The organism is Erythrobacter sp. JB1-7, assembly GCF_057365015.1.
Map to the genome: position 1 here is coordinate 2,793,076 of NZ_CP200291.1, position 111,995 is coordinate 2,905,070.

The 111,995-nt window shown below is 58.2% G+C and carries 111 protein-coding genes, 5 tRNA genes, 1 other RNA gene and 2 pseudogenes (2 of these 119 only partly in view); 61 read left to right on the forward strand and 58 right to left on the reverse strand.

Features of this window, described 5'->3' with window-relative positions; all coding sequences use genetic code 11:
* Positions 1-136, reverse strand: partial view of an EamA family transporter RarD gene (gene rarD / locus AC0V6W_RS13615; protein WP_486150849.1) — the beginning only. 812 nt of this gene lie to the left of the window's left edge; 136 of the gene's 948 nt are visible here — the first part of the coding sequence; its start codon is at positions 134-136; its stop codon lies off the left edge, out of view.
* Positions 137-518: 382 nt separating this feature from the next.
* Between rarD and AC0V6W_RS13620 the strand changes: the two genes are divergently transcribed.
* Complete coding sequence (locus AC0V6W_RS13620) at positions 519-1,247, forward strand: hypothetical protein (protein WP_486150851.1); 729 nt, start codon at positions 519-521, stop codon at positions 1,245-1,247.
* A gap of 25 nt (positions 1,248-1,272) precedes the next feature.
* On the opposite strand, the gene astD is transcribed toward AC0V6W_RS13620, so the two are convergent.
* Both astD and AC0V6W_RS13630 read right to left on the reverse strand, forming a co-directional pair.
* Complete coding sequence (gene astD, locus AC0V6W_RS13625; protein WP_486150853.1) at positions 1,273-2,709, reverse strand: succinylglutamate-semialdehyde dehydrogenase; 1,437 nt, start codon at positions 2,707-2,709, stop codon at positions 1,273-1,275.
* Positions 2,710-2,776: 67 nt separating this feature from the next.
* Positions 2,777-4,183: a protein adenylyltransferase SelO family protein gene (locus tag AC0V6W_RS13630; protein WP_486150855.1), complete on the reverse strand. Its 1,407-nt coding sequence runs from the start codon at positions 4,181-4,183 to the stop codon at positions 2,777-2,779.
* Between the two features lie 73 nt (positions 4,184-4,256).
* Between AC0V6W_RS13630 and AC0V6W_RS13635 the strand changes: the two genes are divergently transcribed.
* The 6 genes from AC0V6W_RS13635 to AC0V6W_RS13660 all read left to right on the forward strand — a co-directional run bounded on the left by AC0V6W_RS13635 (position 4,257) and on the right by AC0V6W_RS13660 (position 10,133).
* The gene (locus tag AC0V6W_RS13635) at positions 4,257-4,649 is read left to right on the forward strand and encodes an alpha/beta fold hydrolase (RefSeq protein WP_486150857.1); all 393 of its coding nucleotides are present in this window, start codon (positions 4,257-4,259) and stop codon (positions 4,647-4,649) included.
* A complete protein-coding gene (locus tag AC0V6W_RS13640; protein WP_486150859.1) occupies positions 4,612-5,124 on the forward strand; it encodes an alpha/beta fold hydrolase in 513 nt (170 codons plus the stop codon). The genes AC0V6W_RS13635 and AC0V6W_RS13640 overlap by 38 nt, the downstream gene beginning before the upstream one ends.
* Entirely contained in the window at positions 5,121-6,263 is a 1,143-nt protein-coding gene (locus tag AC0V6W_RS13645) for a glycosyltransferase family 4 protein (RefSeq protein WP_486150861.1), read from the forward strand. Before AC0V6W_RS13640 ends, AC0V6W_RS13645 begins: the two co-directional genes overlap by 4 nt.
* 170 nt (positions 6,264-6,433) lie before the next feature.
* Complete coding sequence (locus AC0V6W_RS13650; protein WP_486150863.1) at positions 6,434-7,237, forward strand: tetratricopeptide repeat protein; 804 nt, start codon at positions 6,434-6,436, stop codon at positions 7,235-7,237.
* A gap of 54 nt (positions 7,238-7,291) precedes the next feature.
* Positions 7,292-8,617: an outer membrane protein assembly factor BamB family protein gene (locus tag AC0V6W_RS13655; protein WP_486150865.1), complete on the forward strand. Its 1,326-nt coding sequence runs from the start codon at positions 7,292-7,294 to the stop codon at positions 8,615-8,617.
* 85 nt (positions 8,618-8,702) lie between these two features.
* Entirely contained in the window at positions 8,703-10,133 is a 1,431-nt protein-coding gene (locus AC0V6W_RS13660) for a methyltransferase family protein (protein WP_486150867.1), read from the forward strand.
* A 31-nt stretch (positions 10,134-10,164) separates the two neighbouring features.
* Here the strand turns inward: AC0V6W_RS13660 and AC0V6W_RS13665 are convergent, their stop codons facing one another.
* The 3 genes from AC0V6W_RS13665 to AC0V6W_RS13675 form a co-directional block, all read right to left on the reverse strand.
* A complete protein-coding gene (locus AC0V6W_RS13665; protein ID WP_486150869.1) occupies positions 10,165-10,455 on the reverse strand; it encodes a putative quinol monooxygenase in 291 nt (96 codons plus the stop codon).
* Positions 10,456-10,518: 63 nt separating this feature from the next.
* Positions 10,519-11,907, reverse strand: a complete 1,389-nt coding sequence (locus AC0V6W_RS13670) for a glutamate--cysteine ligase (protein WP_486150871.1) — start codon at positions 11,905-11,907, stop codon at positions 10,519-10,521.
* A gap of 63 nt (positions 11,908-11,970) precedes the next feature.
* Positions 11,971-12,726 (reverse strand): 16S rRNA (uracil(1498)-N(3))-methyltransferase, encoded by a 756-nt coding sequence (locus tag AC0V6W_RS13675; RefSeq protein ID WP_486150873.1) that lies wholly within the window; start codon positions 12,724-12,726, stop codon positions 11,971-11,973.
* Positions 12,727-12,858: 132 nt separating this feature from the next.
* On the opposite strand from AC0V6W_RS13675, the gene ubiA reads away from it, so the two are divergent.
* Positions 12,859-13,782 (forward strand): 4-hydroxybenzoate octaprenyltransferase, encoded by a 924-nt coding sequence (gene ubiA / locus AC0V6W_RS13680; RefSeq protein WP_486150875.1) that lies wholly within the window; start codon positions 12,859-12,861, stop codon positions 13,780-13,782.
* Positions 13,783-13,788: 6 nt separating this feature from the next.
* On the forward strand, positions 13,789-14,418 hold the full coding sequence (locus AC0V6W_RS13685; RefSeq protein ID WP_486150877.1) for an SOS response-associated peptidase: 630 nt from the start codon (positions 13,789-13,791) through the stop codon (positions 14,416-14,418).
* 61 nt (positions 14,419-14,479) lie between these two features.
* Here AC0V6W_RS13685 and AC0V6W_RS13690 read toward each other — a convergent pair whose 3' ends face one another.
* Positions 14,480-14,872: a VOC family protein gene (locus AC0V6W_RS13690; RefSeq protein WP_486150879.1), complete on the reverse strand. Its 393-nt coding sequence runs from the start codon at positions 14,870-14,872 to the stop codon at positions 14,480-14,482.
* Positions 14,873-14,998: 126 nt separating this feature from the next.
* Here AC0V6W_RS13690 and soxR point away from each other — a divergent pair, with 126 nt between their 5' ends.
* The gene (gene soxR, locus AC0V6W_RS13695) at positions 14,999-15,457 is read left to right on the forward strand and encodes a redox-sensitive transcriptional activator SoxR (RefSeq protein ID WP_486150881.1); all 459 of its coding nucleotides are present in this window, start codon (positions 14,999-15,001) and stop codon (positions 15,455-15,457) included.
* 22 nt (positions 15,458-15,479) lie between these two features.
* Here the strand turns inward: soxR and AC0V6W_RS13700 are convergent, their stop codons facing one another.
* The 4 genes from AC0V6W_RS13700 to AC0V6W_RS13715 form a co-directional block, all read right to left on the reverse strand.
* Positions 15,480-16,028 carry a SixA phosphatase family protein gene (locus tag AC0V6W_RS13700; RefSeq protein WP_486150883.1) on the reverse strand — a complete coding sequence of 183 codons (549 nt, stop codon included), beginning with the start codon at positions 16,026-16,028 and terminating at the stop codon, positions 15,480-15,482.
* A 180-nt stretch (positions 16,029-16,208) separates the two neighbouring features.
* Positions 16,209-17,153 carry a sterol desaturase family protein gene (locus AC0V6W_RS13705; RefSeq protein WP_486150885.1) on the reverse strand — a complete coding sequence of 315 codons (945 nt, stop codon included), beginning with the start codon at positions 17,151-17,153 and terminating at the stop codon, positions 16,209-16,211.
* Positions 17,154-17,262: 109 nt separating this feature from the next.
* A complete protein-coding gene (locus AC0V6W_RS13710) occupies positions 17,263-18,342 on the reverse strand; it encodes an AraC family transcriptional regulator (RefSeq protein ID WP_486150887.1) in 1,080 nt (359 codons plus the stop codon).
* Complete coding sequence (locus tag AC0V6W_RS13715) at positions 18,339-21,194, reverse strand: ATP-dependent DNA helicase (protein WP_486150889.1); 2,856 nt, start codon at positions 21,192-21,194, stop codon at positions 18,339-18,341. Before AC0V6W_RS13715 ends, AC0V6W_RS13710 begins: the two co-directional genes overlap by 4 nt.
* Before the next feature lie 79 nt (positions 21,195-21,273).
* Between AC0V6W_RS13715 and AC0V6W_RS13720 the strand changes: the two genes are divergently transcribed.
* Together AC0V6W_RS13720 and AC0V6W_RS13725 are read left to right on the forward strand one after the other, a co-directional pair.
* Complete coding sequence (locus AC0V6W_RS13720; protein WP_486150891.1) at positions 21,274-21,738, forward strand: nuclear transport factor 2 family protein; 465 nt, start codon at positions 21,274-21,276, stop codon at positions 21,736-21,738.
* Positions 21,739-22,091: 353 nt separating this feature from the next.
* Positions 22,092-23,750 (forward strand): lysine--tRNA ligase, encoded by a 1,659-nt coding sequence (locus AC0V6W_RS13725; RefSeq protein WP_486150893.1) that lies wholly within the window; start codon positions 22,092-22,094, stop codon positions 23,748-23,750.
* A 45-nt stretch (positions 23,751-23,795) separates the two neighbouring features.
* Here AC0V6W_RS13725 and AC0V6W_RS13730 read toward each other — a convergent pair whose 3' ends face one another.
* On the reverse strand, positions 23,796-24,464 hold the full coding sequence (locus tag AC0V6W_RS13730; RefSeq protein ID WP_486150895.1) for a prolyl hydroxylase family protein: 669 nt from the start codon (positions 24,462-24,464) through the stop codon (positions 23,796-23,798).
* A gap of 137 nt (positions 24,465-24,601) precedes the next feature.
* Positions 24,602-25,834 carry an RcnB family protein gene (locus tag AC0V6W_RS13735; RefSeq protein WP_486150897.1) on the reverse strand — a complete coding sequence of 411 codons (1,233 nt, stop codon included), beginning with the start codon at positions 25,832-25,834 and terminating at the stop codon, positions 24,602-24,604.
* Between the two features lie 201 nt (positions 25,835-26,035).
* On the opposite strand from AC0V6W_RS13735, the gene AC0V6W_RS13740 reads away from it, so the two are divergent.
* Both AC0V6W_RS13740 and AC0V6W_RS13745 read left to right on the forward strand, forming a co-directional pair.
* The gene (locus AC0V6W_RS13740; protein ID WP_486150899.1) at positions 26,036-26,179 is read left to right on the forward strand and encodes a hypothetical protein; all 144 of its coding nucleotides are present in this window, start codon (positions 26,036-26,038) and stop codon (positions 26,177-26,179) included.
* Entirely contained in the window at positions 26,142-26,621 is a 480-nt protein-coding gene (locus AC0V6W_RS13745) for a flavin-binding protein (RefSeq protein ID WP_486150901.1), read from the forward strand. The genes AC0V6W_RS13740 and AC0V6W_RS13745 overlap by 38 nt, the downstream gene beginning before the upstream one ends.
* Positions 26,622-26,671: 50 nt before the next feature.
* Here the strand turns inward: AC0V6W_RS13745 and AC0V6W_RS13750 are convergent, their stop codons facing one another.
* Positions 26,672-26,983: a GIY-YIG nuclease family protein gene (locus AC0V6W_RS13750; RefSeq protein ID WP_486150903.1), complete on the reverse strand. Its 312-nt coding sequence runs from the start codon at positions 26,981-26,983 to the stop codon at positions 26,672-26,674.
* 663 nt (positions 26,984-27,646) lie between these two features.
* Positions 27,647-29,326: an energy-dependent translational throttle protein EttA gene (gene ettA, locus AC0V6W_RS13755; protein ID WP_486150905.1), complete on the reverse strand. Its 1,680-nt coding sequence runs from the start codon at positions 29,324-29,326 to the stop codon at positions 27,647-27,649.
* A 296-nt stretch (positions 29,327-29,622) separates the two neighbouring features.
* Here ettA and AC0V6W_RS13760 point away from each other — a divergent pair, with 296 nt between their 5' ends.
* Positions 29,623-30,840, forward strand: a complete 1,218-nt coding sequence (locus AC0V6W_RS13760; protein ID WP_486150907.1) for a GGDEF domain-containing protein — start codon at positions 29,623-29,625, stop codon at positions 30,838-30,840.
* 8 nt (positions 30,841-30,848) lie between these two features.
* Here AC0V6W_RS13760 and AC0V6W_RS13765 read toward each other — a convergent pair whose 3' ends face one another.
* The 7 genes from AC0V6W_RS13765 to AC0V6W_RS13795 form a co-directional block, all read right to left on the reverse strand.
* Positions 30,849-32,057: a DUF1501 domain-containing protein gene (locus AC0V6W_RS13765; protein ID WP_486150909.1), complete on the reverse strand. Its 1,209-nt coding sequence runs from the start codon at positions 32,055-32,057 to the stop codon at positions 30,849-30,851.
* A gap of 6 nt (positions 32,058-32,063) precedes the next feature.
* Entirely contained in the window at positions 32,064-33,527 is a 1,464-nt protein-coding gene (locus AC0V6W_RS13770; RefSeq protein ID WP_486150911.1) for a DUF1800 domain-containing protein, read from the reverse strand.
* Between the two features lie 128 nt (positions 33,528-33,655).
* Positions 33,656-34,072 (reverse strand): MerC domain-containing protein, encoded by a 417-nt coding sequence (locus AC0V6W_RS13775; protein WP_486150913.1) that lies wholly within the window; start codon positions 34,070-34,072, stop codon positions 33,656-33,658.
* Between the two features lie 100 nt (positions 34,073-34,172).
* Positions 34,173-34,249: transfer RNA gene (locus AC0V6W_RS13780), tRNA-Pro, on the reverse strand.
* Between the two features lie 62 nt (positions 34,250-34,311).
* Positions 34,312-34,388: transfer RNA gene (locus AC0V6W_RS13785), tRNA-Ile, on the reverse strand.
* 92 nt (positions 34,389-34,480) lie between these two features.
* Positions 34,481-35,485, reverse strand: coding sequence for a polysaccharide deacetylase family protein (locus AC0V6W_RS13790; RefSeq protein ID WP_486150915.1), 1,005 nt, complete (start codon positions 35,483-35,485; stop codon positions 34,481-34,483).
* 102 nt (positions 35,486-35,587) lie between these two features.
* Positions 35,588-37,342 (reverse strand): histidine kinase dimerization/phospho-acceptor domain-containing protein, encoded by a 1,755-nt coding sequence (locus AC0V6W_RS13795; RefSeq protein WP_486150917.1) that lies wholly within the window; start codon positions 37,340-37,342, stop codon positions 35,588-35,590.
* 247 nt (positions 37,343-37,589) lie between these two features.
* Between AC0V6W_RS13795 and AC0V6W_RS13800 the strand changes: the two genes are divergently transcribed.
* Together AC0V6W_RS13800 and AC0V6W_RS13805 are read left to right on the forward strand one after the other, a co-directional pair.
* Positions 37,590-38,051 (forward strand): Lrp/AsnC family transcriptional regulator, encoded by a 462-nt coding sequence (locus AC0V6W_RS13800; RefSeq protein WP_486151643.1) that lies wholly within the window; start codon positions 37,590-37,592, stop codon positions 38,049-38,051.
* Between the two features lie 15 nt (positions 38,052-38,066).
* Entirely contained in the window at positions 38,067-38,513 is a 447-nt protein-coding gene (locus AC0V6W_RS13805) for a GFA family protein (protein ID WP_486150919.1), read from the forward strand.
* A gap of 33 nt (positions 38,514-38,546) precedes the next feature.
* Here AC0V6W_RS13805 and AC0V6W_RS13810 read toward each other — a convergent pair whose 3' ends face one another.
* The 5 genes from AC0V6W_RS13810 to AC0V6W_RS13830 form a co-directional block, all read right to left on the reverse strand.
* Entirely contained in the window at positions 38,547-39,887 is a 1,341-nt protein-coding gene (locus tag AC0V6W_RS13810) for an NAD(P)/FAD-dependent oxidoreductase (RefSeq protein WP_486151645.1), read from the reverse strand.
* A 400-nt stretch (positions 39,888-40,287) separates the two neighbouring features.
* The gene (locus AC0V6W_RS13815; RefSeq protein WP_486150921.1) at positions 40,288-41,169 is read right to left on the reverse strand and encodes a hypothetical protein; all 882 of its coding nucleotides are present in this window, start codon (positions 41,167-41,169) and stop codon (positions 40,288-40,290) included.
* Between the two features lie 423 nt (positions 41,170-41,592).
* Entirely contained in the window at positions 41,593-42,942 is a 1,350-nt protein-coding gene (gene accC, locus AC0V6W_RS13820; RefSeq protein ID WP_486150923.1) for an acetyl-CoA carboxylase biotin carboxylase subunit, read from the reverse strand.
* Positions 42,943-42,950: 8 nt separating this feature from the next.
* Positions 42,951-43,409, reverse strand: coding sequence for an acetyl-CoA carboxylase biotin carboxyl carrier protein (accB, locus tag AC0V6W_RS13825; protein ID WP_486151647.1), 459 nt, complete (start codon positions 43,407-43,409; stop codon positions 42,951-42,953).
* A 192-nt stretch (positions 43,410-43,601) separates the two neighbouring features.
* Positions 43,602-44,051, reverse strand: coding sequence for a type II 3-dehydroquinate dehydratase (locus AC0V6W_RS13830; RefSeq protein WP_486150925.1), 450 nt, complete (start codon positions 44,049-44,051; stop codon positions 43,602-43,604).
* Between the two features lie 45 nt (positions 44,052-44,096).
* Between AC0V6W_RS13830 and AC0V6W_RS13835 the strand changes: the two genes are divergently transcribed.
* Positions 44,097-44,573 (forward strand): hypothetical protein, encoded by a 477-nt coding sequence (locus AC0V6W_RS13835; RefSeq protein WP_486150927.1) that lies wholly within the window; start codon positions 44,097-44,099, stop codon positions 44,571-44,573.
* Between the two features lie 13 nt (positions 44,574-44,586).
* On the opposite strand, the gene AC0V6W_RS13840 is transcribed toward AC0V6W_RS13835, so the two are convergent.
* The 4 genes from AC0V6W_RS13840 to AC0V6W_RS13855 all read right to left on the reverse strand — a co-directional run bounded on the left by AC0V6W_RS13840 (position 44,587) and on the right by AC0V6W_RS13855 (position 48,326).
* Positions 44,587-45,000 carry a holin family protein gene (locus tag AC0V6W_RS13840; protein ID WP_486150929.1) on the reverse strand — a complete coding sequence of 138 codons (414 nt, stop codon included), beginning with the start codon at positions 44,998-45,000 and terminating at the stop codon, positions 44,587-44,589.
* Between the two features lie 75 nt (positions 45,001-45,075).
* On the reverse strand, positions 45,076-45,966 hold the full coding sequence (locus AC0V6W_RS13845) for an HpcH/HpaI aldolase/citrate lyase family protein (protein ID WP_486150931.1): 891 nt from the start codon (positions 45,964-45,966) through the stop codon (positions 45,076-45,078).
* 41 nt (positions 45,967-46,007) lie between these two features.
* Positions 46,008-48,191 (reverse strand): TonB-dependent receptor plug domain-containing protein, encoded by a 2,184-nt coding sequence (locus tag AC0V6W_RS13850; RefSeq protein ID WP_486150933.1) that lies wholly within the window; start codon positions 48,189-48,191, stop codon positions 46,008-46,010.
* Between the two features lie 58 nt (positions 48,192-48,249).
* Positions 48,250-48,326 (reverse strand) — tRNA-Pro (locus AC0V6W_RS13855).
* A gap of 237 nt (positions 48,327-48,563) precedes the next feature.
* Here AC0V6W_RS13855 and yajC point away from each other — a divergent pair.
* The 3 genes from yajC to secF all read left to right on the forward strand — a co-directional run bounded on the left by yajC (position 48,564) and on the right by secF (position 51,576).
* Complete coding sequence (yajC, locus tag AC0V6W_RS13860; RefSeq protein ID WP_486151649.1) at positions 48,564-48,887, forward strand: preprotein translocase subunit YajC; 324 nt, start codon at positions 48,564-48,566, stop codon at positions 48,885-48,887.
* A 79-nt stretch (positions 48,888-48,966) separates the two neighbouring features.
* Positions 48,967-50,568, forward strand: a complete 1,602-nt coding sequence (gene secD, locus AC0V6W_RS13865) for a protein translocase subunit SecD (protein WP_486150935.1) — start codon at positions 48,967-48,969, stop codon at positions 50,566-50,568.
* Between the two features lie 15 nt (positions 50,569-50,583).
* Positions 50,584-51,576: a protein translocase subunit SecF gene (secF, locus tag AC0V6W_RS13870; protein ID WP_486150937.1), complete on the forward strand. Its 993-nt coding sequence runs from the start codon at positions 50,584-50,586 to the stop codon at positions 51,574-51,576.
* A gap of 6 nt (positions 51,577-51,582) precedes the next feature.
* Here the strand turns inward: secF and AC0V6W_RS13875 are convergent, their stop codons facing one another.
* Together AC0V6W_RS13875 and AC0V6W_RS13880 are read right to left on the reverse strand one after the other, a co-directional pair.
* Complete coding sequence (locus AC0V6W_RS13875; RefSeq protein ID WP_486150939.1) at positions 51,583-52,770, reverse strand: glycosyltransferase; 1,188 nt, start codon at positions 52,768-52,770, stop codon at positions 51,583-51,585.
* Positions 52,771-52,858: 88 nt separating this feature from the next.
* Entirely contained in the window at positions 52,859-53,440 is a 582-nt protein-coding gene (locus AC0V6W_RS13880) for a helix-turn-helix domain-containing protein (protein ID WP_486150941.1), read from the reverse strand.
* 101 nt (positions 53,441-53,541) lie between these two features.
* On the opposite strand from AC0V6W_RS13880, the gene AC0V6W_RS13885 reads away from it, so the two are divergent.
* Complete coding sequence (locus tag AC0V6W_RS13885) at positions 53,542-54,015, forward strand: DUF6456 domain-containing protein (protein ID WP_486150943.1); 474 nt, start codon at positions 53,542-53,544, stop codon at positions 54,013-54,015.
* A gap of 3 nt (positions 54,016-54,018) precedes the next feature.
* On the opposite strand, the gene AC0V6W_RS13890 is transcribed toward AC0V6W_RS13885, so the two are convergent.
* The 3 genes from AC0V6W_RS13890 to AC0V6W_RS13900 form a co-directional block, all read right to left on the reverse strand.
* Entirely contained in the window at positions 54,019-54,378 is a 360-nt protein-coding gene (locus AC0V6W_RS13890; RefSeq protein ID WP_486150945.1) for a SnoaL-like domain-containing protein, read from the reverse strand.
* A 62-nt stretch (positions 54,379-54,440) separates the two neighbouring features.
* Positions 54,441-55,028, reverse strand: a complete 588-nt coding sequence (locus AC0V6W_RS13895; protein ID WP_486150947.1) for a uracil-DNA glycosylase family protein — start codon at positions 55,026-55,028, stop codon at positions 54,441-54,443.
* A complete protein-coding gene (locus AC0V6W_RS13900) occupies positions 55,025-56,845 on the reverse strand; it encodes an ABC-F family ATP-binding cassette domain-containing protein (RefSeq protein WP_486150949.1) in 1,821 nt (606 codons plus the stop codon). Before AC0V6W_RS13900 ends, AC0V6W_RS13895 begins: the two co-directional genes overlap by 4 nt.
* A gap of 99 nt (positions 56,846-56,944) precedes the next feature.
* Between AC0V6W_RS13900 and AC0V6W_RS13905 the strand changes: the two genes are divergently transcribed.
* The 5 genes from AC0V6W_RS13905 (at position 56,945) to AC0V6W_RS13925 (ending at position 60,758) form a co-directional block, all read left to right on the forward strand.
* Entirely contained in the window at positions 56,945-57,706 is a 762-nt protein-coding gene (locus AC0V6W_RS13905; protein WP_486150951.1) for an SIMPL domain-containing protein, read from the forward strand.
* A gap of 137 nt (positions 57,707-57,843) precedes the next feature.
* A complete protein-coding gene (locus tag AC0V6W_RS13910) occupies positions 57,844-58,311 on the forward strand; it encodes a hypothetical protein (protein ID WP_486150953.1) in 468 nt (155 codons plus the stop codon).
* Positions 58,299-58,976: a response regulator transcription factor gene (locus AC0V6W_RS13915; RefSeq protein ID WP_486150955.1), complete on the forward strand. Its 678-nt coding sequence runs from the start codon at positions 58,299-58,301 to the stop codon at positions 58,974-58,976. The genes AC0V6W_RS13910 and AC0V6W_RS13915 overlap by 13 nt, the downstream gene beginning before the upstream one ends.
* Before the next feature lie 121 nt (positions 58,977-59,097).
* Positions 59,098-60,447, forward strand: coding sequence for a sensor histidine kinase (locus AC0V6W_RS13920; protein ID WP_486151651.1), 1,350 nt, complete (start codon positions 59,098-59,100; stop codon positions 60,445-60,447).
* Positions 60,444-60,758, forward strand: a complete 315-nt coding sequence (locus AC0V6W_RS13925; protein WP_486150957.1) for a nucleotidyltransferase family protein — start codon at positions 60,444-60,446, stop codon at positions 60,756-60,758. Before AC0V6W_RS13920 ends, AC0V6W_RS13925 begins: the two co-directional genes overlap by 4 nt.
* Before the next feature lie 9 nt (positions 60,759-60,767).
* On the opposite strand, the gene AC0V6W_RS13930 is transcribed toward AC0V6W_RS13925, so the two are convergent.
* Positions 60,768-61,109: a chorismate mutase gene (locus tag AC0V6W_RS13930; protein ID WP_486150959.1), complete on the reverse strand. Its 342-nt coding sequence runs from the start codon at positions 61,107-61,109 to the stop codon at positions 60,768-60,770.
* A gap of 65 nt (positions 61,110-61,174) precedes the next feature.
* On the opposite strand from AC0V6W_RS13930, the gene AC0V6W_RS13935 reads away from it, so the two are divergent.
* The 9 genes and pseudogenes from AC0V6W_RS13935 to AC0V6W_RS13975 all read left to right on the forward strand — a co-directional run bounded on the left by AC0V6W_RS13935 (position 61,175) and on the right by AC0V6W_RS13975 (position 71,382).
* Positions 61,175-62,185, forward strand: coding sequence for a polyprenyl synthetase family protein (locus AC0V6W_RS13935; protein ID WP_486150961.1), 1,011 nt, complete (start codon positions 61,175-61,177; stop codon positions 62,183-62,185).
* Positions 62,186-62,255: 70 nt separating this feature from the next.
* A pseudogene (hrpB, locus tag AC0V6W_RS13940) lies at positions 62,256-64,687 on the forward strand (ATP-dependent helicase HrpB).
* 120 nt (positions 64,688-64,807) lie between these two features.
* Entirely contained in the window at positions 64,808-65,086 is a 279-nt protein-coding gene (locus tag AC0V6W_RS13945) for an NADH dehydrogenase ubiquinone Fe-S protein 4 (protein ID WP_486150963.1), read from the forward strand.
* Between the two features lie 35 nt (positions 65,087-65,121).
* Positions 65,122-65,216, forward strand: an RNA gene (gene ffs / locus AC0V6W_RS13950) — signal recognition particle sRNA small type.
* Between the two features lie 78 nt (positions 65,217-65,294).
* Positions 65,295-67,138 (forward strand): annotated as a pseudogene (locus tag AC0V6W_RS13955) (DNA polymerase III subunit gamma/tau).
* A 25-nt stretch (positions 67,139-67,163) separates the two neighbouring features.
* Positions 67,164-67,505: a YbaB/EbfC family nucleoid-associated protein gene (locus AC0V6W_RS13960; protein WP_486150965.1), complete on the forward strand. Its 342-nt coding sequence runs from the start codon at positions 67,164-67,166 to the stop codon at positions 67,503-67,505.
* A gap of 10 nt (positions 67,506-67,515) precedes the next feature.
* On the forward strand, positions 67,516-68,289 hold the full coding sequence (locus AC0V6W_RS13965) for a hypothetical protein (protein ID WP_486150967.1): 774 nt from the start codon (positions 67,516-67,518) through the stop codon (positions 68,287-68,289).
* A 142-nt stretch (positions 68,290-68,431) separates the two neighbouring features.
* Positions 68,432-70,837 carry an endopeptidase La gene (gene lon / locus AC0V6W_RS13970; RefSeq protein ID WP_486150969.1) on the forward strand — a complete coding sequence of 802 codons (2,406 nt, stop codon included), beginning with the start codon at positions 68,432-68,434 and terminating at the stop codon, positions 70,835-70,837.
* Positions 70,838-71,109: 272 nt separating this feature from the next.
* Positions 71,110-71,382 (forward strand): HU family DNA-binding protein, encoded by a 273-nt coding sequence (locus AC0V6W_RS13975; RefSeq protein ID WP_486150971.1) that lies wholly within the window; start codon positions 71,110-71,112, stop codon positions 71,380-71,382.
* Between the two features lie 141 nt (positions 71,383-71,523).
* On the opposite strand, the gene AC0V6W_RS13980 is transcribed toward AC0V6W_RS13975, so the two are convergent.
* Together AC0V6W_RS13980 and rlmB are read right to left on the reverse strand one after the other, a co-directional pair.
* Positions 71,524-72,468, reverse strand: a complete 945-nt coding sequence (locus AC0V6W_RS13980) for a hypothetical protein (RefSeq protein ID WP_486150973.1) — start codon at positions 72,466-72,468, stop codon at positions 71,524-71,526.
* A gap of 5 nt (positions 72,469-72,473) precedes the next feature.
* Positions 72,474-73,271, reverse strand: a complete 798-nt coding sequence (gene rlmB / locus AC0V6W_RS13985) for a 23S rRNA (guanosine(2251)-2'-O)-methyltransferase RlmB (RefSeq protein ID WP_486150975.1) — start codon at positions 73,269-73,271, stop codon at positions 72,474-72,476.
* Between the two features lie 161 nt (positions 73,272-73,432).
* Between rlmB and AC0V6W_RS13990 the strand changes: the two genes are divergently transcribed.
* A tRNA-Tyr gene (locus AC0V6W_RS13990) sits at positions 73,433-73,518 on the forward strand.
* Between the two features lie 32 nt (positions 73,519-73,550).
* Here the strand turns inward: AC0V6W_RS13990 and AC0V6W_RS13995 are convergent.
* The 4 genes from AC0V6W_RS13995 to AC0V6W_RS14010 form a co-directional block, all read right to left on the reverse strand.
* Positions 73,551-74,600, reverse strand: a complete 1,050-nt coding sequence (locus AC0V6W_RS13995) for a tyrosine-type recombinase/integrase (RefSeq protein WP_486150977.1) — start codon at positions 74,598-74,600, stop codon at positions 73,551-73,553.
* Positions 74,600-74,767 (reverse strand): hypothetical protein, encoded by a 168-nt coding sequence (locus AC0V6W_RS14000; RefSeq protein ID WP_486150979.1) that lies wholly within the window; start codon positions 74,765-74,767, stop codon positions 74,600-74,602. Before AC0V6W_RS14000 ends, AC0V6W_RS13995 begins: the two co-directional genes overlap by 1 nt.
* Positions 74,768-75,277, reverse strand: coding sequence for a hypothetical protein (locus tag AC0V6W_RS14005; RefSeq protein ID WP_486150981.1), 510 nt, complete (start codon positions 75,275-75,277; stop codon positions 74,768-74,770). It lies immediately after the preceding gene.
* An 85-nt stretch (positions 75,278-75,362) separates the two neighbouring features.
* Entirely contained in the window at positions 75,363-75,764 is a 402-nt protein-coding gene (locus tag AC0V6W_RS14010) for a hypothetical protein (protein WP_486150983.1), read from the reverse strand.
* A 230-nt stretch (positions 75,765-75,994) separates the two neighbouring features.
* On the opposite strand from AC0V6W_RS14010, the gene AC0V6W_RS14015 reads away from it, so the two are divergent.
* Entirely contained in the window at positions 75,995-76,276 is a 282-nt protein-coding gene (locus AC0V6W_RS14015) for a hypothetical protein (protein WP_486150985.1), read from the forward strand.
* A 151-nt stretch (positions 76,277-76,427) separates the two neighbouring features.
* Here AC0V6W_RS14015 and AC0V6W_RS14020 read toward each other — a convergent pair whose 3' ends face one another.
* The 11 genes from AC0V6W_RS14020 to AC0V6W_RS14070 all read right to left on the reverse strand — a co-directional run bounded on the left by AC0V6W_RS14020 (position 76,428) and on the right by AC0V6W_RS14070 (position 88,511).
* A complete protein-coding gene (locus AC0V6W_RS14020) occupies positions 76,428-77,498 on the reverse strand; it encodes a phage portal protein (RefSeq protein WP_486150987.1) in 1,071 nt (356 codons plus the stop codon).
* On the reverse strand, positions 77,498-78,064 hold the full coding sequence (locus AC0V6W_RS14025) for a hypothetical protein (protein WP_486150989.1): 567 nt from the start codon (positions 78,062-78,064) through the stop codon (positions 77,498-77,500). Before AC0V6W_RS14025 ends, AC0V6W_RS14020 begins: the two co-directional genes overlap by 1 nt.
* Positions 78,061-78,687: an HK97 family phage prohead protease gene (locus AC0V6W_RS14030; protein WP_486151653.1), complete on the reverse strand. Its 627-nt coding sequence runs from the start codon at positions 78,685-78,687 to the stop codon at positions 78,061-78,063. Before AC0V6W_RS14030 ends, AC0V6W_RS14025 begins: the two co-directional genes overlap by 4 nt.
* Positions 78,687-79,940: a phage major capsid protein gene (locus tag AC0V6W_RS14035; RefSeq protein WP_486150991.1), complete on the reverse strand. Its 1,254-nt coding sequence runs from the start codon at positions 79,938-79,940 to the stop codon at positions 78,687-78,689. Before AC0V6W_RS14035 ends, AC0V6W_RS14030 begins: the two co-directional genes overlap by 1 nt.
* Positions 79,941-80,282 (reverse strand): HNH endonuclease, encoded by a 342-nt coding sequence (locus tag AC0V6W_RS14040; RefSeq protein ID WP_486150993.1) that lies wholly within the window; start codon positions 80,280-80,282, stop codon positions 79,941-79,943. It lies immediately after the preceding gene.
* Entirely contained in the window at positions 80,273-81,787 is a 1,515-nt protein-coding gene (locus AC0V6W_RS14045; RefSeq protein ID WP_486150995.1) for a terminase TerL endonuclease subunit, read from the reverse strand. Before AC0V6W_RS14045 ends, AC0V6W_RS14040 begins: the two co-directional genes overlap by 10 nt.
* A gap of 228 nt (positions 81,788-82,015) precedes the next feature.
* On the reverse strand, positions 82,016-83,185 hold the full coding sequence (locus AC0V6W_RS14050; RefSeq protein WP_486150997.1) for a helicase RepA family protein: 1,170 nt from the start codon (positions 83,183-83,185) through the stop codon (positions 82,016-82,018).
* Positions 83,175-83,471: a hypothetical protein gene (locus AC0V6W_RS14055; protein WP_486150999.1), complete on the reverse strand. Its 297-nt coding sequence runs from the start codon at positions 83,469-83,471 to the stop codon at positions 83,175-83,177. The genes AC0V6W_RS14050 and AC0V6W_RS14055 overlap by 11 nt, the downstream gene beginning before the upstream one ends.
* A 176-nt stretch (positions 83,472-83,647) precedes the next feature.
* Positions 83,648-83,836: a hypothetical protein gene (locus AC0V6W_RS14060; RefSeq protein ID WP_486151001.1), complete on the reverse strand. Its 189-nt coding sequence runs from the start codon at positions 83,834-83,836 to the stop codon at positions 83,648-83,650.
* A 312-nt stretch (positions 83,837-84,148) separates the two neighbouring features.
* Positions 84,149-86,473, reverse strand: a complete 2,325-nt coding sequence (locus AC0V6W_RS14065; RefSeq protein ID WP_486151003.1) for an EAL domain-containing protein — start codon at positions 86,471-86,473, stop codon at positions 84,149-84,151.
* Between the two features lie 127 nt (positions 86,474-86,600).
* Positions 86,601-88,511: a FecR domain-containing protein gene (locus AC0V6W_RS14070; RefSeq protein ID WP_486151005.1), complete on the reverse strand. Its 1,911-nt coding sequence runs from the start codon at positions 88,509-88,511 to the stop codon at positions 86,601-86,603.
* A 174-nt stretch (positions 88,512-88,685) separates the two neighbouring features.
* On the opposite strand from AC0V6W_RS14070, the gene AC0V6W_RS14075 reads away from it, so the two are divergent.
* The 4 genes from AC0V6W_RS14075 to AC0V6W_RS14090 all read left to right on the forward strand — a co-directional run bounded on the left by AC0V6W_RS14075 (position 88,686) and on the right by AC0V6W_RS14090 (position 93,250).
* The gene (locus AC0V6W_RS14075) at positions 88,686-90,317 is read left to right on the forward strand and encodes a ShlB/FhaC/HecB family hemolysin secretion/activation protein (RefSeq protein WP_486151007.1); all 1,632 of its coding nucleotides are present in this window, start codon (positions 88,686-88,688) and stop codon (positions 90,315-90,317) included.
* Positions 90,318-90,378: 61 nt separating this feature from the next.
* Entirely contained in the window at positions 90,379-91,530 is a 1,152-nt protein-coding gene (locus AC0V6W_RS14080) for a beta-ketoacyl-ACP synthase III (RefSeq protein WP_486151009.1), read from the forward strand.
* An 84-nt stretch (positions 91,531-91,614) separates the two neighbouring features.
* On the forward strand, positions 91,615-92,364 hold the full coding sequence (locus tag AC0V6W_RS14085) for a phosphatidylserine decarboxylase (protein ID WP_486151011.1): 750 nt from the start codon (positions 91,615-91,617) through the stop codon (positions 92,362-92,364).
* Between the two features lie 40 nt (positions 92,365-92,404).
* The gene (locus tag AC0V6W_RS14090) at positions 92,405-93,250 is read left to right on the forward strand and encodes a CDP-alcohol phosphatidyltransferase family protein (protein ID WP_486151013.1); all 846 of its coding nucleotides are present in this window, start codon (positions 92,405-92,407) and stop codon (positions 93,248-93,250) included.
* On the opposite strand, the gene AC0V6W_RS14095 is transcribed toward AC0V6W_RS14090, so the two are convergent.
* Entirely contained in the window at positions 93,213-93,536 is a 324-nt protein-coding gene (locus AC0V6W_RS14095; RefSeq protein WP_486151015.1) for a hypothetical protein, read from the reverse strand. The two genes, AC0V6W_RS14090 and AC0V6W_RS14095, sit on opposite strands and share 38 nt — an antisense overlap.
* A 314-nt stretch (positions 93,537-93,850) precedes the next feature.
* Here AC0V6W_RS14095 and rpsB point away from each other — a divergent pair, with 314 nt between their 5' ends.
* The 3 genes from rpsB (at position 93,851) to AC0V6W_RS14110 (ending at position 96,520) form a co-directional block, all read left to right on the forward strand.
* The gene (gene rpsB, locus AC0V6W_RS14100; RefSeq protein ID WP_486151017.1) at positions 93,851-94,645 is read left to right on the forward strand and encodes a 30S ribosomal protein S2; all 795 of its coding nucleotides are present in this window, start codon (positions 93,851-93,853) and stop codon (positions 94,643-94,645) included.
* A gap of 113 nt (positions 94,646-94,758) precedes the next feature.
* The gene (gene tsf, locus AC0V6W_RS14105; RefSeq protein WP_486151019.1) at positions 94,759-95,685 is read left to right on the forward strand and encodes a translation elongation factor Ts; all 927 of its coding nucleotides are present in this window, start codon (positions 94,759-94,761) and stop codon (positions 95,683-95,685) included.
* Between the two features lie 280 nt (positions 95,686-95,965).
* Positions 95,966-96,520, forward strand: coding sequence for a hypothetical protein (locus AC0V6W_RS14110; RefSeq protein WP_486151021.1), 555 nt, complete (start codon positions 95,966-95,968; stop codon positions 96,518-96,520).
* A 71-nt stretch (positions 96,521-96,591) separates the two neighbouring features.
* Here AC0V6W_RS14110 and AC0V6W_RS14115 read toward each other — a convergent pair whose 3' ends face one another.
* Entirely contained in the window at positions 96,592-97,404 is an 813-nt protein-coding gene (locus AC0V6W_RS14115) for a metallophosphoesterase (RefSeq protein WP_486151023.1), read from the reverse strand.
* A gap of 421 nt (positions 97,405-97,825) precedes the next feature.
* On the opposite strand from AC0V6W_RS14115, the gene pyrH reads away from it, so the two are divergent.
* The 11 genes from pyrH to AC0V6W_RS14170 all read left to right on the forward strand — a co-directional run bounded on the left by pyrH (position 97,826) and on the right by AC0V6W_RS14170 (position 108,131).
* Positions 97,826-98,548, forward strand: coding sequence for a UMP kinase (pyrH, locus tag AC0V6W_RS14120; protein WP_486151025.1), 723 nt, complete (start codon positions 97,826-97,828; stop codon positions 98,546-98,548).
* Between the two features lie 6 nt (positions 98,549-98,554).
* On the forward strand, positions 98,555-99,112 hold the full coding sequence (gene frr / locus AC0V6W_RS14125) for a ribosome recycling factor (protein WP_486151027.1): 558 nt from the start codon (positions 98,555-98,557) through the stop codon (positions 99,110-99,112).
* A 104-nt stretch (positions 99,113-99,216) separates the two neighbouring features.
* Positions 99,217-99,879, forward strand: a complete 663-nt coding sequence (uppS, locus tag AC0V6W_RS14130) for a polyprenyl diphosphate synthase (protein WP_486151029.1) — start codon at positions 99,217-99,219, stop codon at positions 99,877-99,879.
* A complete protein-coding gene (locus AC0V6W_RS14135) occupies positions 99,872-100,555 on the forward strand; it encodes a phosphatidate cytidylyltransferase (RefSeq protein WP_486151031.1) in 684 nt (227 codons plus the stop codon). The genes uppS and AC0V6W_RS14135 overlap by 8 nt, the downstream gene beginning before the upstream one ends.
* 11 nt (positions 100,556-100,566) lie before the next feature.
* Entirely contained in the window at positions 100,567-101,730 is a 1,164-nt protein-coding gene (locus AC0V6W_RS14140) for a 1-deoxy-D-xylulose-5-phosphate reductoisomerase (protein WP_486151033.1), read from the forward strand.
* 8 nt (positions 101,731-101,738) lie between these two features.
* Positions 101,739-102,872, forward strand: a complete 1,134-nt coding sequence (gene rseP, locus AC0V6W_RS14145; RefSeq protein WP_486151035.1) for an RIP metalloprotease RseP — start codon at positions 101,739-101,741, stop codon at positions 102,870-102,872.
* Positions 102,873-103,125: 253 nt separating this feature from the next.
* Positions 103,126-105,894: an outer membrane protein assembly factor BamA gene (gene bamA, locus AC0V6W_RS14150; protein WP_486151655.1), complete on the forward strand. Its 2,769-nt coding sequence runs from the start codon at positions 103,126-103,128 to the stop codon at positions 105,892-105,894.
* Complete coding sequence (locus AC0V6W_RS14155) at positions 105,894-106,577, forward strand: OmpH/Skp family outer membrane protein (RefSeq protein ID WP_486151037.1); 684 nt, start codon at positions 105,894-105,896, stop codon at positions 106,575-106,577. The genes bamA and AC0V6W_RS14155 overlap by 1 nt, the downstream gene beginning before the upstream one ends.
* Before the next feature lie 30 nt (positions 106,578-106,607).
* Complete coding sequence (fabZ, locus tag AC0V6W_RS14160) at positions 106,608-107,099, forward strand: 3-hydroxyacyl-ACP dehydratase FabZ (RefSeq protein WP_486151039.1); 492 nt, start codon at positions 106,608-106,610, stop codon at positions 107,097-107,099.
* Positions 107,100-107,465: 366 nt separating this feature from the next.
* Positions 107,466-107,690, forward strand: a complete 225-nt coding sequence (rpmE, locus tag AC0V6W_RS14165; protein ID WP_486151041.1) for a 50S ribosomal protein L31 — start codon at positions 107,466-107,468, stop codon at positions 107,688-107,690.
* 114 nt (positions 107,691-107,804) lie between these two features.
* Positions 107,805-108,131, forward strand: a complete 327-nt coding sequence (locus tag AC0V6W_RS14170; RefSeq protein ID WP_486151043.1) for a DMT family transporter — start codon at positions 107,805-107,807, stop codon at positions 108,129-108,131.
* A 9-nt stretch (positions 108,132-108,140) separates the two neighbouring features.
* Here the strand turns inward: AC0V6W_RS14170 and AC0V6W_RS14175 are convergent, their stop codons facing one another.
* Together AC0V6W_RS14175 and AC0V6W_RS14180 are read right to left on the reverse strand one after the other, a co-directional pair.
* Positions 108,141-108,734, reverse strand: a complete 594-nt coding sequence (locus AC0V6W_RS14175) for an MOSC domain-containing protein (protein WP_486151045.1) — start codon at positions 108,732-108,734, stop codon at positions 108,141-108,143.
* 115 nt (positions 108,735-108,849) lie between these two features.
* Positions 108,850-109,488, reverse strand: coding sequence for a prolyl hydroxylase family protein (locus AC0V6W_RS14180; RefSeq protein ID WP_486151047.1), 639 nt, complete (start codon positions 109,486-109,488; stop codon positions 108,850-108,852).
* A gap of 241 nt (positions 109,489-109,729) precedes the next feature.
* Between AC0V6W_RS14180 and AC0V6W_RS14185 the strand changes: the two genes are divergently transcribed.
* The 5 genes from AC0V6W_RS14185 to ccmE form a co-directional block, all read left to right on the forward strand.
* Positions 109,730-109,806, forward strand: a tRNA-His gene (locus tag AC0V6W_RS14185).
* Positions 109,807-109,849: 43 nt separating this feature from the next.
* Positions 109,850-110,917: a Leu/Phe/Val dehydrogenase gene (locus AC0V6W_RS14190; protein ID WP_486151049.1), complete on the forward strand. Its 1,068-nt coding sequence runs from the start codon at positions 109,850-109,852 to the stop codon at positions 110,915-110,917.
* A gap of 114 nt (positions 110,918-111,031) precedes the next feature.
* On the forward strand, positions 111,032-111,793 hold the full coding sequence (ccmC, locus tag AC0V6W_RS14195; protein ID WP_486151051.1) for a heme ABC transporter permease CcmC: 762 nt from the start codon (positions 111,032-111,034) through the stop codon (positions 111,791-111,793).
* A complete protein-coding gene (gene ccmD / locus AC0V6W_RS14200; protein WP_486151053.1) occupies positions 111,793-111,933 on the forward strand; it encodes a heme exporter protein CcmD in 141 nt (46 codons plus the stop codon). Before ccmC ends, ccmD begins: the two co-directional genes overlap by 1 nt.
* A protein-coding gene (ccmE, locus tag AC0V6W_RS14205; protein WP_486151055.1) for a cytochrome c maturation protein CcmE crosses the window boundary here: on the forward strand, positions 111,930-111,995 show its beginning. Its footprint extends 429 nt past the window's final position; only the first 66 of its 495 coding nucleotides appear in the window; its start codon is at positions 111,930-111,932; its stop codon lies beyond the right edge, outside the window. The genes ccmD and ccmE overlap by 4 nt, the downstream gene beginning before the upstream one ends.

Sequence of the window (111,995 nt, forward strand, 5' to 3'; positions counted from 1 at the left end):
TGTAGAGCGGTAGAAAGCCCCAAATCACATAGGCCCCTAACGCGGCGGGTAGGCCAGAGGGTTGGCCCGGGGGTTGGCCCGGGGATTGGCCTGAGGATTGCCCGGCAATATCGGGCTGGGTTGCTTGGCTGCGCATTGTCCTCCGTTAGTGGGGCGCCGGCCGCTTGCCAAGGGTGAAGCGGTTTTGCTTGGCAAAGTACATTCGCTGGGCGCAACGTTTGGTAAGGATTGTGAACGCTTGCTGTCTTCGCCGATTGCAGCGTGTTCAGCTTCAGCCCCCTATAGATTAACGCACAGTTTGAGGGGCCAAGCGTTAACCATTAAATTCTCGCAACCTTGGTCTGCTCCATCAACTTGGGCCAATCCCACCAATGGCCTAGGCGCGGCAACCACCAGTCGCGGAAAGCGCTCCTATGTCCCTTGAGGGGTATGGGAGCGTTTTCGCTTTTGCGGCAGACAAAACCCGGCGCAAAAAAGCAGTCTGGGAAAATTAACCCGGTTCTGGCAAAGCCTGCATCATGACCACCCGCTATCCCACCACTCTGGCAGGCGTTATCTCGGCCCTCGCTTTGCTCGCCGGGTGCGAGGATAGCGCACCGCAAGACATTGAAGGCGATGTCATGGGCAAAGACCCGGTCATCTCGCGCGCTTTGGCCGATCCGCTGATGATTGATCCTGATCTTGCATGGGTGAACGAGGCAAATGCAGCGATCGGGTATCAGGATAGCCACGCGCTGCCCGCGTTCAATGCCGATCCGCAGGCTGCTGATAGAGCGCGCGATGCTGCACGGCTGGAATTGCGCGAGGATGGGGCGATAGAAGAATTGCCCGCGGCGCAGGCCTTGTTTGACAACGAATCGCTAACGGGGCTTTCCACTCTGCGCGAAATTCTAACCGCTGCGGGCGCGCCGCAGCCGTGCGGGCAGGGCGCGAGCGATAATCTTGCCTGGGCTGCAAAGATGCCAGAGACGGCCTCGTTAATGCCGCATGGCATGGTGCAGCAGGCGGCGGGTTCCGATGATGCGGACTGCGCGTTCAGAGTGATCCGGTACACAACCCAGACAGATGCCAAGGATGCGCTGCAATACCACTTCACGCGCGGTGTAAGAGGTAAGCTGGAAACCGTTTATAAGTCAGGAAAATCTGATCTTATCAAAGGGGAGCGAGCAGGGGAAAAAATGTTCGCCGATGTCGCCGATGCGCCCGGTGGCTTACGAATTGTGACGCTGGTTCACTGGACCAAGTAAAGCGGCATATGCGCCGGGAAATACGCTATTCTTTCAAGCCCACACCGATATTGGCGCGCGGCTGTTCCAATTCGCTGCTGGCGACAGGATAGGCGCAATAGTCAGCGGCGTAGAACGCGGCGGGGCGGTGATTGCCCGAAAGCCCGATGCCGCCAAATGGCGCGGCTGACGATGCGCCATTGGTGGGCTTGTTCCAATTGATGATGCCGGCGCGGATATTGCCCCAGAACAAAGCGTAATCTTCCGGCGTGCCGCCAATCAATGAAGCCGATAGGCCGAACCTTGTGTTGTTCGCTTCTGATATGGCGCTGTCGAGATCGGGAACCTTGATGACTTGCAAAATCGGCCCGAACAATTCCATGTCCGGGCGATCTTCAATCGCGGTTGTGTCGATAATGCCGGGGGTCAGAAACGGTTTTCCCTCTTCGACAAGGCGCATATGCGACAAGGGTTTGCCGCCTTCTTTCACCAGCGCCAAAAAGCTTTCTTCGAGCAATTCAGCCGTTTTCAGATCGATCACCGGCCCCATGAATGGCTGGGGTTCATCCATTGGGCCGCCCACCAGCAATTTACGCGTTAGCGGGATCAGTTCCGCCATCAGATCATCGAAAACGTCTTCGATCACAATCAGGCGGCGGGCCGCGGTGCAGCGCTGACCAGCGGTGGTGAACGCGCTTTGCACTATCAAAGTGGCCGCATCTTTTAGCTTGGGCGTTTTGGTGACAACAATCGGATTGTTGCCGCCCATTTCTAAAGCGACAATCTTGCCCGGATTGGCCGCCAGCTTGCGATTGATCGCGATGCCTGCCTGAGCAGAGCCTGTGAACAGCACGCCATCAACACCGGGATGCGCGACCAGCGCTTTGCCTTCTTCAGGGCCGCCAATCACCAATTGAACCACATCTTTGGGCAAACCGGCCTTATCAAGGCATTTGACCAAAGCTTCGCCAACGGCAGGGGTTTTTTCTGATGGTTTGAACAGAATTGCATTGCCCGCGATCAGGGCCGGGATGATATGACCATTGGGCAGATGGGCGGGGAAATTATACGGCCCCAGCACGGCCATAACGCCGTGTGGTTTATGCCGGACAGCCGCAATACCTTGCATCGCGCTGTCGAGTTTTTTCTTGCCCGTGCGTTCGGTGTAGGCGTTGATCGAAATTTCAACCTTGCCGACAACCGCGTCAACCTCGGTGCGCGATTCCCACAGGGGTTTGCCCGTTTCGCGGGCGATCAGATCGGCAATTTCATCGGCCTGTCCGCGCACTTCATTGGCAAAACGGCGGACCAATTCGACCCGGTTGGCAATCGGCCTTGCAGCCCATTCCGGCCATGCGCGGCGCGCGCGGCTAACAGCGGTTTCAACGTCGCTGTGCTGCCCGCGCCACAATTCATCACCTGTGGCCGGTTCATAAGATATCAGCGTCGCCTCTGACGGCGCCTGTGTTGCATTTTCAGTCACAGGGCGGGGTTAATCATGCAAACATGGAAAATAAAGGTCTAAACTGACATTCGCACATTTACGTATGCTAACGGTGACCTTGCGGTGTGGGTGCGCTGCCATGCGCCGCTTTAGCGCGCCGCAAATTGTCAACTTTTGTTTCAAGCGGTTGCCAGTCGTCGCGCGCTTCGATGGCAGACCAGATGTCCTCCACTTCTTCGATCAGCATGCTTTGCGGCGTGTCTGCGTCCCAATAGTCATGGTGAAAGGGGACGGGTTCGTATTTTTCGAAAATCCCGGCGCAATCGGCTGGCAATTGATCGGCTGATCGGCCCCCGCGATGGGCATGGAAAAAGGCATCGGGGCCAAGCGCGCGTTCCTTCATCGCTTTTTCGCAGGCTGCGACCAATTGCGTATCGGCCTCAGTCCCCTGCGGCACCACGCCCAATCGCCAGCACCACCGCCGCGCGATGGCCGCCATATACAATTCGGGAAACCGGCCAAGCGCAGCGATCAGCGGCTCGCTATCGGCCAATAACCGCAAAGCAACGGCCAATTGCCCGCAATTCCAATTGATCGCTTCGGGTTGGCGGCCAAAGGCATAAAGGCCGCTGTGATCGAAATAGGCTGCGGTGAAACCGGGATCCCAGCGCGGCAACCAGCGCCATGGGCCATAATCAAAACTTTCGCCGGTGATGTTCATATTATCAGTGTTGAGAACACCGTGAACAAAGCCTGCGACCATGTAACTGGCGGAAAGATCGGCCATCCGCTCCACGACCTGATGCGCCAGAATAATGGCCGGATTGTCGCGGTCTGGCGCATCTTCGGGCGGCAGGGGGCCGGGGAAATGGGTGATGCAATATTGGGCAAGCTGCTCCATCTTGTCGCGCTCTTCCAATGCGAGCAGGCGCTGAAACGTGCCGATGCGGATATGCGAATGCGACAGCCGCACCATAACGGCAGAGCGGGCAGGGGAGGGTTCATCCTCGCGCCAGAGTTTTTCGCCCGTTTCGATAACCGAAAAAGTCTTCGATGTGTTGACGCCCAATGCGTCCAGCATTTCGGTTGCAAGTATTTCGCGCACCGCGCCTTTGAGCGTCAATCGGCCATCGCCGGCCCGGCTGAACGGGGTGGGGCCAGAACCCTTTGTCCCCAGATCCATCAGCCGCCCGGCATCATCGCGCAGCTGCGCGTATAAAAAGCCGCGGCCATCGCCAATGTCCGGATTGTAGACGCGAAACTGGTGGCCATGATACTTCAGCGCAAGCGGCGCTGCGAGATTGTCTTTCAATGGGGCAAACCGGCCAAAATGCTGCGTCCATTGGTCATCGCTGAGGCGGGATAGCCCCACGCTTTTGGCCGCTTCTTCATGGCGGAACCGCAGGCGGGTTTCGGGGAAATCCGCAGGGGCCACTTCTACGCCCAGCCAATCGGCCAGAGCATTGATCGCGGGGTCTGCTTGATACTTGCTCAATTGCGCTTGGCTGTGCATGGCGCGATAGTGGCCGGGGAAAGCTGTATGCGCAACCGCCACGCGCGCTATTGTTCGGGAGCACGTGCCAAAAATGGCTGAGAATTATGAGGACAAAAGCTGGTCCAGCCAAGACGGGCTGAACCTGCATTACAGGGATTACCCCGCGCGCACAGATACGGGCAAACTGCCGGCCCTGTGTTTGCACGGTCTTACCCGCAATGCGCGCGATTTTGAGCTGCTGGCGCAGCATATAAGCGCGACGCGCCGCGTGATAGTGCCCGAAATGCGCGGGCGCGGTTTGAGCGATTATGCGCCCACATCAGACAGCTATAAACCCAAACAATATGCCGAGGATGTCGAATTGCTGTTGGCAGAGACGGGCATCAGCCGGTTTGTCTCTATCGGAACATCCATGGGCGGCATCATGACCATGCTGCTTGGGGCCAATGACCCGGAACGAGATCGCAGGCGCGGTGCTGAATGATATTGGTCCGGTGATTGAGCCTGAAGGATTAAGCCGGATCGGCGACTATGTCGGCCAGGGGCGCAGCTATCCCACCTGGGTCCACGCCGCGCGCTCGCTTGCCGAAACGCATGGGGAGGCCTTTCCCGATTACGATCTTGATCAATGGCTGAACCTTGCCAAGAGGTATCTGGTCGTCAGCCAGAATGGGCGGATCAGCTATGATTATGACATGGCGATTGCAGAGCCATTTGCCCAGGCCGATAATGGCGCGCCGCCCAATCTGTGGCTTGCCTTTGAAGCATTGCGCGGGGTGCCCATGGTGCTGGTGCAGGGCGAATTGTCAGACTTGATCTCGGCGGACACGGCAAAGCAGATGGCGGCGCGCAATCCTGCGATGAAAACGCTGGTCGTGCCGCGCGTGGGCCATGCGCCGACACTGGACGAGGCGCCAGTCGTCGCCGCGATTGATGCCTTGCTGGAGGGGATCGCATGAGCGCGCGCTCCAACCGCGTCCCGCGCATTCTGCATTGCCAATCCACATTCTCGCCCGGCGGCAAGGAATTGCGCACGGTCAAGCTGATGAACGCGTTTGGAAAAGCGCTCCACCACACCATCATTTCCGGCCAGCCCGATCAAATGGGCGCGCGCGCGATGATTGACAGGCGGGTGAAAGCGGAATTTCCCGCCGATTTCCCCTCGCTCACCGGATCGCCCACTCCGGGGCGGCTTATCACGATTGCCAAGGCGCTGGCGGGCTATGACCTTGTGCTCACGTACAATTGGGGCGCGATGGATGTGGTGATGGCGCATACGGTGTTTGCGCAGAACCTCGGCCTGCCTCCGCTGATCCATCATGAGGACGGCTTTAACGAAGACGAGGCGGTGCAGCTTAAATCCAGCCGCAATTGGTATCGCCGGGTGGCGCTGTGGCGCACGCAGCGCCTGATTGTGCCGAGCCGGGTGCTCGAAGCGATTGCGATTGGCACCTGGAAACAGCCGCGCGAAAGGGTTCGCCGGATCGACAACGGCATTGATACGGCCGCCTTTGCCAAAAAGCCAAAGCCGGGCGCGATCCGCGCCGTTAAACGCGAGGGCGAGCATTGGGTGGGCACTCTGGCAGGCCTTAGAGCGGTGAAGCAATTGCCGCTGCTGGTGCGCGCGATGAAACATCTGCCTGATAATTGGCATCTGGTGATCGTGGGCGACGGGCCTGAAAAAGAGACCATCCTTGAAACCGCGCGCGAGGCAGAGATTGCGCACCGCGTCCATTTGCCCGGCGCAGTCAAAGACCCTGCCAGCGTTGCCGGCCTGTTCGATATTTTCGCGCTGTCGTCCAAATCAGAGCAATTCCCCATTTCCGTTGTCGAAGCGATGGCCGCAGGCCTTCCTGTGGCAGCGCCCGATGTGGGCGATATCGCGGCCATGCTCGCCCCATCCAACGCGCCGTTTGTCGCGCCTCCCGGCAGCGCTGATCTGCTGGGCAAAAAACTGCTCGAATTGTCGCAAAATGCTGAAATGCGCGCGCAAATTGGTGCGGAAAATCGCGCAAAAGCAGTGAAGCATTTTGACGAGGCGCAAATGGTCCAAAGTTACCGCAACCTCTATGCCGATGTGATGGGCAGGGCGTTTTAGGGCGCATAGAATCCGCCGCGCTTCATCGCGCGTTCAAGCTGAGGTCGCCAATTTCATCCCCTATGGCGCAAACATGATGGTGAACGCTTTGAGCGCTGCCATTGCGCCGCACTCACGAGGTGCTTAAAGACCCACGCTAGTGCATATAACTGATTGAGGAAAAGAGCCCCGTGGCGCTCAAGCCTAACGACCCTAACTCACCTGAGAACACTCCGGATCCCGCTCCCGCCGCGCCCTCTGCCGAGGATGAGGTCATCATTCGCGAGATTGATGAAGCTGTGCGCAAGGATGATGCGACCGAATTTGTAAGCAAATACGGGCTTTTGATCGGATCGGTCATTGGCGTGTTTCTGCTCGCACTGGGCGGATATCTGTTCTGGGACAGCCAGAATGAAAGCAAGCTTGAAGAGCAATCCGAAGCGGTGGTCGAAGCGCTTGATGCGGTCGAGGCGCGCGATTTTGCAGGGGCCGATGAAAAAATCGCGCCTTTGCTGGAAAGCGAGCAGGCTGGCGTGCGCACCACGGCCCGGTTCCTTCAGGCAGGAAATGCCCTGGCACAGCAAGACACCGCGAAAGCAGCCGAGCTTTACGGCGCAATTGCAGTGGACGATGAAGCGCCAAGCGCGCTGCGCGATCTGGCCCTGATCCGCGAAGTTAGCGCGACATTTGACGAGCGCGAACCTGCCGATGTGATCGCGAAACTGAGCAATCTGGCGCAGCCTGGCTCTCCGTTTTTTGGCAGCGCTGCGGAACTCACCGCCATTGCTCACTTAGAAGCGGGCAATGAAGCAGAAGCGGGCGCATTGTTTGCGCAGATTTCGAAAGATGAAGACTTGCCTGAAACGCTAAGATCCCGCGCGCGCCAGATGGCGGGATTGCTGGGTGTTGATGCGATTGAGGATGTGGAGCAGCTGTTGCAGGATGAAGGGGTCATTCCAGACGAGGATGCAGCTGGATCAGACACGGCGAATTAGGGGCTGCGGGGCATTTTTGCTCACACCAGCTTTGGGATGGATTTGGACGAATATATGACGACAATTACTGCTAGAAAAGCTGCGCTTATTGCAGGCGGCATTGCTGCTTTGCTGACCGGGTGCGCGGGCGATAAAAAGACCACCCCCACGGTTGGCGAACGCATGCCAATCCTGTCCCGCATTGAAAGCGGCGCTGCGGTTGATCCCGCATTGGCCAGTGTCAGCGTGGTTCTGCCCCCACAGCGCTCCAATGAAGAATGGGCGCAAGTGGGCGGATCGGCCAGCAAATCATACGGTCACCTTGCCTTGGGCGAAAACCCGGTACGCGTTTGGAGCGCACGGATCGAAGGTTCGACCACGCGTGCCCGGCTGGCAGCGTCCCCGGTGATTGGCGGCAACAAACTGTTTGCGGTGGGCGCCGATGGCACCATCCACGCCTTCGACAAAAAGACCGGAGCCAAGATCTGGGATTCCGATGCGGCAATGGATGATGATATGCGTCCATCAGCCTTTGGCGGCGGGGTCAGCTATGACGATGGCAAGCTGTACGCCACCAATGGCGCGGGCGAGGTAAAGGCGCTGAATGCGGAAACGGGCGAGATGATCTGGCGGGTTCAGCCAGCCGGTCCTTTGCGCGGATCACCAACTATCGCGTTCGGTCAGATTTATGTGATGACACAGGACAATCAGGTCTTGTCCCTGAACGCGGCTGATGGCGAGCAGCTGTGGAGCGAATCGGGATCGAGCGCGCAATCGGGCGTCTTTGGCGTGGCCGCGCCTGCTGCGGGCAATGGCACGATCATCGCAGGCTATTCGAGCGGGGAGCTATCCGCTTACCGCTATGAAAATGGGCGTGCTTTGTGGGCCGATGCCTTGGCGCGCACGAATATCTCAACGCAGGTTAGCTCGCTGACGGATATTGACGCTGATCCCATTATTGATGCGGGCCGCGTTTATGCGCTGGGGCAGGGCGGCCGGATGGCGGCTTATGAATTGGTAACAGGACAGCGCGTTTGGGAACTCAGCCTGGCTGGCATTTCCACACCAGCAATTGCGGGCGAATGGATTTTCACGCTGACCGATGATGCCCGATTGCTGGCGATTGCGCGGTCAACCGGGCGCGTGCGCTGGATCACGCAATTGCAGGAATTCCGCAAAGAAAAGAAACGCGAACAGCCGATTTTCTGGACCGGCCCTGTTCTGGCGGGCAATCATTTGTGGGTCGCAAGCTCGCGCGGGGAGTTGTGGCGAGTGAGCACGGGCGAGGGGGCAGCGGCGCTGTTTGCTGATCTCGATCAACCCGTCAGCCTTCCTCCGGTGGTGGCAGGCGGTATGCTGTATGTGCTCGATGACAGCGGGACGATCCGCGCGTTTCAGTAAAGCGCGGAGGCGAAACTCTGCCGAAAAGCCTGCCTGAAACCGATTAATCGCAGCATTAACCCTTTGCTGCTATGGCGGCGTTGTCATGTCTGGGCACGATCATATGGCCGCAAAGGCTCCCTCTGCGATCCCGCAAAGCGATGTTTCTGCAGCCGTCGGGCTTGTCGGGCTGGCAGGGCTGGCTGCGTGGATTGTGTTTTGCCGCAATTTCCCCGCAATCGCTGCGGGTTTTGGCATGGAAGGCATGGGCGTGCTGTCCGGCCCCTATGCCGCGATTACGGCGATGGTTTTCACCGCTGGGCCAATGGCGGCATGGTCTGTTTTTATCGACAAGGTTCACCGCAATCCTTCGACCGGAATGGATTGGAGCCTTAAGCGCACCAGCGCCGAGGTGATGCCCACTGCGATGGTCAAAATCGCTGGCCTTTGGGCGACGTGGGCGGTTCTGGCGTGCCTTTATTGCCTGTGCCGGTGGTATTGGGACGGAAATTATCTGTTTTCGATGAAAGTTCTGGGCTTTGCTCTGGTCCCGCTGATCATCATCAGCGTGCCTTACATCATCTGGCTCGATCGGTTCATGACCAATCCGCGCGATGGCACATGGCATTTTGGTGCAATGCTGATCGGGCGCGAGGAATGGGACGCGGGCCAAGTGAAAAAGCATTGGCGCGCATGGATCATCAAAGGGTTCTTTGGCGCGTTCATGATCTCCATCTTGCCGCCGGGTTTTGCCGAAATTGTCGAAGCGCGGCCGGCTGATTTTCTCACCAATCCGGTGGTGATCGGCAGTTTGCTGATCACTTTGCTGTTTGTGATCGATGTGCAGATCGGGACGGTTGGCTATCTGTTCACTCTGCGCCCGCTGGATGCGCATATCCGATCCGGCAATCCGTTTTTGGGCGGGTGGCTGGCGGCATTGCTGTGTTATCCGCCGTTTGTGTGGGGCCTGATCGGCAACAACAATCAAGTGCTGAGCTATGAAAGCAATATCGCCAAATGGGATTACTGGCTGGCCGGGAATGACGCTGCCTTGTGGATGTGGGCGGCGTGGCTGGTGTTTTTGACCGGTATCTATGCCTGGGCGACGGTGGCGTTTGGCATCCGGTTTTCAAACCTCACCTATCGCGGCGTAATCACCCACGGCCCGTTCCGTTTCACTCGCCATCCCGCTTATCTGTCGAAGAACCTGTTCTGGTGGTTTTCCGCCCTGCCATTCCTCGTCACCAGCGGATCACCCGTGGATGCGATCCGCAACACGTTCTTTTTGCTGATGGTGAACGGGATTTATTATTGGCGCGCGCGCACGGAAGAGGCGCATTTGCTGGGTGAAGACCCCAAATACCGCGAATATTATGACTGGATGGAAGAAAACGGCATCATCACCGCGCCCCTGTCCCGGTTAAAGCGGCGAGTTCTCAGCCGCGGCAAAGGGGGCGGTGCGGCCGCGCCATCCCCATCATCGGGGGCATCATCGGCGCCATCCTCTACGCCAGGCGGACAGCATCCTGCCGAATGATATGGTTTGCGTGATCCATCACGGTTAGTTTTCAAACAGCTATCGCCTGATCCCCGTCCAGCGCGATCAAGCTGCGATCCGTTATTCCAAGCTCATCAAACCGCGCTCGCCAATGCGCCAGGTGGCTTGATGCGAAATGCGCATCCAATGCGGCGCGGTCCCGCCAGCGTTCATGCACCCAAACCAGACCGTTATCCTGAATATCCAGCGCGTATGTGTAAGCGAGGCAGCCATCTTCGGCGCGCGACGCGGCAATCATCGTGTCCATCGCGGTCCGCGCCCGGTCAAGCGATCCTGCAGGGATGCGGAATGTTCCGGTCACAAGGATCAACGCGCGCGCTCCTGCCCCTTGCAAAAGGGCCGCGCCATCGCCGCCTTCGCCCGCTCAGAATGAATATTTATAGACGTGCGAGACATCGCCGCCCCAATCGCCGTGATAGGCATCAAGCAGGCGCTCCGCTGGGGTTTTTCCGCTTTGGATGATTTCATCGAGCGTTTCGAGATAGCCCGTTTCATTGTCGCCGCTGCCGTTCAACCGGCCGCGCGCCGCCAGTCCTGAATGCGCAATGCCCAGCACATCGCGGCCCAGATCGCGCATCGTGCCAGCGCCTCCGGGCAGCGGGGTATCAAGGCCAAGTTTGGGCGCATCATTGCGCAAAGCTTCGCGTTCATCCATCGACCAGCCTTTGGCCAGATCCCACGCCGCATCAAGCGCGCCCTGATCATACATTAAGCCCACCCAAAAGGCGGGCAGGGCGCAAATACGGCTCCACGGTCCGCCATCTGCGCCGCGCATTTCGAGAAAGCTTTTAAGGCGCACTTCGGGAAAGGCGGTGGACAGGTGATCCCACCAATCGCTGGCCGTGGGACGCTGGCCGGGCAGCACTGACAGCTTGCCGTCCATAAAATCGCGGAAGGAAAGCCCTGCGGCATCGATATATTTGCCATCGCGAAACACGAAATACATCGGCACATCGAGCATATATTCAGCCCATCGTTCATATCCGAACCCGTCTTCGAATACGAACGGCAGCATCCCTGTGCGCGCGGCATCGGTGTCTGACCAGATATGGCTGCGATAGGACAGATAGCCATTGGGCTTGCCTTCGGTGAAAGGCGAATTGGCGAACAAAGCGGTGGCAAGCGGCTGCAAAGCGAGGCCGACGCGGAATTTTTGCACCATGTCAGCTTCGGATGAATAATCGAGATTGACCTGAATGGTGCAGGTGCGCAGCATCATATCAAGACCCAGATCGCCAACTTTGGGCATATGGCGCATCATGATGCCATAGCGCCCTTTGGGCATAACGGGCAGATCATCGCGGGTTTTGTCCGGCCACATGCCAAGCCCGAGATAGCTGACGCCGCATTTTTCGCCGATTTCCTTGACCTGCGCCAAATGCCGCCCGGTTTCCGCGCAGGTTTCGTGCAGATTCTCAAGCGGCGCGCCTGACAATTCAAGCTGTCCGGCAGGTTCCAGGCTGACCGCGCCATCTGCGCCTTTCAGCGCGATGACATTTGCTTTGCCATCGGGGCCGATTTCCTCAATCGGCTCCCATCCAAATTGGGTCAGCCCCATAAGCAGATCGCGAATTCCGCACCCTTCATCATAGGATGGCGCACGCCGATCAGCGCGTTTGTAGACGAGCTTTTCGTGCTCTGTCCCGATGCGCCATTCGCTTTTGGGCTTTTCGCCGCCTTTCATCGGAGCAATCAGTTGATCGATGCTTTCGATCACGGGCTCGTCGGCGGCTGAGGTTTCTCGCGTGCTCATGCGGGTTGCTTTAGAAAACGCAAATGCCGGTGGGAAGCGTAATCTGGGTTTTGTCGATGCAAGTCATTCTTGTCCCGACCAATCGCCTGATTGCGACATCCAAACAGAGAGCGCAGCAATCGCAGCTGTCTCTCCGCGCAATATGCGCGGGCCAAGCGAGATGGCGGTAGCTTGCGGATGCGCGCGGATTGCAGCGCGTTCGTCATCGTCAAAGCCGCCTTCGGGACCGATCAGGATCGCGGCAGACAGAGAAGCGCTCGCAAAGGCGGACCCTGCAGGCTCGCCGCCTTCTTCATCGGCGAAAAACAGCGCGCGATCCTGCGGCCAATCGCGAAGCAGGGCGCCGAGTTTGAGCGGCTCTTTCAATTCGGGCAGCGCCGTGCGCGCGCATTGTTCTGCCGCTTCCATTGTCAGCGCTGATGCGCGGGCATGGTTCAGCTTATCTGCAACGCATCGCCGGGTGATAACGGGCTGAATGCGCGCCGCGCCAAGCTCGGTCGCTTTTTCAAGCACCATGTCAAAGCGGTCTTTTTTCAAAAGGGCAGGGCACAGCCACAAATCAGGCACATCTTCGCGCGCCCGCAGCATTTGCACCGCCTCCAGCGTGACCGCGCGCTTGCCTGCCTCGACCACGCGCGCGGCCCATTCGCCCGTTATATTATCGCAAAGGACAACCGCATCGCCTTCGCTCACCCGCATGACTTTGGTGAGGTAATGCGCTTGGCCGCCGTCCAATCCCACGGTTTGACCCTTTGCCAGTTCATCGCTCACGAACAGGCGAGGTGCGGATTTCGGCGGCCAGGCGGGGGTTGCGGGCATATTTCCTCTCATAAACACAAACGTCATCCCAGCGAAAGCTGGGATCTGCTGCGTGAGGCATTTCGCATGTGGCGAGCGATCCCAGCTTTCGCTGGGATGACGAATGAGATTGAGTGGGTTAGGGACGCTGCGATGACCCAGACGCCAGCCAATCCCGATATCGTCCCGGACAGCGAACATCGCGGCCTGATAGAGCGGCTGCCGCAATTGCCGCGTGATCTGGCGCAATTGGCGCGGTTTGATCGGCCTATTGGCTGGTGGCTGCTATTCTGGCCGTGCGTTTTTGGCGTGTGGCTGGCAGGGGCGGGGCTCCAATTGGCTCTGCTGGGATGGCTGCTTCTTGGAGCGATTGTGATGCGCGGGGCGGGCTGCGTTTACAACGATATCGTCGATGCTGATCTCGACAGCCAGGTCGCGCGCACCGCAGCGCGGCCCGTGGCAAGCGGGCGGGTTTCGAAAAAGCAAGCATGGGGATGGCTGATTGCCCTGTGCCTTATCGGGCTGATCGTCCTGTTACAGCTGAGGACCGAGGCGCAGATTGTTGCGCTTGCCAGCCTTGCTCTTGTCGCGGCCTATCCGTTTATGAAACGCATCACATGGTGGCCGCAGGCATGGCTTGGCATGGTGTTCAATTGGGGGCTGCTGGTCGGGTGGACCCATTTGCGCTTTGACAATTGGGATGCGCTTGCCTGCATCTATGCCGGGTGCATTTGCTGGGTAATCGGGTTTGATACGATCTATGCTTTGCAAGACCGCGAGGATGATGCGCTGGTCGGCATAAAATCATCGGCCTTGCGAATGGGCGCGCGTGTGCATGCGGGGGTGGGCGCGTTTTACGCGGGCACGATTGCGCTGTGGGGGCTGGGCATCTGGCTTTACCGGCCTGATATTGCGGCATTGCTGACATTGCTGCCTGCCGCGCTGCATTTGCTGTGGCAGGTATCAACGCTTGATCCTGCAGATCCGAACAATCCGCTGGAGCGGTTTCGGTCCAATCGGTGGGCCGGGGCGCTAATGGCGGCGGCGTGCTTTATTGTCGGAAATGCAGGGGCTTAAACGGCAATGTGCAACCTATACCGGATGACGCAAAACAAGGATGAGGTTGCCCGCTGGTTCAGCGCGATCGAGAGTTTGGGCGGCGCAAATTATGCCGAGGAGGTTTATCCCGGCTATCCCGGACTGGTCGTTGCAGAGGGGAAATTGCGCCAGATGATCTGGGGTTTTCCGCTGGTGATGAAGGGAAAGCAGGGACAGCCGCTCAAACCCAAACCCGTCAACAATGCGCGAACGGATAAACTCGATAGCTTTTTCTGGCGGCATTCCTTTGAACAGCGCCGCTGCCTGATCCCGATCAGCGCCTGGGCCGAAGCGCAAGGCGCAAAGGGTTCAAAAACGCGCACCTGGATGAGCCTGCCCGGCACCGATCTGTTCGCTGCGGCAGGCGTGTGGCGAACGAGCGATGAGTTTGGCCATTGCTATTCCATGGTCATGACAGACAGCGAAGGCGCGGCCTGCGCCGATGTCCACAGCCGGATGCCGGTGCTGTTGCAGGCGGGCGACTATGACGCGTGGCTGTCAGGATCGCCGGAGGTAGCAAAGGCCCTGTGCAGCGCATGGAGCGGCGACATCACTATTGATGCAACGGGCCAGTCTTGGGTGCGCGGGAAAGCGGTCCAGAAAGATTTACTGTGACCGCCGCCGCTGCCGCTCGGGCGAGGCGGGCCGAACAGCGGTTCTTGCGGGATGATCTCGTTCATGCCGCACCGCCTGAATAGCTGACGACTTCAAACTCAATCCCGTCCCAGTCGAAGAAGTAAAACCGCTGGCCGGGATCGTAATTGTCATGGCCAAACGGGGTTAGGCCGGCTTCTTCAACGGTTTTTTCCGCCGCTGCCAGATCGTCAACGACAAGCCCGATATGGTTGAGCGGCTGGCCTTTGGAATATTCTCCAGTGACGTGATCGCCGGTATACAGCGCCAGATAGGCCGCGCCATTTTCGCTCTCGCCGACATGGATCGTTCGCCCATATTTCTGGCTCGGACCGCGCCAGCGTTCTTGCCAATTGCATAAGGTTTTGAACAGGTTGGCGCTGCGTTCGGGATCGGTGACGGATAGATTTGCGTGTTCGAGTGTGCCGTGCGGCATGGGTCAGGCTCCTTTTTGTGTTGCGGATCATCAGGGGCCAGATTTGCCCTTTGATCCACCGGATGCCGTGATCGTGCAACCTCAACCTAACTTGAGGTCAAGCAAAAAATGCGATAGGCTTTTGCTATGCCAAAACGCCTTACGAAAAATGACCTTATCCCCATCGGAGAGATGGCGCGGCGAACGGGGATGTCGGTTTCTGCCATCCGTTTTTACGAGGCGAAGGGTTTGATCGAACCGGTGCGCACATCGGGAAATCAGCGGCGCTTTCTGCGCTCTGATATCCGCCGCGTCAGCTTTATCCTGATCGCGCAGCAGCTTGGCCTTTCGCTGGGGGAGATTGAGGCGCAATTTGCCAGATTGCCCCATGGCCGCACGCCCACGGCCAAAGATTGGCGCCGCATCAGCGCGTCCATTCGCGATGTGCTGGACCGGCGGATTGCCGAAATGCAGCGCACGCGCGACAGTCTGGATGGGTGCATTGGCTGCGGGTGTTTAAGCTTGCAGAAATGCGCGATCTACAACCCGGATGATCGGCTGGCCGGGGAAGGGCCGGGACCGCGTCAGATCTTGGCGGCTGGATAGGGCCAGCTCAGCGCCCTAGTTCTTAATCGGTTGGTCCCAATTGCGGATCAAGATCGCGCGGGCGCGCGAAATGCACCAGCTTTGCGCAGAATTTCTTGAGCGCATCCCAGCTTTCGACATCGCATTCCAGAACCGCAAATGTGGCAGTGGGAAATTTGGCCGCTGCCTCGCGGAACAAATCGTTTTCATGCGCGGGCGATACAAGGTCGAGCAGCACTTCCTGCAAGCCCGGATTGTGTCCGGCGATCAAGATTGCATCGATGTCTTCGCCGCCATCCTGCTCCTGCGAGGCGACCGCGTCGATCACTTCCATGATCGTTTCAGAACTGGCGAGATAGAGCCGCTTGTCGAACATTACGGGCGCATCGGGCAAGGCGCCTTCCAATGTGGATTTGACCCGCACGGCCGGGCTGGCGATCACTGCGTCCCATTTGATCCCGTGATCCCGGATGTGATTGCCGATCAATTCTGCGCCGCGCCGTCCGCGATCATTCAGCCCGCGATCAAAATCGCGCTGGGCCATATCATCCCAATCCGATTTCGCATGCCGCAGAAGACCCAGAATTTTCAACGCGACATCTCCTGATAGACCGGGGACCATCTGCCTATCTGGGCGGCTCGTGTAAAGCAAATGCGGCAGCCCTGCGCACGGATATCCATCGAAGAGAAGCAAAGATGGATGGCCCAGAGCTGCCGCCTCGCCATAGGTCGGGCAATGCAGCTGGGGCCGCTTTGCCCGGACGAGAACCGTTTAAGCCTGCGCCATGACCACGATCGGCCCGCCAAGCGCCATCGATGCGGCAAACAATGCCATGATAAGAACGCTGGCCTGTTCAGCGGGTTTGCTTGGCAGTAGCGCTTTGAAATTTGGCAGCTTCAAAGGCTGCGCGTTGGCGTTGAATTCTTCGGCATAGCGGGGATGTTCGGTGCCCATCATTTTGTCCCACCAGGTGAAATAGAACCCGAAATTATAGCCCGATGAATGGTGAAGATCGTGATGGGTCGTGGTGCTGATCCAGCGCAATACGGGGATATCAAGCCAGCCAGCAGGGAACAGTTCATGTCCTGCATGGCCCATCACGTTGCGGATAATCATGTTCCACAAGAACAGGAACATCGCCATCCCCGCATATGCGATCCCCGCAGTGCTGGTGATGAGAAGAAAGATCGGCACAAACGCAGCCTCAATCGCGGCTTCGCCCATGGAAAAGCTGTAAGCGGTCCACGGGGTTGGGGTGCGCGATTTGTGGTGATGCAAATGCGTGGCTTTGAACAAGCGCTTGGTGTGCATCGCGCGGTGCGCCCAATAGAAATAGGCATCATGCGCCAGCACGATCAGCGCAAATTGCCAGATGATTGTGAAAAGCGGCGCGCTATCAAGTCCAAGTTTGATGACGCCCGTTTCAAGCCCGATGATTGTGGCAAGAGTCGTAAATCCGAACACGAACACAGTGCGCAAGGATGAGGAAATCTCGCGGATGTAATCGGCCCGCTTTGCCGCGCGCTTTTGGATCCGCCGCGCTTTGGCAAAACTGCGGAACACGAACAGGATGGCCGTCAATGCCCCTGCGGCGATCAGATACCTGCCAAGATCGAAATAGAGCACATTGATAAAATGCTCAGCGACCAGATCGGCGATATAGGTGACCGCCGATGGGTCGGTGAGAATGGGCGATTGAGCAGGCTGTAGGGACATGGTTTGGTCTTTCGTGTTTGAGCTGATGAACTCAAACTGCGCGAGACAGTCCGCTAAATCCTCGCAATGCCGAAAAGATCAGGTCATTTGCGAAAATGCGCTGCTTTTTTCAGTTTTGACCAGTGTCTTTGTGGGGCTCGTTTTCGCCTTGGGCGATGGCCAAGCGCCTGAATTCGCTAGGCGTTGTGCCTGCTTCGCTGCGAAAGGCGCGGTTGAATGTGGGCAGTGAGTTATACCCCAGATCCATTGCAATCGTCAGCACGGGCAGGTCCACATCATCGCGATTGGCCAGCCTTTCCTTTGCATCGTCAATGCGGTGCCTGTTCAAAAAGGCGCTGAAATTGCGATAGCCAAGCTGCCCATTGATAAGCGCGCGCAGGCGGTGTTCCGGCGTGCCCAGCTGATCGGCAAGTCCGGCGATGGAAAGGCCCGGCCTGCGGTGTACCCCTTCGTTCAAAGCGGCTTGCAATTTGTCATTCAGCACCGTTTCACTCGGCGAAAGATCGAGCGGCTTTGGCTGTTTTTCGGTGCCAGCCTGCCGCTGCGAATGGACCAGCAATTCGCGGTCGCTGCGCATCAGGGCAATGCCTGAAAACAGGATCAGCACCGCGATCAAAAGCGAGTTGATCAATTGCGCCGCCGGCGGACGGCCATCGAGGCCGGCCACAACCTCAACAATCTCAAACGACAAAATCGCGGCGGCCTGCGCCGCGACGAGCAGCGGGAGCCAAAGCCGGATGGTGCGGCGTTCCTCAACCAGATCATCGGCGCGTTCAAACACGCCCACGCGCACGATATCGGCGATCAGGATCAGCGAGACGATATGCAGCACAAAGAAACCGGCGGGCCGGGTGAAGGGGAGAAAATTGCCTGCAAACCAGCCGCTGACAAACACGGCGACCGTAGCAAGGATCACGCGCCGCTCTACCGGTCGTTCAAACAGGTTGCGCGAAAAAAGCCAGATGAAAAAAGTCGTGAAAATTGACACCAGATCGACCCATGGGTCAAGAATTCCCTGCGGCGCGATGAGGGGTGTTGAATTCACCAGATAGGCAATTACGCCCAGGATCATCCCCAGCATCGGCAAACGCAAACTGGCACGCACATCGTTCGATGCGACCTGCGCAAACAGCATCAGCGCAGCGCCCAGCGAAAGGATGCGAACCAGAAAGTCCCAATTTTCGATCATATGCTGCGCGGCCCCATCATCGGCAATGTATCTGGGATGGAATCGCCGGAAATTCCAGAGCCTTCATCCGCCGGCATAGGGTCTTGGCCGATGATACCTTGCGCAATCCGCTCGACGGCCTCGTCCAATGTCACCCGGCGAATGGCGGTGCCATCAGGAAAAGCGGTGAGGAGGCGCGAGGGGAAGGCGGCGGAGAGGACCACAAAGTGCCCCTTATCGTCGCGATTGCGGATCAGCCGGCCAAATGCCTGCGCCAGCCGCGCGCGGATTATCCGGTCATCATAGGCGCTCGCCGTGCTGCCATTATCCTTGGCGGCAAGGCGGCGGGCCTTGTGCAGAATATCGGGGCGCGGCCATGGTACAGCCTCCAGCACAACGCAGCGCAAGGATTGTCCCGGCACATCCACTCCATCGCGCAAAGCATCGGTGCCAAGCAGGCTGGCGCGCGGATCATCGCGAAAAATATCGACCAGCGTGCCTGTATCAATCGGGTCCACATGCTGCGCGTAAAGCGGCAGGGCATCACGGGCGAGGCGATCAGCAATCCGGCCATGGACAGCGCGCAGGCGGCGGATGGCGGTGAACAGGCCCAGCACGCCCCCGCCTGATGCCTCGATCAATTTTGCATAGGCCCCGGCCAAAGCGGGCAAATCGCCCTTTTTGATGTCGGTAACGATCAAAACTTCGGCATTGGCGCTGTAATCAAACGGGCTTTGCGCAGAGGACAATAGCGGATTGACCTCGACATGGGCCGCGCCTGATCGGGCGATGGCGCTTTGCCAGGCTTGGTCCTCATCATCGATCCGGTCGGTCAATGTCGCGCTGGTCAGCATCACGCCGTGCGCAGGTTCAAGAACGGTGCGGGCAAAGGGCTTCATCGGGTCAAGCCAGCGGCGATGGATGGCGACATCAAATTCGCGCGCATCAGAACGGTCGACCGCAAGCCAATCGACGAATTCTGCGTCACCAGGCCCGCCCAGCCGGGCCAGCAGCGCTTCCCATGCCGCGATCAGATCGATGCGCCAGGTCAGCGAATGGCGCGCGCCTTCTATGCGTGCGCGGCCCCCTTGATTTCCGGGTCCATCCAGCCAATCGGGCGGGTCAGCTATGATTGCCTCCAGCCGCCCGCCCAGCTTGATCAGCGGGGTGCGGATATTGGCAAGCGCTTCGGCGGCGCGGCCTGCCGCCTCGATAACTTCGCCGGGAAGGCCCGACGCTTCGGTTTCGATCCCGTAGCCCGCATCTTGCCCGCCGGATTCGTCGCGGGCATAGGTGGCGGTGCGCACCGCGCTTAGTAAAGCTTCGATGGGGCCTGCCGGTTGGTTTTCGGCAATGCGCTGCAACCATCCTTCGCCCGGCAGCAGGCTGCCTGCCTCGCTTGCGGCTTCAATCGCTTCGCCGCCTTCATCGTCATAGGATGCGATATCGGCAAGGCGCGCGGAAAGCCCGCGGCGGCGGCCCCTGTTCTTGCGCTCTGGCCCCATAATCCAGCGGCGCAGCTCAATCGCTTCCTGACCTGACAAAGTGGCTGCAAAAGTGCTGTCGGCGGCATCGAAAACGTGATGCCCCTCATCAAAGATAACGCGGGTTGGCCGCTGCGCATGGTCGCGGCCTCTTGCTGCGTTGATCATCACCAGCGCGTGATTGGCAATCACCAGATCGGCCTGCGCGCTGTCGCGGGCGGCGCGTTCGATGAAGCATTTGCGGTAATGCGGGCAGCCTGCATAAACGCATTCGCCGCGCTGATCGGTAAGGGCTGCAATGCCGCGTTTGCGAAACAATGTTCCCAGCCATCCGGGCAGATCGCCGCCGATCATATCGCCATCGCGGGTATAGCTGGCCCAGCGTGCCACCAGATGCGCAAGGATCGCAGGCCGCCCGGCAAACCCGCCTTGCAGCGCGTCTTCCAGATTGAGCAGGCAAAGATAATTCTCGCGCCCCTTGCGCACCACGACAGGGCGCGTGCCATCACCGCGTTTGGCAGGCCATGCCCGGCGGCTTTCGCTGCGCAATTGGCGTTGCAGGTTTTTGGTGAAGGTTGAAACCCAGACCGTGCCGCCCGAGCCTTCGGCCCAAAGGGAAGCAGGCGCAAGATAGCCCAGCGTCTTGCCGATACCCGTTCCCGCTTGCGCCAGCGCAATATGCGGGGTTTCATCGCGGGGTCTTGGGCCAAAGATCTGGGCTGCCTGGCGCGCATAATCGCGCTGCCCTTCGCGTTGTTCAGCCCCTTCGCCTGTAAGCGCGCGCAGCCGGTCGAGCACCGCATCTTGATCGAGGTTAATCTGCGCTGGGGGAGGGCGCTCGCCTGCCTCTTCCCATTCGCGCAAGGCGGAAAAAAGGAACCTCTCGGCGCGTTCCGGGCGTTTGATGTGCGGCTTGATCACATTGGCCCATGGCCACCGCAGCCTTTGCATGGATTGCAGCGCTGTCCACGCGCCTTCGCGTTCGAACCATTCAGCATCTTCGCACTGGGCCGCCATCGCGCCTGCTGCCTGTTGCAAGAATGCTGGCACTTCATCATCGCTGGCAGGAGCATCCAGATCCAAAGCCTGAGCCAGCCCGCGCGGGGTCGGTACGCAAAACCGCGCGGGATGCACAAATGCGAACAATTCCAGCAGATCGAGCCCAGACAGATCGGGATAGCCCAGCCGGTTCGCGATCAGCGGCGCATTGATCAGCAGCACAGGCGTATCGGCCGCCGCCATGATTCCATCGCCTTTGGACACCGCTTGCGTAGAACCATTGGCGGTGCGCAGCCAATTGCCCGAATGGCTGGAATGCAGCGCAGGCAGGCATAGGGGCTGGGCGGCGGAAGGCGGCGGGTGTGATGGAGGCGGGGTGGGAGTGCTCACGGCCAAAAAAATGCGCGATTGCAAACGTAAAGTAAACGATTGGCGCGCATTTTCCCGTGCACTTTCGGGGAGAATCTTGATGAAAATGCCTGCTCTTTTGTCCGCCAGTCTTATCGCCGCCGCGCTGTGCCTGCCAGCAAGCGCTCAGGACAGCCCTCAGGATGCTGCGGCCAATAGCGAGCCGCAGGACCGCTCTGCCGCCAACGAGGAGGCTGAGCTTGCGGTCAAAACCGCTGTGGTTCAGCGCCATGTCGATGCTTACCGCGCCCGCGATCTTGATCGGTTTGTCGCGACGTTTTCCAAAGATGCGCAAGTCTATGCCAACGGCATGGTCGCAACCGGTCACAGCCAGATCCGCGCGCTTTACAAGCTCAATTTTGCGCCCGGCGCACCGCGCATGAAAATCATCGATAGCGGGGTGAGCGGCGCGTTCATCTATCTGGAGACCGCTTACATCACCGCAGGCGGCGAAGAATTGTGCTGCGGGTATTCCGAATATGAAGTGATCGACGGCAAGATCACGTATTTATCGGCAAGCAGCTAACACCGGCCTATTTGCGCGTAAGCACATAGAATATCGGCGAAAAGCCAGGAAAGAGAGACGCCGCTTACGAGCCGTGCAGAGCTCAGCCGAGCAGCGCCTCTCTCCTGCGACCCTAAGGCCCCCAGGGGGATTTGGGAGCAACCTTAGGGTGTAGTTTGTCCAGTTGGTATGACGCATCGAGTGGCGGCTGGATTGGACTATCACGACACATGCGCGGTATCTGCGCCGCGATGAACGCATGGTAATCGGCAAAGAGCCGCGAAAAATGCCGCATGGATTTGCGGCCAATACCGGCCCTGCGCACTGCATTCGCGCTTGAAGATGCCTCGCCCATCTGCAAATGCGCGAGGTCTATGACCGATACAGCCCTTATCCAAGCCGCCCAAACATCCAAAGCCTGGCCCTTTCAGGAGGCTCAGCGCCTGTATAAACGGTTGCATGCCAAGGGCGTACAAAAGGCCGGGCAAAAGGCCGGGCAAAAAAACGCGGAAGCGCGCGATGAAAGCGCGCCGGTATTGTTCGAAACCGGATATGGCCCGTCGGGCCTGCCGCATATTGGCACTTTTCAAGAGGTCTTGCGCACCACCCTTGTGCGGCGCGCTTACGAAGCGCTGACAGGCGGCGCGCCCACGCGGCTGGTCGCGTTTTCCGACGATCTGGACGGCCTGCGCAAAGTGCCCGACAATGTGCCCAATCACAAAATGCTGACCGAGCATTTGGGCAAGCCCTTGTCGCGCATTCCTGATCCGTTCGAAAAATATGAAAGTTTCGCGCATCATAACAATGCGATGCTGCGCGAATTTCTGGACCGGTTCGGGTTTGACTATGAATTTGTCAGTTCGTCAGACCGCTACAATTCAGGCGCATTCGATGATGGATTGCGCGGCGTTTTGCGCGGGTTTGACGCGATCCTTGATATCATGCTGCCAACTTTGGGTGAGGAGCGGCGCAAAACCTATTCCCCCATCATGCCAATATCGCCCACCACGGGCGCCGTTTTGCAAGTGCCGATCGAAGTGGTCGATGCAGAGGCAGGCACGATCCGATTTACCGATGAAGATGGCAGCGTGGTCGAACAATCCGCGCTGGGCGGCATGGCCAAATGCCAATGGAAAGTGGATTGGGCGATGCGCTGGGTCGCGCTGGGCGTTGACTATGAAATGTATGGCAAGGACTTAACCGAAAGCGGCGTGCAATCGGGCAAGATCGCGCGCGTTTTGGGCGGGAACAAGCCAGAGGGGCTGATCTATGAGATGTTCCTTGATGCCAATGGCGAGAAAATCTCCAAATCAAAAGGCAACGGCCTCTCGATTGAGGAGTGGTTGCATTATGGCAGCGAGGAAAGTCTGGGCTTTTACATCTTCGCCAATCCCAAAAGCGCCAAGCAATTGCACGAAGGCGTGATCCCCAAAGCCATCGATGATTACTGGCAATTTCGCGAACGGCTGGCAGATCAACCGCTCGACAAGCAATTGGGCAATGCGGTGTGGCATCTGGCGCGCGCGAATGATCGTCACAGCGGTGCAGATGCGCCGGGGGCGGGCGACAGTCTGAAAGTGCCTTACAGCCTGCTGCTCAATCTGGTGAGCGTGCTTGGCCTTGAGGCGACAGCGGAAAATCTGGCGGAATATGTCGCGAGTTACACAGGCGCGCCCGTCACCGATCCCAAGCTGATGGTGCTGATTGAAAGCGCGGTAAATTATAACCGCGATTTTGTCGCGCCGACTTTGGCGAAACGCGCGCCTGAAGGGGGCGAAGTGCTGGCTTTAACCGAGCTTGATACCCAGCTCGCCGCAGCGCCAGCTGAGGCGGATGCCGAAGTGCTGCAAACGATGGTTTACGAAATCGGCAAGCGCGAAGAATACGGGTTTGAAAACTTGCGCGACTGGTTCCGGGCTTTGTACGAGACCCTGCTGGGCAGCGACCAAGGCCCGCGCATGGGCAGCTTTATCGCGCTTTACGGGATCGAACCCACGCGCAAACTGATCGCAGAAGCGCTGGCGAGAGCGTAAACCGCGCCGAGAGTGTTTTTTGGCTGCTGCCAGGCGGCCTGCACCTCATTTCCAGGCGCGGGTTCGGTACCATTTGGTGATGACATATTTGGAGCCCGCAATCACGGGCGTGCCCGCATGGATGACCGCTTCGTTGGGTGAGCCATCAGGCAAAGCGTTGTTCCATACCAGCAGCACGCCTGCCTTGGGCTCCATATTCATGCCAAGTTCGGTGAAATGCGTGCCGCCGCCTTCTTCGACGGTGTTAAGGTAAGCCATCGCAGTCCAGCTGCGCTGCCCGCCGCGTTTGCGTTCAAGCTGCCAGTATTTTTCGGTGGTGTAGAACCAGTCATTGTGCGGCTTGAACTGCTGTCCGGGCAAATAGCGCTGCCCTTGCACCGATTCTCCGATCACCGGATTGACGCCAAGCAGGTCATCAATCCTGCGTGATATGCCTTTGACGAAGCTGTCATCAGGATCAAGATCGCCGGAATAGCTGGTGCGGAAACCGGCATCATAGCCCAATTCGTGCAGCGAAGAGGGCCGCGCGACCAGATCGATCATAATGCACAATCGCTCGCATTCAGCAGCGGTCAGAAAATCACCGATGGCGAACATATCGGCTTTGTCGGTTTCTATCCTGTAAGCCCCAAGATCAGCGATCAATCGTTCGCGCACGGACTTGCCAATGCGCGCCAAAGCGGCCTGATCAGGAATGGTTTGGGTCTTTGCCATCGAATGATGATCTACCAAGACGGATTGTGTGTGCAAGCCGTTTTCAGGGAAGGGGTGCGGGCCTTTTTGAACCCGCAAAGAAAAACCCCCGCCAGATCGCTCTGACGGGGGCTTTTTTGTTGTTTGGGGTACTACGATCACCAGAAGAAATCGTGGATCACGTCAACCACTTCGCCGGTGTAGATATCCACCAGCACGACATCGTCATAATACCGTACCCATTGGTAAGGACCATAGACCGGCGGCAGACGATAGGCCCATGGGTCATTGATGTAATACCGCGAGCTGAAGAACAGGCTGTCGAGGAAGAACCCTGTTCTCAAGCGATTGTAACGGTGGGCACGGAACGGCGCGTAATAGCGGCCCAGGCGAAAGATCGAGCGGTTGATCCGGCGATGATTGCGCCAGCCAAAGCGGCGATCCGAACGCCAGCCGCGACGATCCCAGCGGCGGAAATCGCGCCCTCTTTGAAATTGGCGGCCATTGCGGAACCCGCGATTGTACGAATAGCCATTATTGCGGCGCGCCTCGCGGCGGCGTTCAAACCGGCGTTCTGCCCGGCGCTCACCCCGGCGCTCACCACGCCTTTCGCCCCGACGTTCCGCGCGGCGTTCGGCGCGCCGATCACCACGCCTGTCAGCCCGGCGTTCGGCTCTTACACCTTCGCGAAAGCCATTTTGGCGAGCATTTCGGCGCTGTGCGCCCCGGTTGTCAAACCCGCGTTCCGCACCGCGATTGCTTGCACGGCGTTCGCCGCCGCGTTCAATCCGGTTCGCACGGTTCTCACCGCGCCTTTCGATCCGGTCTGCTCGGCGATTTGAACGGCGATCAATCTGACCCGCACGTTGATCGGCGCGGCGATTGACCCGGTTGGCCTGACCAGTGCGGCCTTGGCGTTCAAGCCTGTTCGCGCGGTTTTCACCCCGGCGCTCGACCCGATTGGCGCGATTCTCGCCCCGGCGCTCCACGCGATTTGCGCGGTTCTGACTGCGGCGCTCGACCCGCTCAGCGCGCACGGGCACATTGGCATTGCGCTGAACCCTGCGTTCCTGCCGGCGCTCTGCCCGTTCTGGGCGGCGTTCCGATCGGCGCTCGGATCGGCGTTCTGAGCGGGCAGGCTGGCGCTGCGCTCTACGTTCCTGGCGGCGTTCCTGCCGCGCTTGATTGCGAGTGCCGCGATTGTTGGCGCGGCGTTGTTGGCGCGCCTCACGGCGGTTGCCCCGGCGCTGAGCGCGGTCTTGCGCTTGTTCAGCCGCCTCCGCCTCAGCCTCTGCCGCCTGGGCCTCTTCGGTTAAAGGCGGAGCCACAAATGCCAGCGCCAATGCGATGGCGGACAGCGCGCTGCCTTTTAAGAGAACTGTGATATCCATAAAGAGCCTCCTTGAGCGCCGCCCCACCAGCTACGGCTCGTTGATACGTTGTGATACATGCTTGTTAAACGCGTCTCGCTGTCATCAGCCTTAACCGCTTGGTAAGGCGTTCGTTCATATTCGCAACGCTTAACCTTAACGGCGTCCCGCAATGAGCCAGTTCCCGCTTGACCCCCGCTGCTCTCGGGTCACAAGGGCGCCATGTTCGACACTCTCGATAATATCCGTCAGGACTGCGCCAATCGCATGGTGCGCGCGGCCAAGGATCGCAAATCGCCCATGCATACGCCCGTGGTCACCACCAGCGATGTGGATCTCGCGCGTGATGGTGCTGCGCGAATTTGACACGGGCGCATGGACCTTGCGCTTCCACACAGACACCCGCGCGCCCAAAGTTGCAGCGATTGACGCAGACCCGCGCATGGCGGTGCTGCTTTATGACAAAAGCGCGAAGATCCAGATCAGGGCGAGGGGTGAGGGCGCTATTCTGCGCGATGCGCCCGTGACCGATACGGCATGGGAGAACGGCTCAAACTTTGCGCGGCGCTGCTATATGGGCGATGGCCCCGGCACGGTGAGCGATACGCCCACATCAGGCCTGCCTGCCGAATTGGAAGGGGTTGAGCCCACCGATTTCCAGCTTGACCCGGCGCGCGCGAATTTTGCGGTTCTGCTGGTTACCTTGCATGAGATCGACTGGCTGTATCTGGCGCATACGGGCCATGTAAGAGCGCAATTTTCGCGCGGTGAGGGCGGTGAGTGGCGGGGGCGCTGGGTTTCGCCTTGATTGGCGGGGGCGTTATTGGCACTCGGACGCTGGAGGCCGTGCATAAGAGGCTAGTTTAGCGACCCAAAGCCAAGCTCCTCAGCAAGATCACGCCAGTGCGGATTTTGCTCCTGAATCAATCTGATTTTCCACGCACGGTTCCATTTTTTGAGCCGCTTTTCACGAGTAATGGCTGCATCCATGGTGGCGTGGGTCTCAAACCAGACAAGACGTCTTGTGTCATAGCGTTTTGAAAAGCCATCGAACGTCCGTGTTCGGTGCTGATGGATGCGTGCAGGCAGGTCTGATGTGACACCAATATAAAGCGTGCCGTTTGTCTTGGATGCAAGCATGTAAACGCAAGGCTGAATATCGCGGGGCATAGCAAATGGTATCGCGCGCCTCGCCCATCGTCATCCCCGCGAAGGCGGGGATCCATCTTTTAATGCTAGCGGCGTGCTGATGGATTCCCGCCTGCGCGGGAATGACGGGGAGGGGCTGTTTTGCCAAACCGACGTTCTGGAGTTTTTTCGGTTTCGGTCTTTCTTTGGCTCGAGTGAAAAGTGGCGATGCGCTTATGCTATGACTGAAAAAAAGAAAGGACAACTATCCACAATTACTCACTTATCAGCGTTGCTCGAATGTTCCGTTGGGGCTATTCGGGTTGTCCGGCCTGAGTTGGAACGTTTGCCAAAGCGTCCACCAACCTTGACTGAGATCGGCGGGCGGTATCCCCAGAAGGCTATCCTCTTTTTAGGAAGAGCCCCGACTGGCCCCGCACGGCAAACCGCCAGACCAAAGCATGTGCACATGTAGACGTCAGCCTGGAAGCCAATGACAGAGGTTAATCTGAAACGTGGCCGCGAAAAACGCTAACCTTTCGTGTCGGCGGCGCGCCGCGACCTGGGAGATCGGTTATGCCGAAGTTCCAAGTCACGGTAAAAGTTGAGACATCGATTAACATTGCAGCCATTATACGATGGTCCGCGATTGCGATCTGGCTCTTGACCTAACTGGGGGGCGGGGAGACCCGCCCCTTTTATCCATCACCGCGTCAACTTCTTGTAAGCCAACCTTGTAGGCCGGTCCGCTGCATCGCCCAGACGTCGCCGCTTATCTTCCTCATACGCCTCAAAGTTCCCCTCGAACCATTCCACGTGGGAATTGCCCTCAAACGCCAGAATGTGGGTCGCGAGCCGGTCCAGGAAAAACCGGTCGTGCGAAATCACCACGGCGCATCCGGCGAAGTTTTCGATGGCATCTTCCAAAGCGCCAAGCGTTTCGACATCGAGATCGTTGGTCGGCTCATCCAGCAGCAGCACATTGCCGCCTTGTTTGAGCATTTTGGCCATGTGCACGCGGTTGCGTTCGCCGCCGGACAGTTTGCCGACGCTTTTCTGCTGGTCGGAGCCTTTGAAATTGAACGCGCCGACATAGGCCCGTGTTGAGGCATCGTGGCCGTTGACTTGCATGTAATCGAGCCCGTCTGAGATTTCCTCCCACACATTGTTGGTGGGGGTGAGATCATCGCGGGATTGATCGACATAGCCCAGATGCACGGTGTCGCCGATTTCGATGGTACCGCTATCGGGGGTTTCCTGACCTGTGATCATTTTGAACAGTGTGGATTTGCCCGCGCCATTGGGGCCGATCACCCCGACAATGCCGCCGGGGGGAAGCATGAAGGACAGGTCTTCAAAGAGCAGCTTATCACCATAGGCTTTGGTGATGCCCTTCGCCTCGATCACTTTGCCGCCAAGGCGTTCGGGCACTTGGATTACGATCTGCGCTTTGCCCGGCGCACGGCCTGATTGCGCATCCTGCAATTCTTCAAATTTGCGCACGCGCGCCTTGGATTTGGTTTGGCGCGCAGCAGGCGTTTGCCTGATCCATTCGAGCTCGCGGGCGAGCGCTTTTTGCTTGCCGCTTTCCTCGCGGCTTTCCTGTTCAAGCCGCTTCGCCTTCTTCTCAAGATAGGTCGAATAATTGCCTTCGTATGGATAGTAAGTGCCGCGATCCAGTTCGAGGATCCACTCCACCACATTGTCGAGGAAATAGCGGTCGTGTGTGATCATCAGAACCGCGCCGGCATATTCTTTGAGGTGGTTTTCCAGCCATTCGACGGATTCTGCATCGAGGTGGTTGGTCGGCTCATCCAGCAGCAGGATCGACGGTTTCTGGATCAGCAACCGGGTGAGGGCAACGCGGCGTTTTTCCCCGCCTGAAAGATTTGTGACTGGCGCATCTGACGGCGGGCAGCGCAATGCCTCCATCGCGATCTCCAGCTGATTGTCGAGCGTCCAGCCGTCCACCGCGTCGATCTTTTCCTGAAGGACGCCCATCTCTTCCATGAGCGCATCGAAATCGGTGTCATCGCCCGGATCGCCCATTTCGGCTGAGATCGCGTTGAAGCGCTCCACCATTTCGGCGGTTTCGCCTGCGCCCATGCGCACATTTTCCAGCACCGTCTTGGTTTCGTCCAATTGCGGTTCCTGCGGCAGGTATCCCACAGTGATATTCTCACCCGGCCAAGCTTCGCCGGTTATGTCGGTGTCGATCCCGGCCATGATCTTGATAAGCGTGGATTTGCCCGCGCCATTGGGGCCGACAATGCCGATCTTTGCGCCTTGGTAGAATTGCAGATTGATGTTGGAGAGCACCGGCTTTGGCGCGCCGGGGAAAGTTTTGGTCATGTTCTTCATTACGAAGGCGTATTGCGCGGCCATGGGGGGACAATCCTTTTGGGTCGATCAGGTGTGAGTGATTTTAGAAGGGCAGATAGGCGCGCTGCCAGACAGGGGCAAGCCACAAGACCATGTTGCCCTACATTGCGGGGTGAACAGGCGATTTGGGTGAAATTCACGAGCGATTGGGCCGCGATGCACACCTTGCCGAATTTACACGCTTTAACGCATTCACCTAAATCGCTGTTTACTCGCGAGTAACACAGAATGGCTTATGTCAAGTACCGAGGCCGAAGACCGACATGCAAGCTGAGATTCTGACCTTTATGATACCGACCATGACCCTCATTCTTGCGGGGGTTTTCGTGGCGCTTTGGTGGCAGGATCGCAGCCGGCTTTACATCTTGGCCTATTCTTTCTGGTTTGCCTGTGTTGCCATGGGGATCGCGATGCAGGCCTGGCTTATCAAGGATTTTGGCCCGCCGGAAGTCGTCCTGTTCCATGCCATTTCGACGTCTGGTTTAATCGCCCTTGTTTGGGGCGTGGCAAAGCGTGATGGCGAAAGGGTGCCGCTTGCCGCTTTTGTGCTGGTATCAGCAGGCACTGGGGCCGTGTTGTGGTTTGCCCGCGCTTACGAAGTGCAGATGGTCGTCATCATGGCTCAAAACTATAATGCGAGCCTGTTGTTTGCAGCAGGCGCACACGGCCGCTGGCAATCCGGGCGGCGGCAAATTGCTGATAAGGCGCTGCTCGTCGCTTTTGTCACATTGACAGCCTACACCATTTTCCGGCCGTCAATTACCATGGTGATGGCAAGCTCTATGACCATGGATGAATATCAGACATCGGTGGTGCTCACGGTCAATATGGCGTTGACGGCGATGTTGTGTCTGTTGATGTCGCTGGCATTGATTGGGACGATCATTGCCGATCAGATGACGGTTTCGCAGGCCAGGGCGACACAAGATCCATTGACCGGATTGCCCAACAGAGCAGCGTTTGAACCCCTGGTGGCGGTGTTGATTGAACGCGCCGCGAGCGAGCGGGTGCCAGTTAGCCTGATTGTGGGCGATATCGACTTGTTCAAGCGGGTGAACGACACATTCGGTCACAGCGCAGGCGATGCCGTAATCAAGACGTTTGCCCATGTCATTTCGCACAGGATAAGACCCGGCGATGTCGCGGGCCGCATCGGCGGCGAAGAATTTTGCGTTGTTGCGTGGAACTGCGACGAAGCAGGGGCAAGCGCGTTGGCGGACCGGCTGCGTGAAAATTTTGTGCATTCGCCGCTGGATGCCTTGCCGGAAAGCGAAACGATCAGTGCCAGTTTCGGAGTTGCGCAAGTGCGGCCGGGCAGCACCTATGCTCAGACCTTCGACCGCGCCGATGCAGCTTTGTACAAAGCCAAACGCGCTGGCCGAAATCGGGTGTTCAGCGATGCAGGCGGCGTTTTTGCAGGTTCGATCCCAGCAGATGGCGCGCACGCCGAGAATGGGGATCGCCAAATCGACAAAGTCGTCAATCTGGCGGATCGCAAGATAACTGCTGGCAGCTGATCGGATTGCTATCCTTTGATCCACCCTTCAAGCGGCGCGGCTTTGCGTCCCGGAAATAGCTCAGCCATGGCGCGCACAGGGTCCAGCTGCAAATGCTCTGAAACTGCGCCTGCCAGCACACTTTCCAGCGCAATCGTGGGTTTAAGGTCGCGTTCCTGATACAGATCGCCCGCGCGAAGCCCGGGCCAATCTGCGATCACTTTGCCGCCTTTCAGATTGCCGCCCAGCACAATAGCAGCGCCCCCGGTTCCGTGATCGGTGCCATTGGTGCCGTTAAGCGCAGCGGTGCGGCCAAATTCGGTTGCGACAATCACCATGGTCTGCCCCCATGCGCTGCCCATACCGGACCTGTATGCACCCATCAGCGTATCAAGCTGGCGCGCTTGTCTGCGAAACTGGCCCGGTTGGTTGGCGTGGCTGTCCCATCCGCTAATTTCGATCATGCCGATATCAGCGCCGTCTTTATCGCGCATCAGCTTCGCGGCAAGATTACCCGCCGCATCGGCATCGCGCAGATTTCGCAAATTATCCTCACCTGCCATTTCGCGCGTGGCCAGCGCTTGTGCCCACAGCCCGCCAAGCTGTTCATCATCGGAATAAAGCCGGGTGACGCGGTCCAGAAACGCTTCGCTCGCAGGGGGCAGGGTGGAGGGGGCATAGCTCGAAGCGGGTGCAGGCCCGCGCAGGGCAAGCGGCACGCCGGACGCAATGGCGAGTGCTTTGGGCAGAGGCGCTCCGTGCTCTTCTCCCGCCAGCGCTGTCAGCCGGTTGAGCCAGCCCTGCGTTGTTGCATAGGGCACGGCGGCGCCTGTTTCTAACAGGTTCTGTCCATCGAAATGGGATCGTTCGCGGTAGCTGGTGGCGGTCGCATGGATAAAGGCGGCTTGGCCCTCGGAATAGGCCTTGCCGATCTGCTCGAATGCGGGGTGGATGGTGAACAGGCCATCGGCCTTTTGCGCATCGGCATATTCGCCCGCATGAGCGCCGCGCAGCCGTTCAAAACCGGGATCACCTGTCGGGGCCAGCATTGCGAGGCCATCGGCAGCGCCGCGCAGCATAACAAACAGCAGCTTGGCATTTCCCGGCAGTTTGCTTGATGCAGGGATGGCGGCAAATGCCATGCTTGGCCGGGCGAGTGTGCCGGCCACTGTTCCCGCCAGCATGCCTGTGCCAAGCGCCGAAAGCATATGTCTGCGATCAAATTCTCGAAGCGTCATCGCGCTCTACCTCCGCATCATTTCTGGCGAGACAAGCAGCAGACCCAGCGCCTGCTGCCCGCTTTCCGCGCGCGCAAGCCAGGTGCGCGTCGTATCCGATAAAGCCCCCGGAAACGCCGCATCGGCGCGTGCCAGCACCGCATCTGTTGGCCCGCCGCGCGCAATCCGTTCAGCCAGTTCGATCCTGCGGAAAAGCGCATCTGGCCCAGCCCAGCTTTCATCGCGGTCATCATATCCTGCGGGCGAGGGCGGCTGCCACGGGATCTGGCCCAATTCGCGCAGCAATCCAAAAATACGCCGATCGCTCAGCTTGCCCATACCCGTCATTCGAAAACTGGCGACCAGCCATTCAAAGGGCTGACGGTATTTGACAGGCTCGCTCACCCACATTTCGGGCGCGTCAATCAGCGTGCGCGTGAGGCTGGCAAGATCGCCGCCTGATGTCTCAAAGTCCTTTGCCAACCGGTCTATCAGCGTGTCCGGGGCATTATCGCCTGCAAAATGACTCGCAAGCTTACCCGCGATAAAACGCGCGGTGGATGGATGCCGCGCCAGATCATCGAGGATGGAAAGCGCCTGATCCGCGCCGCCTTCGTTATAGGTGCGGCCCATGATCTGCCGTGTGCCCGGTTCATGTGCGGGTGCGGCAAACACCGCTCCGCTTGGCTGCGGGGCGGCAAAGCGTTGCTGATTGGGAAGGCCGGGAATGGTCCATCCGGTAAGTGCGCGGGCAAATTCGGTAACATCGGCCTGCGAATATCCTCCATCTGCCCCCAAAGTGTGCAGTTCCAGAATTTCGCGCGCGAGGTTTTCGTTCAGCCCTTTGCCCCGCTGTCCCCCCTGCCGTCTGCGCCGCTTACGCCGGGTTTGCGAGGGCGAATTGGGACCGATGGATTGATACTGATCGAGGTATAGCAGCATGCCAGGATGCAGGCTGGCGGCTTTCAAAAGGTCGGCAAACTTGCCAAAAACATGGGCGCGAACAGCGTTAAATTCGAGATCGCCCGCTTCGTATTGCGTGCCGCGTTTGCGCACGGATACGGCAAAATGATTGGCCCAGAAATGCACCATCCGTTCTGCCAGGGGCGTTGCGCTTGTCACAGCGGTTTTCAGCCGGATGGCGATATCGGCGCGGTACAGCGCTTTCGATTGACGGATCGTTTCGCGGTAAGCTTCTTTCATCGCGGCATTTTCGCTGCCCGAATTGCCGTCCCCCTCGCTTTTGCGGCGTTGGCGGCGAGCGGCGCGAATGGAAGAAAACAAAGCGCCCGCTTTGCCCGAAGTCACGGGGCGACCTGCGATCAGCGCCGGCGCAGGGTCAAATGCGCCGATCTGGCAGTGAAGATATTGGACCGGGTCATCGCCTATTGATGCCGCCGTGCGCGCGGCGTTGGCGGCTGAAAGGTGTGCGCCATAGCCAAACCGATTGATCGCAATGCTCGCCGCGCTCACTGCGCGTGCCTTTGCCATGATGGGCGGGCCATACTGTTCTCCTGCCGCAGGGTTGCAATGACATGGAGGATAAACGCGCCGACATGAATGTCATGTAACGCTGTGTCGTAATTTGTAGCATGGTTGCCGCTGCAATGGGCGCGAGATTATGCGGCGACGGCGCTGCGCTGTGAGAGCCGGCCAAGATGCGCAAATGCCATCAGGCAGGCGCCGATGACGGTCACCCAGGTTTCATCCGCACCCAAACTGTCTGCAAAAAAGGCGCTGGCAATAAAGCCGCATCCCAGCAATGCCGGGACCAGAAAGCGGGCGACGCGGGCATCAGGATGCCGCACAGGCACGCTGAGGGAAATCAGGATTGCGGTGACGCCCAGCACCCAGTGCACCGCCTCTATCTCAGCGATAGTGCCCGCCACAGGGAGAACGAACGCGAGCAAGGGCAAGGCGAGGCAATGGACGATGCAGGCCAAGCTTAAACCGATGGCGGCTTTGTCGGAACGGATGCTGGACTGCAATTTCAACGCTTTCGCACAAACGGGCACAACGCCATGATACAATAGCACATGCGCTATGGCGCGCCGGAGCCACCGTCAAACGAAAAACGTCAAACAAAAACGCGTCAAACTGAAAACCGGGATTTGGATGATCCAGCCACTGGCCGAATGGTCGGGGAGACTGGATTCGAACCAGCGACCCTCTGCTCCCAAAGCAGATGCGCTACCAGGCTGCGCTACTCCCCGACATCGGTTGTTTGTCCCATATGAGCATTTGGCCCCATATGTTCCACTGGTATTTGCCGCAATGGTGGGCCCGGCAGGACTCGAACCCGCGACCTAGCCGTTATGAGCGGCCAGCTCTAACCAACTGAGCTACAGGCCCGATGGCGCGTTGCGGCGCATCCATCGCGCTCGCCCCCTACAAGACGATGTGAGCAGAAACAAGCAAACAAAGCGCCCCAGCGGCGGCTTTCGTCATTTAGTTTGCGCTGCCTCCAGAATTTCACCGATGCTAGCGCTTTTGACGCCGCGCCTGCCGAAATAGGCGTAGATGGTGCGAAACCAGTCATACATCCCCTCGACCTGGGCCCGCGTTTTGGCATAGGGGGTGCATCCCGGCTCCAGACTTGGGCTGTGGAAAGACAGCACCATCAAATCAAGCCCGTCATCAAGCGCAATATCAATGCCGTTGATCGCTTCGGCTGCGGTCACCCCTTCGGGCGTTAACGCAATGCGTTGCAGCAGGCCGAGCTTTGCCAGCGCGCCCAGTAACGATGGCGTGGTGCGCTCCAGTTTCTGAAATGGCAGGCCAAGCTGGCGCAGCATGCCCCAATACACACTTGTCACTGGCAGTTCGAGCAGCGAGCGCTGCCCGCCGATCCAATAGGGGTGGGCAGGGTGCCTGCGGTAATCGGGGCCTTGCTGGGCGCTGTAATCAAACAGCGAACGCACCGAACTGTCGATGGGAATGCCCGCATGGCGCAGCATGGCAGCGGTGCCTTTGCCCAGCCCGTAACGGCCTGCGCGGTAGATCAACGGGGCCGTGCCAAACGCCTCGCACACCTGCTCACGCAGGGTATCAAACTTGGCGATCTCCAATTCGGGCGGAAGATTGCCCGCATAGGAATTGAACGCATTGACCGATTCGTCGAAGGGCGGGTTCACCCATGGGTGCAATTGCATCCCCAGATCGGCCGCGCCGCGCCGCACTGCATCGCCGATAATTTCGACCGCCTGCGGGTTATTCGCAATCGGCCAATCGACCAGATATACAGGATGCGCGCCGATCTCTTCGCAAAAAGTCTGAAACCGGGCAATCTGCGGGATATGCTTAAGCCCGTGCCCTTCGCGGCTGAAAGGGGCGTCCCAGTCAAATTCTTCTTCGGTGTCAATCGTGAGCAGGACGCGCGGGCCAAACCCGGCATCAAACCGCGCCGCATCGGCAAGTGCCGGCGGATCCAGCATCGAAAAATCGCTCATTGCCCCTGTGCTGAATGCGCCGGAAAGGCTTTTGGTGCAAGCGCTGCGATCGGGCTGTCCCCTCACCAATGATTTGGGCATCAATTGGCTCATCAATCGGGCCTATGCCTGAATGTGCACCGTTTCATCATCGCTAAGCAATGGCAGAGATAGCGTTACGGTCTCGTTATCGCGTGTCAGATTTCCGCCCGCAGAGCGCGCTTCGGCCCGCGCCAGCCGCAGGGCAAAACCAGCGCCAAACAGCCCGGCATTGATCGCGCTGCCGATGGGTTTGACCTCAGCTGCAAAAATATCCTCTTCCCGCGCAATCTGAGTTGGCAAATCGCAGGTAAGTTCAATCATTTGGCCGCGTGTTTTGAAGCTGGATTTCAGCATTTCGCCCGTGCCGCATGCGCCTGCAAAAGTCGCGAGAAAACGCCACAACAACGCCTCTGCATCATCGGTATCGAGCGTTACAATAAGCGGTTCATCCGGCGGGCCTGAAACGCCTGAAACCCCTGTATCGGCCCATTCAAATCCCGCCATGCGCGGCGCGAGAACCTGGCCCAATTGATCCATTGTCGCGCGCGCCATCGCAGCGATATCGGTTTCGCCCTGTTCGACATCGCTGGCGCCGGTTTCCAGCTTTGCCAGCCGATCAAGCTCTTCAAATCCTGCCAGAATATGCGCGGCATCAGCGGCAATCACAGCGGCAAGCGCGCGGTATTCATGCGGAGCAGGGCCGAACAATTGCTGCTGGATCACTTCGGCATAACCCTGAACCGCGGTGACGGGCGTGCGCAATTCGTGCAGCAATTGGCGGATACGGTCCGCCTCGCGCTGGGCAGGGGTGGGATTGTCTTTGCCCGGCTCAGGCACTTTGCGAAACCGGCCTGTATAGCCTGCAAACCCGCCATCATCGGTAAAGCGCGGCTGGGCATCAACAATCCAGTCGCCTGCGATCAGCGGGGCACCTGCCAGCGTCTTGGTCACCCCTGTCAGCGGTTGGCGGCGGGCAAAGGCGCGCTCAAGCCCGGTTTCTGTCTCCACCGCGCCCATCTGGCGGGGGCCGGCCAGCCGCATGCCGATGACCATGGGTGCAATGTCTGCTTCGGCCCATCCGATCCGGCCCGATGGATCAGCAGCAAAGCCAAAACTGCGCGGTTTGCGATTGTCGGACAGCCGCGCTTCGGCAAAAGGCAGGCGCGGGGAAAGTTCCGCTTCTGCCGCAGACACTTCGCGCGTGCGCCTAAATTGCGCGATGCGTTCAACCAGAGCGGAGATTTCGCTGCGCTCAACCTCGGTTTCGTCGGGTTCGCCCGCGATAGGCTCAGGGGCGGAGGGAGCGGCGGCGGGATCAGCCGTAGGGGGCTGGTCAAGCTCGGTCACTTCCGGCTCGGTTACGTCCGCCTCGGCTGTATCTGCTTCAGGCGCAGCTGGTGAAGGCAGACCGCGATCATACACGCCCAGCTTGTCGAGCAGTTTCCCGATATCGACCGGCAAATCTTCGCGCAGCCGCAAAAACCCGCGCGCGCGCACGGGCAGGCGCGGGATCAGAACGGACCAATCCTCCGCGCTCAAATCCGCCCGATTGAGCGCGGCAGACGCCACATCAGGTTCGCTTTGCGCCAGATGCGCGGCAAGATCAGGATTGCGAAACCGCCAGCCGGCCTCGCGGATCATGCTGGCGCGTTCGGCAGAGGGAATATCATCGGCCAAAGCTTCCAGCCGCAGCCACGCAGCCGCAAGCAAGCTTTGATCGCGGCCATATTTGCGATTGCCCAGAATATCGAGCAATTGGCGGAACTGCGTTCGCCTGCCGACTTCGCTGTCGCCGCGCTGTCTCAGCACTGTCGCAAGGCGATCATCAAAGAACATTCAGGCTCCGAAAACGGCGAACAAAAGGGCAGCGGCACCCGTGTAACGCAATACCGCATCAATTACCTACCCGATTGCCATCATTGTCCCATGTTGCGTTTGACAGTGCGTTGCAAAGCGGGACAATTGCTGGCAGACATAATAATATTAGGTGTCCGCAGGGTATGCGGCACCTGTTCTTTCACTTTCTTGCCCTGGCGCACTATATTGAGCGCGCTGCCAAGGCCTGATGCGGAGCTGGAGCGCGATGGCAAATCTGGATGATATCGACAAACGCCTGTTGAGCGAATTGCAGGCCGAAGGGCGCGTGACCAATGTCGAGCTTGCCCAGCGTGTCGGCCTGACCGCGCCGCCCTGTTTGCGCCGGGTGCGCGGATTGGAAGAGGATGGGGTGATCCGCGGCTATCACGCTGATCTTGACCCGTCCAAGCTGGGCTTTGCCATCACGGTGTTTGCGATGGTCAGCTTGAAAAGCCAGGCGGAAGATTCGCTGCGCGAATTTGAGGCCGCGATGCGCGAACTGCCCGAAGTGCGCGAGGTTCACATGCTCAATGGCGAGATTGATTTTATTCTCAAGATCGTGAGCCAAGACCTTCAAAGTTTTCAGGAATTCCTCACTGGAAAACTCACGCCTGCCCCCAATGTGGAAAGCGTGAAGACCTCGCTGACGATCCGCACGGCGAAATATTCACCGGGCGTGCCGCTGTAAAAAGGACACGTTGATATGAGCGAATGCGCGCGGATTGCAGAGCCTGTGACAGGCGCCTGCCTGTGCGGTTCGGTCTCAATCACGCTTTCAGGGGCGCACCGCGAGATTGATGTGTGCCATTGTTCGATGTGCCAGCAATGGACCGGATCAATGTATGCAGGGGTGGAAACCGAAGACGCTGCCGTGACGGGTGAGGCGCATATCACCATCTTTAAATCGAGCGATTGGGCAGAGCGCGCGTTTTGCTCAAAATGCGGCAGCAGCCTGTGGTACCGGTTCCTGCCCACAGGCAATCGCACGTTCCTTGCCGGGATGTTTGATCTGCCCGAAGGCCTGCCGATCAAACAGCAAATTTTTATAGATGAAAAACCCGATTGGTACGATCTGGCCCAAGAGAGCCCGATGAAAACCGGCGCAGAGATTATCGCCGAAGCGCAAGCGGCAGGATTTACGTTTGATTGAGAGGCGGGGAGGCTGCGGCCACCGCCGCCACCATCAGTGCAATTTCAACCGCGGCCGCACGATCCGGTTTACCCGGCCAATCACCATCAGGCCAAAGCCTTTGAACCAGCCGTGGATCGCCAGAAGGTGCATCCGGTAAAGCGAGGTGTAGATCAGCCGCGCCATGCGCCCTTCGACCGCCAGCGCGCCGCCGACAAGGTTGCCCATCAGGCTGCCCACGGTTGAAAAGCGGCTGAGCGAGATCAGCGAGCCGTTATCTTTATAGACGAACGGTTTCAGCTTGGGCGGCTTGTCTTTCTTGCGCGCTTTCACTTTACGCACCAGATTATAGAACACCACATCTGCCATCTGATGCGCGGCCTGCGCGCGTGGAGGGATCGGGTTCTGACCGCCGGGCGGGATGAAGGAGCAGCAATCACCAAAAGCGAAAATGTCTTCATCAACAGTGGTTTGCAGTGTATCGTTCACAAGAATTTGATTACGCGGATTGGTCTCCAGCCCCAGTTCAGCGAGGAAATCATCGCCTTTTACTCCGGCGGCCCAGACCATCATATCCGCTTCGATTATGTCGCCGGTATGCGTGGTGAGCCCTTCACGCGTAGCCTGAATGACCTGCGTGTTCTCCATCACGTTCACGCCAAGCTTTGTCAGTTCTGATTTCGCAGCGCTGGACAATTCTTCGGGCAAAGCAGGCAGGATCCTGTCGCCCGCTTCGAGAAGGGTGACTTCCAGCCGGCTTTCATCGAACACTTCGAGGCCATAATGCGCCAAGGCGTTGGCCGCGTTGTAGAGTTCTGCGCCCAATTCCACGCCTGTTGCGCCGCCGCCGACAATCGCGACTTTGACGCGGGCATCGGCTTTGGGATTGGCGCTCATCGCACGGCTGACGCGCAGGCAGTGATTGAGCAGCTTGGTGCGGAACCGGTCCGCTTCGGGGCGGCTGTCGAGGAAAATGCAGTGCTCTGATACGCCCGGCACGCCAAAATCGTTTGAGACCGATCCCACTGCAAGCGCGAGATAATCATAGCGGATGGTGTGGCTGCCGATCAGTTCGTCGCCATGCTCATCATCAACAGATGCAAGCGTGATCGTCTTGGCTTCGCGGTCAATCGTATCAAGACTGCCCTGAAAAAACCGGTAACCCCAGCGATAGCAATGGCCGCGGTAGCCAACCTCATCAAGGTTCGCATCGAGCGATCCGGCGGCCACTTCGTGCAGCAGGGGCTTCCAGATGTGCGAGGGGTTTTTATCGACAAGGATGATGTCGTGGTTCTTGCGGCCAAACCGCGCACCCAGCCGCCGGACCAGTTCCAGCCCGCCAGCACCGCCTCCCACAACGACGATCTGCGTCTTGCGCCGTTTGCGCGGGTTCATCGCCACCGCGCCGTCGATATTATCAGTCGCCGGGTCGTTGGCAGCATCGGGCAGCGCAGCGGTTTGCTGGGGCATCGGTTTAGGGTCAGTTTTTGCTGTACCGGTGGCAAGGCTTTCCATAGTGAACCATTCCTAGGCGGAGGCAGGCAGAGCCTGTCGGTTGAAACTTTTGCAGCGGCGCATGAGCGCGGTGTGTAAACATCTTGACTAGGGGGCGGATTATCTGGCCGAGCACACTTTTTTACCCGGTCTAAGGGCCTAGTAAATATTAGCATTCAGCATGAGCGCCTAGGCCGTTCACATTCGTGTGCGGCGTTGGGACAACGGACAAGGTCAAAGTTGGTGCCGGTAAATTCTTAATAAGCATAGCTAGCTTGCACCGCGCGGCGCAATGGAAAACCTATTTATTGCGATCCCAGTAATGTTTGCCGTTCAGAAAAACGTCATCAATGCCGCTTCCTCCGTTGCGCGCGGTTGCGGCTATGAACCCGTGATGTATCTCGCCTTCATCGGTGCGAATTGTGATGGTGTAACCGTTGAGGTAATATTGGCCAATCAGCATCTTACCCGAAGATCCGCCTGCATACGCCCTATCTGCATTCGCTGAAAAGCCAGAAAACGAGCCGACTTCGATACGGCCACTACGCGTCATTCGCAGGCTTCCGCGTGACACGGTGGAAACATTGCCACCTGCACCCGCTGACTGGCCCATAACCCGGCCCAGCGACACAGCGATTGTCTCTCCCGGCGCAAATCCGCGCGCAGGCTTCCCGTCAATTCCACCGCGTTCAAACGAGCAGTTTCTGGCTTTCCCAGCTGATGTGGGGGAGGGCGATTGGGTCAATGGGTTCCATTTGGTGCAGATGGAGGAATAGCCATTGGCAAATCGCAATTTCGCGGCTGCTTTGGTGACAGCCACTGGGGGAAAACCGACAAACCGGCGCTCCAACACGATACGCGCTGATTGGGGCCTTGCAAATGAGGGGATTTCAGCATTGGCAGCGGCCAGTGAGCCAGTTGCCGATCCCAGTTGTGTGATGCTTGCGCTGGGGCGCTCTGCTCCGGAGGTTTGAGAACGGCCATTCACCATTGCTTGCGAAAGTGCGCGTCGTTCAGCTTTGCACACTTCCTCGCCATATTGAGCGCCGCGGCGGACGCTTTGTGCGTTCTGTCGATTTACAATCGCGCGCATCTCCATCAGTTTTACAAAGCCTTTTCCGTCAGGGCACGCGTACAAAACGGAAGTCATTTCGCGGCCATCGACCCGAATGGTGCGCAGCATTGAAAAGCTTCCGGCAATTGCGGTTTCGGCTTGAAGAGATTGTGTTGCAATGTGGCGCACATTCGGATTGATGATTTGGCTTTGCGAGCGCAGCCAATCGCTGATTGAGGCGCCTTGTGTGCTTTGCCACGGACCGATTGTGATTGTGACGCCGTCTTTTGAAAGTGTGCGGATCGTACTTTGGGTGTTGTCAGACCAACCCGCAGGTGGGGGGACGATTGGAGATTGCGCGACTGCTGTGCTGATGGGTAAAATGACCACTGTCAGAAGCAGCGCCGAAAACGTGGTCGGGAAATTTGATAGGGCAAGGGATGTCCGCAAAGGCGGACATTTCGCTGATTGAGTAAGTTCGGCCATAATTTCCTTCCCTCAATCTGCACGTTGCAAGAAGGCTTAGCGGCGGTCCATTAACCCGCTATGAGCTTACCCCTCGCGTTCCTCAAGCCATTCTTCGAGCCATTTGATCGAATAATCGCCATGCAGCACATCGTTTTGGCGCAGCAATTCCTGGTGCAACGGGATGTTGGTTTTGACCCCTTCGACCACCATTTCTTCCAAAGCGCGGCGCAGGCGCATGATGCAGCCTTCGCGGTTGCGGCCATAGACGATCAGTTTGGCGATCATGCTGTCGTAATAAGGCGGGATGGAATAGCCTGCGTAAAGCCCGCTATCGACCCGCACATGCATCCCGCCTGCCGGGTGGTAATAGGTGACCTTGCCGGGGGAGGGCGCGAAGTTGAACGGGTCTTCGGCATTGATCCGGCATTCGATGGCATGGCCTTTGAATTCCAGATCCTCTTGCGAAACAGACAAGGGTTTGCCCGCCGCAATGCGGATTTGTTCGCGCACCAGATCAACCCCGGTGATCGCTTCTGTCACGGGATGTTCAACCTGAAGGCGGGTGTTCATTTCGATGAAATAAAATTCGCCATCTTCCCACAGAAACTCGATAGTTCCTGCTCCGCGATAGGCCATATCGCGCATCGCTTTTGAGCACACCTCACCCATGCGCATGCGCTCTTCGTCGCTGATGACGGGTGAGGGCGCCTCTTCGAGCACCTTTTGGTGGCGGCGTTGGAGCGAGCAATCGCGTTCACCCAGATGGATTGCATTGCCATTGCCATCGCCGAACACCTGAAATTCGATATGGCGCGGATTGCCGAGATATTTCTCGATATAAACGGTCGCATCGCCAAAAGCGGCTTTTGCCTCTGACCCGGCCTGGCTCATCAGGGTTTCGAGCGTGTCTTCGCTCTCGCACACTTTCATGCCGCGCCCGCCGCCGCCGCTGGCCGCTTTGATGATGACGGGATAGCCGATTTCGGCAGCGATTTTCTTGCCTTCCTCGGGATCAGAAACCGCGCCAGCCGAACCGGGAACCAGCGGCAGACCGAGATCGCCCGCGGTTTTCTTGGCCTGAACCTTGTCGCCCATAGTGACGATGTGTTCGGGTTTGGGCCCGATCCATTTCAGCTCATGCGCTTCGACGATTTCGGCAAATTGTGCGTTTTCGGACAGAAAGCCATAACCGGGGTGGATCGCGTCGCATCCGGCAACCTCAGCAGCCGAAATGATGGCCGCGTGGTTGAGATAGCTTTCTGCCGCTGCAGGCGGGCCGATGCACACGGCATGGTCAGCCAGCCGCACATGCATGGCATCGGCATCGGCAGTGGAATGCACCGCGACCGTTTCGATCCCCATTTCATGCGCTGCACGGTGAATGCGCAGGGCGATCTCGCCGCGATTGGCGATCAGGATGCGAGTGATGCTCATGGGATCGATTACCCGATAACGACCAGCGGCTGGTCAAATTCCACCGGCTGGGCGTTTTCGATCAGGATCGCTTTGATTGTGCCCGATTTGTCGGCGGTGATGGGGTTCATCACTTTCATCGCCTCGACAATCAGCAGCGTGTCGCCTTCGGATACGCTGTCGCCAATTTTGACGAAATTGGGCTTGCCTGGCTCGGCGGCCAGATAGGCTGTGCCAACCATTGGCGATTTCAAGGCATCGGAATGGTCCGCTGCGGGCGCGTCCGTGCTGGCAGCGACGGGTGCTTCTGCGCTGGGCGCTGCGGCAACAGGTGCAGGCGCGATTGCCGCAGGAGCAGCGACAGGCGCTGCAACCGCGCCGCGCGCGACGCGAACCTTGCGATCATCGTCTTCGACTTCGATTTCGGTCAGCCCGGTTTCGGCGAGCAACTCCGCCAGCTCACGAACCAGTTCAATATCGACATTCATGCCAGACGCTGATTTTGATGCTTTGCGTCCAGCCGATGGCTTGTCATTGGCCATGCGTGCCCCTTGTTTCATGCGCCCCTGTGCCTTTGGGGCCGTTATGCTGTTGCCGATTATGCGTCCGCAATGCGGCTGGCAAGGGGCAATCTGTGAAAGGGGTGACTGTCGGAGAGGCTTTTGAGGCGCCGCGCCGGGCTAAGCTTTGCCGTCCGCCACCGCTTCCAATGCGAAGCGGTAGCTGTCTGGTCCGTGCCCTTCTACGGTCAGCGCGGCGGCCATGCCGACATAGGAGGTGCGGCGAAAATCCTCGCGCTGTTTGGGATCGGACAGATGCACTTCGATCACGGGCGTTTTGATCGCCTTGATTGCATCCAGCAGCGCGATGGATGTGTGCGTATAGGCCGCCGCATTCAGCAACACCGCGCGCGCGCCTTCCGCCTGCGCTTCGTGCAGCCAATCGACCATCATGCCTTCGTGATTGGTCTGGCGCATATCGATGTTGAAGCCCAGCTCGCCTGCGCGGTCTTCAAGCATGCCTGCGATTTCATCGAGCGTGGTATGCCCGTAAATCTCAGGCTCGCGCAGGCCAAGCAGGTTGAGATTGGGGCCGTTGAGGACGTAGATTGTTTTGGAAGCATCAGCCATAAGCGCGCAATAGCGTCAGGGTCACCAGGAAGGAAGAGGAAGGCTGTGAAACGCCAAATTGTTGCAGGTTTCGCTTATGCTGGGACGGTATTCGGGCTTTGCGCCTGTGCGCCAATTGATGCCCCGCTAATTGATACCGCGCCAAAGGATAAAGGGGATCTGACGGCAGGCTCACCCGATCTCGTCTCGCAGGCTGCGCGAGCGATTTCCGATGGTGATGCCAGAACGCTTAAAGCGATGCGATTTACTGCGGCCGGGTTTGATCTGATGCCGATCACAGTGACCGATCTGCTTGAGCGGATAGAGGGGTGCCAAAAGATCGCAGACTATCCGCGCGGCGAACCATTCATCACGCACCATCTCTATTTCGATTGTCCGAATGAACCGCCACCCACGCAAAAATACGCAAGCCCGATTGTGCTGGTCTCAATCGATCGCGCGAGTTCGCCCGATGTCTATGCTTTGATGCAGCATAAGCGGCTGGAGACGCCTGAATGCAAACGCCCCCAGCTGCCGGGTTAGACTATCGCAATTCTTATTTATCGACGCCTTTGACTTTGCCCCATTGGCGCGCGGCGGTGTAGCCGAGATAGCCGGTGCCGAACAGCGCATAAAGCGGTTCGGGAAGGCCATTGAGATAGGCGTTCATGCCCGCGCCAATATCGCGCGCAGCCGCCGGATCAAACGCGGCCAGAATGCCCATCGGCAGCGCCCACAGGATGATGAGATACATCACATAGAGAAAGCTGGGCCGGGCGCGGCTGGTCCATGGGTCTTGCGATTGCGCTTCGGCGACAATGGCTTTCAGACGGGTTTCGATCAGGTTCATTTCCTGACTGCCTTCGAGCTTTAACAGCTCCAATTGCGCCTTGGCGCGGGCCTCTTTGTCAGGGATAAGTTTATCGAGCAGCGATGTGATCGGGCCGATTAGGGTTTCGAGAATAGCCATGGGAGTTGCTCCGGTTGCGGGTGGGATTCGCGCATCGGATAACCAATATGGTTCGTGTAGGAAAATGAGGTAACTTTAAGTTGGTATCTCAGCGGCCTCTGCCAGCAGCCGTTCGGCCAGCGCCAGATGCGGTCGATCCAGCATCGCGCCATTCATCGCGACCACGCCTGCGCCCGGATTATCAGCAAAGGCCTGAACCACTGCGCGGGCGTGCTCGATTTCCTCAGCCGAGGGGGTGAAAGCGGTGTTGATGGGGCCAATTTGCGCCGGGTGGATTGCCAGCATCGCGCGAAAACCCGATGCGCGAACCGATCGCGCGCGTTTTTCCAGCGCTTCTAAATCGCGAAACTCGGGCTGCACCGTTTCAATCGGGGTAACGCCGGCCTCGACCGCCGCCAAAAGGCACAGGCTGCGCGCCAATTCATAGACATGCGCATATTCGCCACCGGGCCCGCGCTGCTGACTTGCGCCCAGCGCGCTCGATAAATCCTCTGCGCCCCAGCTCAGCCCGACCAGCCGCTCACGCCCCGAATAATCATCCGCATATTCGCGCGTCGTATACATTGCAGCCGCAGTCTCCGTGATGAGAGCGGCGATTTTGGTCGAGCCATGCGCCAATCCATGCGCGCTTTCCAACGCGGTGAGGTAGTGGTGCAATTGGGTGATGTCGGCTTTGCCTTCGGCTTTGGGCAGAAAGACGCCGCCTGGCACTGCGGGTATGATTGCGGCCAAATCCTGCACCGCATCGACCGTGGTCAAAGGATTGATCCGCACCCAAATCCGCGCTGTGTCCGCCGCCTGCTGCAATTGCGCGGCGACCTGTTTGCGCGCGGCGGGTTTGTTTTGCGGGCTGACCGAATCTTCCAGATCAAGCAGCGCAATATCAGCATCGCCGCCAATCGCTCTGGCCATTTTCTTGTCACTGTCGCCGGGCGCAAACAGCCAGCTGCGCATTTTGATCGTCATCGCTCTCGCCCTTTAGAAATTACACGGCCTGATTAGGCGCGTCAGAACGACCCTTCAATGGCGAGATTGAAAATGGTGCCAAAGCTGCGGTCGCGGTCTTCGGTAAAATCGACAATCCCTGCGGCCCGGTTGATAAAGACGGTGCGGTCAAACCTGTCCTGCTGATTGAGGACATTGCGGACCGATGCGCGGAATGTCAGCCCGGCAATATCCTTGTTTTCAACAAAGACACTCGCAAAGGCGAACGAATCCAGTTCAAGAGCAATTTCGTCCAATCGGACATTGGGTGTCTGTTCTTCATATTCAAGGCTGCCGCCAAAGGCCCAATTGGTGCCTTGCAGATCGTGGCGCAAATCGGTCTCAAGCCCGAATGTGGTGTTGCGCGATAATGTGCGCGGCGTGCCAAGCAGGGGGTCGATCACCGAGCTGTCGGTCAGCAGCACGCCGACATCCAAGCGCGTGCCGCGCCAGCCAAACCCTTCGGACAAAAGCGTGAGATCGCCTTCGATCCCGTAAAACTCAGCCGCTGGCAAATTGCCAACCGCCTGCCCGCCATCGGCCGTTGGCACCTGATCGACGATGTCCGAGATATCCTCGTAAAAAGGTCGCAGGTTCAGCGTGCCCATCTTGCCGAGGCTGACATTCGCTTCCACTTCGAACACCCAGCTTTGCGGGGGAACAAGATCAGCATTGGTCGCATCCTCACGTTCCTGATTGAGATCGACCGTGGCGATAAAGTCGAAGAAATCGAGCTGACCCACTTGCCGTTCGATACGGCTGGAAATGTTCACGCCGCTGCCTGCGTTCCAGTCTATTGCGACAAACCCTTTGGGCCGCCAGAAATCGCGGGTTTGCGCAAATTCGCCGCTTTGCGCGATGGTCGAGAATTCTGCACCGCCTGATAACTGCAATTGCAGCCCGCTCGCCAATTGGCGGCTGTAAGTGACACCCAGATCGGCGCGGTCTTCGTCCACCCGCGCGCTTGCCCCGTCAAAGTCTACCGGCTGCAAATTGCCTGCCGCATCGCGTTCTTCCAGGGTCGAGACAATATCGAGAAAATTGCGCGCGCCTTCGGCTGCGAACAGCAAATCACCACCCAAACCGCCGATATTGTATTCTGCTCGCGCAATCGTTTCGCCTTCATCGGCATCGCGCGCGAACACGGTGCCTTCATCCGGGCTGCCATCGGCGAAACTCAGCAAAACATCCGCGCGGGTGGGGCTGTCTTCATATCGGTGATAGCCGATCAGTTTGAGCTTTCCGGGGCCAAAGCGAAATTCGTAATCCGCGCCCAGCTCAAAGTTAAACTCATCCTCGCGCCGCTGGAAAAGCCGGGTGCGGTCAACTGGATCAATGGGGCTGGTGCGATCAGAGACTTCTTTGCTGCGGAAGAAAAAGCCTTGCACTTCGCCTGTCAGATTAAGGACATTGCCGCTATCGGCGGTGCGGGCAAAGGAACCCGACAGGCGCACGCGGTCGCCCGAAAAATTGGCCTGCTCCTCGCGCGTGTCGATCAGAGTGCCAGCGGCATCAAACACCCGTTCCAGCCCGTCATTGCCGCGGCGATTGGAATTGTTTCCCAGCGCAAGCGTCCATTCGGTCTTTTTGCCGCCGCCCGCCAATGAAACTTCGGCTTCCAACAGGCGCGCTGGCGTTCCGCGCGATCGAAACTGCGGGGCATACCGCCATTGGCCCGTGATCTTTCCGGTAGAAGCCGTGATGACATTGAGCACCTGCCCCGACAATCCGCCAATATCCAAGCTCGCGCCATCGACCAGTTCGAGCCGGACAACTTCTTCGGCAGGGATGCGGCCCAGGGCTGCAACCGGACCGTTCGATTTGCCTGAAATGCGCCGCCCATTGATCAGGACATTGGTATCCGCCTGGCCAAGTCCGCGCGCGCCGTCGCCTTCCTGAATGGAAAAGCCGGGCACTTGCCGCGCCATATCGAGCGCGCTGCGCGGGGCAAAGCGCGCAAAATCTTCGGGTGTGAACGCCGCGCGGGTCGATTCGTCCTGCACGGAGCTATCGGCTTCGCCTGCGATTGGGCCATTCGCCTCGGCTGCGATTGGGCCATCTGCTTCGCTTGCGATTGCGTCATCCAACAAGGCTTCATCGCCGGCCGCATTCTGCGCCATAACGGGCGCTGTGCAAAGGGCTGCAATCACGGCGGAATATGAGAGGAAAGCGGCGCGCATAGGCGACAAGAACGGTCGGGTGGGCATGAAAGTTCCTTGCGCTTACCCGAAACAATTCAACAGTGTTAATCGATGAATGCTCCACTGGTCGGGACGATAGGATTCGAACCTACGACCCCCACACCCCCAGTGTGATGCGCTACCAGACTGCGCTACGTCCCGTTCCAGTGGAGGCGGGCTCCTTAGAGCGGGTGAGAGATGCTTGCAAGAACCTTTGATACACGCTGTTCACCAGCTTGCCTGACAGCGTGCCCAACAGCGTCCGTTGCGGCCTTCTTGCAATGCTGCTAGGCGCGCCCACTTATCCCATGGGACACGGGAGGGATTTGGCAGAGCATCACGCTTTCGCCGCCTGCTTGACCCCAGTTTAGATTTACACAGAAACGGGCGACACACGTGATTATCGACATTTTGGCTGCAGCAGGCGCGGGCGCAGAAGCACCGCCAGCATGGATAAACTTCCTTCCCATTATCGGGATGGTCGCGATCTTCTGGTTTCTGATTATCCGCCCACAGATGAAGCGCCAGAAAGAGCATCAGACCAAAATTGGCAGTGTCAAAAAAGGCGATCAGGTTGTGACCGCTGGCGGGCTTGTCGGCAAAGTGGCCAAGGTTTCTGATGAATATGTCGAAATTGATCTGGCCAAGGATGTCCGGGTGAAAGCGGTCAAGGCAACCTTGGGCGACATTATCGAACCCGGCGGCAAACCGGCCAACGATTGACGTGCATTGGCCCTATGCCAAGCCCCATACACATACCCAGCCTGACACAGCCAGCAAACAGACAGAAGATTAAGCCGACATGCTAGAATTTCCCCTTTGGAAAAGACTGACCTTGTGGGGCCTTACGCTTGCGGCTTTTGCTGCGGCGATGCCTTCGCTGTTGAGCACAGCCGGGGTGAATATTCCCGATGATGTGTCCGCGCCTTCGATCAATCTGGGGCTGGATTTGGCCGGTGGTTCGCACCTTTTGCTCGAAGCGAAAGAAGACGACATCGCAGCGCAGCGTCTGCAAAACCTTGAAGAGAATGCCCGGCGCGAATTGCGCGGGGCAGAGCCGCGCATCCGGTTTGGCGATGTGTCGACCGCAAATGGCCGGCTCAGCTTCATGCTCAATGATGTCGCCGATATCGACCGCGCACGCGGCGTGCTTGAGCCCATGCTGGAAGGGACCGCCAACGCCACCCGCCAGTGGGAATTGAGTGTTGTTGATACCCAGCGCGTCGTGTTGTCACCAACGTCAGGCGGCAACAGTCAGGCGATTGACGATGCGATGGACAGCGCCACCGAAGTTGTGCGCCGCCGGATTGACGCGCTTGGCACGCGTGAGCCGACGATTATTCGTCAGGGCGATACGCGCATTGTGGTGCAGGTGCCGGGCCTTGAAGACCCGCAGGCACTCAAAGATCTGCTGGGCAAGACCGCACAGCTCGAGTTTAAGCTGGTCGATGACAGCGCTTTGCCAACGCAGGTGCAGGCAGGTGTCGCGCCTCCGGGAAGCCAGATTTTCCCGTTTGCCGCTGACACTGATCAGGCAGGCACCTTGATTGCGGTTGAAAGGCTGGGCGGTATTCGCGGGGATAGCCTGACCGATGCGAGGGCAGGCGTAGACCAGCGCAACAACGAAGATGTCGTCTCGATCCAGTTTGACAGCCAGGGCGGGCAAAAATTCGCAAAGCTTTCAACCGAGAATGTGAACAAGCGCTTTGCCATCATTCTGGATGGCGAGGTGATTTCAGCGCCCGTGTTCAACGAACCAATCCTTGGCGGATCGGCGCAAATTTCGGGCAGTTTCAATTCAGAAACCGCCAATGAGCTGGCGATCCAATTGCGCTCAGGCGCGCTGCCGGTGCCGCTGACCGTGGTCGAAGAGCGCAGCGTGTCTGCCGAGTTGGGCGCCGATTCCATCCGCAGCGGGATGCTGGCGATGATGATTGGCAGCCTCGCGGTTATCACCTTGATGATCGCAACCTATGGCCGGTTCGGCATCTATGCGACGATTGCGCTGGTATTTAACGTGGTTGGCCTTTTGGGCCTGATGGCGATTGGCAATTTCACGCTGACTTTGCCTGGTATTGCTGGTTTCGTGCTGACAGTGGGCGCGGCGGTGGATGCGAACGTCCTTATCAATGAACGCATTCGCGAAGAACGAAAGCGCGGACGCAAAGTCATCGCGGCGGTTGAGAATGGGTATAAAGAAGCCAGCCGCGCGATTTACGATGCGAACATCACCAACTTTATCGCAGGCGTATTGCTCTTGAGCTTTGGTTCTGGCCCCGTGCGCGGCTTTGCCATTGTGCTTATCATCGGGCTGGTCACATCGGTGTTCACTGCCCTTATGCTGACGCGGATGTGGGTGGCCGATTGGCTGCGCAAAACCCGTCCGACAGATATCAACATTTAAGGGGAGGGGAGACCAATGAAACTGCTTAAACTCGTCCCTGCTGACACGAATATCAAATTCCTCAAACTGCGCGTGCCGTTCTTTGCGGTTAGCATGCTGCTGGTCATCGCAAGCTGGGCTTTGGTGTTCACCCAAGGGCTTAATTACGGCGTGGATTTTGCCGGCGGTCAAGAAGTGCGACTGACTTTCGAAGAGCTGGAAGAAGCGCCTATCGCTGACCTGCGCACAAAGGTTGCAGACCTCGGCTATGGCTCTCCCATCGTGCAGGAATTTGGCGCGCCCAATGCGGTGTCGATCCGCGTGCCTTTGCCCGACGGAGCAGAGGATGAAGCGGGCGCCGCGACCAAGATCGGTAACGAGGTTATCAGCACCATCTCATCCGAATTCCCCGGTGTGCGCACCGATGGCAACGACACGGTTTCGGGCAAAGTGGCAGAGGAATTTCAGACGCAGGCGATCCTTGCGCTTGGCCTCGCAATGCTGGGAGTTGCGCTGTATATCTGGGTGCGGTTTGAGTGGCAGTTCGGCGTGGGCGCGCTGTTCGCGCTGTTCCACGATGTGTCGCTGACGCTGGGGATGTTCTCGCTGTTCCAGCTTGAATTCAGCCTTCAGATTATCGCCGCGATCCTTGCGCTGATTGGCTATTCACTGAACGACACCATTGTCGTCTATGACCGCATCCGCGAGAACCTTAAGAAGTTTCGCAAGATGCAGCTGCCCGAATTGCTCGACCTGTCGGTGAATGAAACGCTCGCGCGCACGGTGATGACATCGTTGACGTTGCTTGTGGCGATGCTGCCGCTGCTGTTCTTTGGCCCGGCCAGCTTGTTCGGCCTGGTGGCGGCGATCACCGCTGGCCTGTTCTTCGGCACTTATTCAAGCGTCTATCTCGCATCGCCGATCCTGATCTGGCTGGGAGTGGATTCGAACAGTTTCGTGCCGCAGGAAACCGAAGCAGACCGTCAGGAAAACAAGGCAAGGGCAGCCGCCGCGCGCGGGAAAGCGTAAAGGGATTTACCGCGCGCTGGCGACTTTCTCAAAATGCGCGGCGAGTTCGGCGGCGTTTTGTTCCCAGCTGAACCTTTGCGCAAATTGCGCGGCATCCTGCCTGCGCGGCGGGGCGTTCAGCACGGCTTTCACCCCCTTTGCCACGGCATCAGGAGTGCGCTGCTCCAGCAATCGGCCCGCGGCATCCCCCGTGATAAGTTCGCGCGCGCCGCCCACATCGCAGGTCACAACGGGCGTGCCGCAGGCAAGCGCTTCGACCCAGGCATTGGCGAGCCCTTCATTGCTGGTGGGGAGCACCATCGCATCCGCCGATGACAGGATCAGCGGCAGCATGTCATGATCGAGCGAACCGGCAAAATGCACCCGGTCATCAACGCCCAGATCGCGCGCCAGATCGCCCAGCTTTTCGCGGTCCTCTCCTTTGCCGACAAGCACAAGATGCGCGCCGGATATCTGCGGCAAAGCGGCGATTGTAATATAGTGCCCTTTGCGATCAATCAGGGCGCCAACGCCAACTAGCAAAGGCGCAGTGTCGGGCAGGTCGAATGCAAGCTGAGCGCTGAGCTGAGAGCGCAATTGCGTGTGATTGAGCGGGCGGAACCGGTCCCGGTCCAGCCCGGTGTAATGCAGCGAAATCTTGTTTTCCGGCATGCCCATCGCCGCCATATGCCGCGCCAGATCTGCGCTGACAGCCAGCAATCCGCTTGCCGCTGATGCTGCCTCGACCATCTGTTCACGCGCGAAATCCTGACCGCCCCAATAGGTGATGTCGCTTCCGCGTGCCTTAATCGAAAAGGGCAGGCGAAGCTCGCGCGCGATGGCGGCAGCGGCAGGGCCATCGGGAAAGAAGAACTGCGCATCGACAACGTCAATGGGCCGGTTTTTGTGGATGCTTTCAATAAGCGGCAAAGCGGCCTTGGCAATGGCGGCGGCATTGCGGCGCGCGCCGATTTTGGGGATCAGAGTAAAGCGCGGGCGGTGGATCACCACGCCGTTTTCCTCAGCGGTGGCAGGCAGATCGGCAAGGCCGCGATACCGGCCCAGTGCAATCGGCGGCAAGCCAATGGGATTGATGCAGGTCACGCGCCAATCGCCCCGCTTTGCCAGCGCTTCCAAAGAACGCGCAACAAATGTCCCAAATCGCGGATTAATCGGATTGGGATAAAGCGTGCTGAGCGACAGGACGTGTTTCACGGTGTGCCTTCTTCATGCGCCTTGGATGAGTTGGAGCAGCCTAGCGGATGCACGTTAAGAGCGCCTGACTGGCAAGCTGCGTTTTGCCTCACAGCGGCCGAACCAGCATCGCGGCAAGCGCGATCCATGGCGGGTTATCAACCACTTGCTGTTTCTCGCCTGCACCGGGCGGCAAAACCCCTACCAATGTGCCGCGCCGGTCAATCAGGCGGCCAAAGGCAAACCGCCCACCGGGACGCGGGATCAGGCAATCGCGATTGATCGCCTCGCCAGCGTCTTCGGGCCGCAATTGGCGCATGAAAATCGTATCGCCGGGGCGGTATTCGCCCATGCTGGCAGTCACGCTGATCGCCATCAGCGCTTCGGTATCGGAGATTGCGCCGAAATCGGTTGGGAGCACTGCCTCGCGCGGGGCGGAAAGCGCGATAGGGCCGCTTGCTTCCAGCTCAGCCACAACTTGCGGGGCGGGCGCGGTTTCCGACCGGACCAAGCTTTGCGGATCAACATCCAGCGCCGCGCCTATTCGGTCCATCCATTTGATCGACAGATTGCGCATACCTGTTTCAAGCCGCCCAATGGTTTGCGCGGTGGTGGGCGGGGTGCATGCCTCAGCCAATTCGGCCAATGTCATGCCCTTGGCTTTGCGAATATCGCGAATGCGATTGATCACGAATGCGCTCCTTTTGCAAAATTTGTACGAAATCACTTTCCTACAGATGTGGTGAAAGTGCAAGGCACCGTTTCACCATTCCGGTGATAAGGGGTCATGCAATGCCACGCAAACTGGTCGAACGCGAATTGACAAGCGAGGGGCCGCGCCACGGTTCAAGCGCGCGGGGGAAACGCCGCACGGTTACTATCAATCTTGGCGAAAGCCCGCTTGCCTGGCTGCATTCGCGCGGGCATCTGGATGATCGGTTGTTCGATGCAGGCGAAGCGCTGAGGCGCGATTACGAATATGCGCAATTGTCACCCAGTGTGACGATGCGCTGGGATCCTGTGCGAGTAAAGAGCACAGGCGATCAGGGGCTTACCCAAGGCGAGCGGCAGATCGTCGCCAAACAAAGGTTCGATGCGGCTTTGGCAGAAGCGGGCAAGGGGCTGGAAGATATCCTGTGGCGCGTCGTGTGCGCAGGCGAGGGATTGCCCGAGGCGGAAAAATCGCTCGGCTGGCCGGTGCGCAGCGGCAAATTGGTGCTCAAACTGGCGCTTGACCGGGTGGCCGATTTTTACCGGATCACGTGATCTTCATTCCTCAGAAGTGCCGTAGAGAAAACGCTCTTCCACGATCTTGCCATCCTTGACCGTGTAAAGGCCCACTTCTTTCATCTGAGAGCGTTCGCCGAACATCGTCACGTCCATACCGAAATTGACCGCAAACTGGTCCCCATAGACATAGGGCCCTTCGGTTGTGGTCGAGTGCACCTCGGTGTTGTCAAACCACCATTGATGTTTTGCTAGCAAAGCCTCGCGTCCTTCCACGCGGGACATCTCTCCGTCTGCAGGTTCCAGGCTGACAATGTCGTCTGACCAAAAGGATTGATACGCCTCAGCATCGTCATCTTTGACTGCTTGAGTGAAATCTTTGGCAAGTTGTTCGATAGACATGGTGATCCTCCCGATTTTTTTGCGTCTTTGCATTTGTGCCGCGTAATTGTGGCAACAGCGCGTCAGACGAGCGCTTTCGAAACGGCTCTGCGCAGGCGCGGCACGGTTTCTGTTTCGAACCACGGGTTTTTGCCGGCCCACATCCGCACTCGCCATGATGGGTGGGGCAGCGGGATGACAGGCGCATAGTCAGCGCCATTTTTGACGCGCTGCGTCAGCGAAAGCTTGCGCGTTTCGGGAAGGTAATACGCCTGCGCATAAGAGCCGACCAGAAGTGTCAGCGCGCCCAGCGGCAGGGTTTCCAGAACCCGCGCATGCCATTGGGGCGCGCATTCGGCGCGAGGGGGCGCATCGCCGCCTTTCGCCTTACCGGGATAGCAAAACCCCATGGGTATCAGCGCCACATTGTCTGGGTCGTAAAAGGCCGCTTTATCCAGCCCCAGCCATTCGCGCAGGCGGTCACCGCTGTCATCATCCCAGGGGATGCCGCTGGCGTGGACTTTCGTGCCGGGCGCTTGCCCAATGATGAGGATGCGCGAGCGGGCCGAAAATTGCACAACCGGGCGGGGGCCAAGCGGCAGATTGTCAGCGCAAAGAGTGCATGCGGAAATCTCGCTGTGTAGCTTTGCGGCGGCGCTGCTCGCGCTCACCCTTCGACCTGTTCAGCCAGATCCAGCCAGCGTTCTTCGGCTGCATCCTTTTGCGTTTGCGCGTTCTCCAGCCCCTTGGAAATTGTCGCAAAACGCTGAGGGTCTGAGGCAAACAGATCAGGGTCAGCCAGGATAGTTTCTGCCTTGGCGATGGCGGCTTCCAGTTCCTCTATCCGGGTGGGAAGCTGTTCGTAATCGCGCTGGTCCTTGAAGGAGAGTTTTGCCGATGGGGACGCGGGTTTTTTTGGTTCGGGCTGAGCAGTGGCGGGCGATGCTGCGGCGCGCTGCTTTTGGACCACCGGCTGGCGCCGTTTCGCCTGCCAATCCTCATAGCCGCCAGCAACGATATCCACCCGGCCCGTGCCATCAAGGCCCAGCGTCACTGTCACCGTGCGATCCAGAAAATCGCGATCATGGCTCACAATCAGAACGGTGCCGTCGAAATCCGCGATCACTTCTTGCAGCAAATCAAGCGTTTCCAGATCAAGGTCATTGGTCGGTTCATCCAGCACCAGCAGATTGGCCGTGCGCGCAAATTCGCGAGCGAGCAGCAGGCGTGACCGTTCCCCGCCTGACAATATGCCGACTTTGGTGTCGACGATTTTGGGATCGAACAGAAAATCCTTGAGATAAGCCTGCACGTGCTTGCGCGCGCCGCGCACATCAATCCAGTCGCCGCCTTCTGCCAGAATATCGCGCACGCTTGCGCCGGGTTCTAGCAGCTTTCTCTGCTGGTCAATCATCACCCCTGACAATGTGCGCGCATGAGTGATTTTGCCGCTGTCTGGCTCCAGTTCGCCAGTCAGCATTTTGAGCAGCGTTGTTTTGCCCGCTCCATTGGCACCGACAATCCCGATGCGGTCACCTTTCTGGATGCGCAGCGTGAACGGTTTGATGATCGCGCGGCCATCATAGGATTTCGAAATGCCCTCGGCGACGATGACTGATTTCGATTTGAAATCCTCATCATTGGCCAGCTTCAGTTTGGCAGAGCTGCTGTCCGATATCATCGCTGCACGCGCCGCGCGCATTTGGTGCAGTTTTTCCAGCCGTCCCTGATTGCGCTTGCGCCGCGCGGTGACGCCGCGTTCGAGCCAATGCGCTTCCAGTTTCAGTTTCGCATCAAGCTTTTCCGCCGCGCGCGCTTCTTCTGCATAGACGGCGTTTTCCCACGCCTCATATCCGCCAAAGCCAACTTCCTTGCGCCGCAAAGTCCCCCGGTCGAGCCACAGGGTTGCGCTGGTCAGACGTTTCAGAAATGTCCGGTCATGGCTGATCGTGATAAACGCGCCTTTGTATCGTTTGAGCCAATCCTCCAGCCAGTCAATCGCGCCAAGATCGAGGTGGTTGGTCGGCTCATCCAGCAGCAGCAGATCGGGGTCCTGTGCCAATGCGCGCGCAATCGCAGCGCGGCGTTTTTCGCCGCCGCTCGCTGACAGCGCATCACGCGCCATATCGATGCCAAGCTGTCCGGCGATGCTCTCCACTTCGTGCGCGGCTGGAGCGTTATCGCCCGACAGCGCAAAATCCATCAGAGTGGGGAACGAGGAAAGGTCGGGTTCCTGCTCCAGAAACACAATCCGCATATTGGGTTTGACCCGGCGCGTGCCGCGATCCATTTCGATGCGGTCATCAATCAGTTTGAGCAAAGTCGTTTTGCCCGCGCCATTGCGCCCGATCAGCGCAAGGCGATCACGCGGGCCGATATGCAAATCAATCGGTTCTGCGCCTTGGCCAGGTTGCGGACCGCCAAACAGCCAGCGCCCGCCTTGTTGCAGGCCAAGCCCTTCGAGGCTGAGGATCGGTGGTTGTGCCATGGAAAAGCGCAGGTAGGGGCTTGCAAGGCTGCCGACAAGTCGGTTCAGTATCTGCTCACATGCACAGCGGCATCGCGCCCCGCGCAGGAGGAGATGAATATGATCCGCACTTTGATGATCGCGCTGGCTGCCGGAATGGTGGCTGCACCCATGATTGCCGCGCCCGGCGCCGCCCATGCTGCAACGGTTGAGATCGAGGCGGAAGGCCCGGTGATCGAATTGAGCGTGTATGAAAGCGTGACGGCGGACCCCGATATCGTCACCATCAGCGCCGGCGTCACCAGCGAAGCGGTGAGCGCGGTGGCCGCTTTGCGTGAAAACTCGGTTCAGATGCGCGCGGTGATTGACCGGATCAAAGCGCTGGGCGTCGCTGACAAAGATATTCAGACCACCGGCATCAATCTGAATGCGCAATATGATTATAACCGCGAAAATCGCCGCCAGATCTTTCGCGCCTATCAGGTGTCGAACCGGGTCAGCGTAAAGCTGCGCAATATTGAAGAGACAGGCGAGGCATTGGATGCGCTGGTCAGTGCAGGCGCAACCGATCTGGCTGGCCCCTCGTTTGGTCTCGAAGATGACGAGGCTGCTAAGGACGAAGCGCGCAAACGCGCGATTGAACGCGCCAGCGCGCGCGCCAATGCCTATGCCGAAATGCTGGGATATGAAGGCGCAAAAGTGCTTGAGATCAACGAGACAATTCGCGCCACAGGTTCGGTTCAGCGTGCGGCTTTGCGGGTTGAGGCGGCTGATGTTGCAGCAGCCCCGACCGCGCCGGTCCAGCCCGGTCAGGTCAGCACCGGGGTTTCGATGACCATCAAATATGAGCTTATCGGCGGCGGCGATGATAGTGAGGGGTAATGCGGGCGGCGATACGGGCGGCGATGCAGGCAGCTGTGCAGGCTAGGGCTGATTGACACCTCTTAACGAGCCTGAATGCCCAGCAACGCCAATATTCACTGCTTGTTCAATGCTGCGGGAGTAGGCATGACAATATTATGACACGCTTCTTCTCTTTAGTCTTCGGCTTATGCGCTGCGGTTTTGCTGGCTGGATCGGGTATGATCGCCACCGGGGCTGCCGCGCTTGATCGGCAAATTGCGCAGGATCAGCAACGCGGCGATCAGGGTGAGGCGCGCCGGGAGATGAAAGCGGGCAATCAATTGTCGCTGCGCCAGATTGAACGGCGCATCCTGCCGCAGATGAAAGGCAGCGAATATCTGGGCCCCACATACGATCTCGACCGCGCGGGCCTATCGCCTGAAATTTATCAAGCAAGGCCGCGTGACCTATGTCGATGTCGATGCCCGTACGGGCCGTATTATTTCGCGCTCGCGGTAGAATTCATAAAAGGTGACAGCGAAACAGGCGGTGATCGCGCAGGCAGATTGCTTGACGCGCGTTCAGCAAACGCTCACCACTTCTCACAAATCTCAAAGCAAAATGGTGGACTATGCGGATCCTGATTGTCGAAGATGAACCCACATTGGGCCAGCAATTGAAATCAACGCTGGAACAAACAGGCTATGCCGTCGATCTGTCAACGGACGGGGAAGACGGGCACTTTCTGGGCAGCACCGAAGATTACGATGCGGTGATCCTTGATCTGGGTTTGCCGGAAATTGATGGCCTGTCGGTGCTCGGCATGTGGCGCAAGGAAGGCCGCGATTTTCCTGTGCTGGTTCTGACCGCGCGCGACAGCTGGTCTGACAAAGTCGCTGGCCTTGATGCAGGCGCGGATGATTACCTCGCCAAACCTTTCCAAACCGAAGAGCTGATTGCTCGCCTGCGCGCGCTTATCCGGCGTGCATCGGGGAACACATCATCGGAACTCACCGCCGGCAATGTGCGGCTGGATACGCGTTCTGGCCGGGTGACTTTGGATGGTGAGCCGGTCAAACTGACCGCGCAGGAATATAAGCTGCTGTCCTATCTGATGCACCACAAAGGCAAGGTCGTCAGTCGGACTGAGTTAATCGAACATATCTATGATCAGGATTTCGACCGCGATTCGAACACAATTGAAGTGTTCGTCACTCGCATCCGTAAAAAACTTGGCGCAGAAGTGATAACAACGATCCGTGGCCTCGGTTACAGCCTCGACGACCCCAAAGACGCGCCAAGAGCGTAACAACGCTGGCGCTGCCGTGCAGGAAGCCGACACCGCTTCTGCCGGGGTAAAGCCGAGCCAGCAATCCGCGCCGGTTCCTGCGCCTTCCAAGGGTCCGCACGGTGCTGGTCAAGAATCCACCATGCGATCCAGCCTTGCGCGCCGGATGGGCTTGATCGCAGCGGTGTGGATTGTCGTGCTGCTTTTGGGCGGCGGCATCGCGCTTGAGCGCACTTTAACAGCGCAAGTTCGTTCCAATTCCGATGAGCAACTGGACTACATCCTCACCGCGATGATCGCGTCGGCCGAAATCGACCCGTTTGGCGAGATTTATTTTGACCGGGGGCTGGGCGATCAGAAATTCCTCGAGCCCAATAGCGGCCTGTATTACCAGATCAATGGCGACGGATATGAACCCTGGCCATCGCGCAGCCTGTGGGACCGCACGCTTGATATCGAAAGCGTGCCCGCTGATGCCGACAGCTTTGACAGCGATGTTCAGTTTTACGATTCCAATGAATTTGACGGCGAGCCTTTGCGCATTGCCAAACGCACAGTGATCCTGCCGGGCAATGAAACCCGCTGGACTTTTGCTGTGGCCAGCGCGACGCAGGAAGTGGACGCGCAGATATCGCGGGTTCAGCTGATCCTGATCTGGAGCTTTGCGGTTTTGGGGCTGGGCCTGTTCCTGATGGCTCTGTTCCAGATCCGTTATGGCCTCTCGCCACTGCGCCGGGTTCGCGCGGCCATCCAGAAATTGCGCACGACAGGCGATAACCGCATCACCGATCCGCTGCCAGCCGAAGTGCAACCTCTGGTAGAAGAGGTGAACGCGCTGCTCGAACATACGGAAAACCAAGCGGAGGAAGCGCGGATGCATGCGGGCAATCTGGCCCATGCATTGAAGACACCGCTGACGGTGCTGACCAATGCTGCGACCGCACGCGCTCCTGATCTGTCCGATGCCGTGTTCCGCGAAACGCGCACAATGCAGCGCCATGTGGATCACCACCTTGCCCGCGCCCGCGCTGTGGGTCGCCGCGCGGTGGGCCAATCGCGCACAGAGCTTCGCCCCAGCGCCGAAGCGGTCCGCCGCGCGGTGGAACGGCTTTATCCTGAAGGGCGGCTTGACATTGCAGGCGGCAAGGAAACGGTGGTCGCGATTGAGCGGCAAGACTTGGACGAAATCCTCGGCAACCTCATTGAGAACGCCGCCAAATATGGCGGGGGCAGTGTGTTCGTGACGCTCGATGTGCATCCCGATAACGATGTCTGCCTGATCCATATCGAGGATGACGGCACCGGCATCCCAGAAGAGGCGCGCACCGATATCTTCGATCGCGGCGCGCGGCTGGATACCAACAAGCCGGGCACCGGGCTTGGCCTCGCGATTGTGCGCGATGTGGTGCAAATCTACGGCGGCGATGTGGTATTGGGATCAAGCGAGGATCTGGGCGGATTGCTTGTCGAACTGCAATTGCCGCGGGCGTGAGGGACGCCCTTGACCTCGCATTTGTCTCGACTTGGGCGAGTCAAGAACCTCTGGTGAAGCGAGCTTATGTGTTTGGTTCTAGAGCGCGCGGCGACTTTAGGCAGCACAGTGATCTGGATATTGCAGTCCAACTATTTAGTAAGCCGAACGAAAATGAAGAAACTACGGCGTTGCTTGAACGAACCCAACTACAAACCAAACTGCAGGAATGCACCCATGTAAAAATCGATTTATGGGTCATGCTTCGTGATGATGAGATAGTTACCCCGGCTGTCCGAAGCGAGGGCATATTGCTCTATAAGAGCGATTAGCGCGCTCCGTTATTTATCCCGCGCACGCTCGTGGTGGCGGATCACTTCGTCGATGATGAAACGCAGGAATTTCTCCGAAAACTCAGGGTCCAGATCAGCCGCTTCAGACAATCCGCGCAGCCGCTCGATCTGGCGCTTTTCGCGGTCTGGATCAGCCGGCGGCAACGTCACTTTGGCCTTATATTCGCCCACCGCCTGTGTGATGCGAAACCGTTCTGCCAGCATGTGAATGATCGCTGCATCGATATTGTCGATGCTTTTGCGATAGCTGGCGAGCACGGGATCATCCCCCAATGCGGTTTGCGCCGCCAATGATGATACGGTGCCGGGCGTGTGCGTTTGATCGGACATAGCTTGCAAAGCTAGCAGCAATTGAGCGCTTGCCAAGCTTCGCCGTTGTCCCCAAATGCTTCACGATGACTGCAGATATCGTTCCTTTGCCGCGCAAAAACCCCACGCTTGAACCCATGCTGTCTCTTACAGCGACGGGCATGAACAGTGTAAACTCGGTTATTCTGGACCGGATGCAGAGCGAAATCCCTCTTATTCCGCGCCTTGCAGGGCATTTGATTTCGGGCGGAGGCAAACGGCTTCGTCCTATGCTGACATTGGCCGGTGCTGAACTGGTCGGGTATCAGGGCACACGCCATCACAAGCTGGCCGCAGCGGTTGAATTCATCCACACCGCAACTTTGCTGCATGATGATGTGGTTGATGGCAGCGAACTGCGCCGGGGCAAAGCGGCGGCAAACATCATCTTTGGCAATCCGGCAACTGTGCTGGTGGGCGATTTCCTGTTCAGCCGCGCATTTGAACTGATGACCGAGGATGGCAGCCTCAAAGTGCTCAAAATACTCAGCCATGCCAGCGCCGTGATTGCAGAAGGCGAAGTGTCGCAATTGACTGCACAGCGCCAGATTGAAACGAGCGAAGAGCGCTATCTCCACATTATCGGCGCAAAAACCGCCGCTTTGTTTGCCGCTGCCAGCCAGATCAGCGCGGTGGTGGCCGAATGCAGCGAAGAGCAGGAACGCGCGCTCGAAGATTATGGACGCAATCTGGGGGTTGCGTTCCAATTGGTTGATGATGCGATTGATTACTCCTCAGATGCGGCTGAAATGGGCAAGGATCAGGGCGATGATTTTCGTGAAGGCAAAATGACGCTGCCGGTCATCCTCGCCCATGCACGCGGCAGCGAAGATGAGCGCAAGTTCTGGAAACAGGCGATCCTTGGCCACCGATCATCCGATGATGATCTGGCGCATGCGATTGATCTTATAGAAAAGCACAACGCGGTCGAAGATACGCGCGAAAAGGCGCGGCATTTTGCCCAGCGCGCGATTGATGCGATCTCGATCTTCCCCGACAGCAAAGCGCGCGCGGCCATGGGCGAAGCGGCGCAATTTGCAGTCGCGCGGGGGTATTGATCGCGCTAGTCATCGGGCTGTGAGACCCGATCTTCCCATACATGCAGTCTTGCCAGAAATCCGCGAGGCGATGGCTTTGCGCGGCGCGGCGGTTTTGATCGCGCCGCCGGGGGCAGGCAAGACCACTGCGATAGCTCCCGAACTCATCCGCGACGAATGGTGCAGCGGCCAGATCATCCTCACATCGCCGCGCCGGGTTGCCGCGCGCGCAGCGGCGGAACGCATGGCAGAAATGCTGGACGAAAAACCGGGTGAGACGGTCGGCTATATGACCCGGCTCGACAGCAAAACATCGGCCAAAACCCGCATTTTTGTGGTGACAGAGGCGATTTTGGTGAACCGGCTGGTGGATGATCCGGAATTGCCCGGCGTTTCCGCCATCCTGTTTGATGAAGCGCATGAACGGCATCTGGATAGCGATCTGGGGCTGGCGCTTGCTTTGGAAACGCGCGGGGTTTTGCGCGATGATCTGCGTGTGCTGGTGATGTCGGCAACGATTGATGGCACCCGTTTTGCCAGGCTGCTGGGCGATGATGCGGCGGTGCTGAAAAGCGAAGGCCGCGCATATCCGCTCGAAATCCGGTGGCTGGGGAGCGATCCCGCTTTGGCGGTGGAGGATCAGGTTGCCAATGGCGTGATGACCGCTTGGCGCGAACAGGATGCCGGCGATATCCTCGCCTTTCTGCCCGGCGTGCGCGAAATTGAGCGCGTGCGCGAACGGCTGGAGACGCGCCTGCCAGGTACACCTGTCCTGCCGCTGCACGGACAGATTGATCCGGCAGGCCAACGCGCCGCGATCCGCCGCGATGCCGAGGGCCGGCGCCGGATTGTGCTCGCCAGCGCGATTGCTGAAACTTCGCTGACTTTGGACGGAGTTTCCATCGTGGTCGATAGCGGCCTTGCGCGGATGGCCGAATTTGACCGGGCCGCGGGCACCACCCATCTCGTGACGAAACGCGCTAGCCAGGCCGCCGCCACGCAAAGGGCAGGGCGCGCCGCGCGGCAGGGGCCGGGCATTGCCTATCGCTTGTGGGAAGAAGGCGGGCATCTGGGCCGCCCGGAATTTGCGCCGCCTGAGATTGAAACCGCCGATCTTGCAGGCCTGCTTTTGACGCTAGCCAAATGGGGGAGAGTGATCCGGCTAACCTCGCCTGGCTTGATCCGCCGCCCGGTGCCTCAATTGCTGCGGCGCAGGCGCTGCTCGAGCCTTTGGGGGCGCTGGCATCTGACGGGCGAATTACGCCTTGGGGCGAAAGTATCGCCGCAATGCCCATGGCACCCGATCAGGCGGCAGCGGTGCTGTATGGCGCGCAAAATGGCTGCGCAGAAGATACCGCGATGCTGGTGATGCTGATGCAGGAACGCGGCCTTGGCGGGCGGGGGGAGGATTTGGCGCAGCGCCGCGCGCGTTGGCAGACGGAGCGGTCCAATCGCGCGCAAAGCGCCCGGCGCATTGCGCAAGGGTGGGCGCGCAAGGCGGAGAGTTTGGTGGGCGACGTGCAGCTATCGGGCGCGCACTATGACGCGGTGCAATGCCTTGCGCTGGCGCGGCGGGATTTTGTGGCGAAACGGCGCGACCACGGGGCGGAACATTGGCTGAGCGCAGGCGGGCGCGGTTTCCGGCTGGACCCTGCATCGCCGCTAGCGCAGGCGGAATGGATCGTAATTGGCGATGCGCAGGGCCTTGCAAAAGGCGCGCGGATCACCAGCGGGATTGCGCTGGAATACAGCGACTTGGAAGCGATTTTTGCCGCGTCGCTCGAAGACACCACCAAGATAAGCTGGAACGCAGGCAAAAGCCGGATCGAGGCCGCGCGTGAAAAGCGGTGGGGCGCGATAGTCATCAACCGCGCCGCTGTCCCTGTGCCTGAGGGGCAGGGGGGTGTGGATATCCTCGTGGATAAGGCTCTGGATAGAATAGGGGGTAAGTCCGGGGACAATCCGCTGGATAACTCCGGCACAGATGGGGGAGAATTGTTTCCGCCAGGCTTCCTTGCGCGGGCTCAATTTGCGCAGATTGACGCGTTGTCGCCCGCCGCTTTGCGCGAAAATGCGAGCCTGTGGCTCGAGCCTTTGCTCAGCGGCAGGCGCGATCTGAACCTGCCGCCAAGCGATTTTGCCGAGGCGGCTCTTGGCATGCTCGATTGGAACATGCGCCAGCGGTTGGAAAAAGACGCGCCCACGCATTTCACCTCGCCTGCCAATACGCGCCACGCCATCGATTACGGCGGTGATGATGCGCCCTGTGCTGAGGTGCGGGTGCAGGCGATGTTTGGCCTTGATAGCCACCCGATGATTGGCACCGCGCCATTGCTGCTGAAAATGACCAGCCCCGCTGGCCGCCCGATCCAGTCCACGCGCGATCTGCCCGGTTTCTGGCGCGGGAGCTGGGCCGATGTGGTGCGCGATATGAAAGGCCGCTATCCCAAACACCGCTGGCCTGAGCAGCCGTGGACCGAAAAACCCAGCCTTAAGACCAAAAACAGATTTGAACGCGGCTAGAACATTGAGTATTGCGCTGCGAAGAACAGCCGCAGGAACGGGCGCGCAGCGACCGCAAGGCCGACTGGCCGCCCGCAGCGATGCGATCGTTGATCGCATGAGCGAGGATCAAGAGAAAAAATGACCGCAATCATCTATCAAACCCCCAAAAGCGCGATGCAATCGGGCAAAGCCAAAACGGACAATTGGGTGCTCGAATTTGAGCAATCCGAAGCGCGCAAGCCCGATCCTCTGATGGGCTGGACCGGCAGCGGCGACACGCAATCTCAGGTCAAACTGACATTTCCCGATAAGGACGCTGCGAAAGCCTATGCCGCAAAATACGGCATCACCGCGCGAGTGCATTCAACGCCGCCCAAAGCGCTCAAAATTCAGGCCTATGCTGACAATTTTAAGTGAGTTGAATTTTTAACCCGCTTTCGCCATATGCACGTTCGGGAGTCGGGTGGACGTTTGCGTTCGCTCACCGGGTCAGGTCCGGAAGGAAGCAGCCCAGGTGAATTGCGGCGGGTCGCTCGGCTCCTTTGTTATTGCGGCTTCAGCGCCGCTGCTTTTTCATCAAACATCGCCATGACAAACGGGCCGCAAGCGCCTAGCTTGGTATGCGATGACTGATTCCGATCCTGACCTTCCCGATACCGAAGAGGAAACTACGCCCAGCGCTGCTGAATTGGAGGCAGCGGGCCAGGATACGATGTTTGGCGGCGGGGATTTGGGCGGCGACGAACCACCGCAAACCAAGGTTCTGACGCCGGCCGCATCTGAGCCAGCCGCATCTGAGCGAGCCCAATCTGAGCGTGCATCTTCACCGGATGCTCCGCCGGTTGCGGCAGACACATCGGATCAGCCTTACCGTGTGCTCGCGCGCAAATACCGCCCGCAAACATTTTCGCAGCTGATCGGGCAAGAACCGATGGTGCGCACGCTTGCCAATGGAATCGAGCGGGATCGGTTGGCGCATGCGTTCTTGATGACGGGGGTGAGGGGGTTGGCAAAACCTCCACCGCGCGGCTGATTGCAAAGGCGCTCAATTGCGTCGGGCCAGATGGCACTGGCGGGCCAACTATCGATCCGTGCGGCGTGTGCGAATATTGCCAAGCGATCGCAGAGGGCCGCCATATCGATGTGATCGAGATGGATGCGGCCAGCCATACCGGCGTCGACGATGTTCGCGAGATTATCGAACAGGTCCGCTATGCGGCGGTTTCGGCGCGTTACAAAATCTATATCATTGACGAAGTTCACATGCTGTCGCGCAATGCTTTCAATGCCTTGCTCAAGACACTTGAGGAACCGCCCGCGCATGTGAAGTTTCTGTTTGCCACCACCGAGGTGGAGAAACTGCCGGTCACCGTGCTCAGCCGGACACAGCGGTTCGATCTGCGGCGTATCCCGGCGGATATGCTGGCCAAACATTTCGGCCATGTGTGCGAGCAAGAGGGGGTGGCCGCAGAGGACGAGGCGCTGGCGATTATCGCGGCTGCGGCCGAAGGGTCCGTGCGCGATGGCCTCTCGATCCTCGATCAGGCGATTGCTCATGCCGATCTTGAAGCGGGCGGCGAAGTTACCGCAGCGCGGGTGCGCGATATGCTGGGTCTGGCCGATAAGGGCGCTCAGCGTGCTTTGCTGGGTTCGGTGCTCGAAGCGGATGCGCCCGGACTGCTTGCCGGGATTGATGAACAATATGCGCTGGGCGTTGAACCGCTCGCTTTGATGCGAGCGCTGATGGATCTGGTGCACCGGATCACTGTGGCGCAGGTTTCGGGCGGGGAGCCTGATGCGCCTTCGGAAGAGGAGCGCACCGCGCTGGCGGAATTTGCCGCGCGCCTGTCGGCTCCTCAATTGCACCGACTGTGGCAATTGCTGCTGAAAGGCCATGACGAGGTGCGCCTTGCGCCTGATCCATTGGTGGCGCTTCAAATGGCGCTGTTGCGCGTGCTGCACGCGGCTGAAATGCCTGATCCGGGTAAATTGGCCAAACGGATTGAGGAATTGGCGAGCAATCCGCCCGCTCCTGTCGCCGGGGCCACGCCAGACGACGCGCCTGCTGCGCCGGTTGCCTCTGGCGCGCTCAATTGGGCCAATCTGGTGGAGGAAATCGATGCCGCGGGCCAATTGCGCGTTGCCCAGATGATGCGCGACCGTGTGCGAGTGATTGAGCTTTCTCCTGAGCGGTTGATTTTTGAACAGGCCGACCAGTTCACCGATGATCCCATCCCCGATATCCGCGATGCTCTGTTCAAGGTGACGGGCAAGCGCTGGCAGGTTGAACGCGGTGAAGGCGAGGTCGAGCCATCTTTGCGCGAGCAGGCCGATGCCAATGCCAAGGCGGCCGATGAACGCACCCGCGCGCATCCCTTGGTCAAAGCTGCGTTGGAAACTTTTCCCGATGCCGAATTGATCCAGAACGACAACACCGCCGCTTTCGCGCGCAATGCGAACCGGCGCTGAATTCTTAAAAGAAGGAATAAACCCCATGAAAAGCATGGAAGAAATGATGCAGGCCGCACAGCAGGCGGCGGAAACCATCCAGAACCAGATGAACGATATGCAGGTCAAACTCGACGCGATCGAGGTTGAAGGCGCGGCAGGCGGCGGCCTGGTGAAAGTGCGCGCCAGTGCCAAGGGCCGCATTCTGGGCGTCAGCATTGATGACAGTCTGATGAAGCTGGAAGAGAAGAACATCGTCGAAGATCTCGTCACCGCCGCTTTCAACGATGCCCGCGACAAAGCGGACCGGGTATCGGCAGAGCAGATGAAAGAGATGCAAGGCAGCATGGGTTTGCCGCCGGGTTTTAACCTGCCGGGTATGGGGTGAAGTTTGCGCGATGGGTCTGTTTGGGCCGTCGCTTCCGATAGCGGCTGACGAATTTGAATGGTTGCTGGCTTGCTTTGCATGGCTGGATCGGACTTTGGGCAAGCAGGATCAAAGCGATGGTTTTGTCCCGCAATTGGTGTTGCCCTCTAACGATCAGATCATGGCAGCTTCCACCGCCAGCCAGCTGTTTGAAGCGGTCAAACATCTGGCGGGCCTTTCCCATTGGCACTGCCGCCTAGAAAAAGGCGAAAGCAGGCCTGAAATACCGATGACGGGCCTTGATACTGGGCCCTTTTCGCAAAGCTCGGCGCTTGGCACTTTCAGTGTCGAGGGAAACACACCCGTTATCCGCTATGATCCGGCGCTGGCGAAAAACCCTGATGCGCTGGTGGCAACATTTGCGCACGAGCTTGCCCATCTGGTCGTCCATTCTATCGGCATGCCGCCGGGCGGGGAAGCGCTGGAAGAGCACGCCACCGATTGCACGGCGGTGTATCTTGGCTTTGGCGTATTTCTGGCCAACAGCGCGCGCAATTTCAGCCAGTTCAGCGATGGAGCAATGCAGGGCTGGCGGTCTGATACATCGGGATATCTGTCAGAAAACGCGCTTGCGACGGCCCTTGCTATGTTTGAGCAGCGTTTCGATTGTGATGGAGAGGCAAGCCCTGCGCTTAAATCTTATCTGCGAGGCCCGCATCGCAAGGCAGCGCGCTATCTGGCCAAGCGTCATGGCGATCTTGCGAAAGACCTTGCCGCGCTCGATCTGGATGGGTGGGCGCGGTAGTTTAGCGCCGTAGAGGCACGCTATCTGGCAGTTTACACAGGCTAACCCCCGTCTGCCCCTTGTCGGCTATTGCGCAGTCCCGGCCCATTACCCATATCTTTGGTAACAACGCAGCAAAGCTGCGCACCGGGATAATTTACACATGACACAAGCCTTTCCTCTTTTGCCCCTTCGCGACATTGTCGTTTTTCCCGGCATGGTTGTGCCACTGTTTGTGGGGCGCGATAAATCGGTTGCGGCTTTGGAAGCGGCGATGGAAGCGTCAAAGGATATCTTCCTGCTCGCTCAGCTGGATCCGGCCTGTGATGATCCGGGTCAGGATGATCTGTATGATACAGGCGTCGTTGCGCAGGTTCTGCAATTGCTCAAACTGCCCGATGGCACGGTGCGCGTTCTGGTCGAAGGAGGCGTGCGCGCGCGGCTGGAAGCGCTGGTGCCCGATGATGGCTATATCACAGCCGAAATGGAATTGATTGAGCCGGAAACGGTCGCGGGCAGCGAGGTCACCGCTTTGATGCGGCAAGTGACGCAGCAATTTGGCGAATATGCCAAGCTCAACAAGAAAATGGGCGAAGAAAACGACATTGACCTGTCCGATGTCGATGATGCGGGCGAATTGGCTGATACGATTGCGGCTGCACTCAGCGCGAAAGTTTCTGACAAACAATCGCTGCTGACCGAGAGCAGCCCGCTCAAACGCCTTGAACTGGTGATGGCGTTTATGGAGGGCGAATTGTCGGTTCTTCAGGTGGAGCGCAAAATTCGCGGGCGGGTAAAGCGCCAGATGGAAAAGACCCAGCGCGAATATTACCTCAACGAGCAAATGAAAGCGATCCAGTCGGAACTGGGCGGCGGCGATGGTGAAGAAGGCAATGAGCTGACCGAGCTGGCCGAGAAAATCGAGAAAACCAAGCTTTCCAAAGAGGCCAAGACCAAAGCCAATGCCGAGCTGAAAAAGCTCAAAGGCATGCAGCCCATGAGCGCTGAGGCGACGGTGGTGCGCAATTACCTCGATGTGCTGCTGGGGCTGCCTTGGGGCAAGAAATCGCGGCTGAAAAAGGATATCGGGCAAGCGCAGGAAATACTCGATGCCGATCATTACGGGCTTGAGAAGGTCAAGGACCGGATCATCGAATATCTCGCCGTTCAGGCGCGGACCAACAAGCTCAAAGGCCCGATCCTGTGTCTGGTTGGCCCTCCCGGTGTCGGTAAAACATCGCTCGGCAAAAGCATCGCGAAGGCGACGGGCCGCGAATTTGTGCGACAATCTTTGGGCGGCGTTCGCGATGAGGCGGAGATACGCGGGCACCGGCGGACCTATATTGGCTCAATGCCCGGCAAAATCGTCAACAATCTGAAGAAAGCGGGCACCAGCAATCCGCTGTTTCTGCTCGATGAGATTGACAAGCTTGGTCAGGATTTCCGCGGCGATCCGGCTTCGGCTTTGCTCGAAGTGCTGGACCCTGAGCAAAACGACAAGTTTCAGGATCACTATCTCGAACTCGATCTCAACCTGTCGGACATCATGTTTGTGACGACCGCTAACAGCCTCGATCTGCCGCAGCCGCTGCTCGATCGGATGGAGATCATCCGCCTCGAAGGCTATACCGAGGATGAGAAAGTCGAAATTGCCACGCGGCATTTGCTGGCCAAACAGGTTAGCGATCATGGCCTGAAGGCGGAAGAATTTGAGCTGACCGAAGAGGGCCTGCGCGATCTTATCCGCTATTACACGCGTGAGGCTGGTGTGCGCACATTGGAGCGCGAGATTGCCCGGCTGGCGCGCAAAAGCTTGCGCAAAATCCTTGAAGGTGATGTCACCAGTGTGACGATCACGCCAGAGAACCTTGGCGAATTTGCAGGGGTGCGCAAATTTAAACACGGCATGTCCGAAGACGAAGCGCAGATCGGCACTGTCACGGGCCTTGCCTGGACCAGTGTGGGCGGCGAATTGCTGACCATTGAAAGCGTGACGACACCGGGCAAGGGCGAGATCAAGACGACAGGTAAACTCGGCGAAGTAATGAATGAAAGCGTCGCTGCCGCGTTCAGCTTCGTCAAATCGCGCGCGCCCACTTATGGGATAAAGCCCAGCCTGTTCCAGCGCCGCAATGTCCACATCCACTTGCCCGAAGGTGCAGTGCCCAAAGACGGGCCAAGCGCGGGGATCGGCATGGTCACTTCCATCGTTTCAACGCTTGGCGGGATCGCAGTGCGCCCCGATGTGGCGATGACCGGCGAGGTTACTCTGCGCGGCCGCGTGCTGCCGATTGGTGGGCTGAAAGAGAAACTGCTCGCAGCGCTTCGCGGGGGGATCAAAACGGTGCTCATACCCGAAGAGAATGTCAAAGACCTCGCCGAAATTCCGGACAATGTGAAAGAGGGCCTTGAAATCATTCCAGTGAGCCATGTCGATCAGGTGCTTGAACAAGCCTTGGTGGAAATGCCCACTCCGATTGAATGGAGCGAGGCCGATGATCTGGCATCGCAGCCCGGCGCCTCTACCGCGGGGAGTACCGCAGGATCGGACGTTCCAACCGCGCATTGACCGCGCCGCCAATGGCGTTTGAGAGCAGTAATGAAAGGCGCTTTGCGTTCTGATTTGCAACTGAAATGCTGCGTCAAAAGCATGTTCAGGCAGCGCAATCGCGCTCGCTTTACCGCAAATGATGAAAAAAACTGAAAAAAGCCCGGCTTTGCGCTGTATTTGTCTTTGACAGAGTCCTGGAAAACAGTCTCAATCTGGATTCTTTCGAGAAGACGATTCCTCGAATACGAAATTGATTCAAAGACTTTTGGTAATACAAGGGGGTTCCCAGGATGAATAAGAACGATCTGATCGGTGCGGTTGCCGAGACCACTGGCCTTTCAAAGAATGATGCCGCAAGCGCTGTTGAAGGTGTGTTCGACGCTGTGACCAAGGCTTTGTCGAATGGTGATGAAGTGCGCCTTGTCGGGTTTGGCACGTTCTCTGTCGCCAAGCGTAAAGCGTCCACAGGCCGCAACCCGCGCACCGGCGAGCCGATGAATATTCCGGCATCAAACCAGCCCAAATTCAAAGCGGGCAAAGGCTTGAAAGACGCGGTCAACTGATTGCTCTGATGGACATGGGTGAGGACGCTTTTATCAGCGCACATTGAAACCCAGCCAATCACACAAAAAACCCCGCCGATCGCAAGACCGGCGGGGTTTTTGTTTGCCCGGTTTAGGTGCGCCCCAGCTGCGTGCTTATCCTCAGCGGGGCAAAGCGATCAGCGCGGTGGGCGCTGCCCCGGTGCGCGAATTGATCTGCCATGTGAGCCGCTGGCCGCTCGCCTCTGTCACGGGGCCTTCGTCTGTGTTGTTCGCCCGGATATCTCCGGTTGTAACAATCGAAAACGTGCCGTTTATCTCGGGCAGGTCAAGCTCTTCTGAAGAGCTGCCCCCGCCGCCAAAGGGTGATCCGCCCATCATCATCGGCAATAAAGGATTGGCCGCGCCTTGCCCTGCAAAACCGGGGGCATTCACGCGCACCGCACCCCCATCACGCACTAGAACTTGGACGAAGGGGCTGTTGGTCGGAAATCCTTCGATCACGGGGAACATGTAATCATGGCTCAAAGTGCCGCTGATTGCATAGCTCACATCGAACATGCCATCGCCTTTGGCCTCGACCCGGTCGAACCCTTTTTGCCGCACCATCAGGGCTGCCAGTTCCGCTTCGGCTCCGGGAGCGGACAGGTCGATCCCGCCGAAGATTTCTGACATCTGCTCCGCTTCGCGCTTTTTGTTTTCGGCGCGGCGCTGCTGGCCCTCTTCCCACTGAGCGCGCTGTTCGGCGACTTCTTCGGGCGTGCATTCGCGGTCTCCGGCATAGTCTTCGGCCTCTTCAATCATCGCTTCTGCCGCCTTGGCAGCCGCCTCTGCTGCGTCGCTAGCCCCTTCAACAGCTTCGGCTGGAGCGTCGCCGTAACAATAGGCCTGAAATTCCCCCATCGAAGACCGCTTGCTCTCCTCAGCCAGCTTCGCAAGGCCGATAAAATGCACTTCGCCTTCATAAGTGAAAGTGAACGCATCATCCTCCATCAGCGTCAGCTCAGACGTGAATGTGCCCGGCTGGATCAGGCAGCCTGTCAGCATTAGCGAGCACCCCGCCAAAACCGCAGCGGATTTCGCCCGCATGGAAGCAAACATCGTCATAATCACTACCCCTTTGATCGTGTTGATACAGCGTATAGCGCAATCGCGGCCGCGTTGGATACATTCAGGCTTTCCACTGCTGAGGATATCGGCAGTTTTGCCAGAGCATCACAGTGCTGGGCGATATTGTGGCGCATGCCGGGCCCCTCTGCGCCCATAACCAGCGCAACGGGGCCGGCGGGTAACGCTTCCTCCAGCGCCGCCTCCGCTTCGCCTGCAAGGCCGATGCGCCAATATCCCGCCTGCGCCAGATCATCCATCGCGCGCGCCAGATTGACGACTCGCACCCATGGCACCGTCTCCAATGCGCCCGAAGCCGATTTGGCCAGAACGCCGCTTTCAGGCGGTGCGTGGCGATCCTGGGTGACGATACAAGCCGCATTGAAAGCAGCAGCGGACCGCAGGATTGCACCGACATTGTGCGGGTCTGTCACCTGATCGAGCAATACGACCGGGCGCGCGGGATCGCCAGTGGCAAGCTCATCAAGGAAGACGCCATCAAGCGGTTCGCATTCCAGCACCAAACCTTGATGCGGGGCGTCTTTGGCAACCAGCCGCGCCAGATCGGTGACATCGGCGTATTCCACGGGAAAATCCTGCGGCAATTCGCCATCCAGGCTTTCGATGCCATCGCGCGTTGCCCACAATTTGCGGTGTTGGCGGGCGGGGTTTTTGAGCGCTGCTTCGACAGGATGCCGGCCCCACAGGCGCACATATCCGGCGGTTCCCTTGCCCGAACCGCGCCCGCCTTTCATCCGGCCTGCACGCCCGCGCAGCGCTTTCTTTTTGTCACCTTTGGCCATTTGCGTCTTTCATTGGAGTGTTATGTTTCTGCCCCCTGCCAGCAGGCCCATTGACAGGCAAGGCTCGCTTCGCCAAAGCGCATCCCCTCGGCAGCAAGACCTTTATCGGGTCGCGCATGCATTTGGTGGCCGCAAGGCCGCATTTTGAGCAAGCCCTGTGTGGACAGGTGGCCGAGTGGTTAAAGGCAGCAGACTGTAAATCTGCCCGCGCAAGCGTACGCTGGTTCGAATCCAGCCCTGTCCACCACTACCTCTGCTAAAGCATTGGTAATAGGCACTTTATTCTCCTTTTTTGGCGAACGTCTTGGAAAGGTTCGCCATCGCTACGGTGGCCATATCGGCCTTGTTTGCCTTTTCGGCATAGTGAGCAAATTCGCGATCAGTCTTGTGTCCCGTGACTGCGCGGCCTTGCAATGTGGTCGCGCCCGATTCTGCCAATCGCCGCGACATCGCTTTGCGCAGACCGTGCGGTCCGCAGTGCGGGATGTCAGCGGCCACACAAGCGCGCTTAAACCAATTGAAAAATGAATTGCCGGTCGAGTAGGGGTGGCCCCGCTCGGTAACGAGATAAGTCAAATGCTCATCGGGCATTGCCGCAATGGCTTCTGCCAGCGGCTCAAGGATAGGAATATTCGTCTCGCTATCGTTTTTGCCGTGATACAGGACAAAGCGATCATCTCGACGGTGTTGCCTGCCCAAGCGGATCATATCGGACCGCCTGAGCGCCGTGTAGAGCAATAGAGCCATCGCAAGGCGTTGACGGGTGCCAAGCGGCCATCGCGTCTCAAAGGATGCAATTTCGGCTTCTGTCCACGTATGGAAGCCGGTGCCCGATGTAACCACCGGGTCGCTGGCAGTGACCGGGTTATCAACCCGCCAGCCAAGCTTTACGGCGTGGCGATGTAGGCGATTAAGAACCTTGCGCAGATTTGCAGCAGCAGCCCCAGTTTCGGTTTCAGCAACGCGCTTGGCCAGCAGCTTGTCGATTGAACCCGTAGTGACGCGGCGAACGTCCTTGGTGCCATTCTTGGCGCGGAAACCCTCAATAATCCCGCGATATGTCTTCTGACTGCTCGCGGCCATCCCAACCCATTTAGGGGTTTCATAGAATGACGTGATTAGCGCATCATAGGTGTAAGGCGCATGGCGTGGCAGTTTCTCAGGGGGAAGGGCACTGCGAGCCTTGTGCAATTCCTCGCGAAAGCCCTCTGTGCCCGGTGGATTGCGAAAGTGATACACGGGCAATCCGGTCTTGCGAAACCGATACCGGGTCTTGCCGTGCCGATCCTTGTAAGACGTGACGTTATCAGGAAGCCATTTGCGCGGCATTATTCCAGTTCCTCCGGCTCATCCAACTTGGACACTGTGCCAAAGATTATCTCGATATCGCCGCTTTGCGAATGAATGCGAAACCCGCTCGGCTTCATGCCAGCCGCAGCCGCGCCGCGAAGTGCGCGGGTGACATCAGCTTGCTTGAAGGCGGCGGGTGCAGTCATTTAGTCTGGCATTTCATCCGCGTGAAGCCGAGCGACCAGCTTTGCCGGTATCTCATCAGCCAAGTTTTCAAGGTGAACAACAAAAGAGTAAGGCGTGATGGCATCAGCGAGTAGTTCTGGCCGATTGGTGATAGTGGGATTGCCAACATCGAAAATGGCAAAACGATACTTACGGCCCAAATCCTGCACACCTTCCGTATCTGGGAAGGAATCGCGTGCCACCTCGCGCAGGCGTAGCCTCCAATGTGACGGGTGAGTTAAACCAAGATGTTTTGCGACTTCGGGAGCAACCCAATTGGCCATGCCGACTGTATCAGCCTGATTGTTCGTCCGCGCGTGGATTTTATGGAAACAGAAAACCCCAAGGATGTCGGCAGGTGAATATGACCAGCGACCGCTTTCAGATTTAACTCCGAAGGGATATTCCTCAAGACGCATTCGTTGTTCTCGGATTGACGCGGACGCAACGCCAGTGAGCGTTTCAACATCTTTGGGAGTGTAGATAGTCATACTTCGCCTTTCTGTGAGCTTGGCTAGGTAATAACGTAGCAAAGCTCACAGTCAAGCCCCCCGGCCCGCCAAAGCCGGGGATCACTTAGTCTAGGTAGGCAATAGGCTCGCGCCCATCATGCTCGCAGCCGCCGGGGTCGCTTAATGCGCAACCGGGGCTGTTTTCGCGGATTGGTTTGGCGGTGTAGCAATCTTCGTCATATTGCCCCGCCGGGTCATCATCTTCGCTATCCTCATGGTCTTGAGTGATGTTTGCGCCGCGCTTCTGTGAACCGCGCATCTTATCCCATTCAACCCATGCGTTCTCGCCCTTATCGGCAATCTCGCAGCCCGGGCCGGTAGGCATGTAGAGAGTGCCAAAATCAGGCGCGCGTGAGATTTCATCCTCATTGCACTGGCCTTCAAGATCAGCATCGCCGTCCATATCATCGCAGCGTTCAATCATGTATTCGGCTGCCATCGCCGCTTCGTGCGCAGTCTCAAGCATTATCTGGGTCAGCTTGCGCCATCGTTCGATTGGCACAAGAACGCCCCGGTCAGTCGCTATGACTCCGGTGGACAGTGCAGATTTAAGGGGATTGTTGCAGGCGGATTCCGCCCTATGGGTGTCTTTAGTCACTGAAACCTCCAACTAGGTTGATGTGGTTAGGGGCGGCTCAGCGTTGGCGCGCTGGGTCGTCCTGTTTGCTGTTATGGTCTTTTGAGGAGTCCCGGTCAATGCTCTCAGCTTTACTATTGCTTGCATCGGTCAGCGCCGCTGAACAAAATCAGGTAAAGTCCGCCGCTGAATACGTGCTGTTTGATGCGCCTTCCGCGCGATGGACGTTCACGCAAAAAAGTGGTGAAGTGGTTTGTGGATTGGTGAACGCTAAAAACAGGCTTGGCGCATATACCGGCTACAAAAAATTCACTTTCCTTGACGGCAAGTTCAGCATTTATGATGGTGATCGCGAATGGCTTTGGGACACGATTTGCGACGGAGCGCCGGTTCCAAAGTAAAGCGGACCAGCCCTATCGTTTCCGATATGCTGGCCCCGCACCGCGTCCCTGAAAGGAGCTGGGACCGTGCCTTGTCGGGGTTTTCCCACTCACCGACTAACGGGGTCTTTCGGGCGGGCCTCAAACACAATCATCGCCCTAGGTGACCAGCCTAATCTCGCGTCTCGCTCCAATCGACCAGTGCCATTGCCTTGTCGGTATCCACGCCGCTTTCCTTGGCCAGCGCCAAGGTCTGCACAATGGCACTAAACGCCCGTGCTCGTCCCGCCGTGTCAAAGGCTTGAAGCGGGCGCATCACGTCCAGACTGACCAGACCGCCAAGCTTTTCGCTCGCTTCCTGGGCAATCATCCCGGCAATCGGTTGAAGCGTCCATTGCGCCAAATGCCGCTGCGCTTCCCGCACCATCGGTCCGGTGGTCGCAGGATTGCTTAGACCCGGCAAAATGCCGAATACCGTTTCAATGCTCGCCTTTGCCACTGCCATCGTCTCTTTCGTCATCGCCTTGGACAAATCAGGCGTGACATCGTGAGGCTTCAAATCGGTTTGCGGTGCAGGACCGCCCGCCGCAGTCACATTCACGCTTTCGCGCACCAGCACCCGGCCACGCATCCCGCGAAACCCGCGCGCTAGATCAGACATATCGGTGTCAGGCTGTTCCGGCATTGGGATAACAGCGCTGCCGAGCGGTGCATCGCGGTAAACTTCTGACAGCGCAGTCTCGATTGTTTCCAGCAGCCCGCCCGTGAGCCGCGCCCTTCGAAGCGGAGCAACACCCGTGTAAGGCGCGCTTACCTCGGAACCGACGCGAAAGTGCAGCACCTCGCTTGCAAGCAATGTTTCAGACCGCCCGCCGCCTGTATCCGCAATCCCAACCCGATAGGCCGTTGGTGTCGCAAAGCGCGTCGTCAAATCCCAATCGCTGCACGGGACCAGACCAGCTTCGCGGATTGCAAACACCGCTTCACCGCGAAGCGCCAGTGAACGCGCTGCAAGCCCCAGATTGAACGGGGTGAGCATATCGGTGCCAGTGACATCGGAAAGGCTTAAACCGCCCTCCCATAGGCTCACTGCGCTTTGCACGGTCCCGGTCAGTTCTGCCAAGCCATCAGTGCCAGCGATATAGGCCGCACGGGCCTGCATTATCTGCGCGGTATATCCTGCACCGCTTGAGCGGGTTTCAAAACGGTCGTCGCCGCCCGTTTTCTTTTTGAATGGCCACATTATCCTGCCCTCCGATATGGGCGAAGCAGGTCCGCTGCGCCGCTGTATTGCAGCGCACGGGCAAGCCATGTTGCATTGCGCTGTATCTCAAACTCTTCTGCATGTTCGCCAAGGCCAACCCGGCGGAGCGATGTCGCTGCCAGTTCCGGCCCGCGCATCCCTTCAATTGGATGAGGGGTGGTTTCGTAAACCAGATAATCGGTCATCCTGTGAGCGGCCTTCTGCACCGTGTCAGGCACGTCACCAGCGCCAACTTCGGCAATTATGCGATACGGCCCCATATCCGTCAGACAATAGCCATACGGGCCTTCTGTGAGCGTTGCAGCCTGCCATGCTTCGCCGTTCCAGACCTCGGCACTCGTCAGCACCGCCGGGACAAGCGGAAAGCTCCAATGGCCTTTGCCCTCGACCAACCAAGTGACACTGCGCGGGGTGAAGCGATAGGCCGTGTAAGCCTCGATACGCTGCCAGATATCCGCTTCCACGGGAAAGCCGCATAGGCTAGCTCCTATGTCAGGATATTCGGCAGGGAGTGCTTCATCTTGTGAAATAGTCTCGGCCTTCATGCGGGCCTCCATCGGTTAAGGGTGCGGTGCAGGCCGGAAGCAGAAAGGTGGGTGCCCTCCTTTTCTTCTGACACCTGCCAATTGCGCGCCTCCACTTCCGTTTCCGGGTAAGCGGGCCGCGTCACCAAGCTAAGTTCAAACAGGATTGCCTCGCGAATTGTGCGGATCAGCGCCCGCCCTTCGCTGGGGTCTTCCTCAGTCACTTCCTCAGCATCAGGCACGGTCTGTTGCGGGGGGATGCGAAAGCCGGGTGAGATACCGACAATCAGCCCCGCCGATAACGCTGCAAGGGCATCGCGCACAAAGCCCACGTCCATCATCTGCGCTGCAATCGCAGCCTCAAACAGAAGCGCTTCTGGCGTATCGGTCAGCTTCAATGAACCTGCACCGCGACTTGCCAAAGGCCGGTCAAACGAGTGACCGACCAGCAAATGCACCTCTTGGTTCGTCTCGATTGAATGACGAAACGCGAGCGGTGCGAATTGCTCTTTTTTCGGCCTGCCAGTGCGGCCCCCATCAGAGAGAACCGCACGGCTGTTGTAGGGAAACCGGCCCTGCAAACGGGCCGATCCATCGGATTGCCTGCGTATTTCCAGACCGCCGTCTGCAAAGCCGGTAAGCATCACTCGATCCCTGTCAGGATCTCAAGCTGCACACCGCGCGCAACCGTCACGTCCATTGTGGTCAGTGCCGTCAAGCGGAGCTGGCCAGACTTGGCATCGCTGTAAGGGTCACGGATCAAATCGACCGCGCCCCACATGCCGCAAAAGATTGGTGCCACACCGTTGGTTGCGGTTGTCAGCAGAGCATTGCTTGCCGCCGGTGAACCCGAAGGTGCCTCAATCCCGTTGGTGGTCAGCAGCACATTGCCGATTTTGGCGTTCAAACGGTCCCATTCGGAAACCGCGGTGCCCTCAATCAAATCCGCATCCATGGTGTCGAACACTTCCGGCCGCAGCGCCAGATTGATTGAACCAAGGCTGTTGGCCGCGTTGGCAGTCATGAACCGCACCGCCGCAGAACGGAACGCGGCATAGCTTGCCGCAGCATCCACCGCCGTTTCGGTAATGCCGTAGGTGGACGCGCCGGGGAATACACCCAAAGGCTCGCCGCCGCTGCCAGAACCGAGGAAAATAACCCGGTCTGCCTCTTGCTGGATTGCCGCGCTCATATCGCGCCGCACCGCCTGTTCAAGCCCGGTGCCTGTTTGCTTGAGCGCTTTACGGGTGATTTTCATTTGAACACCAAGGGTCTGGTCAGGTGCCATCGGCTTATCAATCGTGGTGTAGGCTTGCGGGCCGGGAACATCGCCGGTTTCCGAACCTGCCCAACCCGGTTGCGCACCGCCGGTCGCAACGGGATATTCCACCTCGCCAACGCCCACGTTAATCATGCGACAACCCATGCGAGCTGCGCTTGATTGGGCAAACAGCCGCTCAATCGTGGGCATGGTGCGGATAGGGTCTGGCACACCATCGGCAATCGTTTCGCCAGCGCGGACTTCCAAAGCCTCTAGCGGAACCGGCACACCCTGAAACCCGCCTTTGCTGCGCAGTTCCTCGACCATTTCAGCCGTTGCACCATCAAGCTTTTTGCCCTCATCAAGAGCTAACGCGACTTGGCGCACTTCAAACTTGCTGGCCATATCTGCCCATTCCTTATCGGAACGGGTTTCCAGTTCCGCACCGGCTACCCGGCGTTCCTCATCCTCGGCAATGATTGCAGCGCGGAAACGGGTTTCGTTCGCACGGTATTCATTATCGAGTTCGGTGATTGAGCGCAGTTCATCCTCGCTAGGGGCATCCTTGGCCACAAGCGGGGACAGTTCCTCGCGGATTGCCGACTGGCGGCGCGTAATTTCCATTGATTTTAACATTTAGATATCCTGTTCTTCTGGGGAGGAGTGCTGCATCTTTCGCAGCAAATTTCGCCATTGCTGGCGCTTTGGGAGGAGAGGCTTGTGCCCCACTTCCAAACGGGTCTTGCGAGCATGACAGCGCCCGCAAAGGATCTGTAAATTCGATAAAACGTAGGCGAGGTGCGGGTGCGTGCGGACCGGTTCAACATGGTCACACTCAAGTCCGCGAAGTTCGCCGCACTCGATACACTGCCAGCCATCGCGTTCGAGCGCCTGCAAGCGCAAAGCACGCCAGCGCGGGCCGCGTGTAACCCGCTGCGAATGCCGCTGATATTCTTTCCGTTTCGCGCTCATGACCATGCGATGCGTCCCCCTTGGTGTTGAGGTCTGCCCATGATGCGAGAGGCTTCCGCGACTGCCAGAACGGTTGAGCAAGCGGCATCAATGCGCCCCATGCTGCGACCCTTCACGATTTTGGAATTGCCCGCCGGATCAATGAACACCGCCGCTTCGCCAATTGCATGGCGCAACAAGTGACTGACCGGGGCGTGCAGCTTGCCGTCAAAGACATAGCGCCGGAACCGTTCAACATCCTCGGACCCATCCTTGAAGCCCATGCCGCGCCAAATGACGGGCGATCGATTGCCCAATTCTGTGAGCGCATCGCCAATCTGGGATTGCTTGAAGCGGTCAGCGACAATCGCCGCAATCACTTCGCCTTCAACGTGCGCCAGAACCCGCCGCAGCCATTGTGCCGGCGGGACTGTCTTTTGCCCCATAAGCGCTAGTTCGCCGCGCTTGTGCATTTGGCTGTATAGGTCACCAACGGCATCGACCTGCCCACGGGCCTCAAGCGTAGGAACCGTGCCGAACGCGGCCCACGATTCAAGCCTGCCCGTCTCAGGCCACAGATAGGACACTGCGCTCATGCTGGCGGTTTCGCCAAGGTCCAGACCTATAACGACTTGGCCCTGCCTGGGCGGCAATTCATCACACTCGCAATCGAGCCATTCGTTCAAATCAATCAGCGCATCGCGGTTGTCTTCTGTGACCCGCTCATTGCGCGAATAGAGCCGGAACCGTGACAGCGCAGAACCGCCGCGCGCCAGTGACAGCGCTGCATCCTCTTTGAGCCGCGAAACGCTGGGGCCAATGCCATGCTTGCTGCCCGGATTGGCAATCAGCAGGCTTTCCAAATCATCCACGGGCAGGTTAGGCGTGGGGCGATGCTCTTGCCGATAAACACCCGGTGCATCGCGATCCAGCCAAAGACTAAACGGGTGCATATCGTTTGGTGCCGATGTCGAGATTATCAGCGCCTTGCCATCCCGCTTGGACAAGCCGGTAAGCAAAGCCGCTTCCAGTTCATCGCCTTGGGATTGTGGCCAGTGTCCGCGCTCATCCAGAACCGCCAGTGTAGGGCTAGAGCCAAGCGCGCTTTTGCCGTCCGCGCTGATTGCCTTAATCAGGTGCGGGCCATTCTCGTCATCAAACTGAATTTCAAAACGGGGTTGCCGCCGGATCGTGATATTCGCCCGCGTTTCTTCTGGCAGTGTCTCGATAAACGACGCGGCATAGCGCCAAGCAATCTTGGCTTGCTCTTGTGTCCGCGCTGCAATGATAACTTCCCGCTCAGCCGCATCGGACCATGCTCCTAAGAGTTCGCCAACGCAAAGCATGGCGGAGATTGCCGACTTGCCATTGCCGCGACCGACCGACAGCACGCCCACGTTCACACCATCGGCAAACGCGCCATCAATGAAACGGTTTTGATAGGGTGCCAGCTTGATTGGATTGCCCGCCAACCTGCCGGTGGGGACCGAGAGGCTCTTGCAGAACCGCTTCACAAGGGTTGCGCGCTTCATTCTGCACCCCCGATGTGTGTGGCTTGTGTATCCCGCACCGCGCTTCCGGCCCCAAACGATTTTCCGGGCATTGGGACCAAATCAAAACCACCAGAGCTATTCTCAATCTTGGTTTCGACCAGCGTGACAATAGTGACACCCTTAAGGGGTGTGTCACGTTTGTCACGGTAAGCATGGTGCGGACACGTCACGCACATGTCACGCACTGTCACACTTGTCACGGTATGGTTAAGCCTCATCGAGAACCCTCCAAACATGAGAGTTAAATTCGCGGACCTCATCCAAATCCATGAGCTTCTTTTTTGCCCGGATGAACGCCTGACGGTTTGCGCTATCGCTTGCTCCACTGGACAACCCATGCGCATCGCAGGCGGCGCGCCAATGCTCCACAGCCACCACCTTGATACCAAGCGGATAGAGGTTGCCCATGTTCTCGCGGCCATGCTCATTCAGCGCCTCATTCAGGGCGTTCATGGCCACTTGGCTGGTGCCTTTGAGGGGCTTTTTCTCTTTGGCGGGCTTGTCCGCAGCGGTCACAATTGCGCTGGTCACCGGGTCGCCATCCTCATCGGTGCCCAAAGTCACCGTGCGCAAGGCAAAGTGCAGGTCTTCTGGTGCAGCCATATCGCGCTGCTTTTTGCTTTTGATCTCGCCTTTGGCAGTTACCAGAATTTCAGTATCGACAGCCGCGCGGCCCGATGATGAACCGCGTGCGCCGCGTTCTTCTTCTTTGCCGGTGTGATGGATGACCAGAACGTGCGCGCCCGTTGCCTCACGGATTGCATCGCAATTGCGAATGAACATGCCCATATCCTTGGCGCTGCTTTCATCGCCTTCACCGATTGAGCGGGCGAGCGTATCCACGACCACGAGAGCGGGTGACTTTTCTGACAGCAGTGAAGCGATGATCTTGGCATCACCGGCAGCGTGCAAATCAATCCCGATTGGCAAAAGCGTAAACGGCGCGCTTGCCATATCTGGGTATTCCAACTTGAAAGCGGCAAGCCGATTGAGCACACCAGAACCGCCCTCGGCTGCGATGTAGAGCACTGGCCCCGGCGATACCTTGCAACCGCGCCAATCGCGTCCAGCGGCCACGTGCATGGCCATATCCAGCGCCACAAAGGTCTTGCCCGCATTGGACGGCCCAAACAGCATGGAAAGCCCGTTTGACGATAGCCAACCCTTTATGAGGTAATTGCAGGTCAGGACCGCATTGATTGAGTCCAGATTGACCATGCGCCGCCTGATCTCTTTGGCGCGTGTCGGAGCAGCTTTTTTCTTGGGCTTACGGTCAAAATCAGCAGTCGGGCCAAACGCATCATGCGCGTCATATCCAACATCTTCCGCCGCTTCTTTCAGTCCATCGGGCAGGCCGCTTACGGGGTCAAACTCCATTGCCAGCCTCCCGTTCTAGGTGGTCAGCAATGAAAGCGGCCTGCACCAAATGGCGGCAGTAGCTTAGGGCAATGTCGAGACGAGCAAGCGGGACATCGGCAAACACAAAAGCGTCCGCGACCTCACGCGCCGCAATGGCATGGTCCGTTGCAATCACCCCTTCGGTTTTGGTGATGAGCGTCACGGCATAATCGCGTGCTGTCAGAAGCGACGTGCGCCGCTCCATCTCATCACCATCGGCGCAATCGGGAACATACTGGCGGACGTGGAAGGCGAGGTCAGTCATGGGGAACCTCCCCGTGCACCGTCACGAAAGCAACATTTTCGCGAAGCAGCAGGTCAATGAACCTGCTTGCTAAGTGGGACTTCCAAAAGACTTTATGGAGCGCGCCCATTTGGACGTGCCAGCCTTCTGCATCATGCCAGAGATTGATTTCTCGCGCGGGTTTTATGGGGATGACGTTACTCATCGGACGGCCCTCCCACAAATTCGCAGCTATTGTTTTCAGCGAAGTGCAGGGCAAAGCGCATCGCCTGCCACCATGTTTCGCAAGGGATCATGTATGCGTGCGCCGGATCGTGCAGCGGCATCACATAAGCGCAGGGCGTGCCGCTCATTGAGTAGCACCAGCCCGATTGGCGGTCAGCCATTGCGTTAATCATTGCGCTGCACCCCCATCATCGCTAGGGTTGCACCCACTTTCCTTCGCTATGGAAAATTGAGCGCTCGAACCGGTTGCCGCCAGTTCGGGCGTTTTTCTTGTCCGCTTTGGAGGGTCAATTAGGTTCGCCAAATAGGCTGGGACGCGGCAGGATGCCGTTGCTCGAATTGCAGGGTTAGCCAGAAGTATCGTATTGAAATAGCGGGGGAAGGGCGGTCCAGCCCTGTCCACCATCGGGTCTCCCGCCACCGGGTTCTCCCGCCACTGGGTCTCCCACCTCCGGGTTCTCCCTAACTGGCGATTACGCTCTCAGGCGCTGTGGTTCTCTTTCGCCTGTCAGGTGCGTTTCGAAGATATCCCATGGCACTGGCTTGCCGATATGCCAGCCTTGCAGATAATCGCAGCCAATTGCGGCGAGCGCTTCGAGCGTTTCGCCATCCTCCACCCCTTCGGCGACCACTTCGAAAGACAGCGCATGGGCAAGCTCTACGGTTGAGCTGACCATGACGCGGTTTGCCTGATTGGTGATGAGGTCGCGGACAAAGCTCTGGTCGAGCTTGATCTCGTTGGCGGGGAAATCTTTGAGGTAATTGAGTGTTGCATGGCCGGTGCCATAATCATCCACCGAAACCCGCGCACCGGCTTCACGCAGGCTCGCAAGCGCGCGCTGGGCAACCTGAGGATCATCCAGAGGCGCGCTTTCGGTGACTTCCAAAGTGATCGGCGTGCCCGGCAGATCGGCAATTGACGCAAGCCTTTTTGAGACCTGATCCACAAAGTTCGCGTCGGACAGCAATTGCGCGGAGATATTGATCGCAAGGTTCAATTCATGGCCCAAAGTGGCGGCATGGCGGGCTTTGCCGATGGCCTCATCCAGAACGAACAAAGTGAGCCTGTCAATCGACTGCTTTTCTTCCAGCAGGGGAATGAATTCGCCCGGAGAAATAGCCCCCAGGGTCGGGCTGTTCCAGCGCACCAGACATTCTGCGCTTGTGATGGTGCGAGCGGGCAATTTGAGCTTTGGCTGGAACACCACGAAGATCGCGCCTGTATCCAGCGCTTCATCAAGCTGGGTGAGGATCGTTTGTTCAAACTGCGATTGTTCGGTCATGGTGCTGGCCGATGATGACCAGCGCAGCGAACGGCGGCGCGCAAATTCGCAAGCGAGCACAGATTGCGCAACGCTATCCTTGGACACCCCAAATGAAGGCTTGGCGCGCAATTGTTGGCCAAGCAAATCAATCGGCGCGTTGAACAAGGCATGGGCGGAGGAAAAATAATCCTCCAGATCATCTTCGCGCTCTGCCGGGATCAGCCAGCCAAAAACGCCGTTTTCGATCCGGAACACCTGTTTGCCCATGGCGATCAATTGCAGACGGTGAGCGATGGCCTGATCGAGCTGGCCTGCGTCTTTATCGGTCGTGACCGCTTCCAATTGATCATAATCTGCAATCCGCACCGCACCGATTGAAAGGTGAGATTTGCTGCGGTGTGCCGCTTCGAGCGCGCGGCGGTTTTGCAGGCCTGATGAAAGGTCCGTGAGCCGCGCTGCGGTCAGCATTTGCAGCAATTGGATAAGGCGCTGAGCGATGGCGAATGTGGCGGCAAAGATCATGGCGCTTGCCAGCTGAACATAGGCAAGGTGCGCCGCATCCGCAGCCAGGGCCAGCGTGCCAATGATCCCGGCGCTCGCGAAAATGATGAGCAGCGAATAACGGCGCAAAGCGGGCTTGATCACGGTGAGCAGCACAATCAAGGCAGCGAGCGCGAGGACGATGGCTTGGTTCACATCAGTGCGTGCGCGGCCCTGAATTAGCGTTTCGGCCGCTTGCGCTTGCACGATCACGCCGGGGTTTACCCCGTAAAGGCTGGTGGGGTAACGATCGCCCAGCTCAATCGCTGTGGCACCGATAATGATGCGTTTGTCTGCGATCCGATCCGCGCTGACTTTGCCGTTCAACAGATCGACGAATGAAATGCGATCAAACGAAGCCGGATCGATCGCCGCATCGACGCGGAATTCTTGCGAGATATCGCCCGGCGTTCCCGAAATCATGCTGGCAAGCGAAGGGCGCGGCACATTGCCAGTGACAGTGCCATACCCATAGTGAGTGATCTGACCATCGTCATCGGGCGTAACATTAACAGAGGCGAGGAATACGTGTTCGCGCAGGTCAGACAGAGGCAGGGCCTCTGATTCCGATTTGTCCTGCGTTGCCTGATTGATCTGGCGAAATGTCGGCAGGATGACCGAAACATTCGCATCGCGCAGCGCCTGGGCAAAGCGGGCGTCCTGTTCGGGCGTGGAGCGGGCGGAAAATTCGATGTCGAACGCGATCTGTTTTGCGCCCAGCCGGTCCAATTCCTCGACTGCGACCGCGTAATTTTCGCGCGGCCATGGCCATTTGGCGACTTCCTGAAGCGAGCGGCCATCGACCTCGACAATCACGATATCGCTATCGGTTGGCCCAGCGCGAAGGATGTCGCGGCCATGACGCATATCGGCTTCGATGACGTCAGAAAGCCCGGTTGAGAAGCTGGCTATTGCGATGATCAACGCGATTACAAACGCGGCAATCGACGCCTGCAATTCGAGCGAGAAGGATGGAAGGTTTTTGCGCAACACGGTTCTTCGGCTTTCCTCACAAAGCAAGCTTATGCTTGCGTGAGTGAGGGTATCGCCAAATGATTGAGATCGCGTTGCCGGGCCTCTTTACGCTGTGTCTCTTTGCGCTGTGCCCGGATGTGGCGGGTTAATCGTTGTCGCCGTCATTATCGCCATCACCGTCTTCATTATCGCCATCTTCGTCTTCGTCTTCGTCGTCTTCGTCATCGTCATCGTCACCTTCATCGTTGTCGTCGCCGAAGCGGTCGCGAAGGTTATCAATGACATTGCCGATAAAGTCTCTAAAGCGGTCTCTGCGGCCATTGCCGGAATCTTCATCGCCTTCATCGTCGATTATTGATTCAGCATCATCATCGTCATCTTGGCCCGAATTGCCCCCGTCGCCAATGCTGCCGTCTGTGGGAAGCTGGTCTTGATCGCCAGAACCGCCGCCATCGCCATCAAGGTCAAGGTTGAGATCAATGTCACCCTCATCTTGGTTGCCGTTGCCATTCCCATTCCCATTCCCATTGCCGGGATTGCTGGGGTCTATGCCATCGGGATCGTTGCCGTTCCCATTATTGCCATCATCAAGGTCGAGATCGATATTGCTGTCGAGATCACCGCTGCCAATGTCCGTATCATCGTCCATATCCGGCAGATCGGGGGTGTCGGGCGTATCTGTTAAGTCTGGAGTATCCGGCATGATCGGATCGCCTGAATTGTCCTGGTCGCCTGATCCGCCCATATCTGCAACTGCGTCAACAACAGGTGCGCCGATCACGTCGTCGATCGCGTCATCTACTTGATTGTTCGGGTTTGGACCGCCCGAGCAATTGGCTACGCCCGCGCAGGTTCCGCCGGGCTGATCTTCGGCATAGACCAGTTCATCTGAACCATCGTTGCCGTCATCCATGCCCATATCAATAACATCTCCAGCATCACCGGTGTCAGGTGTGATGCCAATGTCCGGGGCGATGGTATCGTCTGGTGCGGCAATATCGCCTGCTGCGATGTCAGGTACGCCCGAATCCACCTCGGTGCTGCCAGATTCGTCTCCTGTCGCCGTGTCGCCGCCTGTTGCGATATCCTGATCAACAGCTGCGATATCAGGCTCGTCTATTCGTGCTGCGATAGGGTCCGCCGCGAAATCATTGTCGAGATTTGCCAGATCATCACTGGCGCCAATCGCAGTCACAACACCGCCCTGAGTTACGGCATCATCGCTAAACTCGGCGCTGAATTCCGGCGTGGTAAGAGCCGCAGCGAGGTTTGGCGTGGTCAAATCAGCGTAACTTGAAACGCTGTCATCTGTGCCAGTGCCCTGATCTGCACCCGCAGGCGATTGCTCGCTTGTTTCACTTGAAGCGCTGCCGCCGCGATCGCTTTGGTCCGGCGAGATAGTGACGGCGGTGTCAGATGGGTTTGCTCCGCGATCCAGACGCGAGACCACGTTGGGCGTCCCGCGCACAATAACCTGCTCCCGGTTCGCGCTTTCATCGTCGCTGACAATAACGATCAGGTCACCGATCTGATCGGCATCGACAATCCCGATATTGCCCGGCGTCAGCAAGGCCGCTTCCAGATCGTCGGCGGTGATAACCTCAACCGCGCCCTCGGTGACTTGCACGCTGGTGCCTTCTTCAGACACCGACACGTTGAAAGTCGTGCCTTTCACCACAGCGGCCATATAGGGTGTTTCAACGCCGAAATGCTTGGTGCTCTTTTTTTCCACCTTGAACAATACATTGCCGAGATATTGGAATATCTGGGTCACTGGTCCGGCTTTTTCAGGCTCGGCAATTTTGATTTTGGCCTTTGGCGAGACGACGACATATTCTTTACCGCGCACAATGACCGCGCGGCTTTTGGTGGCGGTTTGCACCACATCGCCTTCGTCCAGCTTGGTGCCCTTGCGTCCTGTCAGCTGCGCGCCATCGCGCACGATTACCACATTGCCGCTGGCTTCGGATATCATCCATCCCGATGGCGCTGCAAAAGCGCTTGTGCTGGAAAGAAGCGCTGCAATGGCGGCTGATTTGACGGCGGCTTTGATCATTGTTTTTCCGGTACTCGAGAAATTTGTAGAGTCTGCCTGTGCCACTGGCGGCTGAAAATGGCGTTAAGTGCGATAGTGAAATAGTAGTTACTGCGTGCCGCTGCTTTGCACTCATACGTAAGCTTTTCTTAGCCAGCTCGCATTACGGCGCTGCCTCTGACTTGGAGGATTTGCGTGCGCAGGTTTGTTGCGACAGGATTGGGAGCATTGGTGCTGGGCATGGTTGCCTCGGTGCCTGCGCTTGCCCAAAACACGCGCGCGCCGCAGATCGCTTTTGCTCCCGTGCTTAAGGTTGCGCCTGAGACGGCTGGCGGCCAAATTGTATCTGGTGACGATACGCAAAGCGAAGAAAGCCGCGACACCGATCAGATCGCGGCCATCGTCATCAGCGGCAATGAAGCAATTGATGATACTGTTTTCCAATCCGCACTAACCGATTTCTTTGGCGAGGACGTGACCGAGGAACGCCTGGCCGAACTTTCCAACGAGGTTGCGCAGCTCGCCAAGGATGAAGGCTATGCCTATGCCCGCAGCCAGATCATAAGCAATCCTGGCGGCTTGGGTATTGTTGAGGTCAAACTGGATGAAGGCGTCATCGCGGCGGTTGAGATCGATGGATACGACAACACCGCTGCCCGCAGCGTGCTTGAAAAGCTAATCGGATCGCCGGTCAAAAAAACGGATCTTGAACGCGCATTGCTGCTCGTCTCGGACATTCCCGCCGTGCGGTTGCGCAGTGCGAATTTCAAACGGGTCGATGGGGCAGGGGTGCTGGTGGTGAAGCTTTCACGCCGCGATGCCAGTTTCAGAGTATCGGGCGACAATTACGGATCAGCGGCATTTGGCCCGGTGCGCGTGCGCGGTTCTGCCGCGGCCAGCGATGTTATGACCGGCAGCGATCAGGTGCGCGCCGCGGTGCGGATCAATCCGGTTGATCTGGGCGAGCTGCTGTTTCTAAGCGCCGCCTATCAAACCCAGATCGGCACTGACGGGGTGACTTTTTCCGCATCGGGCTCTGTCGGCACCACCGCGCCCGGCGGCGCGTTTGGCGATACCGATATCACCGGCGGATCCGTGCGCGGCAGTGCGCAAGTCACTGTGCCGATTGTGCGCGGCAAAAATCTAAGCCTGTGGGCCGATGGGCGCGCCAGCTACATCTCGATTGAGCAGGACGCGATTGATCAGATGCTGCGCGATGACACGGTTGTCACAGTGGAGGTCGGGCTGCGCACGCAGATCGCGCTGGGTAAGGGGAACCGTTTGCGCGCCGGCATTTCGCATGTGCGCGGGCTTGACCTGTTGGGCGCGACCCGGCTGGGCACACCGCTCGCATCGCGCGCCGATGGCGACGGTGTGTTTTCCAAGCTAAGCTTCTGGGCTGACGCGCGGCTTACCTTGAACGACCGCATTGATCTGTTTTTTGCCATGGGCGGGCAGATCGCCGACCGCGCTTTGCTCGGCAGTGAAGAACTGGCGCTAGGAGGGGCATACCGCACACGCGGCTATAATTTCAGCGAAGTGCTTGGCGATGAAGGGCTCTATGGTCTGGCAGAGCTGCGTTACAGCGTGCCCACGGACAAATTGCCGCTCGATCGTTTGCAGCTGTATGGCTTTGTCGATGGCGGGGTCGTCAATGATATCGGGCAGGATTTTGGCGAGGGATCGCTGTTTTCTGCAGGGCCCGGCATGCGCGCGCGCTGGGGCGTGTTTGATATGGAGCTGGAAGGCGGCTTTCCCCTAGGCGGATCGGGTGAGCGCAGCGATGACGGCCCTCAGGTAAACCTGCGCGCCGGGGTAAGCTTTTAGACCGGGCGTATCCGGCCTTTGCCACTTGCAGCCCTTTCCGGCGCGCAGTAGATGCGCAGGTATGCAAAAATCACTTCAAACCGACGCTTTAACAGGTCGCCCGGTGATCTCCGCCACCGGCTTGTTCACCCCCGCAGACGCTATCACCAATGAAGAGCTGGTCGACAGTTTCAATCGCTTTGTGGAACTGCACAACACCCAAAACGCAGACGCCATCGCGGCGGGCGAGGTCGAAGCGTTAAGCCCGTCCTCTGTCGAATTCATCGAGAAAGCGAGCGGGATCAAGGCCCGCCATGTGATGAGCAAAGCGCCGATCATTGATCCAGAGATCATGGAGCCGCGCCTTGAAGACCGCGCGAATGATGAAATCTCGATCATGGCCGAAATTGGCGTGATCGCTGCGCGGGAAGCGCTGGAGCGGGCAGGGCGCTCACCGCAGGATGTGGACGCGGTTTTGTGCGCGGCTTCCAATATGCAGCGCGCTTATCCCGCCATGGCGATTGAAATTCAGCAGGCGCTGGGGATTGATGGCTTTGGCTTTGATATGAATGTCGCGTGTTCTTCCGCCACCTTTGGCATTCAAACCGCGGCGGATTATGTGCGCGCGGGCAATGCGAAAAGCGTTCTGGTGGTCAGCCCAGAGATCACTTCGGGCCATCTCAATTGGCGCGACCGCGATAGCCATTTCATCTTTGGCGATGTCGCCACCGCCGTGCTGGTCGAAGATGCCGCCATCGCGCCTGATGCCCATTGGGAAGTGCTTGGCACAAAATTGAAGACAGTTTTCTCCAACAATATCCGCAACAATTTCGGCTTCCTCAACCGCGCGCATCCTGAAAGCGCGGGCGATCCTGACAAGCTGTTCGTGCAGGAAGGACGCAAGGTTTTCAAAGAGGTCGTGCCCATGGTCGCGCAAATGATCCTTGATGAGGCAGAGCGGCTGGGCCTTGATCCGCAGGCCCTGCGCCGGTTGTGGCTGCATCAGGCCAATGCGGGGATGAACCGTCTGATTGCGCAGCGCGTGCTGGGCCATGAGGCGAATGAGGATGAAAGCCCCACGGTGCTCGATACCTATGGCAACACGTCAAGCGCGGGGTCGATCATTGCCTTTCACCTTAATCAGGCGGACCTTGCGAGCGGTGATACCGGGCTGATTTGCAGCTTTGGTGCGGGCTATTCTGCGGGCACTGTGTTTGTGCGCAAAGCGGGCTGAACCACGGCCCGCGCGCAGGTTTTGCCCGGCCATTCGCATCATCCTTGCTTGCGAGCCACCCGTTCCCGCCCTAGATAGCGCGCCATGGCAGGTGAAATTCTCGACAATCAGGGGCGCGGCGAAGCAGGTTGGAGCTGGCCCGATATCCATCCCGAAGGGCGCAAGTTTGGCGTTATCGCGCTGGCGATCAGCCTTATCCCGCTGTTTTTCGGCTGGGTGTTCGGCTTTACCGTGATGCTGGGCATTTCGGCATGGGTGTTCGCGTTTTTCCGCGATCCCGAACGGGTCGTGCCGCAATCAAGCGATGCGATCATTGCGCCTGCCGATGGGCTGGTCTCGCTTATCATGCAGGTTGATCCGCCCGAAGAATTGCGCGTGGATGATGGCTCGGGCAATCCCGGATTGCCGCCTGGTCCGGTCACGCGGGTGTCGATTTTCATGAGCGTATTCGATGTTCATATCAACCGCGCGCCCATTGCAGGCACCTTGCGGCGGCTGGTCTATATTCCCGGCAAATTCATGGCCGCTGATCTTGATAAGGCGAGCGAAGAGAACGAACGCCAGCATATCCTGATTGAGCGCAATGATGGCTTGATGGTTGGCTTTACCCAGATCGCGGGGCTGGTCGCGCGGCGGATTGTTCCGTTTGTGAAACCGGGGGACACTTTGGCCAAAGGGCAGCGCGTTGGGCTGATCCGGTTTGGCAGCCGGGTTGATGTCTATCTGCCCGCAGGCACCGATCCCAAAGTATTACTGGGCCAGCGCGTTGTTGCAGGCGAAACGGTGCTGGGCGAGCTGGGCTCGCAGGCTCTGCTCGAAGGGATTGTGCAGTGATCCGGCGCGCCCTTGCGGGTTTTGAAAGCGCGGGTGCGCGTTGACGCGGCACGATCCTGATAAAGACATTTCCGATATCCCTGCGCGGATAGGGCCCAAGGCTGCCGAAGACGAAGATCTCGCCGCGCAAACCGACAAGCGCGGCCTCAGCCTAAGAGGCATGCTGCCCAATGCGATCACAGCCGGCGCGCTGTGTTCGGGGCTGACCGGCATTAGCTTTGCGATCGAAGGGCAATGGCAATACGCGGTGCTCGCGGTGATTCTTGCCGCTGTCCTTGATGGGCTTGATGGCAGGATTGCGCGGCTGCTGAATGCTCAGTCCCGCTTTGGCGCAGAGCTGGATAGCCTGGCGGATTGCGTATCGTTCGGGATTGCGCCTGCTCTTATTCTGTTTGTGTGGGCCTTGCAGGATCTTCCCAGCTTTGGCTGGTTTGCCGCCTTGGGATTTGCGATCTGCATGGCATTGCGCCTCGCGCGGTTCAACGCGCGCATTGATGTCGAAAACCAGCCGCATAAGCTCGCAGGGTTCTTAACCGGAGTGCCCGCGCCTGTCGGAGCGGGGCTGGCGTTCTTGCCGTGTTTCTTGTGGTTTGAAACGGGGCTTGAAATGTTCCGCGATCCGCTCGCCAATACGCTTTGGCTGGGGCTGATTGCGCTGCTGGTTATCTCGAACATGGCAACGCTCAGCTGGACGGCGATCCGTCCCCGGCGCGATGTGCGTCTGCCGCTGATCGCGATGGCCGGCGTTGCTTTTGCCGCAGCCTTGATCGAGCCGTGGTGGCTGCTGATCACTTTAAGCGCCGGGTATCTCGCGCTGATGCCTTATGCGATGTTCAAATATGGCAGCGTCAAGCGGCGCCGAGCGCTTCGCCAAGCGGAGCAATAGCGGGCCGAGGTGCCCTTTCACGTGCTCGCTTGACGAAGGCCGGGTATGCGCCAGCGCGGCCTCGGGGAAGGCGGATCCTGTAAGCCGGGGAGGCATCAGATGCAGGGACAGCGCGCTGGCGCAATTCGGTGGCTTCGACGACAGGGACAAATCCCGCACGAGCAAGAGCGCGTTCATGCACCAATTGCACAAAGACGGCGCGGCCCCTGATCCAGTTATCCGCCAGCGCAAGGCCCGTTGCCACAGCAACAATGATGAGCAATGCGGTGATGGTTAAAACGATCATGGGTCTGTTCCTTACCAGCAGGTCCGTAGTGATACGGAGTGTCGTGTTCAGCGTTTGTTCTCTAGCCTTTGTTCCTCAAACGTTCCAATCCGTCAAGCAAAATGTTCCACTTGTGTTCCGCAAGGGGCTTTTGGCACTAGATTTTGTGGCAAGGGAAGGGTAATGGCCCGGCCTCGCCCCATTCCCGGGCCGAATCATTTCGGGCAAGAACGCGGCGAAATTCACATGGATGGCGCACATCACCGGTGCTGTATGCGGGACAACCGCAGAAGCAGTTCCAGCCATCCAGAGGAACAACCGGAAAGGAAATACCTATGGCGGCAGTTACCGTCACAATGCAGCAATTGATCGAGGCTGGCGCCCATTTCGGCCACCAGACCCACCGCTGGAACCCCCGTATGAAGCCGTATATCTTCGGCGCTCGCAATGGGGTCCACATTATTGATCTGTCACAAACTGTTCCGCTGTTCGCACGCGCGCTCGATTTTGTTGAGCAAACCGTTCGGGCCGGGGGCAAAGTGCTGTTCGTTGGCACAAAGCGTCAGGCGCAAGAGCCGATTGCAGAAGCCGCACGCGCTTCGGGTCAGCATTTTGTGAACCACCGCTGGCTGGGCGGCATGCTCACCAACTGGAAAACGATCAGCCAGTCGATCAAACGTCTCAAAACGCTTGAAGAGCAATTGTCGGGCGACACCAGCGGGCTGACCAAGAAAGAAGTTCTGCAATTGACGCGTGAGCGTGACAAGCTTGAGCTTTCGCTGGGCGGCATCCGCGATATGGGCGGCATTCCCGACGTGATGTTCGTGATCGATGCGAACAAGGAAGACCTCGCCATCAAGGAAGCCGCAGTGCTTGGCATTCCGGTGATTGCGGTGCTCGATTCCAATGTTGATCCCAGCAACATCGCTTTCCCCGTTCCCGGCAATGACGATGCGAGCCGTGCGGTGCGCATGTATTGCCAGGCCATCGGCGATGCGGCGATGGCAGGCAAAGGCGGCGCGGCGCATGACAGCGGCGCGGATGTCGGCGCCATGGCAGAACCGCCAGCCGAGGCACCTGCCGAAGCAGCGCCGGAACCAGCACCAGAAGCGCCGGCGGAAACAGCCTGAACGGATTACGCGTCCTCATAATCAGGGCGTAACACAAGCAATCTAGCGCGCTGGGCACTCCCTACAAAGCGGAGTGCCCCGCGTCTTACAACTACACAAAAAGGAATATTCCCATGGCCGATTTTACCGTCGCCGATGTGAAGAAACTGCGCGAGAAAACCGGCGCAGGCATGATGGATGCGAAAAAAGCGCTGAGCGCAGCCGGCGGCGATATCGAAGCAGCGGTTGACGCACTGCGCGCCAAAGGTCTTGCGACCGCGCAGAAGAAATCCAGCCGCACCGCAGCTGAAGGTCTTGTCGGTGTCTCTGTCGAAGGGACGCGCGGCGTTGCTGTTGAGGTTAATTCGGAAACCGACTTTGTTGCCAAGAACGACAAGTTTCAGGACTTCGTCACCAAGGTAACCGCTGTTGCCCTGACGCTTGAGAATGATGATGTCGATGCATTGAAAGCGGCCGATTACCCCGATGGCGGCAGTGTTTCAGACAAGCTCACCGACAATGTCGCAACCATTGGCGAAAACCAGCAGATCCGCCGGATGAAAACCGTCTCTGTGTCGCAAGGCGCGGTGGTCTCTTATGTCCACAACGCTGCTGCAGAAGGCCTGGGTAAGATCGGTGTTCTGGTCGCGCTTGAAGGCGATGCGAGTGCGGATGTGCTGGCGGCGCTTGGCAAAGACGTGGCCCAGCACGCAGCAGCCATGTTCCCGCAGGCGCTTGATGCCGATGGCCTTGATGCTGCCGTGATTGAGCGTGAGCGCGCGATCGCACAGGAAAAAGCCTCGGAAAGCGGCAAGCCTGAAAACGTGCAGGAAAAAATGGTCGAAGGCGCGATCCGCAAATATGCGAAAGAAAACGCGCTGCTCAGCCAGGTTTTCGTGAAAGACGGCAAAGCCACGGTCGAAGAATATGTCGCACGCACCGCAAAAGAAGCGGGCGCGTCGATCAAACTTGTCGATTATGTCCGCTACCAATTGGGCGAAGGCATCGAAGTCGAAGAAAGCGATTTCGCCGCAGAGGTTGCCGCTGCTGTTGGTGGGTAAAGGCAACGCTTGAGCCCCAGCGAAGGCTGGGGCCTAGTGCGATTTTGAGAGAGGTTCCAGTCTTCGCTGGGACTCGAAAATCTGGACAGGCCGTCGCAGCGTATTCGCTGCGACGGCCTTTCTGTTTCGCGGGTTGCAAGGGTCCGCTTTCAGCCATGTTGCCTATTGTCTCTAAAAGCTGAAATTGGAGGTGCGAGCGGTCAGTGCCGAAACCATTTTCTTCGAGTGACAAATCGTTGGACCTGTGCAACTTTCTGCAATCTAGGACTGGGAAACAGTGATGATGCGAAGATCATTTATCGGAGGGCTGCTTGCTACTTTTGGTATTGCAAGCTCGCGAGCCGAGGAAATCGCCAAGCGCAATCCTCCTATCCCGGCTTGGCGGCCATCGTTCGCCCAGCCGCTCAAATTGGTCATTGATAGGGTGAGTTACTACTCTGATGGGCAAGCTGATTTCGCCGTCCTAAAAAACGGCACATGTGTAATTCTTGATCCGGCCCGCTCTGAGACGAATGCGGAGGCCGACGCCAAGCAAGTACTTTCAAGTATCTTGGGCTTTCATCCCGACATGAACCCTACTCCGATGGACGACGGAAATATCCTAGTTCGCTACAATCACCCTGCGGTCAACGTTGTGCTTCAAGAGGTGGCAAAAGCTCATTGGCAAGAAATTGAAGAACGCCATCTCGACGGTCTGACACGTGATGAGGTTCTCATTACGCCTCTGGGCGAAAACGTTTTCGACGACTTTGGCAAACAGGCTCTATTGGGCCGAGCGTACATGTTCATGGACGCAATAGAACCAGAAATAGCGCACATTCACCGACGAGGCTAAATGTCCGCAACTGGGTCGCAAACCGACAGTCCGCTTTCCGCCCGCAGCGTGGTTGTGCAGCCATTCCGCCATCACCTCCCGGTCCCGCGCACCTCAATCAGCCACACTTCCGGATGCGTGAACAAGCGCACGGGTAGCAGGCTCGTCCCCAATCCGGCGCTCGTAATCAATGTCTTGCCGTTTTCGCGGACCACGCCGCACGAATACAGCGTGCCGAACTTTGACATGGTGACAGGCGAACCGCCCCAGGGATAGGCGATCTGGCCGCAATGGGTGTGGCCTGCGAGGGTCAGCTCGATATTCACGGGCAGGCTGGGGAACACATCGGGCGAGTGGCTCAGCATGATGCGCGGGCCGGTGAGGGGCTGCATCGCCTCGGTTGTCGCAAAGATATCGGCGTATCCGACAAAATCATCATCCACCCCGCCAATGGCGAGCGGGCCGATTTGCGCCGCGTCGTTTTCAAGAACGGTGATGTGCGGATACTTGGCCAGCTCAGCCGATAAAGCGGGCCAATCATACCAGTGATCGTGATTGCCCGGCACAAAGACGACCCCGTTTTTCGCTTGCAGTTCGCCCAGCGGCGTGACGATTTCCTCTGCCTCATAAATATGCGTGGCGACGCGCTTTTCGCTGATCAAATCGCCGCCAATCGCGATCAGGTCTGCATTGAGCGCATTGACCTGCGCGGCGATATCCTCAAGCCGCGATGGCGGCATGTCTGGCCCTGCGACATGAATGTCGGTGAGGAATGCGATAGTGAAAGGCTCAGCGCCCGCGGGCATCTGATCACTTTCAAGGACAAAGCGCACGATTTCTGGATCGCGCACCGTGTCATACCACGCCTTGATCGAGAGCAGCACGCTAAGGATGAACGCGAACATGATGGCTTTTCAGAATCATGCACACGGGTGTGCCTCAGATCGCGGCGGAGCGAAACGGGCGGGGCATGCGATTTTCCTACTTTGCTGGCAAAAGCTAGAGTGCCCGGTGCGTTTTGTTGGCCGCCATCGGGCGCGCATTGCGAACCGTTGGAGCAGGCCGTTTTGCGCACAGGATCAAGGTGACAACACGAAGGTTACACATTTATGCGGGAATTCCGTGCTATCATGTTGAAAGGATTAAAAAAGATAAGGAGGCGATATTTTGCAAAAAGGGCCCTTACCGGTCCATGTCTGCTGCAAGGAAGGGGGCGGATGGGCGCTGGCTCTTGGCAGGGGGCGCGGCCTCGATAAGGGCATGAACAGCCACTGCGAGCATAACGCAGAGCATCAACACGCACCGCATCAAGGAGCCACCGACCCCATGTCCATCCCGCCGATCAAACGTGTCCTTCTCAAACTGTCAGGCGAAGTGCTGATGGGCGAACAGGAATACGGGATTGATCCAGCCTATGTGACGCGCCTCGCCGAAGAGGTGAAAGCGGCCAAGGATAGCGGGATTGAGGTGTGTCTGGTGATCGGCGGGGGCAACATCTTCCGCGGTATCTCAGGCGCGGCCAAGGGGCTTGATCGGACCACGGGCGACTATATGGGCATGCTGGCCACGGTGATGAACGCGCTGGCGATGCAGAACGCGCTGGAGCAATTGGGCGTGGCAACGCGGGTGCAATCGGCGATCCCGATGTCATCGGTGTGCGAACCCTATATCCGCAGGCGCGCGGAACGGCATCTGGAAAAGGGCCGCATCGTCATCTTCGCCGCTGGCACAGGCAATCCGTTCTTCACCACTGACACTGGCGCCGCTTTGCGTGCCGCTGAGATGAACTGCGACGCGCTGCTTAAAGGCACAAGCGTTGACGGGGTCTATGACAAGGATCCCAAAGGCAACCCGGATGCGACCCGGTTCGAGGCAATCGCTTACGATCACGTGCTCGCCCAGAACCTGAAGGTGATGGACGCAACAGCCGTTGCGCTTTGCCGGGAGAACGACATTCCGATAGTGGTGTTCTCAATCCGAGAGAAAGGCAACGTCGCGCGCGTGCTGGCGGGCGAGGGCACCCAAACGATAGTGCAAAAGGAAGTGTAACGAACCATGGCTCAATACGATAAGTCAGACATCGAGCGCCGGATGGCAGGCGCGGTTGAAGCGCTCAAAAGCGACCTGTCGGGCCTTCGCACAGGCCGGGCGAACACCAGCCTGCTCGATCCGGTTGTGGCTGAGGTCTATGGTGCAATGATGCCGCTGGCGCAGGTTGCTACAGTGTCCGCGCCCGAACCGCGTATGCTCAGCGTGCAGGTGTGGGACAAAGGCAATGTGAGCGCGGTTGAGAAAGGCATTGCGAAAGCAAATCTGGGCCTCAACCCGATGACCGATGGCCAAACCATCCGCTTGCCCATGCCTGACCTTACCGAGGAACGGCGCAAGGATCTCGCTAAGCTGGCGGGCGAATATGGTGAGAAATCCAAGATCGCTGCTCGCAATGTGCGGCGCGATGGGATGGAAAGCCTGAAAGCGGATGAGAAAGCCAAAGAGATATCAGAAGATGAGCGCAAGACGCTTGAAGATGAGGTCCAGAAGATGACCGACAGCACCGTTGCCGATGTGGATGCAGCGGTAGAGAAGAAGGTTCAGGAAATCCTGACTCAGTAACCGGGTCGAGAGGGGTAAGGCAGATCGGCAAACCGCCCATCACCGATGGTGGCCAGCATTATGGCAATCAGCATGGGGCCGGCGCTCGTCATGTTGCTATCATCATGGATGGCAATGGGCGGTGGGCGAAGAAGCGCGCTTTGCCCCGCGCTATCGGCCATCAGCGCGGGGTGGAGGCGGTGCGCCGCCTGGTGCGCGCGCTGGAACCGATGGGGCTGGAATGCCTGACGCTCTATGCGTTCTCGTCGGAGAACTGGAAACGCTCGGTTGATGAGGTTGATGACCTGATGAACCTGATGCGGCGGTTCATCAAATCGGACCTCGCAGAGTTTGTCGAGAACGGAGTGAAGCTCAAGATCATCGGAGACTGGCAAGGCCTTGCGCCCGATATTGTCGAAATGCTCGAAGATGCGTTGGCGAAGACGGCGAATGGAAAGCAGACGCTGGCGGTGGCGCTCAATTACGGATCGCAGCACGAGATCGCACGGGCTGCGGCCAAGGCAGCGGCAAAAAGCGAAGTGACTGCCGATGCGATCGAAGCAGAGCTTGATACGAACGACCTGCCGCCGCTCGACCTGCTGATCCGAACGAGCGGGGAGATTCGGTTATCGAACTTCCTGTTGTGGCAAGCGGCTTATGCGGAAATGCTGTTTGTCGATACGCTCTGGCCCGATTTCAAACCCGAGCATCTGGCGCAGGCTCTTGATGACTTTGCCAAGCGTGAACGCCGCTATGGCGGGCGATTGACAGGGACCAGCAATGGCTGATCTGGGCGTAAGACTGCTATCGGCATTGGCCATGGCTGCGATAGCGGGCGCTGCCTTGTGGGCAGGCGGCTGGTTCTGGGTTGGCTTTGTCGTGTTGCTGGCCGGGATTGTGCTGTGGGAATGGAATGGCCTTGTGGGCGGCTTTGGCGCGTCCGCTGGCGGGGAGATCGCATGGCTGTTTGGCGGCGCGGTCTATGTCGCGGCGGCGACCTATGCGATGATGCAGGTGCGAGTGAGCTATGATGCGGTGCAAGTTGCGCTTCTGTTCATCGCTCCGATCATTGCGGTGGATGTAGGGGCGTACTTCGCTGGACGGTTGATCGGCGGTCCTCGCATTGCACCATCGATCAGCCCGTCCAAAACCTGGGCGGGGCTGATGGGCGGGGCCATTGCCGCCAGCCTGGTTGCCATCGGTGTCACCTCATTCCAGCAAACCATAACCGGGCAGGTGTTCGTTGCAGAAACGCATTGGTCCGAGGCGGTAGTCGTGGGCATCGTGATTGCGGTGATCGCGCAGGCGGGTGATTTCTTCCAGAGCTGGATGAAACGGCGCGCCGGGGTCAAGGATTCCAGCGGATTGATACCCGGACATGGCGGGGTGTTCGACCGGCTTGATGGGTTTATCGCGGTGTTCTTCGTACTGTTCCTGGTGGCCGTCGTGCCTGAGCTTTTGTGAGAGAGACCGCAATGACTCGCTCAATCACCATTCTCGGGGCCACAGGCTCAATCGGCGCATCGACGCTCGATCTGGTGCGGCGCAATCCCGATGCGTGGCAGGTTGAGGCTCTTACTGCCAATTGCAGCGCGGAAGAACTGGCGCAATTGGCGCGCGAATTTGGTGCAAAGGTGGCTGTCGTTGGGGACGAGGCATGTCTGCCGCAATTGCGCGACGCATTGGCTGGAACCGATATCGAGGTGGCAGGCGGCGCAGCGGCCTTGTGCGAGGCGGCGGCGCGGCCTGTTGATATGTGCGTTGCAGCAATTGTCGGCTGCGCAGGGCTGGCCCCTGTCATGGCGGCGATTGAGCGGGGCGGAACGATTGCGCTGGCTAACAAAGAGGCTCTGGTTTCCGCAGGCGAAGTGATGACGGCGGCGGTTGCGCGGCATGGGGCGACATTGCTGCCCACCGATTCAGAGCACAACGCGATATTCCAATGCCTTGCGGGCAGCTCTTTGGATGATGTCGCGGCGATCACTCTCACGGCAAGCGGAGGGCCTTTGCGAACATGGACGCCGCAGCAATTGGCAGCGGCAACGCCTGCCGAAGCGATCGCGCATCCCAACTGGTCTATGGGCGCAAAGATCAGCGTTGATAGCGCAACGATGATGAATAAAGGCCTTGAATACATTGAGGCGCATCATCTGTTTCCGGTTGGGCTGGACCGGCTGAAAATCGTGGTCCACCCGCAAAGTGTCATTCATTCCATGGTCGAATACAAAGACCGCTCTACGCTCGCTCAGCTTGGCCCCTCAGATATGCGTGTGCCTATCGCCTCGTGTCTGGCTTGGCCTGCTCGGATGGAAACACCTTTGGAGCCGCTCGATCTGGCGGCCATTGGGCAACTGACCTTTCATGCACCTGACGAAGAGCGCTTTCCCGCCACTCGCATCGCGCGCGAAGCGATTGAAGCGGGCGGGGCGGCCCCTGCTGTGCTTAACGCTGCGAACGAGGTGGCTGTTGCCGCATTTCTGCAAGGTAAGCTTGGGTTCACCCAGATCACGGCATTGGCACAAGAGGTGCTGAGCCGCTATAGCGCGCCCGCGCCTGCCAGCCTGGAAGATGTGCTGGCACTGGACAAAGACGCGCGGCAGCAGGCTGCGCGCTCAGTGGAGACGCCAATTAGTGCTTGAGTTTGCTCATGTTTGAGTCCGTTCCGCTGTGGATGTACCCGATCGGGTTTCTACTGGTCCTTGGCCCCTTGGTAACGGTTCATGAATTGGGTCATTATCTGGTCGGGCGTTGGTTCGGTGTGCATGCCGAGGCGTTCTCGGTTGGCTTCGGCAAGGAAATGCTTGGCTTTAACGACAAGCACGGCACGCGCTGGAAACTCTCGGTCTTGCCTCTGGGGGGATATGTCCAATTCAAAGGAGACATGAACCCGGCCAGCATCGCTGACCCTGATGCGCCCGTGGAAGCCGGCAGTTTTCAGGCCGCTGCCTTGTGGAAGCGCGCGCTGATAGTGGCTGCTGGCCCGGTTACCAATCTGGTGGTCGCGGTCGGTATATTTGCGGCATTCTTCGCCATTCTGGGGCAGCCTGTTCCGGTCGATCCGGAAGGGTCCACACAAATAGGCGGGTTCAGCGAGCAAAGCGCTGCTGAAAAGGCGGGATTGGAAGTGGGAGACCGCATCACCGCAATTGATGGTGAGCCGGTCAATAACTTTGGCGAAATCCTCGATAAAGTCGCGATCTATCTCGACCGCGATATCTCTGTCACTGTTGAGCGCGATGGCGAGGAAAAGACGTTCCAGTTTCGCACTGACCTTGTTGAAGAAAACGACCGGTTTGGGAACCTTAACCGGGTTGGCCGGATGGGAGTGGCAGCGGCAGCTCCGCAATACAGGTTTGAACCTGTGGGGCTTGGGGATTCGATTGTCTTGGCTGGTGAGCAGACTTACCGTGTCTTTGCGCTGATGATGACAGGGATCAAACAGGTCGTAACAGGCCAGCGATCAATCAAGGAGCTGGGCGGGCCTGTGAAGATCGCCAAATATTCCGGCGAACAGCTGAGCGCAGGGCCGCTCGCGTTTTTCAATTTTGCTGCTCTCATATCGCTTAATTTGGCATTCATTAACTTCCTGCCAATCCCTGCCTTGGATGGCGGACACCTTGCCTTTTACGCAGCCGAAGCGATCCGGCGAAAGCCGGTTGGCCCGCAAGCGACGGAATGGGCTTATCGTACAGGTATCGCGTTCGTTTTGGTGTTCATGCTGGTCGTCACATTCAACGATGTTGACGGTCTGCTCGGATTTACAAACTTACTTGGCAGTTAGCCGGGGAAAGGGAACGCACCGACAGGTGAAGTCAACCATGGCCGCTTGATTGCTGAGAGCGCTTCGGGCAATGGCGGCAGACGAAAAGCACTTTGATGAGACTAACGTTGAAGGTTGGGGCCTTGTGAATGATACGCCCGCGGGGGCAGGCGTGCGTTATGATCGGGAATACGGGAACACTATTTTGATGAACCGATGCAGCGAGACAGGCCACATGCCTGCCACTGACAATTTTGTAACGGCTAGGGCCGATATGGCTGGGCATCTGGCGTCCGGCTATAAGGGCTTGACCGGCCATGCTGGGCGATTTGCCTTTGCCCTGACATGCGGGTCGATGCTGGCAGGCGTGCCCTATGCCGCTATGGCTCAGGATGAGGCCGCTTCTGCTGCTACTCCGACTGCAACGGCTCAACCGGCGACTGCGCAGCCCGCTCCTGCACCAGCTCCTACGACGGATATTATCCGCACAATCAGCGTATCGGGTTCCGAGCGGTTGGAGCCAACCACCATCCTCAGTTACATCCGCCTGCGGGTGGGCCAAGAATACACCTCTGCCGCCGCTGACCAGGCTTTGAAAGACCTTGGCGCGACCGAATTGTTTTCGCGCTTCAACATTCGCAATGACGGCGGCAATGTCGTTATCACGGTCACAGAAAACCCGGTGATCAACCGGATCGTTATCGAAGGCAATAAGCGCCTCGATAACGAGAAGATTTTGCCCGAAATCAAGCTCGCGCCGCGGCAGATTTTCACGCGGTCCAAGGTGCGCGCCGATGTGGCCCGGATCATCGAACTGTATAAGCGCCAGGGCCGGTTTGCTGCCAGTGTTGAACCCAAAATGGTGCAGCTGCCGCAAAACCGCGTCGATGTGGTGTTTGAAATCAGCGAAGGGCCGAAATCGAAAGTCCGGCAGATCAATATCATCGGGAACGAGAAGTTTTCCGACGGCGATCTGCGCGGTGAGATGGTGACAAAGCAGGCCCGCTTCACCCGCTTCTTCAGCTCCAACACCAGCTACGATCCCGATCGTCTGGCGTTTGACCAGCAAAAGCTGCGGCAGTTTTACCTAACCGAAGGCTACGCCGATTTCCGCGTCGTTTCAGCGGTGGCGGAACTAACGCCCGATCAAAAAGACTTCATCATCACATATGTGGTCGAAGAAGGTGAGCGCTACAAGTTTGGCGATGTGCAGGTCGACAGCCAATTGCGCGATTTTGACAGCGATGTGATGACCACTCAGCTCGGCATGAAGGGCGGCGATTGGTACGATGCGAAATCGGTCGAGGATACGGTTGAGCAATTGACTGAGGTCGCTGGCCGTTTTGGCTATGCCTTTGCCGATGTCCAGCCGCGCTTTAACCGCAACCCTGATGATCTGACGATGGATATTACCTTTATCCTGCGTCAGGCTCCGCGTGTTTATGTCGAACGTGTCGATGTGAACGGCAACACATTGACGCAGGATAAGGTTGTTCGGCGCGAATTTCGCATCAGCGAAGGTGACGCATTTAACTCGCTTGGCATTCAGCGCACCACTGCTCGCATCAATTCGCTTGGCTATTTCCAAGAGAATTTCGAGGTCAATCAGGTGCAGGGCAGCGCGCCTGATCGCATCGTCCTTGAGGCAAACGTAGAAGAACAGCCAACGGGCGAATTGCAGTTTTCTGCCGGTTTTTCATCAATTGAGCAATTCATCCTGGCGGGCAGCATCCGCCAGCGCAATTTCCGCGGGCGAGGGCAGACCATTGGGTTGAGCCTCAATTACTCGCAGTTCTCGCGGTCTGCGCGGATCAGCTTTACTGAACCGTATGTGTTTGATCGGAACATCCAGTCCGGCATCGATATTTACCGGCAGGACTTCAACAGCTTCAACCGCTTCGGTAGCGATCGCAACACGACTTTTGAACAGGCGACAACAGGGTTTGCTGTTCGCTTGGGTGTGCCGCTCACTGAATTTATGTCGCTGGTGGGGAGCTACACGCTTAATTACGATGAAGTCAGTCTTGATCGGGACTTGTTCTTCTCCGATTTGAACGGCGATGGCACAACGGAATGTGATCCTTTGCTGGCCGGCCGTTTCTTGTGTGATGCGCTGGGTGACCGGTTGAGTTCGATCCTCGGGGTCAGCCTCAATTACAACTCCTTGAATTCCAGACTCCGTCCGACACGAGGCCGCACTGTTTCGCTCACAACCGAGTTTGCAGGGTTGGGCGGTAATGTCCGTTATCTGCGTTTCCGCGGGCGGGCGCAGCAGTTCTGGAACGTCGCAAATTCGGGCTTCATATTCTCGCTATCTGCGGAAGGGGGCACGATTGTGCCTCTGCGCGACCGGTTCGTTGACGGTGTTGATGTTGATGATGTGTTGCTGACCGACAGGTTTTTCCTGGGTGAGCCGCAGTTTAGAGGTTTTGACATCCGCGGGGTTGGCCCGCGTATTTTGACCCAGCCTTACATAACCGATGCGGATGGCAATCTGACAACCATCACCGATCGCGATCAAATCCGTGATGATGCCCTTGGCGGGCGCAATTTCTACCTTGCGCGTGCAGAGCTTGAAATTCCGCTTGGCACAGGTGCCCGCGAACTTGGCCTTAGACCATCGATCTGGATGGATGTTGGCGCGCTGTGGGGTGCGGATGCGCCCGTGTTGCAAGACAACCCCAATGGCATCCAGTTCACTGATGCTGATGGCAATCCACTGTTTCTTGAGGTTGTTCAAGCAACAGACACAAATGGTGACTTGCTGTTTAACACTGACGGTACACCGACGCTCACCCGGATGTCCACGATCAATCCAATTGCGGCCGATGGGGTGACCGCAAACACTGCGAGTATTCGCCAAGGCAGCGCAATTCGTGAGGTGTTCTTGGGCAATTCGCCAAGCCCTCGCATAACCGCCGGTATCGGCGTCAACTGGAACTCGCCTTTTGGGCCGTTCCGGATCGATTTTGCCCAGACCATTCGTAAGGTCGAAGGCGATGATGACAAGACATTTACATTCAACGTAGGAACCCAGTTCTGATGACTAAACTTACCAAATCGCTTGCAGCAGCAGGCCTCGCTCTTTCCACAATGATGGCCAGCCCGCTCGCGGCTCAGGTTGAAGGCAAAGTCGGCACCGCCAGCATCTCGCGCGCTGTTCAAGGTTCGACCGCGTTGCAAAACGCCTATACGCAGGTCAATCAGACCTATGTCGCGCAAATCCAAACCGCGCAGACCAAGCAGGGTGAGCTTCAAACGCTGATCCAGCCGTTCGATACGGATGGCAATGGCGAGATTAGTGAGACTGAGAGCAACGCGTTGCAATCGGCCCCGAATTTCGCGCAAATCCAGACGCTGCAAGCCGAGATCTCGGCTATCAACGATCAGGTTACCGCAGCGCGCGTTTACGCTGTTGAGCAGGTGCTTGGCCAATATCCCGCGGCCTTGCAGGAAGTTGCAACCCAAAACCAGATCCAGATGGTGGTTGATCCTGCCAGCCTGCAATACGCAGTTGAAGGTGCTGATATTACCCCGCTGGTGGTGACTGCTCTGAACGCCAAAGTTCCAACCGTCGGTATCGTGCCGCCAAGCGGCTGGCGCCCTGGTCCCAATTCGGTGCAGATTTTCCAGGAAATCCAGCGCCGCGCTTTGCTTCGCTCTATTCGCGAACAACAGCAGCAGCAGCAGCAGCAAGGCGCAGCCGAAGCGCCGTCGGGCCGCTAAGGTCTGCGCGATCAAGCAAAGGGGCAGAGCATGAGTGACGACACCGCAAGCGCGCAAGCGCCCAAGCCGTCGATTGTGGACTATGACATCCACAAGATCCTCAAGGCTCTGCCCCATCGTTATCCGCTTTTGCTGGTTGACCGCGTCCGCTCGATTGAGCTGGGAGAGCGCATTCATGCGGTGAAAGCCGTCAGCATGAATGAAGAGTTCTTCCAGGGGCATTTCCCCGGCGCTCCGATCATGCCGGGTGTCTTGCAGATTGAGGCTTTGGCGCAGGCTGCAGCAATCCTTGGGATTGAGACGCTTGAGCTGGCTGGCACGGGCAAGCTTGTGATTTTCATGGGCATTGACAGCGCCAAGTTTCGCTCTCCAGTCACACCCGGCTGTTTGCTCGATCTTGAGGTTGAATTTCTTCAGCAGCGCCGCACGATCTACAAATTCAAAGGCAAAGCCAGCGTCGAAGGCAAGACGAGCTGCGAAACCGAATTCACTGCGATGATCGCCGATCCTCCCAAAGGCTGATGGGGCCAAAGACTGATCGAGTGCGCGCTGGCTCATGCGTGAGACATGGACCGGTGAGGAGGGGTTTTGCAAAAGTTGCGATCCTTCACAAAATTCGGAAAAACCATAAGAATTTCGCTTTTTCGCCAATCTGTGTGTCACCTTATTCATCTTTCACTTTGCGCGGCTAAAAAGCGCGCTGCCAATCAGCCGGGCTGGCGTCGCCATTTCAACCGATTGGCTTTGTTTTAACGGGCGCAGCAAGTGTAGGAAAACAGCCTGTTCACGCAGGCTTGCTATTTCGATCAAAGCAGCCTAATCGGCGCGCTTTCCCGCATCACAGCTCACCCGGTCGGAACCGGGCACCAGCTAGCAAGGACTGATATTATGAAGACCGAAGGTCACCCCGATTACCACATGATTACGGTCAAGATGACCGATGGCACCGAATTCCAAACGCGCTCCACCTGGGGCAGCGAAGGGGATACGCTGGCGCTTGATATTGATCCCACCAGCCACCCGGCCTGGACTGGCGGTCAGAAACAAATCCAGGAAGGCGGCCGCGTTGCAGCCTTTAACAAGCGTTTCGGCGGGCTTTCGCTCAAGAAATAAGCTTTACCAGCGCCGCATTCCGGCGCTTGCGAATAATTCAGATTTGGCCGTGCCGGACCTACCGGTGCGGCCAAAATCGTTTTCAGACGTGGCGCATTACGCTAGTTGCGACGGATGAACGCATGGATTTATCTTGGCATCGCGATTGTGTTGGAAGTGACAGGGACCATCCTGCTCAAACTGTCTGACGGGTTTGAGAAATGGCATTGGGGGGCGCTGTCCATCCTTGCCTATTCGGCGTGCTTTTGGGCGCTTGCCCCGGCGATGAAGGTTTTGCCGGTGGGTATCGTCTATGCAATCTGGTCAGGCGTGGGGATTGTCGCTGTCAGCGTCATTGGCATTTTTGCTTTTGATGACCGGCTAAGCGCGCTGCAATATGTGTTTATCGCGATGATTTTGACCGGCGCAGTCGGACTAAACCTGACCGTGCAGCACAATTAGTCGGCGGCATTAAACCCGGTCGAGAGGGATGTGCATTCCGTCAGGCGGTTCAATCGTGATCGTGTCGCCAGGCGAGACGGTGCCGCCTTTTAGCGCGACGCACATAATGCCAGCCTTGCGGATTAGGCGTGTGCGCGTTTTGATCGCAAGATGTTTGAGCAGGCCCGGCTCAAACGTATTCAATTGCCCGCACGGATTGCGCAGCCCGGTTACGCTAAGCACCACATCGGGTCCAATCCTCAGTAGTGTATCGCGGCCCAGATCGAGCAGATCAACGCCGCTGGTGGTGATATTTTCGCCCAGATCGCCGGGGCGGATGGTGAAACCTTTCGAACCCAATTCGTCAAACAGCTCGCGGTGGATCAGATGCACTTGCCGCAAATTGGGCGCTTTCGGGTTCACTTTCAATCGGCTGCGGTGCTGGATGGTCTGACCGCCATGCGCATCCCCATCGACCCCAAATCCAGCCAGCACACTGATTTTGCGCGCTTTTGGTTTGGAGAATCGATGCCTGGTATCGCGGCTAACAGCCACGACGCTGCCGCTTATTGCGGGGGCATCTGATGCTTCGGTTGCCATGGTTGATCCCTCTACCAAGGTCACTTTATCAGGATGGAAGCTGCGCCTCTCGCCGGTTGAAAGCAAGTGAATTCGTTGCAATTGACCCTTGGTGCTCGGCAAGCGGTTAAAGAGACAAGGCCGCTGCATAGGCCTGAAGCTATCCCCAGGGGCGCTCGCGATACCATTTGGTGATGACGTATTTCAGCCCTTTGCGCACTTTCATTCCGTGATGCAAAGTCGCTGGATTAACGCTGCCATCGGGGCGTTTGTTGTTCCAGCACACCAGCTTTCCCTGCTCGGGCTGAAATGTTTTTGACAAAGCCTTGAAACGGGTGGCCCCGCCTGCCTCGACTGCATTGAGGTAGATCATGAAGGTCCAGGTTCTATTGCCCGCAACTGAGCAAAACTTGTCAAAATCGGCGCCGCCCGGAGTGAAATAGTCGGTGTGGGCCTTAAATTCTTGACCCACATCGTACCTTTGCCCTTGCAAGGGTTCTCCAAAAGCGGGGTCGAGGCCGCTTAAAGCGGTAAGTCTGGCTTCGATTTGCGCCACTGCAGGATCTTCAGCGGCAAGATCGCAGGTTTCGCTGGTGCGGAAATAATTGTCGCCATTGTGATCGGCAATCGTGGAAGGGCGGCGATCTTTTTCGATCAGCGCGATCAGCTGCTCGCACAGCGGCGTATCGACAAAGTTCTTGATCTGGAAAATCTGCGCCTTGGGGCTGGGCAGGCGCTGCAGGCCAGCATCGGCGTGCGCGGTCATGGATTGCGGGACAGATTCGGCAAGTGGGTCCATCGCTTCATCTGTAAAATCGTCTCAGGCTGAAGCAAGGGTAAGTGGGCATGCGACATAAAATTGCGCGCAAGGTCGCTTGAGGTAAGTTTTCCCTTCCCTTGAAAAGCGCTTTGTGCAACACGCTCGCGCCCGGATAGCATGGTCTTGACGGGCGTGGCAGTGGGCGTAAACCGCCGCTCTTGCGCGAATGCTGACGGGATTGATCTTCAGTGAAGGTCTTCGAAATCAGCAAAGGCATGTGGCGACCGTAGTTCAATTGGTTAGAATGCCGGCTTGTGATGCCGGAGGTTGCGGGTTCAAGTCCCGTCGGTCGCCCCACCTGCTTTATCGAAGTCGCGCTGAGATATGAGGCACTTCGCGCATGACCGCTTTCTGGACTGAGCCTGATTTTGACGATCACGAATTGGTGCACTTTGTGCGCGATGCAAAGTCTGGCCTGACAGCCATTATTGCGCTGCATTCGACCCATCTTGGCCCCGGTGCTGGCGGAACCCGTTTTTGGCATTACGCTGATCCCAAAGATGGCCTGCGCGATGCGCTGCGATTGTCGCGGGGGATGAGTTACAAAAACGCGATGGCTGGTTTGCCAATGGGCGGAGGTAAAGCTGTCATTCTGGCGGATGATGCGCGCACCAAAACCCCTGCATTGCTAGACGCATTTGGCGATGCGGTTGAGGGATTGGGCGGGCGTTATGTCACGGCCGAAGATGTTGGCATTTCCGAGGCAGACATGGTCGCAGTGGCAAAGCGCACCGCCCATGTCTCTGGCCTACCAGCAAACGGGGAAGGGGCCGCAGGCGGCGATCCAGGCCCGTTTACCGCGCAAGGTATCTATCAAGGGATCAAAGCGGCAGTCCGGCACAAGCTTGGCAAAGACACCATGGCAGGCGTTCATGTCGCGGTGCAGGGCACCGGCAGTGTTGGCGGGGGCGTTGCGCGTCTGCTGGCGGCTGACGGGGCAAAACTGACATTGGCCGATATCCGCAAGGAAAGCGCTGCCGAGCTTGGGGTAGAGCTTGGCGCAGAGGTTGTTTCAGCGGATACGGTCCTGACCACGCCGTGCGATGTGCTCAGCCCCAATGCATTGGGCGCGATATTTGACGATGAGAGCATTGCAGCCTTGCAAACCCCAATCATCGCAGGCGGCGCGAACAATCAGCTCGCGCGTGCCGGGCATGGGGCAAAATTGTTTGAACGCGGCATTCTGTATGCGCCTGATTATGTGATCAATGCAGGCGGTATTATCTCTGTCGCGATGGAATATCTTGGGCGGCGCGATGCCACCTCATGTTCGCTCGATGACGTGTATGCGCGCATTTCGCAGATACCAGAGCGACTGACCGAAATCTGGGATACCAGCGAGGCGTCGAAAACGTCGCCCGATATTGTCGCGGACCGGATGGCTCAAGACCTGATCGGGCGCGGCTGAAGCCCATTGAGAAGCGCTCTGGCTTCTTATGCACCCGGTTTTGCATCATTTGCGCCGCCTTTCCCCTTGGCGCATCCGGGCACACACAGTAATGCCGTGCGTTAGAGATCCAAGGTGCATATCTACGCAAACCCAAAGCGCTTTTTGACGCTTGCCAATTGGCTTATGCCGCTGCTGCTGTGGAGCGGGCTTGCGCTTGCTGTTGGGGCGATGATCTGGGGCCTGTTTTTTGCCCCTGCCGAAGCGTTGCAGGGCGAAAGCGTGCGCATCATTTTTATCCATGTGCCTGCGGCATGGCTGGGCATGGGCGGCTGGACTGGCATCGCTTTATCCAGTGCGGCTTTGCTGATCTGGAAACATCCTCTCGCAGCCATTGCGGCGCGCGCGATTGCGGTGCCGGGAATGGTGTTTTGCGCGATTTGTCTTGCAACCGGGTCGATCTGGGGCAGGCCGACATGGGGCACGTGGTGGGAATGGGATGGACGCTTGACGAGCATGCTGGTGCTGCTGTTCCTTTACATGGGCTATATCGCGCTGTCGCAGGCCAGCGTTCGCGATGGCGGCTCTGACAAGATAGCGGCCATTTTCGGCCTAGTGGGCGCGATCAATATCCCGATCATCAATCGCAGCGTGGTGTGGTGGAATTCGCTCCATCAGCCCCCGTCGATCACCGCTGGCAAAGCGTCGATGAGCGCGGATTATCTCGTGCCGCTGATGGCTGCGGTCATCGGGTTTTCGCTTTTGTTTGGGGCCACCGTGCTGATGCGAATGCGAACTCTCATTGCTGAGCAGCAGGTCGAGGCGCGCTTGCGCCGCCGGGCTCTGGATGATGAACCTGCACCCACCGCCGCGCGCCCCGCAATGGAGAATGTGTGATGCGCGAAAGCCTCGATCATTGGCCCTACATCATCGGCGCATATGGTGTTGGGATTGGCGCGCTCGTTTTGCTCATCGGCCTCAGCTGGATCGCAATGCGCCGCGCAGAAAAGCGCCGCGATGAGGTGAAACGCCGATGACCGATCCTAACGCTTCGGCAAACGGACCGATCAAAGCAAAGCACCAAAGGCTTGTTCTGGTC

Bases quoted from the DNA above. Each gene is read 5' to 3' on its own strand.
- AC0V6W_RS13620 (WP_486150851.1), top strand. From the start codon at position 519: ATGACCACCCGCTATCCCACCACTCTGGCAGGCGTTATCTCGGCCCTC.
- AC0V6W_RS13630 (WP_486150855.1), bottom strand. From the start codon at position 4,183: ATGCACAGCCAAGCGCAATTGAGCAAGTATCAAGCAGACCCCGCGATC.
- AC0V6W_RS13635 (WP_486150857.1), top strand. From the start codon at position 4,257: ATGGCTGAGAATTATGAGGACAAAAGCTGGTCCAGCCAAGACGGGCTG.
- AC0V6W_RS13640 (WP_486150859.1), top strand. From the start codon at position 4,612: ATGACCCGGAACGAGATCGCAGGCGCGGTGCTGAATGATATTGGTCCG.
- AC0V6W_RS13645 (WP_486150861.1), top strand. From the start codon at position 5,121: ATGAGCGCGCGCTCCAACCGCGTCCCGCGCATTCTGCATTGCCAATCC.
- AC0V6W_RS13655 (WP_486150865.1), top strand. From the start codon at position 7,292: ATGACGACAATTACTGCTAGAAAAGCTGCGCTTATTGCAGGCGGCATT.
- AC0V6W_RS13660 (WP_486150867.1), top strand. From the start codon at position 8,703: ATGTCTGGGCACGATCATATGGCCGCAAAGGCTCCCTCTGCGATCCCG.
- AC0V6W_RS13670 (WP_486150871.1), bottom strand. From the start codon at position 11,907: ATGAGCACGCGAGAAACCTCAGCCGCCGACGAGCCCGTGATCGAAAGC.
- AC0V6W_RS13675 (WP_486150873.1), bottom strand. From the start codon at position 12,726: ATGCCCGCAACCCCCGCCTGGCCGCCGAAATCCGCACCTCGCCTGTTC.
- ubiA (WP_486150875.1), top strand. From the start codon at position 12,859: ATGACCCAGACGCCAGCCAATCCCGATATCGTCCCGGACAGCGAACAT.
- AC0V6W_RS13685 (WP_486150877.1), top strand. From the start codon at position 13,789: ATGTGCAACCTATACCGGATGACGCAAAACAAGGATGAGGTTGCCCGC.
- AC0V6W_RS13690 (WP_486150879.1), bottom strand. From the start codon at position 14,872: ATGCCGCACGGCACACTCGAACACGCAAATCTATCCGTCACCGATCCC.
- soxR (WP_486150881.1), top strand. From the start codon at position 14,999: ATGCCAAAACGCCTTACGAAAAATGACCTTATCCCCATCGGAGAGATG.
- AC0V6W_RS13705 (WP_486150885.1), bottom strand. From the start codon at position 17,153: ATGTCCCTACAGCCTGCTCAATCGCCCATTCTCACCGACCCATCGGCG.
- AC0V6W_RS13710 (WP_486150887.1), bottom strand. From the start codon at position 18,342: ATGATCGAAAATTGGGACTTTCTGGTTCGCATCCTTTCGCTGGGCGCT.
- AC0V6W_RS13720 (WP_486150891.1), top strand. From the start codon at position 21,274: ATGAAAATGCCTGCTCTTTTGTCCGCCAGTCTTATCGCCGCCGCGCTG.
- AC0V6W_RS13725 (WP_486150893.1), top strand. From the start codon at position 22,092: ATGACCGATACAGCCCTTATCCAAGCCGCCCAAACATCCAAAGCCTGG.
- AC0V6W_RS13730 (WP_486150895.1), bottom strand. From the start codon at position 24,464: ATGGCAAAGACCCAAACCATTCCTGATCAGGCCGCTTTGGCGCGCATT.
- AC0V6W_RS13735 (WP_486150897.1), bottom strand. From the start codon at position 25,834: ATGGATATCACAGTTCTCTTAAAAGGCAGCGCGCTGTCCGCCATCGCA.
- AC0V6W_RS13740 (WP_486150899.1), top strand. From the start codon at position 26,036: ATGTTCGACACTCTCGATAATATCCGTCAGGACTGCGCCAATCGCATG.
- AC0V6W_RS13745 (WP_486150901.1), top strand. From the start codon at position 26,142: ATGTGGATCTCGCGCGTGATGGTGCTGCGCGAATTTGACACGGGCGCA.
- AC0V6W_RS13750 (WP_486150903.1), bottom strand. From the start codon at position 26,983: ATGCCCCGCGATATTCAGCCTTGCGTTTACATGCTTGCATCCAAGACA.
- ettA (WP_486150905.1), bottom strand. From the start codon at position 29,326: ATGGCCGCGCAATACGCCTTCGTAATGAAGAACATGACCAAAACTTTC.
- AC0V6W_RS13760 (WP_486150907.1), top strand. From the start codon at position 29,623: ATGACCCTCATTCTTGCGGGGGTTTTCGTGGCGCTTTGGTGGCAGGAT.
- AC0V6W_RS13765 (WP_486150909.1), bottom strand. From the start codon at position 32,057: ATGACGCTTCGAGAATTTGATCGCAGACATATGCTTTCGGCGCTTGGC.
- AC0V6W_RS13770 (WP_486150911.1), bottom strand. From the start codon at position 33,527: ATGGCAAAGGCACGCGCAGTGAGCGCGGCGAGCATTGCGATCAATCGG.
- AC0V6W_RS13790 (WP_486150915.1), bottom strand. From the start codon at position 35,485: ATGAGCGATTTTTCGATGCTGGATCCGCCGGCACTTGCCGATGCGGCG.
- AC0V6W_RS13795 (WP_486150917.1), bottom strand. From the start codon at position 37,342: ATGTTCTTTGATGATCGCCTTGCGACAGTGCTGAGACAGCGCGGCGAC.
- AC0V6W_RS13800 (WP_486151643.1), top strand. From the start codon at position 37,590: ATGGCAAATCTGGATGATATCGACAAACGCCTGTTGAGCGAATTGCAG.
- AC0V6W_RS13805 (WP_486150919.1), top strand. From the start codon at position 38,067: ATGAGCGAATGCGCGCGGATTGCAGAGCCTGTGACAGGCGCCTGCCTG.
- AC0V6W_RS13810 (WP_486151645.1), bottom strand. From the start codon at position 39,887: ATGAACCCGCGCAAACGGCGCAAGACGCAGATCGTCGTTGTGGGAGGC.
- AC0V6W_RS13815 (WP_486150921.1), bottom strand. From the start codon at position 41,169: ATGCTGCGCACCATTCGGGTCGATGGCCGCGAAATGACTTCCGTTTTG.
- accC (WP_486150923.1), bottom strand. From the start codon at position 42,942: ATGAGCATCACTCGCATCCTGATCGCCAATCGCGGCGAGATCGCCCTG.
- accB (WP_486151647.1), bottom strand. From the start codon at position 43,409: ATGAATGTCGATATTGAACTGGTTCGTGAGCTGGCGGAGTTGCTCGCC.
- AC0V6W_RS13830 (WP_486150925.1), bottom strand. From the start codon at position 44,051: ATGGCTGATGCTTCCAAAACAATCTACGTCCTCAACGGCCCCAATCTC.
- AC0V6W_RS13840 (WP_486150929.1), bottom strand. From the start codon at position 45,000: ATGGCTATTCTCGAAACCCTAATCGGCCCGATCACATCGCTGCTCGAT.
- AC0V6W_RS13845 (WP_486150931.1), bottom strand. From the start codon at position 45,966: ATGACGATCAAAATGCGCAGCTGGCTGTTTGCGCCCGGCGACAGTGAC.
- AC0V6W_RS13850 (WP_486150933.1), bottom strand. From the start codon at position 48,191: ATGCCCACCCGACCGTTCTTGTCGCCTATGCGCGCCGCTTTCCTCTCA.
- secD (WP_486150935.1), top strand. From the start codon at position 48,967: ATGCTAGAATTTCCCCTTTGGAAAAGACTGACCTTGTGGGGCCTTACG.
- secF (WP_486150937.1), top strand. From the start codon at position 50,584: ATGAAACTGCTTAAACTCGTCCCTGCTGACACGAATATCAAATTCCTC.
- AC0V6W_RS13885 (WP_486150943.1), top strand. From the start codon at position 53,542: ATGCCACGCAAACTGGTCGAACGCGAATTGACAAGCGAGGGGCCGCGC.
- AC0V6W_RS13890 (WP_486150945.1), bottom strand. From the start codon at position 54,378: ATGTCTATCGAACAACTTGCCAAAGATTTCACTCAAGCAGTCAAAGAT.
- AC0V6W_RS13900 (WP_486150949.1), bottom strand. From the start codon at position 56,845: ATGGCACAACCACCGATCCTCAGCCTCGAAGGGCTTGGCCTGCAACAA.
- AC0V6W_RS13905 (WP_486150951.1), top strand. From the start codon at position 56,945: ATGATCCGCACTTTGATGATCGCGCTGGCTGCCGGAATGGTGGCTGCA.
- AC0V6W_RS13910 (WP_486150953.1), top strand. From the start codon at position 57,844: ATGACACGCTTCTTCTCTTTAGTCTTCGGCTTATGCGCTGCGGTTTTG.
- AC0V6W_RS13915 (WP_486150955.1), top strand. From the start codon at position 58,299: ATGCGGATCCTGATTGTCGAAGATGAACCCACATTGGGCCAGCAATTG.
- AC0V6W_RS13920 (WP_486151651.1), top strand. From the start codon at position 59,098: ATGCGATCCAGCCTTGCGCGCCGGATGGGCTTGATCGCAGCGGTGTGG.
- AC0V6W_RS13930 (WP_486150959.1), bottom strand. From the start codon at position 61,109: ATGTCCGATCAAACGCACACGCCCGGCACCGTATCATCATTGGCGGCG.
- AC0V6W_RS13935 (WP_486150961.1), top strand. From the start codon at position 61,175: ATGACTGCAGATATCGTTCCTTTGCCGCGCAAAAACCCCACGCTTGAA.
- AC0V6W_RS13945 (WP_486150963.1), top strand. From the start codon at position 64,808: ATGACCGCAATCATCTATCAAACCCCCAAAAGCGCGATGCAATCGGGC.
- AC0V6W_RS13960 (WP_486150965.1), top strand. From the start codon at position 67,164: ATGAAAAGCATGGAAGAAATGATGCAGGCCGCACAGCAGGCGGCGGAA.
- AC0V6W_RS13965 (WP_486150967.1), top strand. From the start codon at position 67,516: ATGGGTCTGTTTGGGCCGTCGCTTCCGATAGCGGCTGACGAATTTGAA.
- lon (WP_486150969.1), top strand. From the start codon at position 68,432: ATGACACAAGCCTTTCCTCTTTTGCCCCTTCGCGACATTGTCGTTTTT.
- AC0V6W_RS13975 (WP_486150971.1), top strand. From the start codon at position 71,110: ATGAATAAGAACGATCTGATCGGTGCGGTTGCCGAGACCACTGGCCTT.
- AC0V6W_RS13980 (WP_486150973.1), bottom strand. From the start codon at position 72,468: ATGACGATGTTTGCTTCCATGCGGGCGAAATCCGCTGCGGTTTTGGCG.
- rlmB (WP_486150975.1), bottom strand. From the start codon at position 73,271: ATGGCCAAAGGTGACAAAAAGAAAGCGCTGCGCGGGCGTGCAGGCCGG.
- AC0V6W_RS13995 (WP_486150977.1), bottom strand. From the start codon at position 74,600: ATGCCGCGCAAATGGCTTCCTGATAACGTCACGTCTTACAAGGATCGG.
- AC0V6W_RS14000 (WP_486150979.1), bottom strand. From the start codon at position 74,767: ATGACTGCACCCGCCGCCTTCAAGCAAGCTGATGTCACCCGCGCACTT.
- AC0V6W_RS14005 (WP_486150981.1), bottom strand. From the start codon at position 75,277: ATGACTATCTACACTCCCAAAGATGTTGAAACGCTCACTGGCGTTGCG.
- AC0V6W_RS14010 (WP_486150983.1), bottom strand. From the start codon at position 75,764: ATGCTTGAGACTGCGCACGAAGCGGCGATGGCAGCCGAATACATGATT.
- AC0V6W_RS14015 (WP_486150985.1), top strand. From the start codon at position 75,995: ATGCTCTCAGCTTTACTATTGCTTGCATCGGTCAGCGCCGCTGAACAA.
- AC0V6W_RS14020 (WP_486150987.1), bottom strand. From the start codon at position 77,498: ATGTGGCCATTCAAAAAGAAAACGGGCGGCGACGACCGTTTTGAAACC.
- AC0V6W_RS14025 (WP_486150989.1), bottom strand. From the start codon at position 78,064: ATGAAGGCCGAGACTATTTCACAAGATGAAGCACTCCCTGCCGAATAT.
- AC0V6W_RS14030 (WP_486151653.1), bottom strand. From the start codon at position 78,687: ATGCTTACCGGCTTTGCAGACGGCGGTCTGGAAATACGCAGGCAATCC.
- AC0V6W_RS14035 (WP_486150991.1), bottom strand. From the start codon at position 79,940: ATGTTAAAATCAATGGAAATTACGCGCCGCCAGTCGGCAATCCGCGAG.
- AC0V6W_RS14040 (WP_486150993.1), bottom strand. From the start codon at position 80,282: ATGGTCATGAGCGCGAAACGGAAAGAATATCAGCGGCATTCGCAGCGG.
- AC0V6W_RS14045 (WP_486150995.1), bottom strand. From the start codon at position 81,787: ATGAAGCGCGCAACCCTTGTGAAGCGGTTCTGCAAGAGCCTCTCGGTC.
- AC0V6W_RS14050 (WP_486150997.1), bottom strand. From the start codon at position 83,185: ATGGAGTTTGACCCCGTAAGCGGCCTGCCCGATGGACTGAAAGAAGCG.
- AC0V6W_RS14055 (WP_486150999.1), bottom strand. From the start codon at position 83,471: ATGACTGACCTCGCCTTCCACGTCCGCCAGTATGTTCCCGATTGCGCC.
- AC0V6W_RS14060 (WP_486151001.1), bottom strand. From the start codon at position 83,836: ATGGCTGACCGCCAATCGGGCTGGTGCTACTCAATGAGCGGCACGCCC.
- AC0V6W_RS14070 (WP_486151005.1), bottom strand. From the start codon at position 88,511: ATGATCAAAGCCGCCGTCAAATCAGCCGCCATTGCAGCGCTTCTTTCC.
- AC0V6W_RS14080 (WP_486151009.1), top strand. From the start codon at position 90,379: ATGCAAAAATCACTTCAAACCGACGCTTTAACAGGTCGCCCGGTGATC.
- AC0V6W_RS14085 (WP_486151011.1), top strand. From the start codon at position 91,615: ATGGCAGGTGAAATTCTCGACAATCAGGGGCGCGGCGAAGCAGGTTGG.
- AC0V6W_RS14095 (WP_486151015.1), bottom strand. From the start codon at position 93,536: ATGATCGTTTTAACCATCACCGCATTGCTCATCATTGTTGCTGTGGCA.
- rpsB (WP_486151017.1), top strand. From the start codon at position 93,851: ATGGCGGCAGTTACCGTCACAATGCAGCAATTGATCGAGGCTGGCGCC.
- tsf (WP_486151019.1), top strand. From the start codon at position 94,759: ATGGCCGATTTTACCGTCGCCGATGTGAAGAAACTGCGCGAGAAAACC.
- AC0V6W_RS14110 (WP_486151021.1), top strand. From the start codon at position 95,966: ATGATGCGAAGATCATTTATCGGAGGGCTGCTTGCTACTTTTGGTATT.
- AC0V6W_RS14115 (WP_486151023.1), bottom strand. From the start codon at position 97,404: ATGTTCGCGTTCATCCTTAGCGTGCTGCTCTCGATCAAGGCGTGGTAT.
- pyrH (WP_486151025.1), top strand. From the start codon at position 97,826: ATGTCCATCCCGCCGATCAAACGTGTCCTTCTCAAACTGTCAGGCGAA.
- frr (WP_486151027.1), top strand. From the start codon at position 98,555: ATGGCTCAATACGATAAGTCAGACATCGAGCGCCGGATGGCAGGCGCG.
- uppS (WP_486151029.1), top strand. From the start codon at position 99,217: ATGGATGGCAATGGGCGGTGGGCGAAGAAGCGCGCTTTGCCCCGCGCT.
- AC0V6W_RS14135 (WP_486151031.1), top strand. From the start codon at position 99,872: ATGGCTGATCTGGGCGTAAGACTGCTATCGGCATTGGCCATGGCTGCG.
- AC0V6W_RS14140 (WP_486151033.1), top strand. From the start codon at position 100,567: ATGACTCGCTCAATCACCATTCTCGGGGCCACAGGCTCAATCGGCGCA.
- rseP (WP_486151035.1), top strand. From the start codon at position 101,739: ATGTTTGAGTCCGTTCCGCTGTGGATGTACCCGATCGGGTTTCTACTG.
- bamA (WP_486151655.1), top strand. From the start codon at position 103,126: ATGGCTGGGCATCTGGCGTCCGGCTATAAGGGCTTGACCGGCCATGCT.
- AC0V6W_RS14155 (WP_486151037.1), top strand. From the start codon at position 105,894: ATGACTAAACTTACCAAATCGCTTGCAGCAGCAGGCCTCGCTCTTTCC.
- fabZ (WP_486151039.1), top strand. From the start codon at position 106,608: ATGAGTGACGACACCGCAAGCGCGCAAGCGCCCAAGCCGTCGATTGTG.
- rpmE (WP_486151041.1), top strand. From the start codon at position 107,466: ATGAAGACCGAAGGTCACCCCGATTACCACATGATTACGGTCAAGATG.
- AC0V6W_RS14170 (WP_486151043.1), top strand. From the start codon at position 107,805: ATGAACGCATGGATTTATCTTGGCATCGCGATTGTGTTGGAAGTGACA.
- AC0V6W_RS14180 (WP_486151047.1), bottom strand. From the start codon at position 109,488: ATGGACCCACTTGCCGAATCTGTCCCGCAATCCATGACCGCGCACGCC.
- AC0V6W_RS14190 (WP_486151049.1), top strand. From the start codon at position 109,850: ATGACCGCTTTCTGGACTGAGCCTGATTTTGACGATCACGAATTGGTG.
- ccmD (WP_486151053.1), top strand. From the start codon at position 111,793: ATGCGCGAAAGCCTCGATCATTGGCCCTACATCATCGGCGCATATGGT.